Genomic DNA, 113,695 nt, shown 5'->3' on the forward strand with positions numbered 1-113,695 from the left:
CGCCCCCCCCCCCCGCCCCCCCCCCGGGGGGCGGGGGGGGGGGGGGGGGGGGGGGGGGGGGGGGGGGGGGGGGCGCGGGCCGGGGGGGGGGGGGGGCGCGGCCCCCCCCCCCCCCACCGCCGGGGACCGCGTCAGCCGCGGTAGCGGAAGACGATGCGGCCCCGGGTCAGGTCGTAGGGGCTCAGCTCGACGAGCACCCGGTCGAACGGAAGGATCTTGATGTAGTTCTTACGGATCTTTCCGCTGATGTGGGCCAGCACCTTGTGGCCGTTCGAGAGCTCCACCCTGAACGTCGCGTTGCGCAGGCATTCGAGGACGGTGCCCTCGAGCTCGATGCCGTTCGATTTCCTCACCATGGTCGGCGCCTCCTGTCGTTCGCGGTCAGCGCCGGACCAGTTCGAGGTTGCTGCCGGCGCGCCGGGCGCCGATGCCCTCGAACAGAGCCGTGGCGGCCATGTTGGATTCGGTCACTTCGGCCGCGGCCGTTTCCTTGCCGACGTGGTGCAGCGCGCCCAGCGCGTGGGCCAGCAACGCGCGGGCGATGCCGCGGCGCCGGCGGTCGGCCCGGACGGCGATCAGCCCGATCCGCGGGAGCCGGGTCACCGTCGCGACCCGCAGCAGACCCACGTAGTGGCCGGACTGTGCCGCCACGGCGTACTTCGACGGGTCGAGCACCGGGCGGGTCAACACCTCCGCCGGCATGTCCTGCCATCCGGCGGCGGCCTCGACCTCGTCGCGGATGGTGCGGTCCAGGGCGCGTAGCGGGGCCTCTTCCGCGCGGCCGAAGGCCACTATCGTCACGCCCGGCGGCGGCAGAGCCTCGTCGAGGCCCGTGGCGCCGGGGTCGGTGGGCACGGCGTACTCCCACTCGCGGCGCCGGATCGTGAAGCCGGCGCGCTGCCACCGGGCGGTCAGGTCGAGGTCGGCCTCGTCGACCACCGTGTGCAGCGGCCTCGGCAGGGCCGCCAGCATGGCCGCGGCCAGCCGGTCGAAGGCCGCGCCGTGCCACGCGTCGATGCTGACGAACAACCGCCCGTCGGCCCGGCGGGACGCCTCGCCGCGGCCGACCACGAGGTCGTCCTCCAGCGCATGCCACTGGTCGGCCGCGACGCGCGAGATCAGCACGGCGTGGCCGAATTCCACAGGATTCATAGATGGTGCCTTTCGGGATCGCCTTGGTGGGGCGCTCCCGGCGACACCTACGTCAGTGGCCGGCCCGTGACGACGAGGGGAGCACCCACATCGATACAAACGTTCACGGGTCTCACCTCCTCGGACAACGTCACGGCGCGAGAGAAGTTACCAGCCGGCCGTCACGCCGTCCAACCATTTCCGGCGATCGTCGCATCGAGGGCCGGTCTGCTGAAGGGAGGAGCCGATGGCCGCGCTGATCGTCCACATCAACCGCGAGGTCATGCACCACGGCGGCGAGATCGGCCTGCTTCGCGACCTCTGCCGCTGTTCAGGCCGGTAGCGCCGCGGCGACGGGTGAGGATCAGGGCGGCCAGCCCCAGTCCGACCAGTATCGTCCCGGCCCCCGCGGTGGGCCCGGCCGGCAGGCCGGTGATCGGCAACCCCTCTTCACCGCCGCCGGTGCCGCCGCCCGGCACGACGAGCAGGATCGGGGCGACGTCGTTGGCGGGATTGCGGTCCTGCTGACCGGAGTTGATCCGGATCCACCCCGCCTGGCCGGGCCGGGCGACGATCTCGACGTCGAACCGGCACCACTCGGTGGCGCCGGGCAGGATGAAACCGCCGGCCGGGCACGCGTACTCCAGCCCGCGCAGGTCGTCGGGCGGCAGCACCTCGGCGCCGCGCATCGGCCGGCACCCGTCGCAGATGCCGGTGACCTTGAGCCCGGCGGGTAGGAGCACCCGCGCACCGCCACCGTTGCCCTCACGCGCGGCCACGGCCGCCGGTCCGTCATTGCGGAAGCCCACCGCGACGGTCCGGGAGTCTCCGATGTCGCCCGTCACGGTCGCGCCGACCGCAACTCCTTCGGCCGCCCGCAGACCCTCGACCGTGATGATGAGCACCTGGGAGTTGTCGTAGCCGTTGAGGTCGGCCACGAGCGTGGAGACGGGGACCAGACGGGCGACCCGGCCGGCCGATTTCGCGGCCGGGACCTCGGCGGCGGCGCTCACGGCGACGGTCGCCGCGTACGAGTTGTTGCCCGGCGCCGCGTCGTTGACCTTGGCACGTACCGGTGTGGCCGGGTCGATCGCGAACGTCTCGCCGGGGCCGACGGTCGTGTCGAAGGCGCAGGTCAGGTCGTGCAGGTCAGGGTCAACCGTGCAGTTGTCGTAGGGCGCCACCAACTGGATCATGTCGGTCGACGCGTCCTCCGCGTGGGTGCCGATACGCAGAACGACACCCGTGGCGGCCGCGCCGCCGTCGTTGCGCACCTGCACGGGCACGTCCACCGAGTCGCCCGGATCCAGCGACCAGTAGCCGGGCGGCGTGGGAACGACCGGAGCGAGCGCGAGGTCGACGCCGGCCGCGACAAGCGCCAGGCCGATCGTCGTGGAGTTCTCCTGCGGGGCATTGCCCGCTGTGCTCGACACCCGCACCGCCCCCTCGGCGGCGGTTGTGCCGGCGGCGGCCACCCCGAACGTGTAGGTGTGGGCCTCGCCGAAGCCGAGCTCGGCAAGCTCGCAGCGGGCGACGTCACCGACGGTGGTGCAGCCCTGATCCGTACCCGGCAGGTCGATGTCGAACGCCTCGGGCACATCGGTGGCGTCGACCGTCACGACCACGCCGGCAGCCAGGTCACCGTCGTTGCGGATCTCGACCTGCACCGGCTTGGGCGCCGTCATGCCGGGCCCCACCCGCACGATCGCCGGGCCGCTCGGGAACAGCGAGGGCGGGTCGCCGGGTCCTGCGGTGGCCGGCGCGGCCAGCAACGCGGTGGACAGCGCGGCAACGGCGACGGCCAGGAGAACCCGTGCTGGCGAGACGGTACGCATGAGGTCCGATCCCGGACATCGACGAATGATCCAACGCCGTCAATGTACTCGCACCGACTTCTCCACGGAACACGAACCGGTTCGGGTGGTCCCCCGAGTCAGCCGCGCCGGCCGTCGCCCGGCGGCTGGAGATGATGGACAATGTCCTCCGTGACCACCCGACGGATCGTCATGTGGATCGTCATCGCCGCGGCCCTGATCGCGGCCATCGTCGCGGCGATCCAGCTGTCCGGCAGCGGCCCCGGTGACGCCGGCACCGGCTACTAGCTTCGCTGGGCGAGGCGTTGCAGCTGCCCCGCGTGCACGCTGCCCACCCATTCCCAGCCGGGCTCGGCCGACGGACCGACCCGCGGGTCGCTGGGATCCTGGCCGTCGCGCAAAGCGAGCACGTACGCCCGATCCCGCTCGATCCGTGCGCGCATCTGGTGAGCGTCGCCGACAGACCCGTGGCCCGGGACAACGACGTCGACGTCGCCCGCCACGCCCTCGAGCAACCGCAGCGCGGTGAGGTAGTCCTCGATCGGATCGGCGGCGCCGCTCAGGTCGAGCATCGGAATCAGGACATCGGACAGCATGTCGCCGGCGACGAGGACCCCGCGTTCCTCGATCACCAGCGCCGCATGCCCCAGGGCGTGCGCCTGATGCTCGATGATGCGGATACCCGGGCCGTCCCACGGGATCCGCGCCGTCCCGGCGGGCAGGCCGGTGACGAGGCCGAGCAGGTCCAGGGATACCTCCTCGGGGATGCCGAACCGGCGCGCATCGATCCCGCCCGACAGCCGATCCCGGGCCGTCGCAGCGCAGCGCGCGGTGCCGTACCGGGGCGCCGCGCCGAGCCCGCCGTGCCAGAGCAGGTGATCCCAGTGCGGATGCGTCGAGAAGCCTGCCACCACGGTGTGCCCCAGATCCGACAAGTCGCTCGCCAGGCAGGCCATCTCGCCCTCGAGCACCCCGGCGTCGATGAGCACCACGCCGGCCCGGCCCCGCACGACAACGGCGTTGCTCTGGCAGAACTCGCTCTCGTGGACCAGCACACCCTCGGCAACCTGCGTCAGCACGAGCTCGTCTCCTTCGCATCCGCATCGCAGCCTAGTGTGGGCGGCGCAGGTGGCGGACCACCCGGCCCGTGTGCCACGCGCCCGGCTCGGACTCGAAGCGCTCGTGCACCTCGACAGCCTCCGCCGTGACCCGCAGCATCGTCCACGAACGAGGGACGTCGCGCACCCGGTAGCTGGTCGCCGTGCCGGCAATCACGACCAGGGGCCCGTGCCGCGACTGATGCACCGACGGCACGTGGGTGTGGCCGGCCAGCACGATGTCGACCCGCGCGGCGCGCAGGGCCCGGGTCAGGCGGGAACGGCCCACCAGGCGGGCGAGGCCGCCGGCGAAGGGCGGGTGGTGCAGCGCGAGCACCCGTACGGAATCGGGCGAAGCCTGACCCATCACCTGGCGCAACGTGGTCGTCTGGGCGTGCGTGACGCGACCGCTCTTCCAGCGCCACCACGGCATGCTGTTGATGCCCAGGGCCGTCAGGCCCGGCAGGCGGGCCACCGCGTTGTCCTCGCCGATCCACCGGCGATAGCGGGCGTACGGCGCGGTCACGCGCAGCGGGCTCACCAGCGGCAGGTCGTGGTTGCCGGGGACGACCAGGCGGGGCACGGGCAGTTTGTCGAGCACGTCGACGGCCTGCAGGAACTCGCGCGGCCGGGCCCGCATCGTGTGGTCGCCGGTGACGACCGTCAGGTCGGGGTGGAACGCGCCTACCTCGTCGGCGATCGCCGCCACCGACGCGGGGACGTGGGCGCCGAGATGCAGGTCCGAGAGGTGGGCGATGACCAGGGGTGAGCTCATCCGCGGCCCAGGGCCAGGTGCCGCAGGCGCGTCCAGTCGAGCTCGGGTGGCGGGGCGGGCACGCCGGGACGGCGGCGGGGGACGCGGACGCGCAGGGCGCCGGGTGAGATCGTGCAGCGGACCGGGGTGGGCATGATCAGCGCCTCGCCGTCGACGCCGACCGGGAGCGACGGTGTGTCCGAGTCGATCTCGATGCCGGTGCCCTGCGTGCGGGTCAAGGTGCCGGGGCGGCCGCCGAACATCAGGCTCGCGGCGTCGGCGGCGCCGCGCACGTGGACGGCCAGCAGACCCAGTTCGCCGCCGTCGAGGCGGTAGCGGCGGCCCAGGCCGGCGGGGTCGTCGAGGCCGTAGGGGTTGTTGCTGACCAGGACGGCCTGCGGGCCCAGCAGCGTGAGAGCGCCGGCGGTCACCCGCAGAACGGGGCCCTGGTGGCCGGTGAGCAGGTCGGGCAGCAACTCGAGCGTGGTGCCGGTCTTGTCGTCCCGGTAGGCGGGGCTCTGCACGATGGTGGCGTACGCGCCGAATGAGGCGTTGTTGACGAAGACGCGGTCGCCGACCCGGCCCAGGTCGATGCGCAGCTCCACGCCGTCGTCGAGGGCGTCCAGGCAGGTCGACGGGTCGGCGCGGTCGAGGCCGAGATCCATGGCGAAGTGGTTGCGGGTGCCGGCGGAGATCACCATGAAGGGGACGCCGCACTCGGCGGCCACGGCGGCGACCAGGGCCTGCGTGCCGTCGCCGCCCGCCACCCCCAGCAGGTCGGCGCCGTCGGCCACGGCCTGACGGGCCACCGCGGACACGTCGACCTCGCCGCCGCTGCCGTCCAGGAGGAAAACGGTGGCGCCGAGCTTGCGGGCGCGGGAGTCGATCTCGAAGCGGGCGACCTTTCCGCCGCCCGAGCGCGGATTCATGATCAGGAACGGGCGGGTGGGCGGTGGGGTGCCGAACTCCTCCGGCTTGTGGTGGTGCGCATGGATCAGCGCCGCCCGGCCGGCGGCGACCGTGCCCGCCCAGAGCAGGGCGAACAGCACCACAACCCAGATCAACGACGCTCTCGCGTACGAGATGAGCACCGTGACCGGAGCGGCGACCGCGACCAGGGCGCTCAGCCATCGCATCACCCCGCGGTGGGTGAGGAACCACCACCCGGCCGCCAGCGTCACCACCATGCCGATCGCCGCGATCAGCAGCAGCCCGATGCTGGCCGCGAGGCCGGCGCCGGCGAGAACCAGCACGACGGCCACCGCGGCGGTGAGGAACGTGAGGCGGGCCAGCCATCGCCGCCCGGCGGGCACGGTGCCGAGGTCAACCATCACCGCAGCCTGACTCCGCCGTCGCCATACCGGCATCATCCGCCGCGGATGGCGCGCCCGCACGCGACGACGCCACACGATGGTCACCATGTCCATGCACAGCAGCTACGCCACCGAACGGCCGGGCCGACCGGCCTCCGTGCCGGGGATGACCGGGTGGGTGGGCATCCTCGCGTTCGCCGGGATCATGATGGTCCTGCTCGGGATCTTCCACGTGATCGAGGGGATCGTGGCCCTCGCCGACGACAGCTTCTACAAGGCGCGGGCGGCCGAGCTGGCGCTGGGATTCAGCTACACGGTGTGGGGCTGGCTGCACGTCGTCGTCGGGGCGATCGCCATCGCCGCCGGCACCGGGATCTTCCTGGGCCTGATGTGGGCGCGGGTCGCAGGCGTACTGATCGCCCTGGTCAGCGCCTTCTCCAGCCTGCTGTTCCTGGCCGCGTACCCGGTCTGGTCGACCATCCTCATCGCCGTCGACGTGCTGGTGATCTACGCCCTCGTGGCGCACGGGCGCGAGGTCCGCAACTGACCGGTAGGTTGGCCGCATGGCTGACCTCCCCACGACCACGCTCGCCGACGTGCTCGACCGGCGGCAGGTGATGGACGCGGCGATCCGGCCGCTCTGGTCGCCGCCGCCGCGGATCGCCGGGCCGGCGTTCACGGTGCGCTGCCCGCCGGGCGACAACCTGATGCTGCACGCGGCGATCTACCGGGCCGAGCCGGGCTCGGTGATCGTCGTCGAGTCGGGCGACCTCGACTACGCTCTCGCCGGCGGAAACGTCTGCGCGGTGGCGCAGCGCAACGGCGTGGCCGGTTTCGTGCTGGACGGACTGATCCGCGACATCGGCGAGATCCGGGAGATGGGCTTTCCGGTGTGGGCGCGCGGCGTGATTCCCATTCCCGGCGGAAAGGCGGCGGCGCTGCCGCTGAACGTGCCGATCCGGTGCGGCGGCGTCGCGGTGCAAGCGGGCGATCTCGTCGTGGCGGACGAGGAGGGCGTTGTCGTCGTTCCCTCATCCTCCTTGCCGGAAGCTCTGCAGGCGGCCGAGGCGAAATTTCAGGCCGACGCGGCGCTCACGCTCGACGACTGGGAACGGGCCCACCGAGCCAAGATCGACGGGCTGCTCGAGGCATGGCAGGGTGAGCACGCATGAAGGTGCTTCTGCCCGGCAACGTCGACCTCTCGGATCTCACCCTCCCCGAGGGGGTTTCGTACGACGTCGACGAGCCGATCCCCGAGGAGCACACCGACGCCGAGGTGCTGGTCGTGTGGGGCAACCCGGAGTCGCAGCTGCGCGACGCCGCCGCCCGGATGAAGCGGTTGCGCTGGGTGCAGACGCTCGCCGCGGGTCCGGACGCCGTGCTCGCCGCCGGTTTCGCGCCCGGCGTGCTGGTGACCTCGGGCCGCGGCCTGCACGATCGCACGGTCGCCGAGCACACGCTCGCGCTGGTGCTGGCGGCGGCGCGCCGCCTCAACCTGATGGCACGCGCGCAGATCGGGCATCGGTGGGCGGGCGAGCTGGGCGGCAATCAACCGCTGCGTGATCACGAGAATTTCCGTACGGTACGGGACGCGCACATCGTGATCTGGGGTTTCGGCAGCATCGCGGCGGCCGTGTCGCCCCTGCTGACCGGCCTCGGCGCCCGGGTCACGGGTGTCGCGCGGACGGCCGGCGCCCGGCACGGCGTGACGGTGGTGACCGAGGCGGAATTCCCGGCGCTGCTGCCGACCGCCGACGTCCTCATCATGATCCTGCCGGCCACCCCGGCGACCCGGCACGCGTTCAACGCCTCGGTGGCCGCCCTGCTGCCCCGGCACGCGTGGCTGATCAACGTCGGGCGGGGCGCCACCGTCGACGAGGCCGCGCTGCTCGACGCCGTCCGCGGTCACCGCCTGGCGGGCGCGGCCCTCGACGTCACCGAGGTCGAGCCGCTGCCGGCCTCGTCGCCGCTGTGGGACGAGCCGGACATCATCATCTCGCCCCACGCGGCGGGCGGGCGGCCGCTCGGCGCTCCGGCCCTGATCCTGGAGAACCTCGCCGCCTTCCGGGAGGGTCGCCCGCTGCGCAACCTCGTCGCCCGGGGGTGACGGTCAGCCGCGGCGCGGGTCCTGGCCCTGCTGCTTCACGAGCCGGTCACCCACCGCGAGCTGCTTCCACACCTCCCGATCCACCTTGACGTCCAGCTGGGTGCCGTCGTCGAGCCGGACCTTGAGGCGCCGGTAGAGGTTGGAGCCGTCGAGCAAGGCCCGGGACTTCTTCACTACTGTCCCGCTCCACGCGTCCTGTCGCATCGTCATCGAATCCTCCCGTGATCGGTGTCGTCTTCAACGGTAGGGATCCGCGAGATCCGGCACGTCCGGCTTGAGGCGGGTCTTGCGTCTACGACTTCCGGAGGAGGGTCGGCGTCATCGCCGGTCAGGGCCGCCGCGGCCGCAGCCCCCACGCGTAGCTGAGCGTCGTGAGCGCGCCGAGAAGCACCCACCAGCCACTGATGCCGCCCCACTGCCACACGAGCGCGAGGGTAGCGGTGGCCAGGAACATCAGGACGGCGATCGCCCCGTTGAGCAGGCGCTGCCAGAGCGCGCGGGCGCCGACCAGCTCCGACCGGATCGCGGCCATGGTGGTCATCCGGGGCGTATGCACGGCCGCGGGCAGGGTCGCCGCCCACTCGGCGAGCGAGGCGGTGGTGGCGTGCCCGGCTCCCACGTCCGGCAGCCCGAGCAGACCGAAGAGCGACGCGAGCGCGTCCGGGGGCGCGAGGTCCGTGCGGCGCAACAGGCCGATCACCGCAAGAGCCTGATCCGGTACGCCGAAATCGGCCGCCAGAACCCGTCCGGCCGCGGCCGTGGATTCGGGCGTGATGGGCGCCGGCCCGCCACCCCACTGATGCCCGGCGACGCGCTTCGAGCCATGCGCGACGACGAACCCGGCCGCCTCGGCCGACCACCAGCAGGCGACCGCCGGATGCCGCCCGGCGAGGGCGAGCGCCGCGTTGGCGGGCGGGGTCTGGCGGCCGTCGCCGTCCCAGAAGTAGAGCGTCCATTGGGGCGAGAGGGGCACGGTCCACGCGGATTGGCCGGTCAGCCCGGCGTCGGCGTGGGCGGTGGGCCCGGCCAGCACAACGCCGGTGCTCGGCGAGGGCAGAGGCCACAACGAGAGCGACGACGGGGGCGTGGGCGTGTCTGCGTGCGCCGTTGTAGGCGTGCCTGCGCGGGCCGTCGTGGGCGGGGGTGTGTCTGCGCGGGCCGTCGTGGGCGTGGGCGTGTCTGCGTGCGCCGTCGTGGGCGGGGGTGTGTCTGCGCGGGCCGTCGTGGGCGGGGGTGTGTCTGTGCGCGCCGTCGTGGGCGTGGGCGAAAGCGGTGGCGTCGGCGCGGCCGTAGGCGGAGGCGCGAACGTCGGCGAAAGCGCGGGCGCCGCCAGCAGAGCGACCGGCACGCCGAGCGCGCGGCAGGCATCGGCGAGGCGGGTCCGCTCGGTGTAGCGCGGATCCGAGTAGGTGAGCGCCTGCCGCAACAGCCCGGAGCCGCCCGGCAGCGCAGCCGCCTCGAACCCCGACGCGGACGAGCCGTCCGGCGAATAGGTGACGACGCGAAGATCGGGCTCGAAGCTCAGCGCGCAGCCGAAGCCCCGGGTCAGCCCGCCGATCTCGCCCGGGTCGCGGTCGAGGCGCGACCACCCGTCGTACGAGGCGATGACCGCCGCGGCCGCCGGCGGACCGCAGAGCCTGGCAATCCGGTGCGGGGTGGCCCGCACCGCGTAGAAGGAGTCGGTCACATCAGGTCCGGGGTCGCGTACACGGCGCGCGGGAGGTCGATCACGGTCAGGCCCGGGCGAACAGCCGGTGCCACACGCCGGCGGGCGCGGCGGCCTCGACGCGATGCGCATCGTGCAGGCCCGGCTCGTCGTTGTCGAGCAGGGACCTCCCGACCGCGATGTCGGGCAGGTCGAAGACCGCGCACAGCCGCCGCAGCAGGTCGGGCAGCGGGATCCGCTGCTCGCCCGGCACCGGGTCGTTACGCACCATCGCCAACGCCGGCCCCACCTCGGCCCGGCCGTAGCGCGTGGCGAGGTCACCGCAGTAGGCGTCCCACTCCTGCCGCTCCGCGAGATAGCGAGCCGGATCCGACGCCGGCTCCCAGCTCGCCGCCCACTGAAGGGACGACTCGCCCTCGTCATCGAGGAGGACGGCCTCGGCCAGCTCTTCGTCGCAGAGAAGCAACCAGGCCGGCGTGCCCGTGTGCCGCACGAGGGCGCAAGCAGGCTTGGCGAGCCGGCTCGTCGACGAGTAGCTGCGCCCAGGCGGATCGAACAGCACGATCGCCCCGAGCGGGTCGGCAACGACATACCCGCCCGTGCGCCCAGCCCGCACGGCGTCGGTCACCGACCCCGCGTCGGCCTTCGTCACCAGCGCATACGTCGACATGGTCCGGGGAGTGTAGCGGACCCATTCACAACCTTCTCCGCCCGCCGCCCCGCACCCGCCACCAGGCATCGGATGTCGATGAGTTCATGCGCGAAGCGCGCCGCAATTCATCACGGCCGCCCGACGCACACCGGTGGGCGTGGCCGGTTACGGCAACTGCCGTGGGTGGTTACGGCAACTGCCGTGGGCGGTGGTGGGTGCAGCCGGTTTCGGGCGGTGGCGGGTGCGGCCGGTTCGCCGGCGGGTGGTGGCGCGGCCGGGTTGCCATGGCCCGGCGCCTGCTCGGTCACGGTTCGCGCGGCCCGTCCTTCTTTGGTAAGTGGCCCGGCGGCGGGGTATGGGGAATCGCTTTCATTGTCGAGTACCAAATCGAGAATGGCACCGGTTGAGATTTGGCATGATCGACCGATGGCTGGGGCTTACCGCTGGATTCCCGGGAGTGAAATAATGCTGGTATGCGGCAGCTGCAGTTCTTCACCACGAGCCAATTGGCCAAGATGCGTGATCGCAGTGCGTCGCGCAGCTATTCTCCGGAGGCAGAAGAGTTTCGCCGTGAGCATGCCCGGCATCGGGAATGGGGTCTTGCGCAACGGCACGCGCAGAAGCTGCGGCTCAGCCACGGCGGCGGTAACGGGCAGACTGCGCTGCCCGCGACCGGGCCCGGCTCGACTGGCCCAACCGGGCCCCGCCCGACCGGCCCGACCGGCTCGGCTGGGCCCCGCCCGACTGGCCCGGCATGCACCCCGCCGCGGCAACAGCCGCAGCGCTCCCGCACCGCGCAAGCCGCTGGACCGGGGGTGAAGCAGGCGCCCAGCCCCGCAAGTGGGCAGGCAGCGGGGAACCGGCGGCCGACTGGGAGCAACCCGTGCGCGGAAACCGCTCGTCAAGGACCAGCACCGAGCATCGCGCCATTGCACACGCAGGCGGAGCAACCGCCCCGCAGGCCGGCGCAGCACCCGCCCGACACGCCGGTTGCAGGACCACCCGGCACGCCGGCCCACCTGCCGCTCGGCACGCCGGTGGCGCGACCGCCTTGCACGCCAGTGGCCCTGTCGTCCGGCACGCCAGTGCAGAGCCGGCCTCGCGCGCCGGTGGCGCAATCGTCCGGCCCGGCGGTACAGCGCCCGCGTCGCACGGCGGTAGCGCGACCGTCCGGCACGGCAGTGCAGCGCTCTCCTCGCACGTCGGTAGCGGGGCCCTCCGGCACGCCGATGCAACGCCCGCCTCCCACGCCGGTGGCACGGCCGTCCCCTATGTCGGCGCTGCCGCCGCCCAGCACCCCGGAGGCGCGACAACAAACCGCCCGGCCCGTGGCTCACACGGCATTTCACCGTCCGTCGCCTTTCGACTCACAGCGTTTTCGTTCCGGTTGCCATCGTGTCCGGCGCCATTGCGGCCTCGCGCCGACGGCCACGCCACGCATGTATTCGACTTGGGTTCGGCAGAAGCATTTCCATCGCCGTCATCCCAGTTCGGAAACATCAACTCGGCAGGACGCCACCGACGCAGAAACAAATGATTTCCGCTCGCGCCGGAAAACGTCGTCGACTCCAGGAGAGCCTGGAATTCGCGAAGATCACGCAGGCCCGCCCTCCACTGGGGGAGCCCCCGCCAGTCATTATCGCCGAAAAGTGGGTTGATCGTGGGGTGGGTGGCGTCGGCCTGTGGACAACCTGCTGCTGTGGACAACGCGCGGGTGCGGGATCAGGTCCCGATTCGCAGGCCAAAGTAGGTGAGGGCACCGGAAGCACCTCGAAGCCGAGCCCGTCGTGGAAGCGTCGGGCCCTCACCTTCGCGGTGACGATCACGACATGTACGCCGGGGACGTGGTGGCGAGCGAAACCCCGCCCTCCGCCCCACCTCGGTGAGGGTGGTCATCGGCCCAGTACACGCGCCGGGTGAGGTGCGCCGGTACCGGTTCCGGCGGCCTTTCGGGCAGTTCCTGTTCCGGAACCGGGCCGAGATGTCCGAAGCCTGCGTTATTGCCGATCTTCGCGGCCTTGACAGTCGCGGCCGTATGTAGCCATCTGTGTCCAGTCTGTTGCAAGCACATGACGGGAAGGACCCCTCCAGCATGACGACACGCGCCGGGCGGCAGGTCCGCCGGCAGTTCGGGCGGCTCTTCGCGATAGGGCTGGCGGTGGTCACCGTCAGCTCGCTGAGCGGAACCGCCGCGCAAGCGCACTCCAGCAAGCCGGCGCCCGCGCCGGCCCTGGGTAGCAATGTCACCATCTTCGACCCGAGCATGCCGGTGGAGCAGATTCAGGCGGCGCTCGACGCGGCGGCGGTCAAGCAGACCGACGCCGAGATGAGCACCGACCGGTACGCGTTCCTGTTCAAGCCCGGCACCTATGGCACCGATGCCAAGCCGTTGCAGTTCAAGGTGGGCTACTACACCGAGGTCGCCGGCCTGGGCGCGAGCCCGGACGACGTCGTGATCAACGGCAAGATCGAGGTCTACAACCGGTGCCTCGAGAACAACGGCACCAGTAACTGCCTGGCGCTGGTGAACTTCTGGCGCACGCTGTCCAACCTGTCCCTGCACATCAACGGGACCGGTCAGGAAGGCTGCCGCGCCGGGAACACCAACTTCTGGGCCGTCTCGCAGGCTGTCTCGCTGCGGCGGCTCGACGTCACCGGCGGCACGTTCTCGCTGATGGACTACTGCACCGCGGGCCCGCAGTACGCCAGTGGCGGCTACATCGCCGACTCCCGGTTCCCGACCGTGCTCAACGGGTCGCAGCAGCAGTGGCTGACCCGCAACAGCAAGGTGGACAGCTGGACGAACGCGGTGTGGAACCAGGTGTTCTCCGGTGTCGAGGGCGCGCCCGACGAGTCGGCGTTCCCGAACCCGCCGTACACCACCGTGGCGACCACCCCGGTCAGCCGGGAGAAGCCGTACCTCTTCGTCGACGGCAAGGGCAAGTGGAACGTCCGCGTCCCGTCGGCGCAGAAGAACACCAGCGGCGTCTCCTGGGCGAACGGGATCACCGCCGGCCGTACCGTGTCGCTCAACGACTTCTTCATCGCGAAGCCGTCCGACCCGGTGTGGCTGATCAACGCGAACCTGCTGCTCGGCAAGAACCTGCTTCTCACGCCGGGCGTCTACCACATCGGGCAGAGCATCAACGTGCTCTGGCCCAACCAGGTCGTGCTCGGCATCGGCCACGCCACGCTCACCGCGGTCAACGGCGCCACGCCGCTGAAGGTGGCCGACGTGCCCGGCGCGATCGTCGCGGGCGTCACCATCGACGCCGGCGCCAAGGAGTCGAAGACGCTGCTGCAGGTCGGCACGAAGCACGGGCTGAACTTCAGCTCGCCGAGCAACCCGACCACGCTGTCCGACGTGTACTTCCGCGTCGGCGGCCCGCACATCGGCAAGACCGACACCGCGCTCGAGGTCAACAGCGACAACGTGCTCATCGACCACACCTGGGTGTGGCGCGCCGACCACGGCGTCGAGGGCTTCACCGGTGGCGACACCGAGCGGTGGAACACCAACACCGGCCGCCAGGGCGCCGTGATCAACGGCGACAACGTGACCGCGACCGGCCTGTTCGTCGAGCACTTCCAGAAGTACAACACCACCTGGAACGGCGACAACGGCACGACCATCCTGTACCAGAACGAGCTCCCGTACGATCCGCCGACCCAGGCCGACTGGATGAACGGCGACGTCGAGGGCTACGCCGGGTACAAGGTGGGCGACAAGGTCAAGACCCACAAGTTGTACGGGGCGGGCGTGTACGTGTTCAACCAGAACAACCCGTCGATCCACACCGAGAACGGCTTCGAGGTTCCGAACCGTCCCGGCGTGAAACTGCACCACATCATGACCGTCAACCTCAGCGCCGGCACGATCGACCACGTGGTCAACGGCGTGGGCGAGGCGGCCGACACCACCAAGATCGGCGTCCCGGTCTTCGTGACCGACTACCCGGCGCCCTGATTCACCCGCGGCCCGCGGCAACTCATCCGATGAGTTGCCGCGGGCTGTTCCGTCTTCAGGCCCATCAGGAATCGTGCGCCCTTGACGCGGCCGCAGTGCGCGCGGTTTACCCCTGGCGCCCGGTCGCGACTGGCCGGACGCCTAGCATGGCCTCGATGACCACTCCCGAAAAGCGACTCGACGACGTCCCAACCGACCGGGCTCGGGCGGAGGAGGCCCTGCGGCTGCTGTCCGGCGAGCCGGTCGGGCTCGACGTCGCCGTCAAGAGACTCAGCCGTGGCAGCGGTGTCTACGCGTGGTGGGCTGCTCCTTCGATCTTTCCCGACCTGCCCGGCTCGCCGAACGTGAACGTCCCGTCGCTACGGCTGCTGTATCTCGGTCGAGCGACCAGCCTACGGGGCCGGATCCTGCGCAACCATCTGAGGCGGTCAGGCAGCTCGACGCTGCGCCGCACATTGGCCGGGCTCCTCGGGTCGGAAGGCTTCCGGACGACCTGGACCGATCGCGTTGTCCTGGTCCCCGAGGACGAGGCGCGGCTGACCGCGTGGATGTACGCGCACCTACGCCTGACCTGGGCCGAGGACGCAGAGCCGGCCTCCATCGAGGCCGAACTTGTCCGGCGCCTGCACCCGCCGCTGAACGTACACGGCGTCGACCCCGAAAACGTCCAGGCAGCCGTGGTCGCCGCCAAGAACTCGTACAACAATTCCAGCCGCCCGGTCGATCCCGGGCCGATACCGTAACTGGTCCCCGACAAGGCAGGCTGGACCGCATCCCTACAGGTCTATTCGTTCGGGCCGTAGAGCCGGGCGATATCGGGAGAGTCGAGCCAGTTGGAGTAGGTGGGCGACTTCGGCCAGCCGTCGGGCGAATCCTGCCATTCCTCCTGGCGGCCCCACGGCAGGATGTCGATCAACGCGAAGGTGTAGCTGAGCTGTTCGGTACCGCGGCCATCGGTGTGCCAGGTGCGGTAGACCGTGTCACCGTCGCGGAGGAACACGTTCACCGCGAAGCCCGCGCCGGGCGGCGCCCCGACGTCGGCGCCGAACGAGCTTTCCGACGACGAGTACCAGTCCATCTTGTTGCCGACTTTGGCCTGGTAAGCCAGCGCTTCGTCGATGGGCCCGTTGGTGACGATGACGAAGCGGGCATCGTATTGGTCGAGGAAGCCCAGCCGGACGTACTGCGACGTCAGCCCGGTACAGCCGCCGCACTGCCACTGCGCGCCGTCGGACCACATGTGGTTGTAGACGATGAGTTGGGAATGCCCGTCAAATACGTCGACCAGTCGGACGGGGCCGGCCGGACCGATCAGCGTGTAGTCCGGGAGCTCGACCATCGGCAGTCTCCGGCGTTGTGCAGCAATGGCGTCGAGTTCACGGGTGGCGGCCTTCTCCCGGACACGCAGTTCGTCGAGCGCGGCCTGCCAGGTCTGCCGGTCGACGATCGGGGGTAGGGCGCTGGTGGTCTGCTCGGTCACGGTTCCTCCCGCGGCTCGGCTGAATCTGCTCCGATGTATTGACCGGAGACGGCTGCAGAAATCATCGCGCTCCGTTGTTCGAATCTTCCGTCGGCGGTGTCTACCGCGATCCGGCGGTCATGGGTTCGCGTCAAATGGCGTTGCGGATCCTCTGCGCCCGCCGCTGCAACGGTTCCGCCTCGGCCGCCCGGCCCAGAGCGCCCTCCCAGCCAGCGTCGCCATCGATCTGATCGGTAGCACGCCGCGACCCAACACGCACCGAAACAGCGCCCATCCGACAACACCAGCCGCGGGCGATGCGCGGTGCCCGGCCGGGTGGGCCGGCTACTGGCCGAACGTGTATCTCAGATTCGCGTTGATCAGCTCGTTGAGCCGCTTGCGCAGATGGCCGAGCAGCGACGGATCGGGCATCGGCTCCTCGACAAGCAGCGTCCACCGCAGTTGGGTCCCCGCTGCGCCGTCGGATGCGAGGTCGAACCGGATGCGGGCATCGGGCCGCTTCTGCCACAGCGAAGACCAGACAATCAAAGCCGGCTTCTCGGCATCGATCAGCTGCGGTGGCTGCTCGTCGTCCAGGAGCAGCAGCCATGGCCGAGCTTGGTCACCGTGGGGGTCGGCCAGCACATCGAAGACGACGTGGGGTGGTGCCGGCTGGCTTCGCTGCCGGCTGCCCGCTTCAAGCACGCCTCAGCCTAGACGTTCCACCTGCGCCAGCTCAGGCGCCCGCCGCGGGCTCCTCAGGCGGTGAAAGCGGCGAAAGGCGGCGAAAGGCGGTGAAGCGGTGAAACAAGCAGCCGGACCGTTGCTGCAATGATGTCCCTGTGCAACCTTTGCAGTCCGCACCCGAGATCACCGTGCAAGCCCTCCTGCGGGCCAGCCGGGCCTTCGTCGGGCTGACCGTGCGGGCCCTCGCGCAGGTCGAGACCGACGTGACGCTGCCGCAGCTGCGCGCGCTGGTGGTCCTGGCCAGCCGCGGCTCGCTGCGCAGCGCCGACATCGCCGACGAGCTCCAGGTCAACCCGTCGACCGGCACCCGGATGACCGACCGCCTGGTCGCCAAGGGCCTGGTGCGGCGGGTCCGCTCCACCGACGACCGCCGGGTGGTGCGGCTGCGGCTGACCCGCGCCGGGCAGGAGATCGTCGAGCGGGTGATGGCACAGCGCCGGGCCGCGCTCGAGCGGATCGTCGCGGAGACGGCCGGGGTCTGGCAGCCCGCGGTGACCGAGGCGCTGACCGCGTTCGCCGAGGCCGCGGGGGAGATGCCCGAGCAGGAGTGGTGGCTCGGCTGGGCCGGCAACGCCGAGGGCGCGGACGAAGTTTGAGGTGTGGCAACCTGGCGGCAAAGGTTGCATGGTGCAATGGTTGGGAGATGCACCCCAATCCTGACACCGAGGCGGCTGAGCAGATGACCACGGGAATCGCCGCCACCCAGCGCCGGGTGGCGGAGGCACGCACACACGGCCCGCTCGTCTGGCAGCGGACCGGCACGGTCGGCACCGAGCTCGTCCTGCGCGACGGCGTGGCGCCCGGCGTGGTGACCGGCTCGATCGTCGTGGGCGGCCGGCAGCCGTACACCTCGCGCTGGCACGCCGATCTCGACGGGAACTGGCGGGTGCGCGCGCTGACCGTCACCACCGAGGGCAGTGGCTGGCGGCGCAACCTGGCGCTGTCGCGCACGGCGGACGGCGCGTGGACCTGCGGCGTCGAGGAATCGGGCACGGTCGACGCCCCGCGCGCGGGCATCGACGACCCGTCGCGGCTCGACCGGGGCGCGGTGCTGCTGCTCACCGACTCGCCGATCTTCCAGACCTGGGCGCTGCGCGCGCTGCGGCTCAGCCCGGGCGAGGCCGCGGCGACCACCCCGGCCATCCGGGTGCGCATGCCGTGGCTGACGGTCGTGGCCGGCGAGTCGGCGTTCCACCGGGTCAGCGACAACAAGCTGCGGGTCAGCGGCGACGGCCCGGCGGTCTCCTACGACCTGGACGCCGAGGGCATCGTCACCTATCAGCCGGGCCGGCTGCGCATCGCCCACTGACCGATCGCGCGCATCCCGTCCATCACCTCGGCGGTCGCGTCGCCCGCGGCCGGATCCCAGTTCGCCAGCACCGCGTAGGACAGGTCCCCGCGATAGCCGACGTCGGCACGCACGCCGTCGTCGGTTCCGGTCTTGTTGCGTACGCCGTGAGCATGCGCCAGCGGGTCGTCGCGGAAGGCGCTCGCGACCATGGACAGGTCGGTGCTGGTCGCCAGCCACCCGTCGATCAGCGCGTCCGTCCCGGGATCGAGCAGCTCGCGGCGGGCGAGGCGCCGCATCAGCGAGTGCAGCTCGGCTGCGGTTCCGGTGGAAAGGGTCGCCGGGTGCCCGGGGCCGCGGTGGTCACGCACCCGGTCGCGCAGCGCCGTGTGCCGCAGGCCCAGGCGATCGGCCAGCGTCGCGAGGCTCGCGAGGCCGACGCGTTCGAGCAGCACGTTGGTGGCGTAGTTGTCGCTGACCGCCGCGATCAGCGTGGCCACGTCGGCAACCGGCAGCGCGCCCGTCGTCAGGTGTTGCCACAGGCCGGAATCGGCGACGGCGTACCGGGAATCGCGCGCGAGCGGCGAGGCCGGGTCAAGCTCGCCGGCCGTGATGCGGCGGGCGGTCTCGAAGAGCAGGAGGAGCTTTCCGACGCTGGCGGTGCGGAGCACGCGGCCGGGCTCATGGGTGGCGCCGCCGACGGAGATCGACCAGCGTACGTGCGGTGTCGCGGCGACGATGTCGTCGATGGTCGCCGAGTCGGAGGTCACGGGGTCAGAGTAAGGGCCACCCGGCGCAGGAACTCGGTGTTGCCGGCGGTGCTCTTCAGCTGGTCGAGGAGCTGGCGCATGGCGTCGCGGCGGTCCTGCCCGGTCAGCGCGCGGCGCAGCTGGGCGACCACGGCCAGCTCGGCGCGGCCCAGGAGGGTCTCGTCGTGCCGGGTGCCGCTGCCGGCGATGTCGATCGCGGGGTAGAGGCGGGCCTCGGCGAGCGAGCGGTCCAGCCGCAGCTCGGCGTTCCCGGTGCTCTTGAACTCCTCGAAGAGGAAGTTGTCCATGGCCGAGCCGGTCTCGATCAGGGCGCTCGCGATGATCGTCAGCGAGCCGCCGCCATCGATGTTGCGGGCCGCGCCGAGGAACCGCTTGACCGGGTACAGCGCCGTGGTGTCGAGACCGCCGGTGAGCGTACGCCCGCGGCCCGGCGCGATCAGGTTGTAGGCCCGGCCCAGCCGGGTGATCGAGTCGAGCAGCACGACCACGTCCTGGCCCTGCTCGACCAGCCGCTTGGCCCGCTCGATCGCCAGCTCGGCGAGGGCGGTGTGCTCCTGCGGCGGCCGGTCGAAGGTGGCGGCGATGACCTCGCCGTGCACCGACCGCTGCATGTCGGTGACCTCCTCGGGCCGCTCGTCGACGAGGACGACCATGACGTGGCATTCGGGGTTGTTGCGGGCGATCGCGTTGGCGACCTGCTGCAGGATGATCGTCTTACCGGCCTTGGGCGGCGCGACGATCAGCGCCCGCTGACCCTTGCCGATCGGCATGACCAGGTCGATGACCCGGGTGGTCAGCAGCTTCGGGTCGGTCTCGAGGCGCAGCCGCTCCTGCGGGTAGAGGGCGGTCAGCTCGTAGAAATCGGGACGGCGCGTGGGCGGACGGCCGTTGACGGCCTCCACCTGTAGCGTCGCCGGCTTGCGGTTGCCCGGCGTGCGGGCGAAGCCGGTGATCCGGTCGCCGCGGCGCAGGCCGAGCTGCCGGACCTGGTGGTGGGCGACGGGGATGTCGTGCGGCCCCGGCAGGTAGCCGTCGGCCCGCAGCCAGGCCCGGTCGTCGACGATGTCGAGGAGCGCGTCGATGGCGACATCGGCGGTCTCGGCGGGCGGCTGCTGCCGTGATTTGGGTGTGCGTGTAGCGAGATCGGTCATCGAGGGACTCCTCAAGAAACACCGCATTTCACGTACGACGACGCGCACGCTCGCGGCGTGTGGAAAAGAAACGTGGCCGGGCTGGTTCGCTCTCGGCCAGAACCAGGCGGGGGCTTTCGCCGACATCCGCGGGGTCCAACTGCGGCAACGTTAGCACACGCGCTGTGACCTTGGAAATGCGTAAGCTCTGGCCTACGCATTCGCGGTGACCGACCTCAGTCTGGCACTCGCATTCAGGTTCCGGACACGTGGAGTTGTCCGGCGCGTCGCCTCGGCGGTGTGCGATGGGGCCTCGAAACTGGGCAGGGAGTCTGAGCCGGGTCGTGCATCACGCGAATCACTACTACGGGCACGCCCACGTGCTCGCCCGCTACTGCGGGCTCGACGACACCGACCCGCCGCGCCTGCACGGCTACCTGCAGCACGGGTGGAACATCGGCGACGGCCTCGCGCCCGATCATTCGTACGTGCCCGGCGTGCCCTCGTTCCTGTGGTCCGAACGCACCCGGCGGCGGGCGTGGTCGCTCGGCCGCCGGCAGGGGTACGTGATCGGGTCGCCGTTCGCCTACCTGCTCGCGATGGAGCCTCTTTCTCCCGACGAGAAGCGCGAGGGCACGATCTGGTACCCGTTCCACGGCTGGGAGGGCCAGCACGTCCTGGGTGACCACGACGCCCTGATGGCCGAGATCCGCCGGGTCGAGGACGGGCCGGTCACGGTCTGCCTGTACTGGCAGGAGTATCGCAACGCCAAGCTGCGGACGCGGTACGAGCGGGCCGGGTTCCGGGTCATCTGCCACGGGTACCGCGGTGGGTGGTGGAAGGACCTCGACCCGGCTTTCCTCTACCGGCAGCTCGGCGAGCTCCGTAAACACAAGCGGGTCGCCTCCAACCGGCTGTGCAGCGCGGTGTTCTACGGCGCTCTCGCGGGGTGCGAGCCGGCCGTCTACGGTGACCCGATGCAGCTCGAGGGTGAGACGTCGGCGTTCGGCGGGCAGGCGCGGATCCTGCGCGAGTGGGCCGCCCTGCACGGGCCGTCGGTCGACGTCGCGGTGGCCCTGCGGATCGCCGTGGACGAGCTCGGCGCCGACCGGCTGCTGCCACCGGCCGAGCTGCGGCGGCTGCTCGGCTGGCCGCTTCCGACCAGCGTCGAGGACGCCGAACTGACCGGAGTGCTCACCCGATGATGCAGCTGATCGGCGGCGAGATGGTGCAGTGGTCCGACCTGTCCGGCGCGCACGGGCCGGCGCCGGCGGGCGGGGCCTCGTTCGGGCCCCTGCTGGCGGCCGCTTCGGGGCGCACCCTGGTCGCGGGGCCGCACGATCCGGCGCTGATCGACGCCCTGCCTGTCTCGCAGATCACCGTGCTGGTGCGGGGCTCGTCCGACGCCGCGCTGCTGGCGGAGAGCTTCGCCGGCCGCCCCGGCGTCACGGTGCTGTGCGGGAGCCTCGAGAAGCTCGGGGCGTCACCCGCGTACGACACGGTGGTGGCTCTCGACGGCGTCGAGCGGCTCTGCACGCCCGAGGCGCCCGACCTGAGCTGGGACGAGACGCTCGGCCTGCTCCTCGCGGTGCTGCGGCCGCAGGGGCGGCTGCTGCTGGGCGTCGAGAACACCTTCGGCCTGCACCGGATCCTGGCGCTGCCGCCGGCGCCGGCCGACACCGACTGGGCGGTCGCCGTCGGGCGTCCCGCCGGCCCGGCCGACCTGCACGGACGGCTCGCCGCGGCGGGATTCCCGACGGTCCGGGAGTACGCGGCCTATCCGTCCGCGCTGCTGGGCGCCGAGGTGCTGTCCGACCCGGCCCTGCGCGGCTACCTCGAGGCGACGCTGACGGCGGCCCCGCGGGCGTCCGGCGCGCCGCCGCCCTGGAACGGCACGAGCCCGGCGGCGACTCCCGGCGCGATCCCCAGCTTGCTCGCCGACCCCGGGCCTCTGGTGACCGGGGCGCTGCGGCACGGGCTGGCGGCCTCGCTCGCCCCCGGCTGGATCCTGCTCGCCGGGGACATCCCGGCCGGTCCCGCCGCCGTCCTGGGCGGCGTGACGCTCGGGCGGGACGCGGACGGGCGCTGGGTCCGGGGCGACGGGACCTCGATCCCGCTCGGCCGGACCCTCGAGGACCTGGTGCTGGCGGCCTCCCAGAAGCGCGCGCTTCCGGTCGTACGCGAGCTGCTCACCGCGTGGCAGGCCGGCCCGGCCGCCGGAGTCCCGGCCGGCCAGGTGGTCATCGACGCCGAGGGCGCGTGCCACGGGCTGACCGCGCCCGGGAAGCCGCTGGTGGCCCTGCGCGGGCTGGCGGCGACGCTGATCGGGGGCGGCTACGCGCATCTGTGGCCGTCGCCGGCCGACGAGGCCTCGCTGACCGCCCTGCTGGCCGGCATGACCGGGCGCGAGCTCGAACCGCACGACGTGCCCGCCGCCGGCCCCGCCGTCCCGCGACCCGATGCCGGGACTGTCCGGGAACTGACCGCCGCCCGCGACCGGCTCGAACGGGAGCTGGCCGACGCCCGGGCCCGGCACGAGTTCTACGAGCGCTCGATCGCGTCCCGCGACGCCGAGCTCAAGCGCCTGCGCCAGATCAACGCCGTGCTGTCGGCGACCGCGCCGGGCAAGGCCGTGCTCGGCGGCCTCAAGGCGGGGCGGCAGGCGGTGCGGGCGGTGGTGCGCCGCACCCGTGGCTAGATATTCATCCGGTTCGTCTTCGGCCACGTTCGGCCGAATTGCGGAGCGGAGGACTGGCCGGAGACGGGCGCGATGCGAAAGCATCACCGGACCGGCTCGGGGAGGCATCGTCACGGCCGTCCCCGGATCGCAAGCCAGCCTCGAGACACGGAGTCACATGTCCCGCCCCGCACCCTCGCCCGGCGATGCCGAGCCGGACGACCGGACCGTTCGCCGTTTCACCCCCGGTGTGGTGCCGGCCCGGACGCCGCCGGCCGACCCCACCTCGCAGCTCGGGCCGGGGGAGCCGCTCGACCCGACCCGGACCTTCGGCCCGGAGGACGGCCCGCCGCCGGTCGACCCGACCCGGCGGTTCGAGGAGGCCGCGCAGCTCCCGCCTACGTCGGTGGACCTGCCGTACTCGGCGCCGCCCGTTTCGGCCCAGCCGGCCCCGCTGCCGCCGGCCTATCCGGCTCCGGTGCCGCCGCAGTCGCCCTACGCGCCGCCGGCCGCTTTTGCACCGCCGGCCGGTTACGCACCGGCTGACCCTTACGCTCCGCCGGCCGGTTACGCACCGGCTGACCCTTACGCTCCGCCGGCTGCTGCTTATGCGCCGCCCGGTCCGTACGCCCCGCCGGTCCAGGCGTACTCGCCTCCCGCGGGCCCTCCGCAGCCGCCGGCCGCGGCCTTTGCGCCTCCGCCGCCGGGCTATGCGCCGCCTCCGCCGCCGGGCTATGCGCCGCCGGGCTATGGGCCGCCGGGCGCCTATCCGCCGCCGCAGCCGTACCAGCAGGTCGTCATGGCCGTCGCGGCGCCGACCTCGGGGTGGGCGGTGGCCTCGCTCGTGCTCGGGATCATCGGGCTGCTCGGCGGCTGGTGCGCGTTCGGGATCCCGTGCCTGCTCGCGGTCGTCCTCGGCCACATCGGCTACCACGAGACCAAGCGCGGGGCCAAGTCCGGCAAGGGTCTCGCGGTCGCGGGGCTGGTCATGGGGTACATCTGCGTGGTGCCGGGCGTGCTCTTCACCCTGTGGGTGATCGGCGCCGGGACGTACGGGGCCTCGTTCTCCTGAGGCGCCGGGCCGGGCCGGGTCAGCGGGCCGGGTGGGCCGCCGCGACCTCGTCGTAGATCTGTTCCAGGCGGGCGGTCTGGGCCAGCACGTCGAACTTGGCGACCATCAGCGCCCGCCCCTGGCGGCCCAGGCGGTCCCGCAGGGACTCGTCGGCCAGCAGCCGCGACAGGTTCGCGGCCAGCCCTCGGCGGTCGCCCTCGGCCGAGAGCAGGCCCGTCTCGCCGTCGGCTACCGCCTCGGGGATGCCGCTGTGCCGGGTCGCCAGGACCGGCAGGCCCAGCGCGGCCGCCTCCATCACCGTGGTCGGCAGCCCCTCGGTGTCGCCGTCCTTGGCCGTACGCGACGGTGCGGCCAGCAGCCGGGAGCCGAGCAGGATCTGGCGAACCTCGCCCGGTGTCTGCACGCCCAGGAAGGTGGCGTCGACGCCCAGCTCGCGGGCGTAGGCGCGCATGCCGGGCAGCAGCGGCCCGGACCCGGCGAAGACCGCCCGCGGGCTGGTGCGCTGGGCCGCGAGGGCCGCCAGGAGATCGTCGGCGCCCTTCTTCTCGATGAAGCGGCCCATGAAGGCCACGTCCCACTGTTTCGCCACGGGCGGTGGCGCCGGGGGGATCGGGACGCCCATGTAGTGGACCCTGACCTTGGCCGGATCGGCGCCCCAGCCGATGGCCTTGGAGCGGATCACCTCGGAGACGGCCAGGATCACCGACGCGCGGACGAAGACGGCGCGCAGGTTGCGGCGGTAGCGGACGCCGTGGGCGCCGCCGCTGGCCGGCTGGCGGGTCACGTCGTGACCGTGGGCGGTGACGATCAGGGGGATGCCCAGGCGGCGGGCCTCGCCGCTGACCAGCCAGCCGTCGCCGCCGAAGTGGGCGTGGACCAGGCGGGGGGAGACCTCCGTCAGCAGGTCGCGCAGGCGGGGCGAGGTTCCGGTCAGGCGCAGGCGCAGGAAGGCGTTGCGGTCGGCGGGCGACGGGTAGGCGATGAGGTCGCTGTCGCGGGCCAGCGCGGACTCGACCTTGGTCGCGCCGACGTAGACGGGGCGCCAGCGGCTCAGGGCGTCGGCCTGGTTGCGCACGAACGTCTCGGAGCCGCCGAGCATCGCGCTGCGCCAGATGGCGACGCGGGGCTCAGCGGGCATCGGCGTGATCGGCGACCGCCTCGGGCGCCGGGGCGCCGGCCGCGGAGCGGCGGCCCACGATCAGGTCGCGCAGGCGGGCGCGCATCGTCGGCGGGAGCGTCCAGATCTGGAGGAACGTGACGTAGTCGATCGTGCCGGGGCGGCCGTGGGTGCGGGCCTCCGACAGCAGTTCCCGGAAGACCTTGCCGCTGCGGGTCGGCGCGGCCATCGAGCTCAGCACGCTCATCGTGAACGCAGCGTACGCCCGGGGCGTGAACAGCACGCGGTTGGCGCGCAGCCAGGCGAGCTGCTCCTCCCACGGGTTCTCCAGGCTGATCCGGTCACGGTCCTCGTCCTGGTGCCACACCACGAGCGGCTCATCGGCGTACAGAAGCTCGACGTCGTTCTCCCGGACGGCCCGCAGCGTCCAGTCGAGCTCTTGCTGCCGCCGCAGGCCGACGGTGAAGGGGACGCGGCGCATCAGCGACGTGGGCGCCATGATCGTGGAGGTCTGGATGAAGCCGTCGCCGTAGAAGAGGCCGCGGCGGACGGTGAAGTACTCGCTGAGCGGCTCGCCGGGAGCCGGCAGGCGGCGCGGCATGACGTTGTCGGCGCGCGGCGAGCGGCTGATCATGCGGGTCGCGATGACGGGGGAGGGCTTGGTGGCGGTCGCCGCGAGCTTCAACTGGGCCTCGACCTTCGCCGGCAGCCACTCGTCGTCGTCGTCGAGCAGCGCGGTCCAGCGGCCCTGGGCGGCCAGCGCCCCCTGATTGCGGGCATTCGGCGCCTTCCCCCGCGAAGGGAGCACGATCACGCGCAGCCGGGGATCGGTTATCTCCGACAAAGCGGACGAGGTGGCGGGGTCGGGGCCGTCCACCACCACGATCACTTCGAGCGCCTCATACGTCTGCCCGAGGGCGCTGCGGACAGCGCGGACTGCCATGTCCGGGCGGTGGAGCGTCGGGATGACGACGCTGACGTCCGGCGGTGTCGGCATGGTCTGACCTGCTAACGCGAGGGGGAATGCGGGCCGCTCGGACGCTAGGGAGGTCAGGAGGACGCGGGGTTAACGGCGGGCTGCGGAGGGACGAAGTGGCCGGGATCCTCAGGACCTTGCCAGATATTTCTCACCGAACTCTTACCGGCCGTGGGCAATCTTTTAGGGCGCGAGCTCCGTCTTACAGGTGGAGGACGTCGCGACGAGGAGATGATCTTGAAGAGGAAAGCCGTAGCCCGCCGCCGGCGCGGGCCACGCTGGGCCCGCTGGTGCATCACCCTCGGCGCGTTGCTGACCGTCGTGGGCGGGGGCTCCGTGGTGGCGATCCAGGCGACCGTGGGCGCGGCGACCCGGTCGGTCGCCCAGCAGAGCCTGATCGGCGCCGCGAACTCCGAGGTCAAGCACGCGGACGTCAAGGGGGCCAAGAACGTCCTGCTGGTCGGCATCGACGCACGCAAGGACGCGCTGCCGACCGCGGGCACCCGGTCCGACTCGATCATCCTGCTGCACATCGGGGCCGACCACAGCACCGGTTACATGATCTCGCTGCCGCGCGACAGCTACGTGCCGATCCCGGCGTACGACAACGGCGTGCAGAAGTACGAGGGCGGCAAAAACAAGATCAACGCGGCGTTCTTCTTCGGCAGCCGCGGCCTGACCGGGCCGGCCGCGCTGTCGCACGGCTTCGAGCTGCTCTCCCTGACGATCAAGGAGCTGACCGGGATCACGCCGGACGCTGGCGCGATCATCGACTTCCAGGGCTTCAAGAACGTGGTCAACGTGCTGGGCAGGGTCTGCATGTACGTCGACGAGGACACCACCTCGATCCACATCGGCAAGGACAACAAGACCGGCAAGTTCGCGAAGCCGTACGTGATCAACCCGGACGGCACGCTGAAGTCCAAGATCAAGGGCGTCACGCCGAACTTCTACGCCAAGGGCAACCACTGCTTCACCCCGACCGAGGCGCTCGACTTCGTCCGCCAGCGCGACCTGCTGGCGAACAAGGACTTCGACTACGGCCGCCAGCGCCACCAGCAGCAGTTCTTCAAGGCGATCATCAACCAGTCGGTGAAGGACGGCCTCTCCTCGCCGACCAAGCTGCCCGGCCTGATCAAGGCGATCGGCTCGACCATGACCGTCGACACCGGCGGCATCTCACTCGAGGACTGGGTCTTCGCGATGAAGGGGATCAACCCCAACGACCTGATCACGATCAAGACGAACGAGGGCAAGTTCAACCCGAAGTCGATCCCGGGCATCGGCGAGGTCGAGATCCTCAACGCCGACAGCATGCAGCTGCTCGAGGCGGCCAAGGACGACACGGTCGCCCAGTTCGCCGCCGACCACCCGACCTGGGTGTCGAGCACCTGACCCCTTGGATGCCGCACCCCTTGGATGCCGGCGCGGCATGCCGATCGTCCCGGCATGTCGCGGCGTGCCTGGCTCTGGTGGCTCGTGCTGGGCGTGCCGGTGGCCTTGTACTACCCGTGGCTGCCCAGCGGGTCGCTGCTGGCCGGCATCGGCTTCGAGGGCGTCGGCGCGGCGAGGAGTTCGGCGTGATCATTTCCGGCCTGCGCGCCGACGAGGCCCTCGCCGTCGTCTCGCGCCTGCGGCCGGCCACCCCGCGCGGGCAGACCTTCTCGGCCGTGCTCGCCGAGTGGGACGGCCAGGAGACCGCCGACGAGCTGGTCCGCCGCGCCGACGAGGCCCTTGTACCAGGCGAAGGCGGCCGGCCGGGACCGGGCGCTGCTCGGCAAGGATGTCACCCTCGCGGGGTAGCGCCGTCGCACAGCGTTGTGGGTACCGTGAATCCGCACCCCGCCACCTGCCATGAAATGGGGAGGAACGTGGGCGGGTTACCGCTCCTCGACAAGGTCGCCCTGGGCGACCACGTCTGCTGGACGATCGACGACGACGCCACCCGCATGGAGGCGATCGCCGCGTTCGTACGCGCCGGATTGCTCGCCCGGCACAAGGTGATCTACAGCGGTGACGAGCCCGAGGCCGTCCTCGACGGCCTGGAGCGCCACGGGGTCGGCACCCAGGCCGCCCTCGGCGAGGGGTCGTTGCGCGCGGTGACCGCCGAGTCGAGCTACCTCGCCGGCGGCGTCTTCGACCCCGAGATCACGATGGCGCTGTGGCGGGCCGAGATCGCGCGGGCGCGCGCCCAGGGACACCCCGGCATCCGCGTCGTCGGCGACATGACCTGGGCCAGCCGGCAGATTCCCGGCGCCGAGCACCTCGCCTGGTACGAGGCGCAGGTAAACACGGTCTTCATGGAGGGGTACGTGGCGGGCGTGTGCGCGTACGACCGGCGCCGCTTCGACCCGCTGCGCCTGCGACAGCTCAGCTTCGCCCATCCGGGGGCGGCCGGCACGCGTGCACCCTTCGAGCCCGAGTCGTCCCTGCGGGCGCGGCGCACCCGGAACCCGTACGGCGTGCGCCTGACCGGCGAGGTCGACCTGTCCAACCGCGATGCGCTGCGCGCGGTGATCGACCACCTCTTCGAGGGCGAGCCGGCCGCCACGGTGGAGGTCTCCGGCCTCACCTTCGTCGACACCGCGGCCGCCCGCATCCTGGTCGACGCGGCGGCGGACGGGCCGGTGCGGCTGGTCGGCTGCTCGCCGCCGCTGCGCAAGCTGCTCGCGTTCCACGGCGCCGACCGCGTCGCCGGCCTGACAGTGGTGTACCGGTGACCACGTTCGATCATCCCGGTCTGCTCTACCGCGCGCCCCCGGCGATTTCCTCGCCGGGACGCTGCCGTTCGTCCGCGCCGCGATCGAGGCCGGCGACCCGGTGCTCGTCGCGGTTCCCGGCGACCGGCTTGACGCGCCATGGGTGCGGATGCCGTGATCCTCGTTTTCGACTACGACCGCTACCGCGCGACGGTGGTGCCCGGCCTGATCGAGCTGATCGGCGGCGCCGGCCCCACGCCGTGGTTCGAGGACGTGTGCCGCCGGCTCGGCCAGCATTTCGAGGGCGAGTGGCGGGACCTGGTTGCCGAGCTGCGGAAGCGCCCCGTCCGCGACCTGGGCCCGGACCGGCGGCTGGGAGCAGGTCCGCTGCTCGTCGGGCGTCTGCCCGGAGGCGCCGCACTGCCGGTTGCACGCGCGGGCCGGCCGGCACGCCGCCGAGATGCTGTGCTGGCTCTTCGAGGCGGCCGCCCGCGTGACGCGGCCGCCCCGGGTCACCGCAGCCGGTAGGCGCGGATCACCTCTTGGACGACCTGGCCGCCGTCCGCGTTGGTCGCCGTGGCGCGCAGCGAGACCCAGCCGGGCCGGTGCGGGGGCGCCAGCGCGCGGCCCGCGGCGAACGGGGCGGATTGCCAGGACGAGCCGTCGTCGTACGAGATCTGGAGGGTGACCGTGCGCGCGCCCGGCGCCGTGACGCCGATGGTGTGCGGGCGCCAGGCCGCTAGCGCGCCGGTGAGATCGGTGGCGATGGCGAAGCCGAGCCGTTGCAGGGGCAGCGGCATCTGCTCGTCGGAGTAGACCGAGCGGAACGTCCACTGTGTACGCGTGCGGATCGAGGTGCCCCACGCCGCGTCGCGGGTCGTCTCCTGCTCGAAGCGGTAGACGGCCGGCCCGTCGACGTGCGGAACCTCGGTCTGCACCGCGAAGTCCGGCACCTCCCGCCCCACCAGGGTCCCGTTCTGGTAGAGGCGGGAGGTGACCGTGCCGGACCCGTTCATCGAGCCGGTGATGTCGGCGGGGCCGCCGGCCTCCGGCACGCTGACCGCCAGGAAGTCGCCCTGGCGGTACGGCCCCCAATAGCCGGGGCCGAGCTTCGGGTGGGTGACCGGGCCGAACCAGACACGCTCCAGGTTGGATCCGGGGCGATACGCGACCTGGTCGTGCCGCTGCTCGGGACCCTCGGCGAGGAAGACGCCCTGATACCAGGCGGTGCCGGGCTGGGTGGAGAAGTAGTCGGTGCGGGCGGTGCCGAGCCGAGCCTCCTGCGGGACGCCGATGCACGGCGGCCACTGGTAGGAGCGGCAATCCGCACGCAGGTCGTAGCCGGTCGCGGCGGTTCCGGTGCGCACGAACCGTTGCGACACCTGAGCGAGCTGCTTTGAGGCGGGCGAGTAGTCGAGCTTGGCCGGGACGCGGCCGGGCCACGAGGAGACGAGCTCGTAGGCGTACGCGGGGGATGCGTGCCCCCCGCCGCGCAGCGTGAGCCGGCCGGTCCGCGCCGCCGCGATCAATCCGCGCCCCTGGGCCGCGGAGACCGACACCGACGGGACCGGGCCGGCCCACTCGGCCCGCCGCCTCGGACCGTCATTGACCACCACGAGCAGCGCCACCCCGGCGGTCGTTGCCGCGACCGCGCGCTCCTCGGCGGTCACCGATGCGCTCCATCGGACGACGGCCACCTTGCCGGCCGCGCCCGTGGGATAAGAGGCGCCGTCGCCGGCGTAGATACCGCGCAGCGCGAACTTTCCGTCCAGGCGCGGGGAACCGGTCAGGTAGAGCGGGTCGAGGCCGTCGATCTCCAGCGCCGGGTCGGGGCGGCTCCAGCGGGAGAGCAGCTCGTAGGCGCCGGGAATCCTCGCCGTCGGCGCCGCGTAGATCCGGTCCACATCGGACGGAGCGGTGTAGGCGTTGAGGAAGGTGGCGTAGATGCCGCCGATTCCCGAGTCGCGGAAGTACTGCACGCGGCGGTACGCGTCCTCGCTCGGCCGCGGTGTGTGCACGGTGATCGGGTTGGCCTGCCGGGCGTCCAGCGCGAGGGTGCGATCGCGGTCGAGGACCAGGTGCGGCGTGCCGAGCAGAGCCACCCCGGCGCCGTCGTCGACGGGCAGCCACGAGGTCGCGTCGTAGTCGCCGGGCGGCAGGCGCAGCGCGGCCGACTCGCCCGTGGCGGGATCGATCGCGACGGTGCGGGCGAACTCGTCCCCGTACCGGTAGAGGGTCAGGAAGCCGCCCGCGGCCTTGCCCTTCCGATCCTTCGCGGTCACCGTCAGGTTGTACCGCTCGTCCTCCTTGACCAGGCCGATGGCGGTGCGGGCCCGGCCGGCGCCGCCGTCGTCGGTGGCCGTCACGAAGCCGGTGAAGCGCCCCGCGCCGTCGATGTCGTCCGGGTCGGCGGTCACGCTGACGCTCGCCGCGCCGTGGGCGGGAACGATCAAAACCGGGCTGGAGAGGTGGGCGGGGGCTTGCGCCAGAAGGTGCAGGGTCACGGCCGTGTCGGCGTCATTCGAGTACGTCACGAGCCGGCTCACCGGGTCGTCGCCGTCGTGCGGCCAGTCGAAGAAGCCGAGATAGGCGCTGCCGGTGGCGTGCAGCGTGCCCAGCGAGGCGGGGACGTCGAGCCGGCCGGCGCCGACCTGGAACGGGGTCGTCTCCGGCAAGGCCTTCGCCGACGACATCAGGGCGTCCTTGATGCGGTCGCCGCGCCAGTCGGGGTGGGCCGCGGCGAGAATCGCTGCGGCGCCTGCGACGTGCGGGGTGGCCATCGAGGTGCCGTCCATCGAGGTGTACCAGCCCTCGCCGGGGGTCGCCTGGGAGCGGGCGGCGAGGATGCCGACGCCGGGGGCGGCGATGTCGGGCTTGAGGGCGGCGTCGCCGGCACGGGGGCCCTGGCTGGAGAACTCGGCGCGCTGGTCCTGCGCGTCGACCGCGGCGACGGTGAGCGCGGCGTCGGCCGCGGCGGGGCTGCCGATGGTCTCCTCGGCGTAGCTGTTACCGGCTGCCACCACGAACAGGGCGCCGGTCTCGGCGGAGAGGCGGTCGACGGCCTCGGCCATCGGGTCGGTGCCGTCGGACGGCTCGGCGCTGCCGAGGCTCATGCTGACGACATCGGCGTGGGCGGCGGCCCATTCCATGCCGGCGATGATCCAGGAGTCCTGGCCGTAGCCGTCGTCGCCGAGGACCTTGCCGATGAGCAGGGTGGCGCCGGGCGCCACGCCCTTCTCGAGGCCGTCGGAGGCGGCGCCGCTACCGCCGACCGTCGACGCGGTGTGGGTGCCGTGACCGTTGCGGTCGCCGGGGTCTTCGCCGGGGACGAACGAAACGGCCTCCTTGACCCGACCGGCGAGGTCGGGGTGGGTGGCGTCGACGCCGGTGTCGAGGACGGCGACCGTGGCGCCGTCGCCGGTGAAGCCGCCGGCCCACGCCCGCGGGGCGCCGATCTGGGCGGTGCTGTCGGCCAGGGATGCTTTCGCCTTGCCGTCCAGCCAGAGCTTGGCCGGCGCCTGGGGCTTGGCCGGTGTTTGGGGCTTGGCCGGTGTTTGGGGCTTGGCCGGTGTTTGGGGCTTGGCTGTGGCTCCTTGCGGCTTGGTTGTGGCTCCTTGGGCGAAATCGGTCCAGAAGGCGGCGGCGTCGCGTTTTCCGACGGTGAGAGCGGTGGCGCCGATGCTGGGGAGGTCGCGGACCTTGCGGGCGCCGGCCAGGCCGGCGCCGCTTGCCGGCCGGGCGGCGATCACGGGGACGGTGGCGGTGCGGGCGTCGCTGTATCCCTGGGCGATCAGGCCGGTGACGTCGAAGAGCCGGCGGTCGAGGCGGTCGGCGGCCAGAAGGGGCAGCGCGTCGTCGGGGATGACATAGAGGTGGCCGCCGACCATCTCCTGACGGAAGCCGCCGGTCGTGGCCCGGCCGCGCTCGACCGTGGCGACCCGGTTGCCCTCGACCCGCACGCGGTCGCCGGTGATCAGCGTGACGGTCGCGGCGCCGGTGGCGGGCGCGGTCGGTGCGGCGGTGGGGGGCGCGGTCGGCGCGCCGGTGGCGGGCGCGGGCGGTGCGGCCCAGATGGGGGTGCCGCCGGAAGCGGTCAGGGCCACGCCGGCGGTGACAACGAGGACGGCGAGCCGGGCCGTTGATCGGCGCATGTGCATCCTTCGACGTGGTGCGGGGGTACCGACAATCCGGCACGGTCGCGTTCCCCGGCAACGGATCGGATACGGCGGCTTCCGTTCGTGGCGTAAATCCGCCACACTGCCTCGACATTCGTGGAGGCGGGGGTGCGGCGATGCAGCCGGATGTGCTGGGCCTGCGCGCCGAGGAGTCGGCCGCCTACCGCGCGCTGATCACCGTCCCGTCGGCCGGGGCGGGCGAATTCGCGTCGCTGCTGCGGGTTTCGGACGACCACGCCTCGCTGCTCCTGTCGGGGCTCGAGCGGGCCGGGCTCGCGGTGCGCAGCCTCGGTGACCCGGACCGGTTCGTCGCGGCGCCGCCGGCCACGACGCTGCGGGATTCGCTGCGACGACGGCGCGAGGAGCTGCAGCGGGCCGAGGCCGAGCTGGGGGTGCTCGACGAGGTCTACCGGACGGCGGCTTTACGCCGTGGTGCGCCCGGAGTCGTCGACGTGATCCAGGGCGCGGCGGCCGTGCGGGAAGTGTTCGGGCGACTGCAGCTGGGCGCGCGCGACGAGGTGCTCACGTTCGTGAAGGCGCCGATCGCGGTCATCAGCGCGGCCGAGAACGTCGAGGAGGACTCGGCGGTCGCCCGCGGGGTGCGGTACCGCGTCGTCTTCGAGCGGGCGATGCTCGACGAGGAGCCGGACGCCTTCGAGCGGATCGTGGCGGCCCGGGCGGCGGGCGAGGAGATCCGGATCGCGGACGCGCTGCCGGTGAAGCTGCTCATCGTGGATCGGGAACACGCGCTGATGCCGCTCACGCAGATGCTGCCCGCGCCCGGCGCCGCGGACGGCGAGACGGCGGGGGCCGGTGCTCTCCTCGTACGGGAGAAGGGGTTGCTTCTTGCTCTTGTGGCGCTCTTCGAGGCGGAGTGGCGAAGGGCGAGCGCGGTGGCGGGGACGCCGGCGCTGGGCGAGCTGGACGCGCGGATCGTCAGCCTGCTGATGACCGGGCTGACCGACGAGGCGGTGGCGGCGCATCTGGGCACGTCGTTACGCACGGTCCAGCGCAGGGTGCGGCACCTCATGGAGGTGACCGGCGGGCGCACTCGTATGCAGCTCGGGTTCCACGTCGCTCGTCTCGGTTGGCTGGACTGATGAACACCGTCTGTTATCGATAACAATTTGGCCTCTACCAGCCGCCGGAAAGTTTCGTGGCGAAGTTTCCCCTACATGTCGTGGACGTTGCCGGAACTGTTGACACGGTCATTGTTAGCGTTCACACTCGACGCCACGCTGCCCCCGAACAAGGAGATAAGCGCAATGAGATTTTCCCGGATGGGGGCCGTGGCCTCCGCCGTCGTTCTTAGTGCCGCCCTCGCCGCATGTGGCTCGAGCGAGAAGACCGCCGACAAGGCGGCATCCGGTGGCGACACCAAGGGCGCTCTGATCGGTGTCACCATGCCCACCAAGAGCTCGGAGCGATGGATCTCCGACGGTGACAACCTGAAGAAGCAGCTTGAGGCCCTCGGCTACCAGGTCGACCTCCAGTACGCCGAGAACGACATCCCCACCCAGACCCAGCAGCTGGACAACCAGATCACCAAGGGCGCCAAGCTGCTGATCATCGCCTCGATCGACGGCACCGCGATCACCACCCAGCTGGAGAACGCGAAGGCCAACAACATTCCGGTCATCGCGTACGACCGCCTGATCCGCAACAGCCCGAACGTGGACTACTACGCCACCTTCGACAACTTCAAGGTGGGCGTGCAGCAGGCGACCTCGCTGCTCACCGGCCTCAAGGTGCTCAACGCCGACGGCTCGAAGGGCACCGCGAAGGGCCCGTTCAACGTCGAGCTCTTCGCCGGCTCGCCGGACGACAACAACGCAACTTTCTTCTTCAACGGCGCGATGAGCATCCTCAAGCCGTTCATCGACGACAAGACGCTGACGGTCAAGAGCGGCCAGACCGCCTTCAAGACCGTCGCGATCCTGCGCTGGGACCCGGCGACCGCGCAGAAGCGCATGGAGGACCTGCTGACCTCCACCTACAAGGGTGGCGCGAAGGTTGACGGCGTTCTTTCGCCCTACGACGGCCTTTCGATCGGCATTCTTTCCGCGCTGAAGAGCAACGGTTACGGTACGGCCGCGCAGAAGTACCCGATCGTCACCGGCCAGGACGCCGAGCTCGCGTCGGTCAAGTCGATCATCGGCAACGAGCAGTACTCGACGATCTACAAGGACACCCGTCAGCTCGCCAAGACCACCGTGTCGATGGCGGACGCCGTCCTCAAGGGTCAGAAGCCCGAGGTCAACAACACGACGGACTACGACAACGGCAACAAGGTCGTCCCGTCGATGCTGCTGCAGTCGGTGATCGTCGACAAGACGAACTACAAGAAGGAGCTCGTCGACGGCGGCTACTACACCGAGGCTCAGCTCGGCTGATGACCGACACCATCCTCTCGATGCGGAGCATCACCAAGACGTTCCCCGGGGTCAAGGCCCTGTCGGACGTCAACCTGGAGGTGCTCCGCGGCGAGATCCACGCGATCTGCGGGGAGAACGGCGCCGGAAAGTCCACCTTGATGAAGGTGCTTTCCGGCGTCTACCCGTACGGTGACTACGAAGGTGAGATCACCTTCGAGGGCGAGCCCTGCCGGTTCGGCGGTATCCGCGACAGCGAGCACCGCGGCATCGTGATCATCCACCAGGAGCTCGCGCTTGCTTCGAATTTGTCCATCGCGGAGAACATCTTCCTGGGCAACGAGCAGGCCACGCGGGGGTTCATCGACTGGAACAAGACCAACGCGGCGGCGGCCGAACTGCTTCGCCGCGTCGGGCTGGACGAGAACCCGGTGACCCAGGTGCTCGACCTCGGCGTCGGCAAGCAGCAGCTCGTCGAGATCGCGAAGGCGCTCTCCAAGGAAGTTCGCCTGCTTATCCTCGACGAGCCGACGGCCGCCCTGAACGACGAGGACTCGGCTCACCTGCTCGATCTGCTGCGCGGGCTGCGTTCCGCCGGAATCACCTGCGTGATCATTTCGCACAAGCTCAACGAGGTTCTGTCCATCGCCGACCGGGTGACGATCCTGCGGGACGGTCGCACGATCTCGACCACGCCCGTCTCCGATCTGACCGAGAACAAGATCATCTCGGGGATGGTCGGGCGGGATCTCGATCATCGGTTCCCGCCGCACGTGTCGACCGTCGGGGAAGAGATCTTCCGCATCGAGGACTGGACCGTCCACAGCCCGACCCAGCACGGACGACTTCTGGTCGACAAGGCGTCGCTGAACTTGCGGCGCGGCGAAATTGTCGGGCTTGCCGGACTCATGGGTGCGGGTCGCACCGAGCTGGCGATGAGCGTCTTCGGCCGCGCCTACGGCGCGAACATCAGCGGGAAAATTTTCAAGGACGGCAAGGAAATCCGCCTGCGGTCCGTGCGGGACGCCATCAAACACGGCATCGCGTACGCGACGGAGGACCGCAAGCGGTACGGCCTGAACCTGATCGAGGACATCAAGCGCAACATCTCGGCCGCCGGCCTGGGCCGGCTGGCCCGCCGCGGCTGGGTCGACGACAACGAGGAATTCAAGATCGCCGACGGGTACCGCACGTCGATGAACATCAAGGCGCCCAGCGTCCTGAGCGTCACCGGCAAGCTCTCCGGCGGCAATCAGCAGAAGGTCGTGCTCTCCAAGTGGATCTTCACGGATCCGGACGTGCTGATCCTCGACGAGCCCACCCGCGGCATCGACGTCGGCGCGAAGTACGAGATCTACACGATCATCAACCGCCTCGCCGACGAGGGCAAGGCGGTGCTCGTCATCTCCAGCGAGCTGCCCGAGCTGCTCGGGTTGTGCGACCGTATCTACACCCTCTCGGCCGGCCGGATCACCGGTGAGGTGCCGCGCGCCGAGGCCACTCAGGAGGGCCTGATGACCCTCATGACCGCCGGACAGGAGGCAGGCAAGTGAGCCTCGCACCCACCAACGCCGACCTTGCCGTCGGTACCCCTTCCGTGCCCTCCGACCCCAGCACGGGCGGCCGCCGGTTCTCGATCAACCTGCGGCAGAGCGGCATCTACATCGCGTTCGCGCTGATCGTGCTGCTGTTCACCGTCCTCACCGGCGGCGACATGCTGCAGCCGCAGAACATCAGCAACATCATCGTCCAGAACTCGTACATCCTGATCCTCGCGATCGGCATGATCCTGGTGATCATCGCGGGCCACATCGACCTGTCGGTCGGCTCGCTCGTGGCGTGCTGCGGCGCGATCTCCGCCGTGCTGATGGTCGAGAACCACATCGCGTGGCCGATCGCGCTGGTGATCACCCTGGTGTTCGGGGCACTGATCGGGGCGTGGCAGGGCTACTGGGTCGCCTACTTCGGGATCCCGGCCTTCATCGTCACGCTCGCGGGCATGCTGCTGTTCCGGGCCATCACCCTGTCGATCCTCGGCAACCGGGGGATCGGGCCGTTCCCGGAGCAGGTGCGGACGCTGTCGAACGGCTTCACCGACGGCTACCTCGGCAACGTCGGCCTCGGGGCGCTCGGTGGCGCCGACCTGTTCAGTCTGCTGATCGGCGTGCTCGCAGTGGGCGGCATCGTGGTGACCCAGTGGCGTACGCGCGCCGGCCGGGTCCGCTACGGCCAGGCCGTGGACCCGCTCCCGCTGTTCATCGCGAAGATCGTCGTGGCCGCCGTGGTTGTCATGTTCGTGATCGTGCAGCTGTCCCGGTTCCGCAACCTGCCCTGGGTGCTCGTGCTGCTCGCCGGGCTCGTGCTCGGCTACTCGGTGATGGCCAACCGTTCCGTCTTCGGTCGCCAGATCTACGCGGTCGGCGGCAACCTGCAGGCCGCGACGCTGTCCGGCGTGAAGGTCAAATCGGTCGTCTTCTGGATCTTCGTGAACATGGGTGTGCTGTCGGCCCTGGCCGGCATCATCTTCGCCGGGCGGCTCAACCAGGCGAACCCGACCGCCGGCAACCAATTCGAGCTGGACGCCATCGCGGCGGCCTTCATCGGTGGCGCGGCAGTGCAGGGCGGTGTGGGCAAGGTCGTCGGCGCCATCACCGGTGGCCTGATCATGGGTGTGATCAACAACGGCATGAGCCTGATCGGCGCGCCCTCCGAGCGGGTCATGCTGGTCAAGGGCGCGGTTCTGCTGGCCGCCGTCGCCTTCGACGTGTGGACCAAGCGGCGGGCCGGCGCCTCGCGCTGACTTTTCCGCTTGAAAAGGGGCGCCCTTTCGGGGCGCCCCTTTTGTTAGTGGCCCGTCAATTTTTGTCAGTGGCCCATCAGCCGGGCTCGGGTTTGCTGCATCTCGGCGATCTGCTCCGGCGACATCGCGGCCATCGCCTCGGAACGCTTGCGGCTCATCTCGGCGAGTTCCTCCTCGCTGAGCGTGGCCGCCCACTCCCGGCGGGCCGTTTGCATCTGCTCGATCTGTTCGGGCGTCAGGGGCTGGCTCATCGTGACCATCTCCTCGATCAATGTGACGAACTGCGACGGCTCCGGATCGTCGAGCCGCTCCAGCAGGCTTCGCAGGCGCGCGCGCACCTGGTGGGCCTGGCGGATCCGCTCCTCGGTCTCGGCCAGCTGACGGCGGAGGATGTCGCGGGGGTCCTCGCCGCCGGCCGCCAGAGCCGCCGCGATGTCCCGCAAGGAAAGGCCGAATCCCCGCAGCGCGAGAATCGTGTGCAGCCGGCGGACGTCGTCGCCGGTGTAGCACCGATGCCCGCCCGCCGTCCGCGACGACGGCGTCAGCAGGCCCAGCCGGTCGTAGTGATGCAGCGCCCGCACGGTCACCCGGGTGGCCCGGGCCAGCTCCCCGATCCGCCACTCCCGCTGCTCGGTCATCGTCCCTCCCTTCGCGGTCGCCTCGAACGCTAGGACCTGACGCAGCGTCGGGTTCAAGCCCAAACTTTCTCGAATTCGCCGGCAACCTTTCTGCGCCCTCCGACCACTAGATCACGTACGACATTGATCTGGAGGAGCGCACGGATGAAGCACGCAAAGGCCCTTCGCGGCCGGCGGCGAGCCGTTCTCGCCGGTGGGTTCGCGGTGGTCGTGGCCGCGGCCGCCGGCATCACCGCGACGGCGTTCGCGGGAAGCGCGGACACATCGCTCAGCGACGACTTCGAGGACGGGAACTCGGCCGGATGGTCGAAGTCGGGCGGGTCGTGGTCCGTCGTCGCCGACGGCACGAAAGTGTTGCGGCAGTCGGATGCGGGGAGCTCGCTGGCCCGGCAGTTCGCGGGCGACACCGGGTGGACGGACTACACGTTCTCCGCCGCCGTGAAGGCTGTTTCGCTGACCGGGGACAGCGCCGCGGCCGGGATCGCGGCCCGCGCCGGCGGGGCGCACCAGTTCGATCGGCTCGTGCTGGTGCCCTTGGGCGCGCGGCTCGAGGAGGTTCGCGGGTCCACTGTCACCGTTCTCGGGAAAGTTTCGCTCCCGTCGGCGGCCGACGGGTGGCACGCGCTGCGGGTCGATGTCTCGGGCGGGACAGTTTCCGGGTACGTGGACGGGGTTTCCGTCGGCAGCTTTCGTACGGGGCTGACCTCGGGGCGGGTGGGGCTGTTGACCACGGCGGCGGCCGCGTCGTTCGACGATGTCGCGGTTACTTCGCTGCTCGGCATACCCGTGACACCCAGCGCGACCCTTACCGCGACCGCCAGCGCCACCGCTTCGCCGTCCGCTACGGCCTCGGCTTCCGCGTCGGCTTCCGTTTCGCCCACCACTTCTTCCTCTCCGACGGCTCCGGCCACGTCTTGGCCGAAAGCGACGGGCACCACCACCCTTACCGCGACGAAAGCCGTGAGCGGCACTTTCGACGGCGGGAACGTGGAGTTCATCGGCGGCGGCGACCTCGGCGACGGCGGCCAGGACGAGGGCCAGGACCCGTTGTTCGAGCTGGCCGACGGCGCCACCCTCGCGAACGTCATCATCGGCGCCCCCGCGGCGGACGGCGTGCACTGCAAGGGAAGCTGCACCCTGCGCAACGTGTGGTGGCTGGACGTGGGCGAGGACGCCGCCACGTTCAAGGGCACCGCGGCGACCCAGACCATGACGGTCACCGGCGGCGGCGCCATGCACGCGTCCGACAAGGTGTTCCAGCACAACGGACCCGGAACGTTCATCATCAAGAACTTCCAGGCCTCGGACATCGGCAAGCTGTACCGCTCGTGCGGCAACTGCTCGAAGCAGTTCGCCCGCCATGTCGAGATCTCGGACGTGACGGTGACGGCCCCGCTCAAGACCCTGGCCGGCATCAACCCCAACCTGGGCGACACGGCGACCATCACCAACGCCACCCTGATCGGCGGCACGGCGAAGAACGTGTGCGCCCTCTTCAAGGGCGTGACCAGCGGCGAGCCCACCCAGACCTCCAGCGTCCCCGACGGCGTCGCCTGCGCGGCCACCGGAATCACGCTGAAGTAGACGGTCGTGGGGCGCGGCGGCGCCCTACGACTCCGGCGTCCCGGCCCAGAGCCTTCAGCCCGGCCCTGGGCCGGGGCGCCGTCCCCTTTCGCCCGCGCGATCCGCTCGCTCCGGACCCAGGCCCGGTCTCCCTCCGGCCCGCGCGGTCTGCTTGGCCCAGCGCGGCTCTCCCTCAATCCTGCGCGATCCACTCGCCGCCTGGGACTGGTCCCGGCTCTCGTCTCGTGCTTCGTGTTGCCGTTCAGGGAAGCGCCGGCAGGCGGAGCGCGCCCGGGGCGGTCTCCGGGACGATCGGGTGGTGGGGAGCGACCGGCTCCACCCGCCGATAGGGCTCGCCAAGCGCGGGGCGCAGGTCCGCTTCCCCGGCGTTGGGCCACATCCACATCGCCCGCTCGGCCAGGGCCGTGATGGTGAGCGACGGGTTGAAGCCGAGATTGGCCGCCACCGCCGAGCCGTCGACGACGTGCAGGCCGGGATGGCCGTAGAGCCGGTGATAGGGATCGATCACGCCGTGGTCGGCGTCCGCGCCGATCGCGCACCCACCGATGAAGTGACCGGTGACCGGGCGGCCGATCAGCTCGGTCGCGGCGCCGAGCGGCACGCCGTCGATCTTCTCGGCGACCCGGCGGGCCACGTCGTGGGCGGCCGGGACCCACACGGGGTTGGGCTCGCCGACGCCGGGACGGCTGCGGAGCCGCCCGCGCTTGGTGTACAGCGTGATCGAATTGTCGAGCGGCTGCATGCCGAGCAGGACGATCGTCTGCTCCGACCAGCGGCGGGGCGAGACGAGCAGCCGCAGGTCCTTCCGCCCGCGCACCAGCTCCTTGACGCCGGCCAGCAACCGCGACCGGCCGCCGGTGTCGTCCACGAGGACGGTCGAGAGCATCGCCAGCAGGTTGCTGCCCCTGCCGTAGCGCACCGGCTCGACATGCGTGGCCGGATCGGGGTGGATCGACGAGGTGATCGCCACCCCACGGCTGTAGTCGCGGTCGCGTCGCCGGGTCCGCGCCCCGAGGATGGACTCCGAGTTGGTGCGGCTGAGCTCGCCGAGCCGGGGCGAGATGCCCGGCAGCCGGCCCCGGTCACGCAGGCGGTGCAACAACCGCTGGGTGCCGAGCGCGCCGGCCGCGAAAATCACCTGCCCGGCGGTCACCTCACCCTTGGCGATTCGGCCGGTCTTACGCGTACGTACGGCGAAGCCCCCGCCATCGAGCGCCCGCACGTCGGTGACCGTGGTGAGCGGCTTGACGACCGCGCCCGCCCGTTCGGCGAGATAGAGGTAGTTCTTGACCAGGGTGTTCTTGGCGCCCACCCGGCACCCGGTCATGCAGGCCCCGCAGAGGGTGCAGGCCCGCCGTTGGGGCCCCACGCCACCGAAGAAGGGATCGGCAACGCTTCCCGTGGGGGCGGCGCTTCCCGTGGGGGCGGCGCTTCCCGTGGGGGCGGCGCTTCCCGTGGGGGCGGCGCTTCCCGTGGGGGCGGCGCTTCCCGTGGGGGCGGCGCCTTCCGTGGGGGCGGCGCCTTCCGTGGGGGCGGCGTCTCCCGGTGAGAAGAGGACGCCGACGGGTGTCCGGCGGTAGGTGTGGCTGACTCCCAGGTCCTCGGCCACCGCGCGCAACGCCCGGTCGGCCTCCGTCTCCACCGGATTCGTGGTTACGCCCAGCATGCGTTTCGCCTGGTCGTAGGCGGGTGCCAGCTCGGCCTTCCAGTCGGTGACGGCCGACCACTGCGGATCGGAGAAGAAGGCGTCGGGCGGCTCGTAGTGCGTGTTGGCGTATCCGAGCGAGCCGCCGCCCACGCCGGCCCCGGACATGATCATGGCGTGTCCCAGGAGCGTGAGGCGGAGAATGCCGTAGCAGCCCAGGGCGGGGGCGTAGAGGTAGCGGCGCAGCCGCCAGGAGGTCTCGGCGAACTCGTCGTCCGCGAACCGGCGGCCGGCCTCGAGGACCGCCACCCGGTAGCCCTTCTCGGTCAGGCGCAGCGCGCTGACACTGCCGCCGAAACCGGAGCCGATGATGACGACGTCGAAGTCATGCGCCATGGCGTACGGTGGCACCGTTGTTGGCGAGATGTCAATAAGTGGAGGCGCGGTGAACCACCACAGGCGGGGAAGCGGCAGCCCGATAGCTCTGAACCATCACCGTCGGGGGAGCGGCAGCCCGATCGTTCTGATCCACGGCATCGGCAGCCGGTGGCAGGTCTGGAACCCGGTGATCGACCGGCTCGCCGAGCAGCACGACGTGATCGCGCTCGACCTGCCGGGCTTCGGCAGCAGCGCCGACGACGGCGTCCCGGGCTCCGTGCCGCACCTCGCCGATCGGGTCGCCGCCTTCCTGTCCGAGCTCGGCGTGCGCCACCCCGCGATCGGCGGCAGTTCGCTCGGCGGCGGCATAGCGCTCGAGCTGGCCCGCCGCGGGATCGCGCGGTCAGTGGTGGCGTTCTCGCCGATCGGCTTCTTCGGCGCGGCCGGGGCTGCCTGGTGCCGCACGGTCCTGCATCTCGCACGCGCCGGCGGCGCGACGCTGAGGCCGGCCCTCCCTGGGCTCTTCGCCACTCGCGCGGGGCGAATCGCGCTTTGCGGAATCTTCTACGGCCACCCCGCGTCGCTGGACCCGGCAGACTGCCTAGCTGACGCTACAGCCCTCGCGGCCGCCCCCGGTTTCGCCGCGGCTCGACGCGAGCTGGGCGAATGGCGATTAACTTCAACGATCCCCGGCGCATCGCCGTTCTCCGCTGCTTCGCCGACCTCGGGCCTGTCGCCGACTCCGGGCGTGTCCCCGACTCCGGGCGTGTCCCCGACTCCGGGCGTAACGCCGACTCCGGGCGTGTCCCCGACTCCGGGCGTGTCCCCGACTCCGGGCGTAACGCCGACTCCGGGCGTGTCCCCGACTCCGGGCGTAACGCCGACTCCGGGCGTGTCCCCGACTCCGGGCGTAACGCCGACTCCGGGCTTATTGCCGATCCACGGCGCATCGCCGATTGCGGGAGTGCCCGTGACTGTAGCGTGGGGCGACCGCGATCTCGTGCTGCCCTACCGCCAGGCGAAGCGCGCCCGCCGGATCCTCCCGGACGCCCGCCACGTCCGGCTTGCGGGTTGCGGCCATCTCCCGTTCGCGGACGACCCGGTGACCTGCGCGCGGCTGCTGTTGGAGGCTGCCTGAGGGCTGCCGGTCGACGCTGCCCGAGAAGTGCTGTTCGAAGCCGCCGGAGAGGTCTGTCGGGTGCTGCCTGGGACGCGTCGAGAGCCTATTGGCACACCGCCAACAGGCTGCTAGTTTCGGCGCAGGACCCGTGCCTTCGTCTTGGGCACGCTGAGAGGGGACGCGATGAGCCAGCCCCATGGCACCTTTGTTGCCGAATCTACCATCGTCGATGTTGGCTGCGATGTGGCGGAAACCATGTGTGCGGCCTTTCCGCAAATGGTCGCGGCGTGGGGAGACGAGATCGCGCTGCTGATTCTCGTCGACGGCACCGACACCGGCACCGGCGAAGACGGCGGAGGCGGCACCAACCCGCCTGAGGAGTGGACCGGCACGGGTGAGGACGGCGGCGGTGGAAGCGCCCCTCCGGAGACGGGCACGGGTGAGGACGGCGGTGGTGGAAGCGCGCCCCCGGAGACCGGCACGGGTGAGGACGGCGGTGGTGGAAGCGCGCCCCCGGAGACCGGCACGGGTGAGGACGGCGGTGGTGGAAGCGCGCCCCCGGAAACGGGCACGGGTGAGGACGGCGGTGGTGGAAGCGCGCCCCCGGAGACCGGCACGGGTGAGGACGGCGATGGTGGAAGCGCCCCGCCCGAAGAGCGCGTGTACGCCGACCGCGTCGGAACCCTGTATCGGGTATGAGGCAACCGCGCCTGGTCATCATCGGGGCCGGCTTCGGCGGCATCGCGGCCGCGGTCGCCCTGCTGAAGGCCGGTTTCCGGGATGTCGTCCTGCTCGAGAAGGCGGGGTCGATCGGCGGCGTCTGGCGGGACAACTCGTATCCCGGGTGCGCCTGTGATGTGCCGGCGCCGCTGTATTCGTACTCGTTCGCGCAGAATCCGGGCTGGTCGCGGCGCTTCCCGCCGCACGGCGAGATCCTGGCCTACCTGCGGCGGACCGCGGTCCGTTTTGGCGTGACCGAGCGGGTTCGTCTCAACACCGAGGTCGCGGAGGCGTGCTGGGACGACGCCGGTGGCTGCTGGCGGCTGCGCACGAGCGACGGTGAAGACCTGCTGGCCGACGTGCTGGTGCCGGCCGTCGGTCAGCTGAGCCGTCCCTCGGTGCCGTCGCTGACCGGGGTCGAGCAATTCGCCGGCCGGGCGGTGCACACCGCCGACTGGAATGAGAGCCTCGAAATCGAGGGAAAGCGGGTCGCGGTCATCGGGACCGGCGCGAGCGCCATTCAGCTCGTTCCGGCGATCGCGGGGCGCGCCGCAAAGGTGGTCGTCTTTCAGCGGAACGCGCCGTGGACGCTGCCGAAACCGGATCGGCGTTATGGGGTGGGGCGGCGCACCGCGTACACGATGATGCCGCGGCTCATGCGCCTGCCTCGCGCCGCTACGTGGGCCATGACGATGGTGCAGGGAAAGGCGGTGACGGGAAATCCGGTCGCCGCGGCCGCTCTGCGCGGCATTTCGACGCTGCAGCGGCGGTGGCAGGTGCGGGATCCGGCGCTGCGCGCCCGGGTCACCCCGACCGAGCCGATGGGCTGCAAGCGGATCCTGTTCACCAGCGAATGGCTGCCGGCCCTCGCCCGCGAGGACGTCGACCTCGTCACCGAGAAAATCGTCGAGGTGACACCGGAAGGCGTTCGGACGGCCGACGGCGAGGTGCATGGTTGCGACTTGCTCGTGTACGCGACGGGCTTCGCGGCCACCGAGTTCCTGGCGCCCATGCGCATCGCGGGAAGGGACGGCCGGACCCTCGACGAGGTGTGGCGCGACGGCGCGTACGCGTTGCTGGGTGTTGCCGTTCCCGGTTTTCCCAACCTGTTCCTCATGTACGGCCCGAACACGAACACGGGCAACACCTCGGTCATCTACTTCCACGAGGCGCAGGCCCGTTATCTCGTGCAGGCCGTGAAACGGATCGCCGAGGGCGCCGGCCCGATGGAGGTGCGTCCCGAGCGGGCGGTGGCCTACGACGCCGAGATGCAGCAGCGCCTCGCGACCAGCGTGTGGACCGGCTGCCAGAGCTGGTATCGCACGGCCACCGGCCGGATCGTCACGAACTGGCCGGGAATGGCGTCCGAATACCGCCGAAGAACGTCGCGTCTCGATGTCTGCGACTATGCCGAGGTGACGAACGCCCAGGAATAGCTTCAACGGCCGGCGCCCCACCCCGGTGGACGTCCGGGGTGAGGCGGCGGGTTTCAGCCCGCGGTGGCGACGTAACGCTCGCCCGGCCGGGCGGTGAAGGTGATCCGGTCACCGTCGCGCTGCGAGCGGTGCGGGAAACGGAAAGCCGAACCGAAAAGCGAGCTGCGCAGGGTGACGCTGGTGGCCTGGCCGGCCGATACCGCTATCTCGCGAGCGGCGCCGGCGGACCACGCGATGTCGACGGTCAGGTCGCCGCGGGCGCGCAGGCCCGTCACCCGGCCCTCCGGCCAGGACGAGGGCAAGGCGGGCAGGATGTGCACCTCGTCGCCGTGACTCTGCAGGAGCATTTCGACCACGCCGGAGGTGGCGCCGAAGTTGCCGTCGATCTGGAACGGCGGGTGGGTGTCCCACAGATTGGTCAGCGTGCTCGTCCTCAGCTGTTCGCTGAGCATCAGATGGGCGTGGTCGCCGTTCAGCAGGCGGGCCCAGAAATTGATTTTCCAGGCCTTGCTCCAGCCGGTTCCGCCGTCGCCGCGGGCGCGCAGCGAAACCTCGGCGGCGCGGGCCAGGCCGGGGGTCGTGGCCGGGGTTATCTGGCGGCCGGGGTGCAGCGCGTAGAGGTGCGATACATGGCGGTGGTCGTCGGCGGGGTCGTCCCAGTCGCCTTTCCATTCCTGGAGCTGGCCCCAGGAGCCGATCCGGGTGCCGGGGTCGAGGCGGTTCAGGGCGCCGGCGACCTCATTACGGAAACGGGAATCGCCCACCAGGGTGGCGGCCTCGACCACATTGGTGAACAGGTCGAAGACGATCTGCTGGGACATCGAGGCGCCGGCGGAGAAATCGCCGTGCTCGGGGGAGTAGCTGGGGGAGACCACCAGGGTGCCGTCGCGCGGATCGACGATCAGCTCCTCCAGCCAGAAAAGGGCCACGTCGCGCATCACCGGGTACGCGCGGTCGCGCAGGAAACGGCGATCCAGCGTGAACCGGTAATGGTCGTAGAGGTGCTGGGCGAGCCACGCCGCCGCCTCGGGGAACCAGAAAGCGGTCGGCCAGTCGTGGACGCCGGTGAAACCGTACGCGTTGGTCTCGTTGTGAACCACGAAGCCCGGATTGCCGAACATCTCCTTGGCCGTCACCGCGCCCGGCGCGCGCAGCGCGTCGATGAAATCGAACAGCGGGCCGGTCGTGTCGCCGAGGTTCGCCGGATCGGCGAGCCAGTAGTTCATCTGGAGATTGATGTTGACATGGTAATCGGCGCTCCACGGCGCGGCGTCGTACTTGTTCCACACGCCCTGCAGATTCGCGGGCAGGCGGGCGTTGTCGCGCGACGACCCGATGAGCAGATAGCGGCCGTACTGGAAGAAAAGCGCCTCCAGGGCGCGATCGGCCGGGCTGCCGGCGCTCTGATAGGACGCCAGAAGCTCATCGGTCGGCACATTCGGCATCCGCTGGCCGAGGTCGAGGCGCACCCGGCCGAACAGCGACTGATGGTCGCGCACGTGGGCGGCGAGCAATTTCGCGTACGGCCGCGCGGCCGCCCGGTCGAGATCGGCCGTGACCCGGCCGTGGGGATCGGTTCCGCGATAGGCCGGGTATTCGCCGGAGTAATTGGTTCCGGCCGCGACGAGAATGGTCGCCCAGTCGGCGCCGCTCACCGTGACCGAGCCGTCCGGGTTGTCGACCCGGCTGCCACCGCCGGTCAGTACCCGCACCTGGCCCTCGAAGCGCAGCCCGTTGTCGGTCAGCGCGCCGGCGACCGTGATCCGGCCGTTCGCGGCGGTCGACGTGGCCGTGCGGTTGGCCGGCAGCAGGACCGCCGCCGTGAAGGCGATCTGGCCGGGCCGGTCGGCGGCCAGCCGGGCCACGATCACCCGATCGGGATTGCTCGCGAAATGTGAACGCTCGTGCCGCACGCCGCCGGCCGTGTACGAGACCGTGGCCACCGCGGTGCTCAGATTGAGCGAGCGGCGATAGCCGGTGACCGTCGCGTCCGCGAAAGTTAACGCGAGTTCGCCGAAGCTCTGATAGCTGCCGTACCCGAATCGGGCCTGCCCGAGCTCGGCGGCCACCTCCTCCGGCGCCACCCGCTCCCGTTCGTTGATCGCCTGCTGCACCCGCGCGATCGCCCCTGGCCGCGGCTCCCGCCAGTTCCCGAAGTCGTAGCCCTCCGAACCGGGCCCACCGCTCCAGAGCGTCTTCTCATTGAACTGGATGGCCTCGGTCCCGGTCCGTCCGAAGACCATCGCCCCGAGCGTGCCGTTGCCGATCGGCAGCGCCTGGCTCTCCCAGTCCTCGGCCGGCTCGTCGTACCAGAGCGTGAGCCCGGCGCCGGCCGGCCCGATGTCGGCCGGCGCCGCACCGGCCGCTTCCGGCAGCCCCACCGTGGACGCCGCGACCGCCGCCCCGGTCCCCGCCAGCACGGCCCGCCGAGACACCCCCCGGTTCGTCATCTGATGCACGTCCCCTCCCGCATAGATCGTCAAGCATCAATGTCACCAGGGAGGGTAGTTCCGTCACCGGTAGGTGGAAAGGCCTTACCTGGATCGTGGGCAGGGTGGGCGAAAGCGCGAGCGCGGATAGACACCGTCGACGACCGGTGCGTTACCCGCGCCCGCCGGCGGAAGGGAAGCGCGCCCGCCGGCGGAAGGGAAGCGCGCCCGCCGGCGGAAGGGAAGCGCGCCCGCCGGCGGAAGGGAAGCGCGTCCGCCGGCGGGACGAAAGCTAGAGCAGCGCGCGGGCGAACCCCGCCTCGAACCGCGCCGCCGCCCGGGCCACCGCCGGCAGGGTGAGCGCGAACACCGCGGCGACGGCCAGGTAGAAGAGCACGATCGTCCCGTACCCGTCGCCGAAGCCGAGCAGCTCCGGCAGCTCGACGTCGTCGCCCGGCAGCGCCCACCCCCACAGCGACCAGGTCGCCCCGCCGAGCACCCCGGCCCACCAGGTCGCCACGAACGAGAACGCGATCGTGCTGGGCGCGAGCCGCAGCACCGCGTGCGTGAGGTCCCGCCACGCCTGCGGGTCGGCCAGCACCGCGATCAGCCGCGCCGGCAGCGAAGCCGAAGCCGCCGTGCGGTAGGAAGGCGCCGGAAGGGCCGCGCCGAGCACCGGGGCGACCCGGGCCCGCTCGGCGGCGGCGAAACCGCGTGCCCACATCAGGGCGGCGGCCAGCAGCGGCACGCCGACCCAGACCACCGCCAGCCCGGCCCCGGCCGCGAAGCCGGTCAGGCAGACGCTGAACGCGACCACGGCCAGCGGAAATCCGGTGAGGACATATCGGGTGTCGGTGACGAGGCGGCCCCACGCACGGACCGCCGGCGCCGGGGCGAGCTGAGTGTCGATCAGAGTCGTCGTCATACCCACGACGCTATTCATCGAACACCGTGCGGCCGATCCGGTGAGCCACCCGATCGAAGGTAGGGCTGGCCCTACCCTCAACCTCAGGGGCAGGCCGGCGCGACGAAGTAGGGGTGAGCGCCACGGGTGAAGCGGCAGCCGAACGCCGGGGACGCCACCGCCTTCGGGTTGAGGATCGCGTCACCGGCGGGCCGGTGTCCGGTATAGACCCACGCGGTCAGGTCGTCGAAGCCCGCGGCCAGCTCCTCCTGGGTGAAGTCGCAGTGCCCGACGCCGCGGATCGCCCGCGAGACGAACAACTTGCCGCGACCGTGAGCGGCGGCCTCGGCGGCGTACACCTGCTCCATCGAGAACGGCACGAACAGGTCGCCGATGTCGTGCAGGGACAGGACCGGGATGCGCGGATTGCCATCCACGCGGGGAATCCCGGCGAGACCGCGGTCGGCGACGGCGGTGTGGCGCACCCGCAACACCGAGGCGTTGAGCCGCCACTCGGCCGCGGTCGGCCAGATGCCGTCGGTGCTGCGAAAGAACGTGCCCCGGTTGTCGGTCACGTTGCCGGGCGCGATGTTGGCCGTTCCGCCGGTCAAGCCCGGATACAGGCCGAACAGGAACGGCATGTCGCTCAGCGGCGCCAGCGAGGTCGCCGTGTTCCAGTAGGCGAACGCGCCGGCGAAGCCCGGCCGCGGCCCGCCGGTGCGGCGTTCCACCACGTCGGACCACGTCTGCCCGGCCGCGGTCAGCGCCGGTGGCCGCCCCACGTTCACCCCGAGCGCGGGCAGGATCGCGGCCACCGTCGCCCGCCACTGGTCCTGATAGTCGGGCGCGGGCGTGAGCGGAAAGTCGATCGGCGTCTTCGCGAGCGCGGCCGCGGTGACGTTCGCGTCGAGGAAGTAGTCGAACAACTTCGTGTCGCCGAGCACGCCGCAGTAGGGCATCGCGCCGGCGAACGCGCGCGGATAGGTCTCGATCGCCACTGCGGTGACGTGACCGCCCATCGATGCGCCGGTCATGATGACGCTTCTCGCCGCGCGCCCGGTCACCTGGCGGAAAAGACCGATCATCGCGTACGAGTCGCGCACGCCCTGCCCCACGTCGTAACCGTTCGTCGCGTAGCTGGAGGCCGCCCACGCGTAACCGTCGCCGACGTAGTGCGCGCGCAGGTCGGGCGAGTTCACGTACACCGTGGTCCCGGTGCCGCGGTAGCCGTGCGCGTACACCACGAGCTTGCCGTTCCACCGGGCCGGGACCTCGATCCGGTACGCCGCGCCCGCGCTGATCCCGGTGTAGGCGCGAGCGCCCGCCAGCGCCACGAACGGCGTCCCGGTGATGTCGCAGTCGGGGTCGGCGACGGTGTAGCCCGGCTGGGTGGTGCTCGGCGCCGGCGCGGAGCAGACGGGAGGGTCGGCCAGGGCCGGCTCACCGGCCGCCGCGAACGGCAGCACCAGGCTCAGGGCGACAGCGGCACGCATCCAGCCAGTGATCATTGTCGTTACCTCCCGGTAACATCCAATGCTCGTCATTGATGACTGTCAAGGCCATGAACTCCCTGGTGACCTGCTTTAGCGGCAATACGGCTACAGGCGGGGAAAGGAGCTGTCCAGGACCCCGCCGGACGTCGTCTACTACTACGTCAAGCCACCCGAGGGGAGGGGAGGGGCAGTGACCGCCGCCGAGCGCTGGACGGAGACCTTGGCATACGTCGAGGGGCGCCGCGAGGTGCTGCTGACCCGCGACCCCACCGGCCGCGACGGGCTCGACCTGCTCGAGGCCGAGCTGGAACGCGCCTGCCTCACCGCGGCGCTCGGCAAGTCCCGGGTGCGCGAGCAGGCCCTCGCCGGCGCGTCGTGCGCGGCAGCGGCGGCCGGGATCGCCTGGATGCGCGACCGCGGGAGCGTCGAGCTGCCGGTGCCCGGCGGCGTGCGGCAGTTCCCGGCCGAGGGTGTCGCGATCGGGCCGAGCACGTGGCTGCCGGCGGTCGGCGTGTGCCGGGCGCTGCGCGACGAGGCGGGGCTGGCCGTGCTCGGCGACCCGGCGCTGCTCGAACGGCTGGGCGAGACCGGCGACTCCTTCTGGACGGCGGTGGGCGCCGCGCTGACCCGTCCGGACCCCGCGACGATCGCCGCCGCGCGCGAGGCCATGGCCGGGACGGGCGAAACGATTGCCGAGCCGGAATACGTCGCTCTGCGCGTACGCCCGCTTCTTGATCTTCTTGCGGCCGCGGAGCAGGCGGCGTTCGACGCGGCGCTCGCCGCCGCCCTGGGGTGTCACCAGGAGCTCTACGGCCGGGAGGAATGGGAGCTCGACCCGCTCGGCCCGCTCGCGCTGCCGATCATCGGCCTCGCTGCGCTCGCCCACGACCGGGGGCTTCAGGTGCGAGCGGGCGCGGGGCTGCTGCCGGCCGATCTGGTACGCGGTGACGTCCGTCCTCTCGGCACGGTCCGCTTCCACTTCCCGCCCGGCCGGCTGCACCGCTCCGAGGAGGCCACCTGGTTCCTCGACCTGGAAGGCTTCCCGCGCGAGGGACGCTCGCACGGCATGCGGTTGCACGACGGGAAGCTGCGGGCCACCTACACCGCGGGCAACGCGCCCGGCCTGCCCGAGGCGTGCCTGTCGGCCGAGCCGCCGCCACCGGTCGAGGGCGTGGAAGACCTGATGGACGTCGGCGAACTGGTGCTGACGGCCGACCTGCTCTCCGGCCGTGCCGGCGACGACCGCCAGCGCCGCGCCTGGCTCGCCGAGGCCGCCGACTGCCTCGCCGACGCCCGCGCCCGCCCCGAGCCGCGCTTCGTCCACGAGCGCGGCTGGGCCGCCTACCGCGCCGAGCCGGGCCGCTTCGACCCCGAGCGTCTGGCCGCCGTCGAGACTGCCTGGCGGGAGATGCTCGACGAGTGGGACGCCGGCGACGCCCGCACCCAGTCCGGCGTGTCGATCACCGTGCTGCGCCTCCAGCTGGAACCGATGCTGCAGGCCATCGCGGTCGACCGCACCGGCGTCGCGCTGCGCGAGATGCGCCCCAGGGACGAGGACTACGCCAAGACCTTCACGCCCGGCACGGTCGAGCGGGCACGGCGGCGCTACGAGGAGCTGTGGGCCGGTCCGCTCGACTTCCGCCACCCCGACACCAACGCCCGCGTGGAGATCCACGTAGCCCCGGCCGGGATGCTCGGCGACGCCAACGAGCTGTCCCGGTTCTTCCCGGGCGGCTACCGCACGATCGCCGGGCTGCTGCTGCCCAAGCGCGTCTGGGCGGCTTGGCGCTACGTGACGCCGGGGCAGACGGCTGGGCTCTCCTACGACGGCCTCGCCTGGTGCGACGACCACTGGGCGTGGTTCCCGAAGCCCTACCGGCTGCTGGCCGGTTAGACCGCCGCGCAGGCCTGGCGGAACAAAGCGCGGATCTCCGGGCCCGGCTCGATGCCCAGGTGCTCGCTGAGCTGGCCGCGGAACGACCGGTACTGGCGGACCGCCTCGGCCACATTGCCGTCGCCCAGGTGGGCGGCGATCAGCACCCGCTGGCCGGTCTCGCGCAGCGGCTCGATCTGCACGGCGCGGATGCCGGCGTCGATCGCGGCCGCGTGCCGGCCCTGAGTGGACAGGCGGCGGCAGAGCGCCTCGAGCCCGTGCAGGCGCAGCTGTCGCAGCCGCTCCCGCTCGATCACCACCCAGTCGTCGTGCCACTGCGGCAGCAGGTCGAGCCCGAGCATGGCCGCGGTCACCGGCGGCTCCCCAGCGGCGAACGGATCGGCCACGAGCCGCCGGGTCGCGCCGACCAGATCGGTGAGGTCGACCCGGATGCCGCGGTCGATACGCAGGTAGGGGCCTTCGGAGTGGACCAGGCCCGCGCCGGCGCGGCGGATGCGCCACAGGGCGGTCCGCAACCGGGCCGCGGCCCGCTCGTCGCACACGTCCGTCCATAGCGTGCCGGCGATGACGGAACGATGCTGATGCCAGTCGTGCAGCGCCAGAAATGCGAGCAGCCGCTGCCCGGCAATCGGAATGGAAATGCACTTTCCCGCATGTCGAAACTCCAGCCCGCCGAGCAGGCTGAGCTGGGTCTGCGTATTTCGGTCGGCCGCCACCACCGTCACCCCCGTATCAGGACTGACGCAATTGGAGAACGCGGTCGGCGTGCCTTCAAGACAGTTGTCGTTGATTTTATTCGCCAGACATTTCGAGCAGCCAGCGGCGAACCGCCTCGGTGATCTCCTCGATCCCGGCGGCGTAGCGGGGCGGGCCGTCGTCTTCCGCGCCCGCCACCGTCCAGTCGAAGAAGCGCGCGACGACACCTTCACGATCGCACCAGACGCGCAGCAGCAGCGCGCCGGACGGCGGCTCCTCATCCACGTTTCCTCCCCGGATCGCGTGCCGCCCGATCCTCATCGGGCGCTGTCACGGCGGCGTTCCCCGTGAGACGCAGCGGTGACGGCGGCTGGCTAGCGTGGCCCGATGACCTCCGATCCGGCCTGCGTCGTGCTGCATCTGTGCGGCGGCCCCTACGTCACCCTGGGCCGGCAACGCCGCGAGGTCCCCGAGGGCAGCAAACGGCTTCTCGCGTACGTGTCATTGCGCCGCTCCCGGGTGCAGCGGCGGCACGCCGCGGCCGCGCTCTGGCCCGGCGCCGGCGCGGTCCGCGCCTCCGGAAACCTGCGCTCGGCCCTCTGGCGCCTGCGCACCGCCGGCGTCGACCTGCTGGCCGCCGACAAGTGGTCGCTGCGGCTGCGCGACGGCGTCCTGGTCGACGTGCACGTCATGGACGACTGGGCGGCCCGCCTGACCCGCGGCGCCCCGGGCCCCGCCGACCTGGCCGTCCTGCCGTCGCTCTCGGACGCCCTGGAGCTGCTGCCCGGCTGGTACGACGACTGGGCCATCGCCGAGCGCGAGCGGGTGCGCCGGCGGCTCCTCGACGCCCTCGAAGCCCTGAGCCGGGCCCTGACCCGGGCCGGTCGCCCCGGCGAGGCGGTGGAGGCCGCCATGGCCGCGGCGACCGCCGACCCGCTGCGCGAGAGCGCCCAGCGCGCCCTGATCCACGCCCACGCCGCCGAGGGCAACTGGATCGAGGCGCGCCGCGCCTACGACGCCTACCGCGACCTGCTGCGCCGCGAGCTCGGCGTCGAGCCGTCGCCCGACCTGTCGGCCCGCCTGCCGAGAGCCCGCCGGTTTGCTCCCGTGTAGTTACCTGGTGCGGCATGCGTATGCCGCCGTTGCCCACCCCCGCCCCGATCGACGCCCCCGGCCGTGTCGTGGGCAACCGCCCCGCCCACGTCACCAAGCCGATCGCCATCAGTCCCTATGACCCGGACTGGCCGGGGCGCTTCCGCCGCGAACAGGCACGAATCCGGGCCGCGCTGGGCACGACGGCGCTCGCGATCGACCACGTCGGCTCCACGGCCGTGCCGGGGCTGGCCGCCAAGGACCGCGTCGACATCGACCTGATCGTGGCCGACCCCGCCGACGAGGACACCTACGTCCCGGCGCTGACCGAGGCGGGCTACCGGCTGGCCACCCGGGAACCGCATTGGTACGAGCATCGCTGCCTGTGGAACGCCGGCCACGACGTGAACCTGCACGTCTTCGGCCCGGACTGCGACGAGCACCTGCGCCACCTGATCCTGCGCGACTGGCTGCGCGCCCACCCCGAAGACCGCGACCGGTACGAGGCGGGCAAGCGCGAGGCCGCCGCCGCGAACCCGATGTCGATGTCCGGCTACGTCGCCGGGAAGGCGGGCGTCATCCTCGACATCCTGCGGCGGGCCGGTCTCAGACCTGGTAAATAAGGGTGCCCGGCGGTCGGCGGTCCACGCGCATCGTCGGGTAGGTGAAATATCCGAAGGCATGGCTGGAGATGGTGACGACTACCATGGGCGCATGTTCCGCCGTGGGCAGGTAGTCCAGGACGAGATCATCGCACGCAACATGCGGAGGTTCTTTCGAACGCTCCGAAGCGAGCAGCGGCGAGATCTTGAGGAAGTCGCGACCAGCTACGGAAAATTCCTCTGGGCCCAGAGGGCCAAACTGGAAAGTGAACTGTCTCGATCACGTTTCTGCGTCGCCTTGTCGATTGGCGACACTGCTCAAGACCTGGACAATATCACCAAGCGTGCCTCACTTATATCGGATACGCTTCTGCTCTCACACGACGAATCTGGGAGTTATCGCGATATTGGTGCAATTTCACGCGAAGAAAGTGTGGAGTGGATACCGGCTGGGGCTGGAGGAGTGGCCGTTCCCCAGGACGTCTTCATGGAGCTGTCCCGTCAACGGGATCGGAACCACCTGTCGACTGCGTACGGAATCTATTGTCCTGACCTGGATATGCTCGGGCAGTGGATTCTCGACGCGGAGCTGCTGCTCCGTGCCGGCCTGGTGTGGTATTTGCCTAGCTACGGGACCGCCAAGTACAGGACAAAAGACGGAGTGAGGACGGCTCTCGACAAGGTTGCACGGGTCACCCCCGTTGACTACTTGATCCGGGATGGCCGCGCGGTGGACGCTTCCGGCGCGAACCCAATAAAGAGTCAGCTTGTGCGCCCTGTACTTCGTATCGACCTACCGTTCTTGGAAGGAGTTGGACTCCGAGATTTCGGCAAGATCACGACCGGAGAATTCTCCGCATATTCCGCCTTTCGGGACTTCCTTCGAAGTAAGTTCCTGGAGATGGACACGGCGATGAACGACATTCAGTCGGACCGCGAACTTCTCAAGTTGGGTTTGCAGATCAAGGACCACGTTCGGTCAGCGCGCGCTCAGATGGAGGCGGCCAGGAGGAAAAGAGCCGTGAGCGTGACCGGCGCGGCGATCGGATCCGTAGGGGCGATTCTTGTGGCTGTGTACGGGCCTGCGCTGGCGGCGGCAATCGCGGCCGTCGGTGCAAGCGGCGGCGTGTGGGGCATCCTCAGCGCCACAGCGGACAACAGCATCCGCGCTCTTCGCGAGGACAAGTGGTACTACGTCTGGGCTTTGGCCAAGAAGGGCAAAACCCCCGTTCTGTGATGTCGCCGTGCCACGATTCAAGGTCACGACCGAACGACCATCGCGGCCCAGCCCACCAGCCGGCCGGCGTGGCCGGAGTCAGCCCAGACCAGCCCCACGCTAGGGAAGCACTGGTGCAGCGCCCAGAGCAGCGGCCGGGCGCCGTCGCGGTCCTGCACGCCGGCGCCGGTGACCAGGAGCGTCGAGCAGCAGTCCGCAGGTGTCGACGGCGATGTGACGTTTACGGCCGTTCACCTTTCTTGCCGGCGTCGGAACCAGGGTCTCAGCTGACCGGGGGCGGTGGGGGAGCGGTGCTTTCCCGGACCACCAGCGTGGTCGGCACCAGGACCGTGCCGGCCTCGGCGCGCTCGTCGTGGATCTGTTCGAGCAGGCCGTGCACGCAGCGCCGGCCGACCTCGGCGAAGTCCTGGTGGACCGTGGTGAGCGGCGGCAGGTACGCGCCGGCGTCGGGGATGTCGTCGAAGCCGACCACGCTCACCTCCTCGGGCACGCGGCGGCCCCGCTCGTGCAGGGCGCGCAGCACGCCCAGCGCCATCTGGTCGTTCGCCGCGAAGATAGCGGTGCAGGACGGCTCGTCCGCCAGGACCAGGCCGGCCCGGTAGCCGGAGGCGGCCGACCAGTCGCCGCGCTGGACCGGCGGGACGACCCGGCCGGCGTCCTCGAGCACCGCGCGCCAGGCCGCCGCCCGCCGCTCCGAGGAGAACGACTCGGCCGGGCCGGTGACGTGCCAGACCGTCTTGTGGCCGAGGCCGAGCAGGTGGCGCACGGCCTGGCGGGCGCCGTCGGCCTGGTCGGTGTCGACGACGGGGTAGCGGTCGCCGGCGTCCGAGTCGACGACCACCACCTGGACACCGGGCGGCAGGGTCAGGTCGACGGCGTCGAGGAGGTGGACCTCCATGATCACGATGATGCCGTCGACCGCGAGCTCGCCGAGCCGGGTGAACGCGCCGAGCACGCCGTCCTGGGTCGGCGCCGCGACCGGGAACAGCGTGATCGCGTACCCCTCCTGGGCGGCCTGCGCCGCGATGGCCTCGACGGTGCGGCTGTTGCCGGTGGTCGCGAGGGTGAACAGGATGACGCCGATGGTGCGGAAGCTGCCGCGCTTGAGCGCACGTGCGGCGCTGTTCGGTCGGTAGCCGAGTTCCCGCATCGCCTCGAGCACCTGATTCCGGGTCTTCTCGACCACGCCCGGGTGGCCGGTCGACACCCGCGAGACGGTCTGGGACGAGACGCCGGCCAGCCGCGCGACGTCGGCCATCGAGACGCCGCGGGTGCGTGGCCGGGGGGACGCGTCGCTCATCGAAACTGGCTCCTTGACGATCCGTGGTGCCAGTGAAACTATCACCTCGATGTTTACGTAAACATCACGTTGCTGAACTTCGAGCAACACGGTAGAACACGATCGAACACGTGCCTGGTGCACAATGTTTACGTAAACATCCGGAACGCCGCCGGTCGGCCCGGCGGGATCGGAAGGGTGAGGGGCATGGCAACAACCCAGGTCGCGGCGCCGCCGGGCGTACCGCGACGACGGCGCCGGTCATGGAAGGGCTGGCAGTTCGTCGGCCCGTTCATGCTGGTCTTCGCGCTGGTCTTCCTCGCACCGATCGTGTACTCGATCTATCTGAGCCTCTTCAAGAACCGGCTGATCGGCGGCAACTCGTTCGTCGGCCTGGACAACTACCAGCAGGCCATCCAGGACTCCCAGTTCTGGTCGGCGTTCGGCCGGGTCGCGCTGTTCCTGGTCGTCCAGGTGCCGATCATGCTGTTCCTGGCACTGCTCGTGGCGCTCGCCCTCGACTCGGGACGGCTCTACGGCAAGGCCTTCTTCCGGGTGACGATCTTTCTTCCGTACGCGGTGCCGGCCGTCGTCGCGACGTTGCTGTGGGGCTTCATGTACGGCAGCCGGTTCGGCCTGGTCGGCAACGTCAACGACGCCCTGCACGTGACGCTGCCCGACCCGCTCTCCCCGCACCTCGTGCTCGCGAGCATCGGCAACATCGTGACCTGGGAATTCGTCGGCTACAACATGCTGATCTTCTATTCGGCGCTGCGCACCGTGCCGGTCTCGCTCTACGAGTCTGCCGAGATCGACGGCGCCGGCCAGTTCCGCATCATCCGGGCGATCAAGCTGCCGGCCATCCGCGGCGCCATCGTGATCGCCACCATCTTCTCGGTGATCGGCAGCTTCCAGCTGTTCAACGAGCCGGCCATCCTCAAGCCGCTCGCCCCGAACGCGATCACCACGTTCTTCACCCCCAACCTGTACGCCTACTCGCTGTCCTTCTCGGGCCAGCAGTACAACTACGCCGCCACGGTCGCGATCATCATGGGCGTCATCACCATGGTCATCGCGTACGTCGTGCAGCTCCGCGGCACCAGGGAGAGCTGACATGACCACGGCGGTGCAGTCGTCCTCTCGTACGCGAAAGATTTCGCCCACCGCGACCGGTTCCCGCAAGCGCAGGCGCAAGCAAAGCGTGACTCTCACGATTCTCACCGCGCTGATGGCGCTCTACACGCTGGTGCCCCTGGCCTGGCTGTTCTTCAACTCGACCAAGACGCAGGACGGCCTGTTCACGTCGTTCGGGCTGTGGTTCGACGACGGCAAGTTCGCCCTGTTCGCCAACATCAAAGACACGCTCACGTACGACGACGGAATCTTTCTCCGCTGGCTGGCGAACACCCTGCTGTACGTCGTGGTGGGCGCCGGCGGCGCAACTTTCCTCGCCGCCCTGGCGGGGTACGGCCTGGCCAAGTTCGACTTCCCGGGCCGCAAGGGCGTCTTCGCGGTCGTCATCGGCGCGGTCGCCGTCCCCGGCACCGCCCTCGCCGTCCCGCAGTTCCTGCTCTTCGCCAAGCTCGGCCTCACGGACACCCCGTGGGCCGTGATCATCCCGTCCCTGGTCACGCCGTTCGGCCTGTACCTGATGTGGACGTTCTCGGCCCAGGCCGTCCCGAGCGAGATCCTCGAGGCGGCCCGGGTGGACGGCGCGGGGGAGTTCCGCACCTTCTTCCGCATCTCCGTGCCGCTGCTCGCTCCCGGGCTCGTCACGGTGCTGCTCTTCAACATCGTCGCGACGTGGAACAACTACTTCCTGCCGCTGATCATGCTGAAGGACCCGGACTGGTACCCGCTCACCATCGGCCTCAACGCGTGGAACGCGCAGTCCGGCACGGCGGGCGGCCAGGCCGTCTTCAATCTCGTCATCACCGGATCGCTCCTCACGATCCTGCCGCTGATCGCGGTGTTCCTCCTGCTCCAGCGCTACTGGCAGTCCGGCCTGGCCGCCGGAAGCGTCAAAGAATGAAAGGACCCCTCATGCGCAAACTTTGGCCGGTGGCGGCGGCAGCCGCCCTCACCCTGGCGCTCGCCGCCTGCGGTGGCGGATCGGATTCGTCGTCGGACTCGGGATCGTCGTCCGGCGGCACGGTCTCGGACACCGACGTCACCGCGGCCCTCGAGAAGGGCGGCACGCTGACGGTCTGGGCGTGGGAGCCCACCCTCAAGCAGGTCGTGACGAATTTTCAGCAGAAATACCCCAATGTAAAGGTCGATCTGGTCAACGCCGGCACCGGCGACAAGCAGTACACCGCGCTGCAGAACGCCGTCGCCGCCGGCAAGGGCGTCCCGGACGTCGCGCAGATCGAGTACTACGCGCTGCCGCAGTTCGCCCTCGGCAAGTCGCTGACCAGCCTCAAGGGCTACGGCGCCGAGGACCTCAAGGCCGATTTCACCCCCGGCCCGTGGAACTCGGTGCACTCCGGCGGGGACATCTTCGGCCTGCCGATGGACTCGGGCCCGATGGCGCTGTTCTACAACAAGGACGTCTTCGACAAGTTCGGCGTCAAGGTGCCCACCACCTGGCAGGAATACCTCGACGCGGCCCGCAAGATCCACAAGGCCGACCCGAAGGTCTACATCACCAGCGACACCGGTGACGCCGGCTTCACCACCAGCATGATCTGGCAGGCCGGCGGCAAGCCGTACCAGGTCGACGGCACCAACGTGACGATCAACTTCACCGACCAGGGCAGCACCACCTACACCCAGCTCTGGCAGCAGCTGATCAGCGAGAAGCTCGTCGCCCCGATTTCCGGCTGGACCGACCAGTGGTTCCAGGGCATCGCCAACGGCACCATCGCCACCCTGCCGACCGGCGCGTGGATGCCCGCCAACTTCACCTCCAGCGCCCCCAGCGGATCCGGCAAGTGGCGGGTCGCCGACATGCCGCAGTGGACCGCCGGCGCCAACGCCAGCGCGGAGAACGGCGGCAGCTCGCTCGCCATCATGGACAAGGGCGCGAACAAGGCTCTTGCCTACGGCTTCATGAAGTACGCCAACGACGGCGACGGCGTGCAGATCCGCGTCGACAACGGCGCCTTCCCGGCCACCACCAAGGCGCTCAACGACCCGAAGTTCCTGGGCACCGAGTTCAAGTACTTCGGCGGCCAGAAGGCCAACGAGATCTTCGCCAAGTCGGCGCAGAACGTCGTGACCGGCTGGTCGTACCTGCCGTTCCAGGTCTACGCCAACAGCATCTTCAACGACACCGTCGGCAAGGCGTACGTCTCGAACACCACCCTCCCCGACGGCCTGAAGGCCTGGCAGGAGCAATCCGGCAAGTACGGCACCGAGCAGGGCTTCACCGTCAAGTGACACCCGGGGGGCCCGCTTCCGCGGGCCCCCCGTTTTAAGGAGATCGTGTGAGTTCCACCCGTTGGCTGCGCCGCACCGGAGAGCCCCGCCTCGAGTTCGGCGCCGACTACAACCCCGACCAGTGGCCGCGCGAGGTGTGGGACGACGACGTCCGGCGCATGCGCGAGGCCGGCGTCACCATCGTCTCCCTTGCGATCTTCTCCTGGGCCAAGATCGAGCCGGCCTCGGGCGAGCACGACTTCGCCTGGCTCGACGACGCGATGGATCTGCTGCACGCCAACGGAATCTCCGTCGACCTCGCCACCGCGACCGCCTCGCCGCCGCCGTGGCTGACCACCGCGCACCCCGAGATCCTGCCGGTCGACCGCCTCGGCAACACCGTCTGGCCCGGCGGACGGCAGCACTGGCGGCCCACCTCGCCGGTGTTCCGCTCGCACGCCCTACGGCTGGTCCGGGCCATCGCGACCCGGTACGCCGGCCACCCCGCGCTGGTCGCCTGGCACGTCAACAACGAGCTCGGCTGCCACAACGTCTACGACTACTCCGACGACGCCACCCACGCGTTCCGTGCCTGGCTTCGGGCCCGCTACGTCACGATCGACGCGCTCAACGACGCATGGGCCACGGCCTTCTGGTCGCAGCGCTACGGCTCCTTCGACGAGATCATCCCGCCGCGGCTCGCCGCCACCCACCCCAACCCGGGCCAGCAGCTCGACTTCAAGCGGTTCTCCTCGGACGCGCTCAAGGACTACCTGATCGCCGAGCGGGACCTGCTGCGCTCGATCACGCCGGACGTGCCGGTCACCACGAACTTCATGGTGATGGGCGAACAGAGCTCGATGGACTACGCCGACTGGGCCAGCGAGATCGACTTCGTCTCCAACGACCACTACCGGAGGCCGGGGCCGCGCTCGGCCGACGAGCTGTCGTTCTCGGCCAACCTGACCGGCAACATCGCCGGCGGCAAGCCCTGGTTCCTCATGGAGCACTCGACCAGCGCGGTCAACTGGCAGCCGGTGAACCCGGCGAAGAAGCCCGGCGAGATGGAGCGCGACTCGCTGCTGCACGTGGCGCACGGGGCGGACGCGGTCTGCTTCTTCCAGTGGCGGCAGTCCAAGGGCGGCGCCGAAAAGTACCACTCGGCGATGCTGCCGCACGCCGGGGCGGACAGCGACCTCTTCCGGTCGGTGACCGCTCTGGGCCGGCGGCTCGAGTCGCTCGCGCCGCTCGCCGGCACGCCGCGCACGCCGGCCCGCGCGGCGATCCTCTTCGACTGGCAGTCGTGGTGGGCGGCCGAGCTCGACTCGCACCCGACCGACCGGCTGCGTTATCGGCGGGAGGCGTTCGACTGGTACACGGCGTTCCTGGATCTCGGGGTCCGGGCCGACGTCGTGCCGCTCTCGGCGGACCTGACCCGTTATGACGTGGTCATCGCCCCGATTCTGTACGTGGTGCCGGCCGCGCTTTCCGCGCGGCTCTCCTCCTATGTCGCTGACGGCGGGCACCTCGTCACGACGTACTTCTCGGGGATCGTCGACGAGCACGACCAGGTGTGGCTCGGTGGCTATCCGGGGGCGCTGCGGGACCTGCTCGGGATTCGGATCGAGGAGTTCGCGCCGCTGCTGGACGACGAGCGGGCCGACCTCGACAACGGCACCGTCGGTTCGATGTGGACGGATCGCATCGACATCACCGACACCGCGGTGGAGGTGCTCGCCTCGTACAAGACCGGCGACCTCGCCGGACGGGCGGCGGTGACGCGGCGGCCGGTGGGTGCGGGCTCGGCCTCGTACGTGTCGACGCGTCTCGGGCCCGAAGGGCTCGGTGTGGTCCTCGGTGAGCTCCTCGCGCGGGCCGGCGTGACCAGCGACCTGCCGGCGGAGCTGCGCGGACGCGTGGAGGTGGCCCAGCGCGGCGGCTTCCGCTTCGTCTTCAACCGGACCGAAGCGACGGTGGACATCTCGGCGCTCGACCCCGGGAACCCGATGCTCGCCGCCAGGGGAGTGGCGGTGATCCGCGCCTGACCGTTCCGGGCGCGAGCGGCCCGGTGGCGTCTTGGCGGCGTCACCGGGCCGCTGTTGTTCGGCTGCGCCCTTTGCCGGCGCTGCGAGCGGCATCAGCAGCAGGCGTCGCCGCGCCAGGCCTCGCGGCCTTCCCGGACGGCGACCGCGGCGATCACCAGGGCGGCGACCGGGTCGGCCCAGGACCAGCCGAACAGGCTGTTGAAGGCGAGCCCGGCGAGCAGCACACCCGACAGGTACGTGCAGAGCAGGGTCTGCTTCGAGTCGGCGACGGCGGTGCGGGAGCCGAGCTCGCGGCCGGCGCGGCGCTGCGCGAAGGACAGGGCGGGCATCACCACGAGCGAGACTGCCGCGAGGATCAGCCCGGCCGTGGAGTGCTCGGCCGGGCTGTTGCCGATGAGAGCCCGCGCGGAGTCGACCGCGATATAGGCGGCGAGCGCGAAGAACGAGAGCGCGATGAAGCGCAAGGCGGTCTTCTCGCGAGCTTCGGGGTCGGGGGCGGCGAACTGCCAGGCGACCGCGGCGGCCGACGACACCTCGACGACCGAGTCGAGGCCGAAACCGATCAGCGCGGTCGAGCCGGCCGCCGTGCCCGCGCCGATGGCGACGACGGCCTCGACCACGTTGTAGGCGATCGTCGCCGCGACCAGCAGGCGGATCCGCCTGCCCAGCGTCGCCCGCCGCGCCTCGGCCACCATCAGAAGAACCCCACGCGGCCGAGAGTACAGCGAACGCTGTACTCAAGTCCATGCGCCGGTGACGCTCGCCCTCACCCGGCCGGTCGCTCCGCGCGGTCGCGGCGCAGGACGGTCAGCACGGCCGCGTCGAGCGGCTCCGCCGCGGTGAACCGGAAATCCGCGGGAGCGCCGGCGGCGAACAGGCGGTCTCCCTGGCCGGTGACCGTGGGGAAGGTGATCAGGCGATATTCGTCGATCAGGTCGGCCGCGGCGAGCGCATGCACCAGGCTCAGGCTGCCGATCACCACGACGTCGCGGCGCTCGCGCTCCGCCTTGACCCAGGCCAGCGGGTCACCGTCGATCGCGGCGGAGTTCGCCCAGGCGCTCGCGTCGATGCCGGCGCCGGTGGCGACCCGCTTGGTCGCGGCGTTCATCCGCCGGGCGAAGTCGTCGTCGCGGCCGGGCCAGAACTGCGCGAAGCTCTCCCAGGTGCGCCGCCCGTACAGCAGGACCCCCTCCTCCATGCGCGCTCCGAGGCGGAACTTGTCGCCGGCGACCGCGCCCGGCCCGAACCGGAACGCCCAGCCGCCGTATTCGGTGCCGCCGCGTCCGTCGGGGTCGGAGACCACGCCGTCGAGCGTGGCGAACTGGATGACGATCACGTCGCCCATGGTGGGCTCCCCTCAGGCTCGGCGGCCCGTCCGGCCGCCCTCTGCCACCACATACCGGCGCCGGGCGGGGAACTCATCGCCGCGCCGTGAAGATTTTTCGCCGGGGTCGTGGTTAGTCTCGTCCGGTGACGGAGGCCGCGACCCACGAGGACTTCCGGGGCGACCTGCTGGCGCACTGCTACCGCATGATCGGGTCTCTCCACGAAGCCGAGGACCTGGTTCAGGAGACGCTGTTGCGGGCCTGGCGGGCGGCCGATCGGTACGACCCGCAGCGGGCTTCGCTGCGGACGTGGCTGCATCGGATCGCGACAAACGTCTGTATCGACGCGCTGGAGGGGCGGGCGCGGCGGCCGTTGCCGAGCGGTCTGGGCCCGGCCGGCGACGACCCGTACGCGCCGCTGACGCCGAGCCTCGACATCCCGTGGTTGCAGCCCTTCCCCGACGTGCGGCTCGGCGACCCCGCGGACGCCGCCCAACAGCGGGCCGGGCTGCGGCTGGCCCTGATCGCGGCGCTGCAGCTGCTGCCCGCCCGGCAGCGGGCGGCCCTGGTGCTGCGCGAGGTGCTCCAGCTGCCGGCCACGGAGGTGGCGCAGGCCCTGGACTCGAGCGTGGCCTCGGTGAACAGCAGCCTGCAGCGCGCCCGGGCCACCCTGCGGGCCGCCGGGCCGGTGCTCGACGAACTGCGCGAGCCCGCCGACCCGGACGAGCGCGCCGTGGTCGAGCGTTACTTGACGGCGTTCGAGGCGGCCGACGTGCCGGGCCTGACCCGGCTGCTGGCCGACGACGTGGTGCTGGAGATGCCGCCGGTAGCGCTGTGGCTGGCCGGCCGGGCGCACTACGGCGAGTTCATGCGGCGCGTCTTCGCCATGCGCGGGACGGGCTGGCGCGTGTTGCCCGTGCAGGCCAACGGCAGTCCCGCGCTCGCGGCCTACGCCCCGGACCCGTCGACCGGCGAGGCGCGGCCGCACTCGCTCCAGGTGTTCGACGTGGCCGGCGGCCTGATCCGCCGCTGCGTGACCTTCGCCGACCCGGCGGTGCTGGCCTTGTTCCGCCTCCCGCCGACGGTGCCGGCCCAGGCGCGCACCGCGGAAACGCCTCTCGGCAGGCCGTGACGGGCGGGATTTCAGCGGCCCTCTCGCGTGGGCGCCCTCTCGCGTGGGCGCGTCTTGCGGGAGCGCACCTCGCATGAGCGCCCCTCGCGTCAGCAGGGCTCGCCTCGGTGGCCGTCAGCAGCACCCCATGGTGGCCGAGTCGGGGCAGACGGCCGGGTCGGTGGCGAGCACGAGGCCGAGGAGGTCGTCGAGCGCACGCCGGATCCGGTCGTCGGCCAGTTCGTAGCGCGTGCGCCGCCCCTCGGGGACGGCGACGACCAGGCCGCAGCCGCGCAGGCAGGCGAGGTGATTCGACAGGTTCTGCCGGGTCACGCCGAGCAGATCGGCGAGGTCGGCCGGATAGCCCGGCGCCTCCCGCAAGGCCAGCAGCAGCCGTGCCCGCGTGCCGTCCGACAGGGCATGGCCGAAGCGGGCGAGAACCTGCCCATGCGTCACCGTCTCCACGCGGCCGACCATACAGCGCGCCGTGTATTCAGCGAAGGGTGTCGCGTCCGTGCGAGCCCGCCTTGAGCTTGCGCCAGCCGCCGGCCTCGTTGTTGGCGGCGATCTGGCGCAGCATCGTGGTCAGCGCCTCGCGGGGGATCGGGTCGTTCTCCCAGAAGGCAACGGTGCGGGCCGTGCTGTTGTCGTGCCCGCCGGTGATGATGCCGTCGGGGTCGGGCACGATCGCGCCGTCGTACAGGAAAAGGTTGACGTGGTCCTTGGTGCCCAGCAGCGCGCAGATGTTGCCGTGGTACACGAAGTAGGGCCGTACGGTGCGCTTGACGGTTTCGGTGATCTCGGGGATCGCGGCATGGATCAGCTCGCGGAGGTCCTGGCCGAGCCGCGCCTGCCAGCCGGGCAGGGTGGCGAGGTAGGCGTCGATGCCGGGGTGGGGTTCGCTCATGACTCTTGGACCTTTCCGACCGCCGAAACTCATCGCCGGCAGAAACCGCGACTCTGATTACATGATTACACTGTTGTAGGTGTCAGAGACTCCGAGCCTTTACGCGTGGGCCGGCGGGGACGCCGCCTTCGAACGCCTGATCAACGCGTTCTATGACCGGGTCGACCACGACGACCTGCTCTCCCCGCTGTTTCCGGGCGGCGTGTCCACCGAACATCGCGAGCATGTCACCGCCTGGTGGATCGAGGTCTTCGGCGGGCCCGCCACGTACACGAGCGACCTCGGCGGCTACCACCGCATGGTCAACAAGCACGTCGGCCTCGGCATCACCCCCGAGCAGCGGTTCCGGTTCGCATCGTTGATGAGCCTCGCGGCCGACGACGCGGGCCTGCCGTCCGACCCCGAGTTCCGGGCCGCGTTCGTCGGCTACGTCGAGTGGGGCACCCGGATCGCGATGGCCAACGCGGCGCCCGGCGCCGACATCGTGCAGCAGGCGCCGGTCCCGCGCTGGGGATGGGGCGTCGCGCCGCCCTACACCCCGGGCGAATGAGAGCGCGACGAACTACAGGCTTGTACTTCGTTCCGAGATCTTGCCGTTGACCTGGGAGAACGTCACGCTTGAAGGAACCGGGACGCTCGGGCCGCGGAAGTCATGAGTCACTGATGGTCACACTCACCCGCGGCCCGGCGTCCCTTTCTCTCAGCGCCGGCCTTGCTCAGCGCCGGCGGAACTCGTGGGACAGGACGTAGTAGGCGACGCCGTTGCCGATACGGACGCCCTGCTCGTCGGCGGCGCGGAAGTGGACGCCGCCCCAGATGCGGGCCTCGACCACCTCGTCGAGGGCCGCCGAGAAGCTGTCGAAGTTACGGGTCGTTCCCGAGTCGGCGCTGTAGGCACTGAACGGGATGTCGTCACGGCCGAAGAACATCCGCAGCGTCGTCATGATGGTGGCCGTGGAGCAGGTGTGGCCGGAGGTGTAGTCGGGGAACGGCGGCGTGACCAGCAGCGGCATCCAGGCCGGGTCGCCGGTGGTGGCCGGGTTGCCGTCGTTCGAGGCCTCCTGCACGGCCGTGACCGGGCGCCAGAAGCTCCAGTGTTTCTTCTCGTTGAAGCACGCGATAAGTGAATCGGCGTTCGCCACGTCCGCCATCGCGAACATCCGGGCGGTCTGCAGCGTGTTCAGGTGTTGCGTCTCCGCGAGCTGGCGCTTGATCGCCCACTCGGTGAGCCGCCGGTCGTGCCACCAGATCGCCGCCTCGGTCTGGTCCTGGGTGCGGACCGCGCTGGTGACGCCGCCGATCGCCTTCACCTCGTTGACATCACGGGCGTACTGCCGGCTGGTCAGCGCGGGCGGCCCCGAGGTGCGGAACATGTCGTTGCGCGGGATCACGAACGAGCGCAGCGACCCGACCCAGGCGCCGTCCGACGCGTTCGTCGGCGGGGTGGGCCGCCACACGCCCGGCGTCGTGCCGGCGGTCCAGGCGTCGGACGGGTCGAAAGCGCCGTCGTCCACCCGCGCGGCGATCATCGCATCGGCGGTCTGCGTGCCGACCGCTATGCCGCCGGACTTGCCCCGCCCGTCCGGGATCGCGGCGAGCGACTCGGCATACATGGCGTCGAGCGACGCGGTTTGCGCCGGGAAGATCGAGACGAGCACGCGATGTGCCGCGGTGGCCACGGCAGCGTCGGCGGAGTCGCCCCGGTGGCTGCGAGGAGAGATCAGGTACGGCTGGTAGGGCGTACCCGCGATGGCATTGACCGCGTCGTAGACCGCGCCCTGCACCATCGCGAAGCTGCGCGGCGCGACATACGGCCCCTGGCGGGCAACCTCGTAGATGGCGGTCTGGGCGTTGCTGTTCCAGACGACGACCGCGTTGGGCCCGGAGGCCTCGGCCGCGGCGGGCGTCACCAGCGTGGTCACGACCAGCGCGACGGTCGCGGACGCGGCGAACAGACTGATTCTTCTCATACGACATCCCCCGTAGTCGTTGGTTCGAGTGGCATCGAAACCCGGCACGACGCAGGGGGCAACCCCGTCCATCCGATTTGGACAGAAGGAGATTTCGGGCAGTGCGAGAAAGCCGCCGTTGCCCCTGCCCCGGCACCGTGGGCAGAGGAACGGCGGGGCGCCGGCCGTCGGGGGGAGAGGCCGGCGCCACCGATCCGGGTCGCCGCCCGCCGACCGGCGGGGCCAGGAGGGCGGCGACGTTCTTTCTGACCGGGGAAGCCCCCGGCCGGCGGCGTGACCCGCAGGGGCAGCCCCGGCCGGCGGCGTGACCCGCCGGGGAAGAGCTAGAAGGGGAACGCCGCCGGCTGGCTGCGGACGGTCAGCCAACGGGTGTCGGTGAAGGCGTCGATGTTGGCCTGGGCGCCACCGAAGCGGGAGCCGGTACCCGACGCTCCGGTGCCGCCGAACGGGGCGTTGGCCTCGTCGTTCACCGTCTGGTCGTTGATGTGGACGATGCCGGTGGGGATCTTGTCGGCCAGCTCGACGCCGCGCATCGCGTCGCGGGTGACGATGCCCAGCGACAGGCCGTACTCGGTGTTCGTGGCCAGGGCGATCGCCTCCTCGATGCTGCCGAAGCTGGCCACCGGGGCGACCGGGCCGAAGATCTCCTTGGCGAACGCGGGCGTCGTGGCGCCGGCCCCGGCGATGACCGTGGGCTGGTAGAAGAGGCGGTCGAAGGTGCCGCCGGCGGCCAGCCGCACGCCGTCGCCGACCGAGGAGGTCACCAGGTCGTGGATCTTGTCGCGCTGACCGCCGTCGATCACCGGGCCCAGCGCCACCTGCTCGCGGGCCGGGTCGCCGACCGGGAGTTTGGCCGCCTTGTCGGAGAGGCGCTCGACGAAGTCGTCGTAGATGCGCTCGTGCACGAGGTGGCGGCCGGTCGTCATGCAGATCTGGCCCTGGTGGAAGAAGCTGCCCCAGGCGGCCAGGTTGACCGCGGCGTCCACGTCGGCGTCGTCGAGGATCAGCAGCGCCGAGTTGCCGCCGAGCTCGAGGTGGGCGCGCTTGAGGTGGCTGCCCGCGAGGGCGCCGACCCGGCGGCCCGCCTCGGTGGAGCCGGTGAACGAGATGACCGGCACCCGGGGGTCGGTGAGGATGGCCTCGCCGACGTCGGCGCCGCCGATCAGCACCTGGAGCAGGCCGTCGGGCAGCCCGGCCTCCTGGAAGATCCGGGCGAGCACGAGGCCGCCGGTGACCGCCGTACGCGGATCGGGCTTGAGCAGCACCGCGTTGCCGAGGGCGAGCGCGGGCGCGACCGAGCGGATGCCCAGGATGATCGGCACGTTGAACGGCGAGATCACCCCGACCACCCCGACCGGGTAGCGGCGGACCATCGAGAGCCGCGGCTCCTCGGAGGGGATCAACGACCCGTACGGCTGGCTGGGCAGCGCCGCGGCCTCCCAGCACTCCTGCTCGGCGACGTGCAGGGCGAAGCCGGCCAGTCCGGGGATCGCGCCGACCTCCCGCACGTTCCACCAGCTGATCTCCTCGGCGTGCTCGGCCCACAGCTGCGCGGCCTTGCGCAGGACGGCGGCCCGGGCGGAGTGCGGCACGGCGGCCCACTCGCGCTGGGCGTCGGCGGCGACCTTGGCGGCCCGGGCCACGTCGTCGGGGGTGGCCAGATTGACCTGGCCGAGCGATTCGCCGGTGGCCGGCTCGATCACGTCGGTGGCGGCGCCGCTGCCGGGGCGCCACGACCCGCCCTCGAAGATCTGGTCATTCCAGCGGGACTGATCGAGCAGAGCCATCGTCGGCGCCTCCCCAGACGAAACCGGAAGAAAGTTGCGCCGAATCTAGGCCCGAAACAGTCGCGAAACAACGCGGTGTTTCACATATTCGAACGGTAACCCAGTTGGTGCGAGATGTCGTTCGCCGTGCGCCGCAGCGGCCCGCCGAGCCGGCTGACCACCGACTCGACCGAGGTCGTCCAGGTCGTCAGGTGCACGGCGACGTTGATCGCGGCGACGACGTGGCCGGAGCGGTCGCGGATCGGCGCGGCGATCGAGCGCAGCCCGGGCGCGAGCTCCTCGTCGTTCACCGCGATGCCGGCCTGGCGCACCTTTGCCAGGGCGGCGACCAGCTGTTCCCGTACGGTGATCGTTTTCGGACCCCGGCGCGCGAGGTCCATCCGGTCGAGCAGCCCGCGCAGCGCGGCCGGCTCGCGGTAGGCGAGCAGCACCTTGCCCATCGACGTGCAGTAGGCGGGCAGCCGCGACCCGACGTGCAGGTTGAGATCGACCGCGACGCCGGCCGTGCGCCGCGAGCGACGCCGCTCGACGTACACGATGTCGGCGCCGTCGAGGACCGCCATGCTCGCCGCGCAGCCGGTCTCGTCGGAGAGCGCCTGCAGGTGCCCGGCCGCGACCCCGGTGATCTCCATCGAGCTGATCGCGGCGAAGCCGAGGTCGACGACCCGCGGGCCGAGCGAGTACTTGCGGGTGTCCGGGTCCTGCTGGAGGAAGCCGAGGCTGGTCAGCGTCGCCACGTAGCGGTGGGTGGTGCTGCGGTTGAGGTCGACGGCGCGGGACAGGTCGGCGATGCCGAGGACCGGGCCGCTGGTGGCGAATTGGCTGAGAATCCGCAGGCCGCGCTCGAGCGACTGGGAGAACGACGGCGCCGTCATGGCGTTGCACCATATCAACGGCCGTTCCGGATATTCGAACATCGCGTTGACGTGTGACCTGCGACACTCCTACCTTCCTCGGCACAAGTCCCTGGAGGCGTTCATGGAAAGCACCTCTGGAACAACTCGGGCCCACCCAGCTCATCTTCGCGTTCGAGGCGGTGGTGATCGGCCGCCTCGGCTCGCTATGGGGCACGCTCTGGGGCGGCATGGTCCTCGGCGTCGCGCAGACCGTCGGCGCGACGATCGACCCGCAGTACTCGATCCTCGCCGGTCACCTCGTCTTCCTCGTCGTCCTGGCGAGCCCGCCCGGGCGGTCCCTGCTGGGGCTCCGGCGGGAAGGCAGGCGGCTCTGGAGCCTCGCCGACGACAGGCTGCCGTTCCGGCTGCTCCCGGTCGGTTACACGTTGCGGCCGGTTAGCATCGGGCCATGATCGAGCCGGTCCTGCACCACATCGGCGGCACCCGGGTCGCGTCGATCAGCGGGCGCCGGCACCCCGACTACGACCCGTGGAGCCGGGCGGTGCTCGCCGAGGTGGCATCGGGCGACGGCGAAGACACGCGGCGTGCGATCGAGGCTGCTCAGGCCGCCTTCCCGGCCTGGTCGGCGATGGCGCCCAGCGACCGGCAGCTGATCTTCATCCGGGCCGCGGACGCGCTCGAGCGGCGGCGCTCGCCGGTGATCGGCCTGCTCGCGGCCGAGACCGGGTGCGGTCCGTATTTCGCGAATCTCCAGTTCGATTTCTGCCTGGCCATGCTGCGGCAGGCCGGATCGCTGGCGCACACGCCGACCGGTCAAGTGCTGCCGACCGATCTGCCCGGGTCGCGGGCCCTCGCCGTGCGGCGGCCGGTCGGGGTGGTCGCGGCGATCGCGCCGTGGAACGCGGCGCTGACGCTGGCCGGACGGGCGATCGTGGGGCCGCTCGCGCTGGGCAACACGGTCGTGCTCAAGCCCAGCGAGGAGTCGCCGATCACCGGCGGGACGCTGTGGGCCTCGGTCTTCGAGGAGGCCGGGCTGCCCGCCGGAGCGGTCAACGTGGTCACCCACGCGCCCGGGGACGCCGGGATGATCGCCGAGGAACTGGTCACTCATCCGCTGGTGCGGCGGATCAGCTTCACCGGGTCGACGGTCACCGGGCGGCGTCTCGCCGAGCTGGCGGCGCGGCACCTCAAGCGGCCGGTGCTGCAACTTTCCGGGCACAACGCGCTGATCGTGCTCGCCGACGCCGACCTTTCGCTCGCCGTCGACGCCGCCGCCTACGGCGCTTTCGTCCACCAGGGCGAAATCTGCATGTGCGTGCGCCGCGTCATCGTCGATCGGGCCGTCGCCGCGTCCTTCACCGAACGGTTCGTCGAGAAAGTTTCGCGGCTGCCGGTCGGCGACCCGCGCGACCCCGCCACCGTGGTCGGCCCACTGATCAACGAGTGGGCGCTGAGCCTGGTCGACCGGCGGGTCTCGGAGGCGGTCTCGCTCGGCGCCCGCCTGCTGACCGGCGGCGTCGCCGCGCCGCCCTGCTACCCGCCCACCGTCCTCACCGACGTCCCGCCGGAGGCGGAGATCGCCTTCGAGGAAACTTTCGGCCCGGTGGCGCTGCTCGAGACCGTCAACGGCGCGGAGGAGGCCATCGCCCGCGCGAACGCCTCCCGCTTCGGCCTGACCGCCGGCATCATCTCGGCCGACACCTACGCCGCGCTCGACCTGGCCCGGCGCCTCGAGGTCGGGATCGTGCACATCAACGACCAGACGGTGAACGACGAGCCGCAGATGCCCTTCGGCGGCCTCAAGGAGAGCGGCTGGGGCCGGTTCGGCCTGCAGTTCGCGAGCGAGGACTTCACCGAGCTCCAGTGGATCACCCTGCGTGACACGCCCAGGTCATACCCGTTCTGAAGGATGGTCGCCGCGGTTACGCTGCTCCTGTCGGTCGCGGCGCTGCCGGTCGCGGCGCTGCCGGCACTTGCAGGCAGGGGTCATGATGGCATCACCATCGATGGTGACCCGGAGGTTCTCGGCCGGCTGACGTCCGTCCTGGACGCGCCCGACCCGAATTTCGCCATTGTCACCCCCTGAGCGATGAACCGCCGGACGGCCTTGATCCGTACCCAACGGTGACCGGGTTGTTCACCGAGCGCTGCGAGGGACGAAAATTTTGCTGCTCCGCCGAATCCGCACCATCTCCGGCGCGGTGCTCACCGTCCTGGCCGCGGTCCTCGTGTACGTGGCGCTGGTCGTACCCGATGCCGTCGCAAAACCGAAGAACGGAACTTTCCTCGAGGCGGCGTTCCTGCGGCTCCCGATCGAGGTGATCATCGGGGCGGCGGTGCTGCTCGCGCTGTCGCCGAAATGGCGGAAGCCGGTCGCGACGCTGTTCGGCATCGGGCTCGGTTTCGTGGTGATCCTGAAAGTCGTCAACATGGGCTTCCGGATCGTGCTCGGCCGGCGGTTCAACCCGGTGCTCGACTGGCCGCTGTTCCAGGACGGGTACAACGCGCTCACCGAGACCGACGGCCGCGGCAAGGCGATCGCGGCCGCCGTCGGGGCCGTCGTGCTGTCGCTGCTCGCGCTGTTGGTGTGCACGCTCGCGGTGCTGCGCCTCACCCGGCTGACCATGCGCTTTCCGGGGCCGGCGCGACGCACGCTCGTCGGGCTGAGCGCAGTGTGGATCGCTCTCGCGATCAGCGGGCTCACCTGGTTCCCCAACGCCCCGGTTGCCTCCGACACGGCCGCCGACCTGCTCAAGACGACGGTGACCCAGGTGCCGGCCGCGATCAAGGATCAACGGCAGTTCGCGTACGCGTCGGAGCACGATCCCTACCGCAACGTCGCCCCCCAGGATCTCGTCAGCAGCCTGGCCGGCAAGGACGTGGTGATCGGCGTCGTGGAAAGTTACGGCCGCTCGGTCCTCACCGACCCCGGGATGAACGCGATAGTTTCCCCGACGATCGACGCCGATGAGAAGAAACTTTCGGCCGCCGGTTTCTCCGCGAAATCCGGCTGGCTGACCTCCTCGACCTTCGGCGGCGGCAGCTGGCTCGCGCACGCAAGTTTCCAGAGCGGGTTGTGGATCACCAGCCAGCAGCGGTACGGGCAGCTCACCGCCAGCAACCGGATCACGCTGACCAGCGCCTTCCACAACGCCGGATGGCAGACCGTCGGCATGGAGCCGGGCAACACGGTGGCCTGGCCGGAGGCGTCGTTCTACGGCTACGACACCGTCTACGACTCGCGGAACCTCGGCTACCGGGGCCCTCGATTCGGCTGGTCCCGGATGCCCGACCAGTACACGCTTTCCGCATTCCAGCAAAACGTGTACTCGAAGAAGCAGGGCCCGCTGATGGCCGAGATCACCCTGACCTCCAGTCACGAGCCGTGGACCCCGATCCCGCAGATGGTCGACTGGGACCAGGTCGGCGACGGCAGCATCTACGCCCCGATGGTGAAGGGCGCCGAGAAACGCACGACGCTGTGGAACTCGTCGGAGCGCACGCAGGTCCAGTACGCGAAGTCGATCGCCTACTCCGTCGACAGCCTCATCTCCTGGGTGCAGAAGTACGGCGACAAGAACCTGGTCCTGATCATGTTCGGCGACCACCAGCCGATGTCGATCGTCAGCGGCGCCGGCGCCAGCCACGACATCCCCATCACGATCATCGCCCACGACAAGTCCGCCCTCGAGCGCATCGCCGACTGGAGCTGGGCCGACGGCCTGCGCCCGAAGGCCGACACCCCGGTCTGGCGGATGGACGAGTTCCGCGACAAGTTCTTCACCGCCTACGGCGACCAGAACGCGGTCGCCCTCCCCGCGCCCCGCTGACGGCGGCGCCGAACGGCGTTCCGGTCATCAGCTCGCCGGGCGGCCGGGTGGTAGGGCGGGTTCCGGCCGTACGACCCGGCCCATTTCGCGGGGCTGTGGCGTCGCACTCGATGCCGGCCTCTGCTGCTCGGGCGGTGGGCCGGCCTAGAGGCGCGTCGCGGCGCGGACCAGGCCCGCCAGGGCCAGCGAGCGGCTGTGCGGTGGCCACGCGATCACCGTCGTGACCTGCGGCGCGTCGACGATCGGCACCGCCGCGAGGCCGTGGCCCAGCTGCGGCCGGCACGACTCGGGCAGCACCGCCGACGCCCGGCCCAGCGCGATGAGCTGGAGCAACTGCGTGCTGTCGTGCACCTCGGGGCCCGGCCCGCTCGGGTAGGCGCCGTCCGCGCCGGGCCAGCGGGGCAGCGGCAGGCCCGGGAGCGCGGCCACGTCCGCCATCCGCAGGCCGGCGCGGGTGGTGAGCGGGTGGCCGGCCGGCAGCACCGCCACCTGGCTCTCGGTCGTCAGTTCCTCGATGTCGAAGCCGGCGGTCGAGTCGAACGGAAGATGCAGCAGCGCCACGTCGGCGCGGCCGTCGCGCAGCAGGCGCTCCTGCTCGCCGACCCCGGACAGCAGCACCTCGACGTCGACGGCGCCGGGCTCGGCCGCGTACGCGTCGAGAAGTTTCGCCAGCAGCTCGCCGGCCGCGCCCGCCTTGGTGACCAGCACGAGCCCGGGCTTGCCGGGCACGGCCCGGCGGGTGCGGCGCTCGGCGGCCTCCACCGCGTCCAGCGCGGCCCGGCCCTCGCGCAGCAGCACGGCGCCCGCCTCGGTCAGCGTGACGCCGCGGCTGTTTCGTTCCAGTAGCGAAACTCCGATCCGGCGCTCCAGCAGCGCGATCGCCCGGGACAGCGGCGGCTGCGCGATGCCGAGCCGCACCGCCGCCCGGCCGAAGTGCAGCTCCTCGGCGACGGCGACGAAATATCGCAGCTCCCGCGTTTCCACCCCGTCCACGCTACCGATACCCGCCCGGTATCGCGTCCCGCCGGGATGGTGGCGGAGCGCACCGCCGGGATGGTGGCGGAGCGCATCGCCGCGGCGATACCCGCCCGGTATCGCCGCTTACCCACACGGTGTTGGAGGCCTCGCGGCATGGCGGACAGGATCGGGTCATGAGCGAAACGACGACGATCGCGCTGGTCACCGGCGCGAACAAGGGAATCGGGTACGAGATCGCGGCCGGCCTGGGCGCGCTCGGCTGGCGCGTGGGTGTCGGCGCCCGGGACGACGCGCGCCGGGAGGAGGCCGTCGCGAAACTGCGGGCCGCGGGCGTGGACGCGTTCGGCGTGCCGCTCGACGTGACCGACGACGCGAGCGTGGCGGCGGCCGCCCGGCTGCTGGAGGAGCGCGGCGGGCTCGACGTGCTGGTCAACAACGCCGGGATCACCGGCGGCCGGCCCCAGGAACCCACGCTCGTCGACCCGGCGATCGTGCGGACCGTCGTGGAGACCAACGTCATCGGGGTCATCCGCGTCACCAACGCGCTGCTTCCCCTGCTGCGCCGGTCGGCGAAGCCGAGGATCGTGAACATGTCGAGCACCGTCGGGTCGCTGGCCCGGCAGAGCACGCCCGGCGGCGAGACCGGGCCGATCTCGGCCGCCTACGCACCGTCGAAGAGCTTCCTCAACGCGGTCACCATCCAGTACGCGAAGGAACTGCGCGACACGAACATCCTGATCAACGCCGGCTGCCCGGGCTTCTGCGCGACCGACCTGAACGGACACCGCGGGGTGCGCACTCCGCAGCAGGGCGCGCAGATCGCGATCCACCTCGCGACGATCCCGGACGACGGCCCGACCGGCGCCTTCTTCGACGACGACGGCCCGGTGCCGTGGTGATTCAGCGGAGCTCGAAAACGGAACCGCGCGGGGTGAACGGCAGCCGGGCGCCGCGCGGCGTCAGGTAGGCGTGGGTGCGGCGCACCCGCAGGACGTCGCACTCGCCGTGGGTGATGACGAGGATCGGGGCCGTCGGCGGGAAATCGGAGGCCCGCTCCAGCAGCGAGATCGCCGGCTGCAGGACGGTGCCGCCCCGGCCGCGCACCCGCACCCGCCCGGCGATGTCGTCGACCGGCAGATATCCGGCGTCGTAGGCCGCCGCGTCGCAGAACACCACGCGCGCGGCCGGCACGTCCCTGGCTCGCGAGTACGACGCGATCGCGCCGAGCGCCTTGCCCATCAGCTCGTGGTTCATCGAGCCGGATGTGTCCACGACGACGCCGAACGTGCACCGCCGTACGACCTCCTCCGGCAGGTGCCGCCCCGGGCGGGGAATGTCCGGTGTAGACGCCTGCCGGCGGGAGGGCCGGGCGTAGCTGCGGATCGGCGTAGGCGCGGGCACGTGCTCGTCGAACCAGCGAGCCAGCCGCACGTCCCACGGCAGCGGCGGCTGCTCGAGCACCTTGATCTCGGCGGCCAGCCCGGCCGGGAGCAGGCCACGCCCGCTGCTCAGGTGGTAGGCGTAGCCGGTCAGCAGCGCACGCCGGCAGTACTCGTCGAGGTCGATGGCACCCGAGCGCGGCCCGCGCCAAGGCAGCGGCTCGCCGAGAATGTCGCCGCGCGAGGTGAGCAACTTTCGCGCCCGGCGCAGGTCGGTGGCGATCCGGTCGTACACGTCCTCGGCGGACATGCCGGCCAGCGAGGGATCGTGCAGCAGGCCGTCCGGCAGCACGCCGACGCCCATCTCGACCAGCCAGCCGTTCACCACGTAGTCGCAGGCCACGTTCCACAGCTCGCGGTCGCGCCAGCCGGCCCGGTCGCCGTGCCGCAGCGCCGCATGCAACATTTCGTGCGCGAGGACGAAACGCCACTCGGCCTCGTCGAGGTTTCGCAGCGGGTTGACGTAGATCTCGCCGGCCTCGGCCGAGACGGCGGCGATCGCGATGTCCCAGTCGCGCGCCAGGCCGGCGTCGGCGACGAGGGTGAACCGCGCGGCGAGGGCGCCGAGCAGCGGGTACGACCCGACGAACCAGCTGAGGGCCAGCTGCCAGGGACGCCGCCGGCTTCCGGATGCGGTCATCGACGTACGGGCGCCGCCCGCGACCTCCACCGCGGCGACCGCTGCCGCCGAGAGGCCGACGGCGAACCGCTGCTGCCACTGCGGGTCCTGCTGCGTACGGGCGCCGTGCTCCCCGCCGTACCGGAGATCGGCGAGACCGAAGCACTCGGCCGGCACCCCGTCGCGCCGCCAGGCGCGCAGCAACTGGGTCTCGTCGGTGGCGGGCAGCTCGCGGGGGAGGGCGATGGGCTCGCGGCCGACCTTCACCGCCCGCTGGAAGCGCGCGACGGCGAGGCAGGCGACCTCCTGGTACGCGCGATCGCGCCCGGCGGTTTCGTCGAGGTGGCCGAAACCGAGGTGGAGCAGGCAATGCGCGATCGCCCAGATCCACTCCTCGGCGTCGAGCTTGCGCGCCTTGTCAGCCCGGATCGCCCCGGAAGCGTCGACCGTGACGAGGGCCGACTTTCCGGTCAGGTCGGCGGTGGCAACCGGGCGGCGCCAGGAGCCGGTGGTCATCTCGGCGAACATCGGGTGGGGCGCGAGGGATCGCCACGCGGCCTCGAAAGCGAGCGTGTTCGGGTCTTTCTGCTGCTCCTTCCGGCGGCTCATGCGCGCGCGGCCACCAGCCGGGGCAGATCGCGGCTCACCTCGACCAGGAACCAGGCGGGCAGTGCCGGCGCGCCGTCCTCGTCGGCGGCTATCACCAGGCGGCCGCATTCCAGCGACAGCTCGGAAAGCTCGACCAGCAGCGCTTTCGCCCGGTGCGCGAAATGCCGCACCGACGCCGGCGCCTTGTCTTTCGCGGCCGGCAGGTCTTTCCGCAGGCGGGCGCGGAAGGTTTCGGCCAGGAAGTACAGCAGGTCGCGGTCTTCCGACGCGGCCGGCCAGCCGGCGTCGCCGCGCAGGATCGCGTCGAGGCCGAACCGGTGGCGGACGACTTTCGCGTAACCGCAGAATGCGCTCGCGTGCGCCGGGCTCAGGGTTCCCGCCGCGAGCACGCCCAGCGTGTCGTCGCCGAGGGCATCGCCGCACGAGCGCATCGCGTCGGAGAGCATGTGCCAGCTGCGCGGCGTGGAGAAAGTTTCCTCGGTCTTCGGCGGCTGCGCCCACAGGTGGTCGGGGCGCTCGGACTAGGACATGATCCACGGGTGGATGCCGGCCTCCGACGCCCACGCGTGCCAGTCGGCGTGCGTAGCGCGCAGGTGCACGTGGACGAGCCGGTTCACCAGCGCCGACGCCATCGGTCGGGCGAGCGCGTTGTCGCTGGACCGGTTGCCCGCGCCGATCACGATCGACCCGGCCGGCAGCTCGTAGGCGCCGATGCGCCGGTCGAGGATCAGCGAGTAGAACGCCTTCTGCACGTCGGCGCTCGACGAGTTGAGCTCGTCGAGGAAAAGGCAGTACGGCTCGTCGCGGGCGATCGACTCGGGCGGCGCGAACCGGCTGCGACCGTCGCGCAGCTCGGGCACGCCGATCAGGTCCTCGGCGGCCAGCTGCGTGCCGACCAGCGTCACGCACTCGAGGCCCAGCGACGCCGCGAAGTCGCGGACCAGCGTGCTCTTGCCGATGCCGGGCGCACCCCACACGAAAACCGGCCGCACGACCGCTACGTGCAGCAGCAGGCCGGGCAGCTGGGCCGGGGTCACCGTGATCGGGGAGTGCACGCGAAAAGTGTGCGGGTTCGCCGCCGTGCGGTCATGCGATATTTCAGATCATGCCGCGCCAGCTGTCGCGCAACACCTGCCGCGAGACGATGTCGGCCTGGCGGGTCGGCTCCGGGATCCGGAAGTGTGAGCTCAGCGCGATCGCCAGGTCGGTGGCGTCGGCCAGGCTGATCCGGTGCCCCACCGAGACGTACACCGGGTTGACCTCGGTCTGGGTACGCACCGCCCGGCCGAGCACCTCGTCCCCGTCGGTCAGCGGCGACCACTCGCCGCGGCGCGGGCCGGGCTCGGTGTGACTGCCCAGGTACAGCGTCTTCGCGATCCCGAAGGCCGGCAGGTCGAACAGCACCCCGAGATGGCTGGCGAGGCCGAAACGTCGCGGGTGGGCGACGCCGTACCCGTCGCAGACGAGCAGCTGCGGCCGGTGCTCGAGGCGGCCGAGGGCCTCCAGCAACAGGGGCAGCTCGCGAAAGGCCAGCAAGCCCGGCACGTACGGGAAACTGATGTCACCCTCGGCCGTGGCAGCCTCGCGCACCCAGAGGTTCTGCACGTCCACCGTGACCGCGGCGGCCACCGCCCGGCGGCTGCCCACGGCGTACGAGATGTCCACGCCGGTGACGGTCGCCGGCGTCGGCATGTGGTCCTGCGGAAGCAGCAGCCGCTCCCGCAAGGACTCTTGAATCCGTTCCGCCTCGGCGGCGTCCGCCGGTACCTCGAACGGCACGACTGTCCAGTTCTGCGCCATTGCTCGCCCTCTTGAAAGTGCGTGCATCCCACCATGCGCGCGAGGGCGTTCGATCACCCACCCCGTTGCCGCGAGAATCCCGCGCGCCCGGACTCGCCCAAGGACACGGCATCTGCTCAGCTTGCGGCTCAGCTCGCGGCGAGAGCGTCGGTCAACGCTTGGGCCAGCCACCGCTCGTACTCGTCGGGTGACCAGCCCCGGTCGCTCACGAGCAGCTCGTAGACCTCGGGCGAGATCAGCGTCCAGACGATGTCGGTCGCCCGGCCGGGGTCGACGCCGGCGCGCAGGCCACCGGTGTCGGCGAGGTGGCGCACGACCCCGCCGGCGCCGGCCATCCGCTCCTGGTTGATGGTCTCGCGGAACTGCGACAACTCGGGGTCGCCACCGCGGGCGCCGGCGAGCAGCCTGGCGAGCAGCGGCCCCACGCGTTCGCCGATCAGGCGGGCGGCGAAGGCGTAGCGGGCGAGCTTGTCGCGGGGGCCGGTCGCGGCGAGCACCGCCTGGATCTCGGGACGGTCGATCATCGGGATCGGCTCGTCGTCGCCGGCGAGGGTGACGTCGTACACGTCTTTGATCAGTGCCGCCTTGGTGCGGAACAGCTTGTAGACCGTCTCGACCGAGACGCTTGCATGCGCGGCCACGTCGCGCATGGTGGCCGCCGCCGGGCCGCGTTCGACGAGCAGATCGCGGGCGGCGTCGAGGACGCGGCGGCGGGTGAGTCGCGCCTGCTCGGCGCGGCGGGTGTTGTCGTATACGCGACGAGTCATTGAGTACCGTCCAACAGTATTGAATGCTGTTCAACTGTATCTGATATCTCTCGAGGAGGCATCATGCACACCATCGACACCGACGCCTGCATTCGCTCCATGACGATCATGGCCTCCGGTGACCTCGACGATCTGACCGAGGTGGTCCACCCGCAAGCGGTCAACCGTGAGGCGAAGGACGAGCCGCCGGCCTGCCGGGGCCAGGGACCGGCCGCGTTCGCGGCCACCGCCCGCTGGCTCCGAGCCGCGTTCGCGGACCTGAGCTTCGAGGTCCACGACACGGTGGCCGGCGGCGACCTGATCGCCGTGCACTGCACGATGTCGGGGCGCCACGTCGGGCCGTTCGTGGCCTACGACGAGCATGGCGAAGTGGCCCAGGCCGTCCCGCCGACCGGCCGCACGTTCGCGATCACGCAGACCCACTGGTTCCGCATCGCGGACGGGCAGGTCGCCGAGCACTGGGCCAACCGCGACGACCTCGGCATGGCCACCCAGCTCGGCTGGGTCCCGCCGACGCCTGCGTTCCTGTGGCGGATGGCCCGGGCCAAGCGGCACGCCCGACGTACGGCGACCCGCTGAGGACAGAATGGGCCCATGGAATACGTCGGCCGGGTGCCCGCCCCGCCGCTCGACCTGTTCATCGACGACATCTACTGCCTGACCGGAATGCCGCGCCACCGGCGGATGAACGTCCCGCCGATGCCGTCGGCGCACCTGTTCGTCAACCTCGGCGGACCGCGACATCGCGGTCAAACGCCGGCGAGGTGGGCGGCCAGATCCTCGCGGCGGGCCTGGTGGACGAGGTGGCGATGGACGTCGCGCCGGTGGTGTTCGGATCGGGGAAACGCTACTTCGGCAGCGTCCACGGCCGGCATCTGCTGGAGGATCCGCACGTGGTCATCCAGGGCGAGCGGGTGCTGCACCTGAGGTTCAAGGTGCGCCGCTAGACACCTGTATAGGTGGGGTCTGGTTTGAGCGGGCTGGCTGCCGTGGCTCTGATTAGATCTCGCGGAAGTGGGCGAGCTCGTTGCGCCTGGTGTTGAGGTCGAGCGCGAGCGACCCCGTGGTCAGCCCCACGAATAGCAGGCCCGACACCTCCAGGCAGGCCAGCACCGGGTGGTGCACCGGAATCGCCAGCACCAGCGACCGGCCGGCCGGATCCCACACGCGTACGGTGCGGTCGCGGCCACCGGAGGCCAGCATCGGCCGGTCGTCCACGGTGACCGGACACAAGGCGTCGACGCCGTCGAGATGACCGGCGAGGGACGCTACGCATTGCCGCGTGGCCGGCTCCCACAGCCGTACGGTCTGATCGTCGCTGCCGCTTGCCAGCAGCACCCGGTCGCCGGCGGCGACCGTGGCCAGGGAACGCACCGGGCCGCGATGTCCCTTCAGCGCCGCGACCGGCCGCCCGCCCGGGGTCCACAGCATCACCGTGGGGTCGTCGCCGGCCGTGGCGAGCATCGTGCTCCCGTCGACGGAGACCGGGCACACGGTGTGGATCGTCTCGAGGTGCGACGCGATCTCGCCGTCGGGGATCAAGCCGCCCAGACGATGCCTCGCCATCAGGCGGTCGGCGCCGGGGCGGTGGAAGTAGAGGCGGCGGTCGCCGACCACCGCGACCATCGGGGTGCCGTCGCGGCCGTGCATCGTGCAGATCGCGTGCACGGTCTCGAAGCGGCGGTAGAGGGTGTGCCGTCCGCGGGTGACCGTCGGGTCCCAGGTGGCCAGCAGCCCGCGCTTGGTGGCGATGGCGAGCAGCTCGTGCGAGCCGGCCACCGGGCACAGGCCGATGACGGAGGTCGCGACCCCTTCGAGGGTGTGTGTCTCGGCGCCGGTTTCGACGTCCTGCAGGCGTACGGGCCCGCTCTCGCCGTCGGCGACGGCGACCAGGCGGCGGTTGGCGACCCGGATGGAGCAGGCGATGCTGACCCGCCCGCCGCGGCCGGTCGGCCCGGGGCGGGCCTCGGCGCCGGAGACCGTCCACAGGCGGGCGGTGCGGTCGCGGCTGGCCGAGGCGAGGAAGTCGTGCCCGTCGACGGTCAGCGTGCAGAGCGCGTGCACGACGTCGGTGTGGCCGGAGAACACCCGCAGGCAGCGGCCGTCGGACGGGTCCCAGACGCGCACGTCGCCGTCGGCCGCGGACGTGGCGACCAGGGTCCGGCCGGCGACGTTGACGGGAACGACGTCGCGGACCGCCTTGCTGTGTCCGCCGAGGACCGGGCCGGGGGCGCCGCCGCTGCGCAGGTTCCACATCCGCGCGTCCGTGCCGTTCGCCGTGACCAGCACGCCCTGGCCCTTGACCGCCATGATCCGCGCGGCGCGCAGGCTGTCGACGTTGCCGGCGAGGGCGAGCAGGTCGAGGGCGCTCACCGCCTGACCGGTCGACGGGTCCCAGACGCGTACCTGAAGGTCGGCGCCGGCGCTGAGCAACAGTTGCCGGCCACCGCTGCGGAACGTGGTCACCGCCCGGACCCCGGCGGAGTGCGCCTCGTAGCTGCGCAACTTTCCGTCGGCGAGACTCCACGTGCGGACCATGCCGTCGTCGGCGCCGGCGGCGAGGTGCGGCTGCTCGCCCACGGTGACCGTGGTGAGCGCGCGGATGGGCACGGCCGGGCCGGCGAGGGTCCCCGCCACGCGCCGGTCGATCGGGTCGATGAGCGACACGGTTCCGCTGTTCCCACCGGCCGCGAGCAGCGTGCGCCCGCCCATCACGACCTTGCAGAGCGCGAAGACGGGATCGCCGCGGACGGGCACGTCCCAGCGCTGGCCGCTCGCCGGGTCCCACAGCCGCACGTACCGGTATTCGCCGGCCGTGGCGAGCAGCGCGCGCCGGTTGACGGTGACCGCGCAGATCGCCCGCACCGCCCCGGCATGTCCCTCCAGCGCGCTGTGCTCGGCGCGGCTCGGCGCCGACGCCCACCGGATGCGGTACGGCAGGCCGCGCCACCCGCCGAACGTGTTGCCGAGCTGCTCGAGCTCGGCGGTGACGCCGAACATGGCGGCTCGTTCGGCCGGCGCGGCCCGGATCGCGTGCGGGGTGAGGCGCAGCAGCCGGGCCCGGGCCTGACCCTCCGGCGAGACGGCCTGCTCGGCCAGCTGCGTGAGGCGCGGCAGGTCGGCGTACAGGAGAAAAGCGTCGTCGCAGAGCAGCGCGTCGATCATTCCGGCGCGGGCGGCCAGCGCCGGCAGGGACCGCAACAGGTACGCGTCGGTGCGCGCCCAGCCCACCCGGCGCCCGTGCCCGACGAACTGCGCCGCGAGCGCCGCCTCGTCCTCCCGTCGCGCCCCGTTTCTCTCCCGCCCGCGCAACAGCGCGTCGTTGAGCGCCTGGTGGAACAGGCGGTACCGCGAGGTGCCGGCCTCGTTGCTGGTCTCGACCAGGAAGTTCGCGGCCGACGAGCCGACGAAACCGATCAGCGCCTCGCGCGCGATCGTGCTGCCGAGCGCCTCGAGCGCCACCTGCCACAGGTCGGGCGAGAGCCCGGGCGCCTGGGCGTAGGCGAGCGCGGTCAGGACATCGGTGGCTGGCCGCCCGTCGACCGCCGGCAGCCGCTGCAGGTAGGCGGCGAGCGCGTCGTCGACGGTCGCGGTGAACGCAAGTTCTTCGGCCGTGACGGCGACGGTGTCGTAGAGCCCGTGCGAGCGCGCGATCAACCCCGCGATCAGAAAGTTCCGGTCGGCGAGTGCCGCGATGCGGCGGGCCACCGGGGCGGCGACATCATGATTCGCGTACGGGTTCCCCGGCCGTTCCGCGCCGAGCAGCGCCAGCGTCGCCTCCGCGTAGTCCTCGAGGTCCTCCGGCGCGAAGTACTCCGCCCGGTCGAGGTCGATGAGCCGCGTCCCCGGCCCGAACGCGCGCAGCAGCTCGCCGCCGTCGTCGACCCGGCGGCTCCCGACGATGACCTGCGCCCCGTACCGGGAGCATTGCCGCGCGATCGGCAGCAGCAGCGACGACACGACCAGCCGCGCCTGCCGCGGGTTCACCGCCTCGTCGAGCGCGTCGAAGACCAGGTTGAAATGCCGCCGCCCGCCGTCGCGCGACAGCCTTTCGCGCAGCACCGGCACCAGCTCGTCCACAGTGTGCGGAATGCGCACCGACGCCGCCCGCGCGACCTCCACCGCCACGTCGAGCGCCGTCTTGCCCTTCACGTGCACCGCGCACGAGACCGACCCGATCGGCGCGGCCACGTTGTGGTCGCCGGCCGGCAGGGCCGCCCGCACCTCCTTGTCGGAGGTGGTGACGATCCGGCCGAGCACCGCCGACTTGCCGCCGCCGGGCGAGCCGGTCACGATCAGCACCCGCGGGTCGGGCCGGGCGCGGCGCAGCCACTCGACGATCTCGGCGAGCGCGGTGGTGCGCCCGCGGAACCGGTAGCCGCCCTCGGTGTCGATCGAGACGCCGCGCGCCCGCGGCCGCCAGTGGCGCACCGCCTCGACGTCCTCGCGCAGCGACCAGCCCCACGCCTCGAGCGCGGTGTCGCCGGCCGCCGCCACCGACCAGGCGGTGAGCTCGCGCAGCTTTTCCTCGGGCAGGTCCTGGTCGATCTGGTGCAGGGTGACGGCCTGCGCGTCGCCCTCGTGCGCCCCGCCGGCCCGCGCCTGCCCGACCAGGCCGACGATCGCGTTGAAGTCGCGCGACCACAGGCCGGAGCCGCTGAACCCGGTTCTCACCACGTACCTCGATCGGGTTTCCAGACCCACCCATCCGTACGCGAGCGGGCCGCCGACCCGGCCGTGCGCCTCCGCCCCGAGCGGCGAGTCGTGCGGGAAGCCGAACGCCCACCACTGGTCGCCGTTGAGCGCCCGGGGCAGCGGCGACCGCAGCGGCGCCGGGGTGGCCTCGGGCGGGGCGGGCTCGTCGAGCTCGAGGACCGCCACGTCGGTCTCGGCGCTGCCGCGGACGTCCTTGACCGCGCGCCGCACGGCCCGGGAGACGCCGGCCTTGGGAAAGGTGACGAACAGATCGGCCTTGCCGTTCACGACGTGCCAGCAGGTCAGCACCCGGCGCCGGTCGACGAGCACACCGCAGCCGAGCGGACGCAGGTCGGGCGCGGCGAACAACGCCACGGTCCACGGATCGTGCCCGGGCCCGGTTATCGGCACGTCAGCCATGGGCGGCTACCATGCGTCGATACTTCCAGTACGTTACGCAACCGTCTATGCCTGATTTGTCGACGGCGGGGGCCTCGGCGAGTGAGGATTTTCATCGTGGGTCACACAGGAATTTGTTGAGGTCCGTGTGATCATGCTCCGAACGAAAATCCGGCGGACATGGTGGAGGACCCGGTGGGCATGACGGCGATGGTGTCCGCGATGCGGTCACAGGTGCTGGGGCTGGTCGCGCGCCGGTTCTCCGGCGGCAACGGCCCGTACGCGGGCTTGTCCATGTTGCCCGACAAGATCCTCTGGCCGTTGCACCGCGAGGGCCTCGACCCGTTGCCGCAGATGGCCGAATGGCGCTCGCAGCGCCCGGTCGCGCGCCTGTCGGTGCCGTTCGGGCTGCGCGCCTGGCTGGTCACCGGCTACGAGCCGGTCCGGCAGGTGCTCGGCAGCATCGACGGCTACAGCAACGACTTCGGCAAGTTCGCCGGGCGGATCGGCATCGGCGTCGCCCAGGACCCGGGCGGCCTCGGATTCGCCGACCCGCCGGTGCACAGCCGGCTGCGCAAGGTGCTGACCCCCGAGTTCACCATGCGCCGCCTCGCCCGGCTCCAGCCGCGCATCGACGCGATCGTAGCCGGCCGGCTGGACGCGATGGCGGCGATGGACGGTCCGGTGGACCTCTGGCACGATTTCGCGCTGCCGATCCCCGCCCTCACGATCTGCGAGCTGCTCGGTGTCCCGTACGCGGATCGCGATTATTTCCAGAAGTTGAGCACCGCCCGCTTCGACCTCGCCGAGGGCGGGCACACGAATCTGGACACGATCGGCGAGTCGCTCACCTACCTGGGTGGACTGATCACCGAGCAGCGCCGCAATCCCGGGGACGGCCTTCTCGGGTCCCTGATCCGCTCGCACGGCGACGAGATCGACGACCGCGAGCTGGCCGGACTGGCCGACGGCGTGCTCACCGGCGGCCTCGAGACATCCGCGAGCATGCTGGCGCTCGGCGCGCTGGTGCTGATGAGCGACGCCGGCATGTCCGGGCGCATGCGCGAGGGCGACGGCGTCGACCAGATGGTCGAGGAGCTGCTGCGCTACCTCACGGTGGTGCAGGTGGCCTTCCCCCGGGTGGCGGTGAAGGACGTCCGCGTCGGGGACGCCGAGATCCGCGCCGGCGACGTCGTGATCTGCTCGCTGAGCGGCGCCGACCGCGACGACGTGACCGGCGACGACCCGGAGCGTATGGACCCCGCCCGCATCCCGGCCAAGTCGCACATGGCGTTCGGCTACGGCATCCACCGCTGCGTCGGGGCGGAACTGGCCCGGATGGAGCTGCGCACGGCGTACCCGGCATTGGTCCGTCGTTTCCCTGCCATGACGCCGGCCGTGCCGCCCACCGAGCTCACGTTCCGCCGCGCCTCGATCGTCTTCGGCCTCGACGCGCTGCCGGTGAATCTGAACGGCTGAAGCTCGGGCTGTTACATTGATGGCTGTCTCTCTATTCGCCCCCGGGAGGTAGCACATGAGCAGGCGATCCGTCGTTCTCGCCGCTGCCGGCGCCACCGCGGTGGTGACGGCGGGGCTGGTTCTGGCCCCGGCCGCGCCCGCGTCGTCGGCGACGCCCAGCTTCGACTTCACCCGGCCCGACGTGGTCGCGACCGGGACCGAGGTGCCGTGGGGACTGACCTTCCTGCCCGACGGCAGCGCCCTGGCCGCCGAGCGGATGTCCGCCCGGATCCTGCGGCTGCGGCCCGGCGCCGCCCCCGAGCCGGTGGCCACGGTGCCGGGCGTGGTGCCCAGTGGCGAGGGTGGCCTGCTCGGCCTGGCCGCGTCGCCGAGCTATGCACAAGACAATTATCTGTACGCGTACCTCACCGCCTCCGCCGACAACCGGATCGTCCGGTTCCGGCTCAGCTCGCCGCAGACGGTGGAACCCGTCCTGACCGGCCTGGCCAAGGCGAGCATCCACAACGGCGGGCGGATCGCCTTCGGGCCGGACGGCATGCTCTACGCCGGCGTCGGCGACGCGGGCAACACCGCCAACGCCCAGAACCAGCAGAGCCGCAACGGCAAGATCCTGCGGATGCGCCCCGACGGCAGCGTCCCGGCCGACAACCCGTTCGCCGGCTCGCTGGTCTACAGCCTCGGCCACCGCAACGTGCAGGGCCTGGCCTGGGACGCGCAGGGCCGGCTGTTCGCCACCGAGTTCGGCCAGAACACCTGGGACGAGGTGAACCAGATCGTGGCCGGCGGCAACTACGGCTGGCCCATCGTGGAGGGCACCGGCAGCGACCCACGGTTCCGCAACCCGATCGTGCAGTGGACGACCGCCGAGGCCTCACCCAGCGGCGCCGCCATCGTCGGCGACACCCTGTACGCGGCCGCCCTGCGCGGCACCCGGCTGTGGCTGGTGCCGATCAACGGCGGGGGAGCCCCGACCGCGCAACTCGCGGGCGCCTACGGCCGGCTGCGAACCGTCGAGCTGGGACCGGACGGCTGGCTGTGGGTCACCACGAGCAACCGCGACGGGCGCGGCAGCCCGGTCGCCGCCGACGACCGGGTGGTCCGTTTCCCGCCGGCGGGCGCGAGCCCGACCACGACAGCGAGCCCGACCACGACAGCGAGCCCGACCACGACAGCGAGCCCGACCACGACAGCGAGCCCGACCACCACGGCGTCACCGGGTGCCGCCACCTGCGCCGTCCGGTACGAGGTGAACGGGTGGAACACCGGCTTCACCGCCGCCGTGACCGTCACCAACACCGGGCCGGCCATCTCGGCGTGGGCGCTGACGTGGACCTTCCCCGGCAACCAGCAGATCGGCAACGCCTGGAACGCGACCTACACCCAATCCGGCCGCGCGGTGACGGTACGCAACGCGGCCTGGAACGGCGCGGTAGCCGCGAACGGGACCGCGACGTTCGGCTTCCAGGCCACCCACAGCGGCGCCAACACCGCGCCCGGCGACTTCCGCTTCAACGGGGTGGCCTGCTCGGCCTCCTGATCCGCGGATCTGTGCGAGATCAGGCTCGGTCATCCGAGCCTGATCATGGCGACTTCATGCGCTCGGCGTCGGCCTGGGCCTGGGCCTGGGCGACGATCTGAGCCGCGGTGGCCTTTGCCTCGGCGATGTGGTCGGCGGCCTGCTCCTCGGCAATCTTCAGGATGTGCTCGACCTGGGAACCGAGGCCCTGCAACGAAGCCTTGGGGAGCGGCGCCGCACCGCCGCCCGCGCGGGCTGCCGCCGCGTCGCCGACGAGGTCGCGTTCGCCGGAGCGCGCCCTGACGACAAACAGGAGCAACCCCGCGACGACGGCGACGAGGGCCGGCAGCATCGCCGGCTCACCGGCCTGCACACCGACGATCACGCCGATGCCGGCGGCGAACAGGAACAGACCCCAGCGCTTCATGCCGGCATGTTATCGGCGATTCGCCACGGCGCGGGGCCCCCGCGGCCCCCGCGGCCCCCGCGGCCCCCGCGGCCCCGCGGCCCCGCGGCCCCGCGGCCCCGGCGGCCTGGCGAGGCTGCGTGGCGGCGGGGCGGCGGGGCGGCGTGGCGGCGATCGAGCGAGAGCTGGCGGAGCTCACCCGCTCAGAAAAGGGACGAGCCGCCCGGCGGATGGCCGGGCGGCTCGTGAGGTTCTCGTGGGAGCTATCGGAGCTGGACGTTGAACATCGGGTTCGCGGCCAGCTTCTTGAAGGTGGTCAGGCTCTTCGCCGAGCTGTTGATGCTGATGTCGCGGTCGCCGAAGGCGTCCTTCTTGGTGTCGAAGTAGACGATCGCCTTGATGGCGGGGCGCTTGCGCAGCTCGGGCAGGACGCTGTCGTACTGGGCGGACTTGTCCGTGACCTTGCCGACGCGGTGGTAGACGCCCCATTCGGCGACCATGATCGGCTTGCTCTTGTGGTTGCGGACGGCCCAGTCGTAGAAGCCGACGCCGCCGGGCGCGCGGCGGTCGAGCAGGTCGCCGAACATGCCGTGGTGGTAGTAGTTGCGCTCGGCGCTCACGTACGAGTCGAGGCCGACCCAGTCGACGACGTCGTCACCGGGGTACAGGTCCTTCCACCAGGACTGCGCCATCCACTTCTCGTTGCCCATGTAGGCGACGACGCTGACCATGTTGCTGACGCCCTTCGAGCGCAGCCGCTGGATGACGTGGCGGAACGACGCGCTGAAGTCTTTCGCGGTCATGCCGGAGCCGTGGTTGGGGCGCACGTCGTCCTCGGGCTCGTGGTTGAGCACCAGGAAGAACTTCTTGTCCGCGTACGTCGACCGGATGCGCGCCGCGAAGGCATCGATCCGCTTGTCGAGCTTGCCGGCGGCGACATTCGCCCAGGTGAAGCCGTACTCGACGCGCCAGTTCAGCAGCAGCACCCGCGGGTGCGCCTTGTCCTGGGTCATCGCGATCTCGGCGGCGGTGGGGAACTTCTCGTCACCCTTGTGGTACGTGTGGAAGATGGTGGAGGTGCGCCCGGAGAGCTTCTCCCAGGAGCGCAGTTCGTGGTCACGCGGCAGTTTCGTGAATCCGCCGGCGGCGGCGCCCCACAGCACGTTGCAGCTCGGCACCAGCTTGGCGTTGGTCACGCACGCGGTCTTGGCGACCGGCGCGTCGGCCGCGGCGTGGGCTGCCTGGCCGGCTCCGCCGAGGGCGGCCCCGACACCGGCGAGCACAGCGGCAAGCGAGTACACGGACTTGCGAAACATTCAATCTCCCCCGTGTTGTCCAGCCGCGTTGTCGGCCGGGCATGCGAAAGAGATTCCGGGGCGTTCGGTGCACGCCAAGTGCCCGCGGGGGTGCCGCGCGGTTGCGTCCGGCGGACCCCGGATCGGTCGAGCGTTGCGATCGGCGGCGGGGGCGCCGGGTTGAGCGTTCCGCCCATCGCCTACAAGATGTAGGCGCGTTGACTCCCGGCGCGCCCAGCCCCCGTGGGGCGTGCTGTGGGCCCGGAGGGGCGGCCCGGTCTCTCTCACACCCCCCGGGCTGCCCCTTCGGTGTGCCGCGGCCGGGCGTCAGGCGGGGGAGCTCAGCCAGCCGCGGATGCCGGCAAGGACGCCGGGGCCGTTCTCGCTCGTCACCGTGGAGGCCAGGTCGGCGATGGTCACCGAGCGCAGGGAGGCGCGCCAGGCGTCGTCGGCGGCGGTCATCGCCCGGTGGATGGCACAGGGGGTCTCGCAGGCCTCCGGCGACGCGGCCAGGGGGCCGCGGGCGCGGACTTCCGTGCAGGTGAAGGCCGGGGAGCGGCCGTCTATCGCCTCGACCACATCCAGGACCGTGATCTGCGACGGCGGGCGGCTCAGCTCGTAGCCGCCGGCATGGCCCTGCACGGAGTGGATCAGGCCGGCCCGGGAAAGCGACTGCAACTGCTTGGCCAGGTAGGTGGGGGAGACGTCGTGCATCTCGGCCAGGCGGGCGGCGGGGACCGGGCGGTCGGCGGCGGTCAGCGCGAACGCGCAGTGCAGAGCCCACTCGACCCCGCCGGACATCTTCATGGTCACACCCTACTTGACTCGGATAGATCTTGTCCGGGTAGAGTCTCGGACATCAGATATCCGAGTTGGGGGAGCGTGAGGTCGTGAAGATCGTCGTTTTCGGCGGGGCCGGGCTGATCGGGCGCAAGCTGATCCGGCTGCTGACGGGCGAGGGGCACGAGGCGGTCGCCGCGTCGCGGTCGACCGGGGTCGACGCGGTCACCGGGGAAGGGCTGGCCGGCGTGCTGGCCGGCGCTCAGGTGGTGGTCGACGTGATGAACGCGCCGGTGTGGGGCGACGACGAGGTGCTGCGCTTCTTCCGGACCTCGAGCCACAACCTCGTCGAGGCCGAGCGGGCCGCCGGCGTGGCGCACCACATCGCGCTCACGATCGTCGGCGCCGACCGGAACCCGGACAGCGGCTACCAGCGTGCCAAAGTCGCTCAGGAAGAGGTCATCGTGGCGTCCGGCGTGCCGTACACGATCGTGCGCGCCACCCAGTTCTACGAGTTCCTCGAGACCATCGCCGACGCCGCGACCGTCGAGGGCACGGTGCACGCCCCGGTGGGCCAGTTCCAGCCGGTGGCCGCCGACGACGTGGCGGCGGCGCTCGCCGAGGTGGCCGTGGGCGAGCCGGCGAACGCGATCATCGACGTGGCCGGGCCCGAGTCGCTGCCGATGGGCGACTACCTGCGCCGGTTCCTCGATGCCACGTACGACGCGCGCAAGGTCGTCGACGACCCGGCCGCCACCTACTTCGGCGGTTTGCTGTCGGAGAAGTCGCTGGTGCCGACGGGCGAGGCGCGCATCGGCGCCATGACGTTCCCGGAGTGGCTGAGCCGCCCCGAGGGCGCCCGATAAGACGGGTCTCGATAAAGCCCGCGTCGATGGGTTACGGTGCTCCGTCAAGGTCACGGGGAGGCGGCGGCACCATGGTGGAGATGATCGAAGCCGGTGAGCTCCCGGGAGCGCGGCGGATCGACACGGTCACGGCGGCGACCCTCGTGCTCACCGTCAACGCCGCGCTGTTCCTCGTGATCGCGGTGGTGGGCGCGCCGTTCCTGCTCTACATTTTCGCCGACGACGACACCGGCACCTGGAGTCGGATGTGGCCGCTGGTCACGTGGTGGGTCGTGGCGGCCGGGCTCGGCGCCGCGTCCGCCCGGGTTGCCGTGCGGGCGATCGGCCGCGGCAACTACGACTTCCGCCCCAGCGGCATCGGCGCCGCGCTCGCCACCGCCGTCGCGATCAGTGTGCTGGTCGTGACGTCCTTCGGGCGGTCGCCGGTCATCGCCGCGGTGGGTGCGCTGTTCGCCCTCGCGAACCTCTTCGCCGCCGTCGCCCTCCGCAACGCCGACCCGGTCGCGGAGGAGGATGACGAGTTCGAGGAAGAGGCATTCGAGGAGGACGACGACGAGCTCGCGCTCGTGGCCGGCGAGGAGCCGGAGATCGCCGAGGAGGCTCCCACCCGGGAGACGATCGACCTGTCGCCGCGGTCGAATCGGGGTCCGGGCCGGGTGGCGCCGACCGCCGCGCGGCGCCGCATGCGCCGGCGGGCGGCGCTGGTGACCCTCACGGGCGTACGGATGGCCCGCCGCCCCCGGCGCTGATCACGGCCCCGGCTACCATGCCAGGCATGACGGACGCGTTGCGGCAGCTGCGCTGGTACGCGGTGCTCGCCGTGACCCTGTTCGGCATCGTGCCGATGGTGATGGTGAGCCTGCTGGTGGCCCAGGAGAAGACCCCCCAGACCGTGGGCCTGCTGCTCATCGGCGGCATCCCGCTGGTCCTGGCGGCGATCGTCTACGCGGCGATCGGCATGACCGGCGACGACCCCGAGGTGGCGTCGCGCCGCCTGCGCCTGAGCATGGCCCTGGTCGCCGTCGCCGACGTGCTGGTCCTGGGCGGCAACGCCCTGATCAGAGCGGCCTCGAACTAAAGCGGCTAAAGCCCGAAGACGTGGCCGAGGCCGGTCACCTCGATCGCCTTGCGCACCGGCGGCGACGGCTCGGCCAGGGTCAGCGTCACGCCCTTGGCCGCCGCGCTGTTGCGGGCGCTGACCAGCGCCCCCAGCCCGTACGAGTCGATGAAGCCCAGCCCGCTCACGTCGATCCGCAGGTACCGGCAGCCCGGCACGCCCGCCGCGGCGGCGAGGCTGTCGCGCACGTCGTCGGCCCGGTCCAGGTCGAGCTCACCGGCGAGCTCCCCGACCACGAGGCCGTCGGGATCGGCCGCTTCGTAGCGGATCGTGGGGTCGTTCGGCATTCGCCAGATGCTACCCGAGCGCCAGCGCGCGGTGCACGGAGCGCACCGCGCTGGCCCCCTCGCCCACCGCCGCCGCGACCCGCTTCATCGAGTCCAGCCGGACGTCGCCGGCGGCGAACACCCCGGGAACGCTCGTCTCGAACGGCAGCGGATCACGCCCGGCGCCCGTCCACCGCGACCCCAGCTGCAGGTCGGTCAGCACGAACCCCTTCGGGTCGAGCGCCACATCGGAGAGCCACGAGGTGGCCGGCGCCGCCCCGATGAAGCAGAACAGTCCGAAGCATCCGCACGGCGCCGACGCGTCCGTGGAGGTCAGCGTGATCTGGTCCAGCCGTTCCTCCCCGTGCAGCGCGGTGACCTGCGTGGCCGTCCGGACCTCGATGCCCGGATCGGCCAGGATGCGCTCGACGAGGTAGCTCGACATCTTCGCGTACAGATCGGACCCTCGCGCCACGAGCGTGACCTTCCCCGCCCGCCGCGCCAGATAGATCGCCGCCTGCCCGGCGGAGTTCGCTCCGCCGACCACCGTGACCGGCAGCCCGGCCACCGCCTGCGCCTCCAGGTCGGTCGCCGCGTAGTAGATGCCCGAGCCGACGAAGTCGGGCCACCTCTCCAAGGGCAGGTTGCGGTACGCGGCGCCGGTCGCGATCAGCACGGTCCGGGTCGGGATCTCGGTCCCGTCGACCAGCGTGATCACGTGCCCGCCGGGCGACGAGCGCAGCGCCCGGACGCCGCACGGGCTGCCCAGATGGGCCCCGAACTTCAGCGCCTGCACGGCGGCCCGCCCGGTCAGCGCCGCCCCGCTGAGCCCGAACGGGAAGCCCATGTAGTTCTCGATGCGCGAGCTCGCCGCCGCCTGCCCGCCGGTCGCCACCGCGTCGAGCAGCACCGTCTCGAGCCCTTCGGAGGCGCCGTAGACGGCCGCCGCCAGCCCGGCCGGCCCGGCGCCCACGATCGTGAGGTCGGCTACGCCCTTCGGGGTACGCCGATAGGTGAGACCCAGATGCTGGCTGAGGATTCCCGGGTCGACCGACCGCAGCGTCTCCCGCGGCGTCACCACCGCCGGCAGGTCGGCCGCGGTCAGACCGGCCCCGGCCATCGCCCGCTGCCCCGCTTCCGACGCCTCGGCCAGCCACAGGTGCGGCTGTTCCTGCCGGGTCAGGAACGTCTGCAGCGCCATCCCCGCGCCGGTCGACTCGTCGCCGATGATCTCGAGGTTGCGCCCCGACCGGTCGGCCAGCAGCAGCCGCCGGGCCAGGAACGCGCGCAGCAGGAGGTCGCTGAGCTCGGTGTCGCGCGCCATGAGGCGGCGGAACGCCTCCTCGCCGATGCGGTGCACGGCGCCGGGCGCGGTGACCCGCGCCGACAGCAGTCGGGTCTGCCCGGTCAGCAGGTTCATCTCGCCGAGGAACTGGCCGGCGGCCGCGGTGAGGAACAGCTCCTCGGGCGCGGTCGCGGTGGGCGTCCGCACCACCTCGGCGGTGGCCGTCTCGATCAGGATGAGGTCGCAGTTCTCGTCGCCCACGTCGTAGAGGATCTCGCCGGCCTCGCACCTGTGCCGGGAGCCGTAGGCGGCCAGGCGGGCGAACTGCTCGGGCGTGAGCACGGGGAATGCCCACGCGCTCATCTCGGCCGGCGACTCGCCTAGCTCGGGGAAGGACGACACCACCGGGGAATCGTCGCAGGGCTACGCCGGATCCTCAACGCGGATCCGGTATGGTCTTGCTCATCGCGGACGTAGCGCAGCTGGTAGCGCATCACCTTGCCAAGGTGAGGGTCGCGGGTTCGAATCCCGTCGTCCGCTCTCTTCTCATCCTCGAGTCGAATGCGGAAGTCCGTCCGCCGACCGATGACCGCGAGATCCGGGTGAACGAGCCTGAGATCATGACAGACAAGCACACGCTGGTCGCTGACGGGCTGACCAAACGCTACGGCCGGGTCACCGCCGTGGCCGACATGTCCTTCACCGTACGATCCGGGGCCGTCACCGGCTTCTTCGGGCCGAACGGCGCGGGCAAGACCACGGCGCTGAAGATGCTCGTCGGGCTGGCCCGCCCGACGGCCGGGCGAGCGTTCGTCAACGGCGCGCCGGTCGATTCCATGATCCCGGATGCGCGGGTCATCGGGGTGTACATCGAGCCGTGCGGCGCGCATCCGGGCCGCAGCGGCCGCGCCCACCTGCGCACCCTGGCCACGCTGTCCGGTCTGCCGCGGGCTCGCGTCGACGAGGTGCTCACCATCGTCGGTCTCGGGGAGGCCGGACGCCGGCGGGTGGGGAAGTACTCGATGGGCATGCGCCAGCGACTCGGTCTGGCGGCCGCGCTGCTGGGCGACCCGCAGATCCTGGTGCTGGACGAGCCGGTGAACGGCCTCGACCCCCGCGGCATCGCCTGGCTGCGCACGCTGCTGCGGGAGCAGGCCGCTCTCGGCCGGACGGTGCTGCTCTCCAGCCACGTGCTCAGCGAGGCGGCGCAGACGGTCGACGATGTCGTCGTGGTCGACCAGGGTCGTGTCGTTCACCAGGGCGCGTTGAGCGATCTCGAAGGCCGTGGCGAGTCGCTCGAGCTGGCGTACCTCAACCTGACGGGCGGTGCGCAGTCGTGATCGCCCTGTTGCGAGGCGAGCTCGGGAAGACGCTCAGCACCCGTACCGTCGCCGCCTTTCTGCTGGGTGGGGTTGGGTTTTCCCTGCTCAACGCCGTGCTCGTCGCCGAAGCGTCCGGAACCCTTGGCAGCGCGAGCCAGAAGCAGGAGGCCTTGACGACCCTGCCGATCCTGCTGGTGGTCTGGGGTCTGGTCGGCGCGGCCGGCGAGTACCGGCACCGCACGGCGGCCCCGGCGGCGCTGGTGGCCCGGCGTGGGCGCGCCACGCTGCTGCTGGCCCGGCTGACCGCGTACGGCGTGACCGGTCTCGGGCTGGGGGCGGTGATGACCGGCGCCGCCCTGGCCCTGGGCCTGCCGCTGCTGCGCGACCAGCCCGGCCCCGACCTCGACCTCACGCAGATCGGCTCGATCGCGGCCGCGAATCTTGCCGCCTGCGTGCTGTCCGCGATCATGGGAGCCGCGATCGGCGCCCTCATCCGCAGCCAGATCGTCGGGGTGGTCGTCCTGCTGGTGCTGAACTTCGCGGTGATCCCGCTGGTCGCCGGGGCGCAGGAGGGCCTCGCGAACCTCACGCCGTTCGGGGCGTCGTCGATCCTCTCCGGCATGACGCACGACACGACGCTGTCGGTCGCCGCCGCCGGCGCCGTCCTGGCCGTGTGGACGGTCATCGTGGCGGTCGGCGCGCTGGCCGGCGAACGCCGGCGCGACCTGGCATGACAAGTACGAGCCTGCTCCAGGCCGCCGCCCGCCTGCCACTCGTCCGATGGACGTGGGCCAGGCGGGCGGCGGCCCTCGACATCATCGTGGCCGCTGTCACGACCGGCGTCGAGATCGGCCTTCTCGTCGACGGCTGGCCGGGCGTGACCGCGACCGCCATCGTTCTCACGGTCCTCGCCGGGGCGCTGCTGACGGTGCGGCGCCGGCTGCCCCTGCTCGTCCTGGCCGGGACGGGCGCGCTGGCCGCGGTGCTGGTGGCGCTGGACGCCTACCCGGGCGGCGCGCCGGTGATCGTCGCCATGTACACCGTGGCCGAGCTCCGCGAGCGGCGGCTGTCACTGCTCGTGCTCCTGCCCACCGCGGTCCTGCTGCAGGCCGGCTCGATCAGTTCGCCGCCGATCGCGATCGGGGCCTGGGCGCTCGGCGCGTACGTACAGACCCGTCGCCGGTACACCGCCGCGCTCGAGGAGCGGGCCGCTCAGCTCGAGCGTGAACGCGACCAGTTGAACGAGATCGCGGCGCAGCAGGAGCGGGCCTCGATCGCCCGTGAGCTGCACGACATCGTGGCACACTCGGTGACCGTGATGCTGCTCGGCGTGCGGGGCGCCCGCGACGTCGTCCGGACCTCGCCCGAGGTCGCCGACGAAACGCTGCGCGGCGTCGAGGGAGCCGGTGAGGAGAGCATCGCCGAGCTGCGCCGCATCCTGGCCGTGCTCCGGAGTCCGGACGACATCGCCGAGGTCCGCCCGGCGCCGGCGTTGGCGCAGCTGGGAGAGCTGGTCGCCGGGTACCGGACGGCCGGGCTGCCCGTGGAACTGCGGATCGAAGGACAGGCGCGGGCGCTGGCCGGCGGCGTCGAGCTGTCGGTGTACCGGATCGTCGAGGAGGCCCTGACCAACGTGCTCAAGCATGCCCGGCCGAGCGCTGTCGTCGTCATACTGCGGTTCCACCCGTCGACGCTGGACGTCGAGATCGAAGACGACGGCGCCGTACCTGCGCCCCTCGAGCGGACACCCGGACCTGGGCACGGCATTCCGGGGATGCGCGAACGCGTCCTGGCCCTGGGCGGTGTGTTCGAGGCGCGGGAACGCGCCGGCGGCGGCTTCCGGGTAGGCGCCCGGCTCCCGATCGACGGCCCGGCGTGAGCATCCGGATCCTCGTCGCCGACGACCAGGAACTGGTCCGGACCGGCCTGCGCCTGGTCCTGCAGGCGTACGACGACCTGGACGTCATCGCGGAGGCCGCGGACGGGCAGCAGGCGCTGGAACTGGCGGAGAAGCTTCGTCCCGACGTGATCCTGATGGACGTCCGCATGCCGCGGATGGACGGCATCGAGGCGGTCGCGCTGCTCAGCGCGGCGGCCCTGGAACCGCCGCCGCGGGTGCTGATGCTGACCACCTTCGACCTGGACGAGTACGTGTTCGGGGCGCTGCGTGCGGGCGCCGCCGGATTCCTGCTCAAGGACGCCTCCCGCGAGCGGCTGGTCGACGCGATCCGGGTGGTCGACGCGGGTGAGGCGCTGCTGTCGCCGTCCGTCACGCGACGGCTGATCGAGGAGTTCGCCAGGCGCAGCGATCCGTTCCGCCCACCGGACACGCTCCTGGAAGCGCTGACGGCGCGGGAGCGGGAAACCCTCGGCCTGGTCGCCCGCGGGCTGTCGAACACCGAGATCGCCGGGCGCCTGTTCGTCACCGAGGCCACCGTGAAGAGCCACGTCAGCAGCGTCCTGACCAAGCTCGGCCTTCGGGACCGGGTCCAGGCGGTGGTGTTCGCCTACGAACACGGCATCGTCGTCGCCGGCGAGGCCGGCTAGACCATCGGGCTGCACGGGTGAGTTGCGGGTTCCTGCAGCACCGTTGAGTGTGGACCGTCGTGCTGTTACACCAGGAGCGCGCCGGCTGCCACGGGGAAGCCGGACGACCCGAGGAGGATCGACATGATCCACGCACGACGACTCGCGGCGGCGCTGATCGCCGCGCTGACCCTGGTGGCGGTGAGCGCCACTCGCGCCGACGCCACTCCGCTGCAAGCGCTGAGCAAGGACCAGATACTCGACCGGCTGGGCCGGTCGGCGGGCTCCGCCGCCGAGCTGAAGCAGCAGATCGCGTTGCAGCTGCGCTACTCGCCGGGCGGCGTGCAGACCGCGCCGAACGAGGTCTCCTACGACGGCGGGAAGTTCGTCGTCACGTACGCGATGCCCGGCGCGGTCACCGCCCTCGCGAATCCCGACGACTGCCCGTTCGACTGGTTCTGCTTCTACGACAACTACGAGTACGGCTATCCGCGGGGCAAGCTGAGCTCGTGCGGGTGGCAGGACCTCGCCAAATACAAGTGGAACGACCGCACGGCATCCGTGCACAACGCCGTCGACGACATCGTCGACTTCTACAACCACCAGGACTACGGCCACCCCGAGTGGGGTCATGCCCTCGACGAGCACCTGTTCACCGCGGTCGAATACGGGCGCATCCCGTACGTGCTCTACCCCGACCAGGCCGACCACGTGATCCGCCGCTGCTGACTCGGTTCTAACCGATGCCGAGGACGGGCAGGCACTCCTCGACGCCGGTCAGCTCGATGTCGTCCCGGCGGACCCGCTCCCACGCGTCCCGGGTGAGCCGCCACTGCTGGATCCGCGCGGGCTCGCCGCGGCGGGTGTCCCAGTCGGTGCCGTTCGGTTCGTAGCCCAGGCCAAGGGAAACGCGGTTGGACGCCTCGTTGTCGACGAAGGCGTCGCTGCCGGCTTCGCGTGCGCCCAGCCCGGCGAAGGCCAGCTGCAGGATCGCCGCCCGCATCTCCTTGCCGAGCCCCTGTCCGCGGCGGCCGGGGGCCAGCCACGAGAAGCTGGACACCGTGCCGAACCGCGTGAAGTTCTTGCCGATGAGGTCCTGCATGCCGACCGGCTCGCCGTCGACAAGTACGGCGAAGTACAGCCGCCACGCATCCGCGCTCATCCGGCCGCGGCCGGCCCAGACACCGCGCAGCCAACGCCATTCGCGTTCGGGGCTGTCGGCGTAGAACGAGATCGGGTCGTCGAACGGCCACGGCTCGGCGTCGGCGACCCCGGCCCGCACGAGCGGCACGAGACGTTCCAGCAGTTCGTCGGACGCGCCGGCCAGCGTCAGGCGCGGCGTGCGGACTTCGACGTTCAGCGGGGGATAGGTGTGTGCCACGCCCGGACGGTAGCCAGCCCGCCCGGCCACCGCATCCGGTTTCCCTGGACAGAACCTAAGCCGCGACGGTCGAGTCGCGGATCACCAGCTTGGCGGGGTGCGGGTGGAGACCGGGGGAGGGGTTGCCGTCGATGGCCTGGAGCAGCAGCCCGGCGGCGGCGCGGCCCAGCCCCTCGAGGTCCATGTCGATGCTGGTCAGCGGCGGCCGGCTGGCCAGCGCGATCACGTCCCAGTTGTCGAAGCCGGCCAGCGCGACGTCTTGCGGGACGCGACGGCCGGCCTCGCGCAGGGTGTCGGCGGCGCCGCGGGCGATCTGGTCGCTGCCGCAGACCACGGCGTCGAAGCCGACCTTCTGGGCCAGGAGCAGGCCGACCGCCTGACGGCCCCAGGACTCGCTCCACTCGCCGTGCAGCGGCGGGGTCACCAGCTCAAGGCCGTGCCCGGCGAGGCGCTCGGTCGTCGCGGTGGCCCGGACCCGGGCGGAGTGGTGGTGCTCGGGGCCGGTCACCACGGCGATGCGGCGGCGGCCGACGGTGAGCAGGTGGTCGATCGCGAGGCGGGCGCCGCCGGGCTCGTCGGGGACCACCGAGCAGTCGTCGGGTGAGGACGAGGCGAGGAACGCGTAGACGACCGGGACGCCGGAGGTGGCGGCCAGCGGCGGGCGGGTGCCGGCGCGGCGGCCGGTGACGATGATGCCGTCGACACGGCGGCCGAGCAGCGTGCGCAGGTGGTGCTGTTCGCGTATCGGGTCGTCGCGGGCGTCGCACAGCAGCACCGACATCTCGCCGGCGCCGAGCGTGTCTTCCGCGCCGATCAGCAGCGGGATGCTGAACCGGCCGATCGTGTCGGTGGTGATCATGCCGACCGTGTAGGTGCGGCCGGCGTGCAGGCTGCGGGCGGCGGGGTTGGGGCGGAAGTCGAGCTGGTCGGCGGCCTGGCGTACCCGGGCGATGGTGTCGGCCCGCAGGGAGCCCCGGCCGTTGAGCGCCTTCGACGCGGTGCCCACCGAGACGCCCGCCAGGGCAGCCACATCGCGGATGGTGGCGGTACGCGGCCGGTGCATGCCAGCAACGTACCGTGCGGGGAGGCCGGGGCCGCGCAGGCGGCCCCGGCCTCGTGAAAACATCAGGTCAGCTGGATGTAGTCCAGCTCGGCGTAGCCCGTGCCGCCGGCGAAGTGCGGCGCGCCCTTCGCGAGACGAATCACGTTGTATCCGGCGCGCAGCGTCACCGTCGTGCTCACTGTCGACCCGAAGACACCCCAGGCCGCCGTCGGCGGATAGCTGATCGTCGTCCATGCCCCGCCGTTGTAGGCGAGGCCTTGCGTAGCAGTGGCTCCGGTGGCGTTCGCATATCCCACCGTCATCGTGTACGCCCGGGCGGCCGGCACGTTCACGACGAAGTCGAGATAGCTGGCGCTGCGGGGATCGCCCGAGTTGTCGATCCGGCCCACGTAGCCGCCGTTGGAGGCGCTGGACGCGCTCAGCCGGGTGGCCCGGTAGACCGAGGCGTTCTCGGCCTCATAGCGCTGCTGATAAGCAGGCACCCCGCTGGTCGGCTGAACAACGAGGTGGTACGCCCGCCCGGCATCCATGTTGGGCACGGTCACCGTGATCGCGCCCCCGTTGACCGTGTACGTGGACGTCGAGATCGCGGTCGGCGCCGATACCGCCGTGAACCGCCCGGAGTTGGGCGCCGATTCGAGCGTCACGGAGACGGAGCTTCCCGACAGCCCGGTGACGCGTACGTAGTTGGTGCCGGACTCGTTGCCCACCACCGCGTTCACGATTTTCCGGGTGCTGTCGTAGGCCGCGAACCCGTCGAGGCCGGTCTGCGTGGCGGGCACCGTCTGCACCATGTTCCCGGCCATGTCGCCGTACCACTTGTAGGGCCACCACGTGCCGGTGGGCTGGCTGTTGTTCACGACGAGACCGTTGACCGTGCCGTACTCGTACCAGAAAGCTCGTTGTGCCGATTGGACCCCGGCCCGCTCGAGCTTCGCGATGTAGCTGGTGATCGAACCGGGGACGTCGACCTCGGTGGTCATCGCGTATTCGTTGATGACGATCGGCCGCGCGCTGATGCCGAGCGAGCTTTCGAGGGCGCGGTAGGCCGCCACGTGCGCGGCGATGCCGGACGGGCCGGAAAGTTCGTGCCAGACCACGACGTCGGGCACGGCGTTGTTCGCCTTCGCATAGGTCAGGAACGAGCTCATCGAGCTCTGGTTCCACGACGAGTAACCCGGTCCGGCGATGGGGGTGACCGTGTCGAGGGCCCGGATGCGCTGGAAGGTGCGGACCCAGCCCGCGTTCCACGACCCAGCCGCGGCGGTGTTCCACGTCCAGTCCGGCTCGTTCCAGACCTCCCAGGCCTGGATGTTGCTGACGCTCGTGGCGTTCAGCCGGGCCCGGACCATGGTGTCGACCTTGCCGAGCCAGTCGTCCCAGCTCACCCATTTGTAGGGGAAGTCGGGGTAGATGTCGGGCATCCGGACGATCTCGGCGGCGCCGACCCGGTCGGCCTGCGGCGCGACCAGCAGCGAGTCGCCGCCGGCCGGCTGGCCGTTCGGCTTCTGCCCGACGCCCGGTGCCGGCTGGGTGAGCGTGTTCATCCGGAGGGGGAGCAGGGTCGAGTCGGCGGGCCGGCCGTTCTCGGCCAGGGCGTACAGGCCGCCGGACGCGACGTGGGTGACGGGACGATAGGCGGTCCCGGCGTTGACGGTGAGGGTGGTGCCTGCCGCCTGTGCCGGGCTGGGGAGCGCACCGGCGGTGATGAGGGTGAGGACGGTCAGGGTCGCCGCGGACGCGGCTCGGCGCTGATTCTTCACTGGCACCTCGGGGATGTGAATGGGGATTTACGTCTCCCGTGCGGCGAGCGGGATCCAGACCCGCATGGGGCCGGGGGCCCGGTTCGCCCACAGGAAGTAGGGGATGGCCGGCGCGGTCACGGCGGTCTCGCCGGCGGTCTCGCCGGCGGGATGAGCGGCGAGCGGCTGGTAGAGCGCGTCCGAACTTTCCGGACGAGGGCGGAAACTGGCGTGGATGGCGGGGGCGAGCTCGTGCTCGCCGACGGAGAGCGGCGCGGAGGCGTCCAGTTCCCAGTCCTCGAACTCGACTCCGGCGGGGAGATCGGCGTGTTCCAGGCAGTAGACGACCGGCCCGCGGGTGAGAGCCGCGCTGGCACGCACCGCGTCGACCCGGGGGTGCGCGGCGACGAGGCGGGCCGGCATCGCGAGCAGAAGCGTCACGACGTCGCCGGCCTTCCACGACCGGGTGATGCGCAGATACCCCTCCTGGACCCCGGCGCGCACCAGCGACCCGTTCACCGTCAGCCGGGCGTCCTGGCACCACGCCGGCACCCGCAGCGCGAGCGTCCACGGCCCGTCGCCGGCCGCCTCGACGGTGATGTCGATCCGCTCGTCCCACGGATAGGAGGTGCGCACGCCGAGCCGGTAGGCGCCGGCCGTCACCGTCGCGGCGGAGTAGAGATGCAGCTGGATTCCCTTTTCCTGCCCCGTTGCCGCGTACGCCTGGAGCGAGGCCATCAGCCGGGCGAGATTCGGGGGGCAACAGGCACAGGAGTACCAGGTCAGCCGCTGCGACGGAGTGTCCTCATGGGAGCCGTCGTGACCCGTACGCAATTGCAGGGGGTTGGAATAGAAGAAGGACCGGCCGTCGCGGGCCGTGCTTCCCGCGATGCCGTTGTAGAGCACCCGTTCCATCTCGTCGGCGTACCGCGCCTTGCCGGTCGCGAGCAGCAGGCGCCAGGCGAGCTGGAAGCTCCCGATCGCCGCGCACGTCTCGGCGTAGGCGCGGTCCGGGGACAGCTCGTAGTTGTCGCCGAAGCCCTCGTCCTTGTGCCGTGACCCCATTCCGCCGGTGAGGTAGGTCTTGCCGGCCAGCGCCGACTCCCAGAGCCGCTCGGCCGCGGCCAGCAGCGCGGTTTTCCCGGTCTCCACGGCCACGTCGACGGCGCCCGCGAGGAGGTACATCTGCCGCACCGCGTGCCCGGTCGCCTCGTCCGCGTCGATCAGCGGCGTGTGGTCCTGCCAGTAGCGCGGCCCGAAGCGGCCCTCGCCCAGCAGGCCGTGCCCGCGCAGGGTGAGGAAGCGCTCGGCGAGCGACAGGTAGGGTGCGTGGCCGGTGAGCCGGTACAGCTCGACGAGCGCGGTCTCCACCTCGGGATGGCCGTCGATCAGGTCCTCGCCGCCGGCCCCGAAACGGCGAACGAGCAGGTCGGCGAACCGGCGCGCCACGGTGACCAGCTGCGGGGCGCCGGCGGTCCGCGCCGCCGCGACGGCGGCCTGGATCAGATGCCCGGCGGTGTACATCTCGTGGCTGAACCCGAGGTCGCTCCACTGCTCGTCGCGGTGGTCGAGCTGATAGTACGAGTTCAGGTACCCGTCGGCGTCCTGTGCCTTCTCGAGAAGCGCCGCGATGTCGGTCATCCATTCCGTTGACCCGCCGGATCGGCCGGTCTCCCAGGCCATCGCCTCGAGGGTCTTGTAGACATCCGTGTCGGCGAACCACATCCCGGCGAATTTCGCGTCGGAGTCGCCGGTGACCCGGCGCAGGTTCGCGAGGTTGCCGTACGCGGCCAGCTGGTCGAGGCAGTGCGGCAGCGTGGCGGACGCGTTGCGCTCCTGCCAGCCGCCGAGCAGCCCGCCGGGGTCGAGCCGGACGGCGTCGAGCGGCAGCGGGCGCAGCGCGGCGAGCGCCGACGGGGTGGGCGCGGCGGGGCCTTCCATGTGGATCCTCAATCTTTCACGGCGCCGGCCGTGACGCCGGCGGCCACGTAGCGCTGTGCCAGGATGAGCAGCAGCGTTGCGGGGATGGAGGCGATGACGGCGGTGGCCATGATCGCGTTCCATTGCTGGTTGTTGTTGCCGATGTAGTGGTAGATGCCGAGGGTGATGGGCTGGCGGGTGCCGCCGCCGTCGAGGGTGGTGGCGAAGATGAAGTCGGACCAGGCCCAGAGGAACGCGAACAGGCTGACGGTGACGATCGCGTTGCGGCTGACGGGCAGGACGACCGATCGGAAGGTTCGCCAGGTCCCGGCGCCGTCGATCTTCGCGGCGTTGAGGAGTTCGGCCGGGATGCCGGACATGAACGCGGTGAAGATCAGGACCCCGAAGGGTACGGCGATGGTCGAGTCGGCCAGGACCAGGCCGGCGGCGCTGTTGAGCACGCCGAGCTTGAGGTAGATGGCGTAGAAGCCCATCGCCATGATGATGCCGGGGATCATCTGGGCCATCAGCAGGACGAAGCTGAGCACGCCGCCGCCGCGAGGCCGCAACTTGGCCAGCGAGTAGCCGGCCGGCGCGGAGAGAGCCACGGTCAGCACAACGGTGCCGAGCCCGATCAGCAGGCTGGTGCCGAGATAGGGGCCCTGCTGGTCGAGTACGGCCCGGTAGCCCTCGAGGGTGCCATGCACCGGGAAGAGGTAGGGCGGGTCGTGCCGCATGTCGGTGTCCTTGGTGAAGGACACGTTGATCATCCAGTAGACCGGGAAGAGCATGATCGCGGTGAGCACGAGGGCGATGCCGGTCTTCACGCGGCTTCTCATGACATGGCCTTGCGCTGGGTCCGGATGTAGAGCAGCCCGAAGATCAGCGCCATGATGATCAGCAGGTTGCCGACGGCCGCGCCCGGCCCGAACTGGGGCAGCAGGTTGCCGAAGCTCAGCTTGTAGGACCAGGTGGCGAAGGTGGTCGAGGCGTCGGTCGGCCCGCCCTTCGTCATGATCCAGATGATGTCGAAGACCTTGAGCGTGTAGACCAGCCCGAGCAGCAGGGTGATCGCCGAGACCGGGCGCAGCAGCGGGAACGTGACGCGCCAGAACCGTTGCCAGCCGCTGGCGCCGTCGAGGGCGGCCGCTTCGTAGATGTCGCTCGGGATGGCCTGCAGGCCGCTGTAGAGCACGACGAGGTTGAACGGGATGCCGATCCAGACGTTCGCGATGATGACGGAAGTGAGCGCCCATTGTGGGGACGTCAGCCAGTTAACTTCCGGGATGCCTACGCTGTGGAGGAGGGCGTTGAGCACCCCCGAATCGCTGTTCAGCATCCACGACCAGGTCGACGAACTGACGATCAACGGCAGCAGCCACGGTACGAGGAACAGCGCGCGTAACGTGGCCGAGAGCCGGAAGTTCTGGGCGAAGAACACCGCCAGGGCCATCCCGATGCTGAACTGGAAGATCAGTGATACGCCGGTGAAGACCACGGTGTGGGTCAGCGCCGGCCAGAACGTCGGGTTGTCGATGACGGCCCGGTAGTTGTCGAGGCCGCTGAACGGGGCCCCGCCTTGTACGAACGAGCGGACCGTGTACTTGTGCAGGCTCAGGTCGAGGTTGCGGTAGAGCGGGTACGCGTAGAACGCGACCAGGTAGATCACGACCGGGGCGAGGAATCCCCAGGCCGCCCACTGGCCGCTGCTGCGGCGGGGCGCCCGCGCCGGGGCGGCGGAGGCCACCTCGGCGCGGGTCAGCACGTCGGTCACTTGGTGGCCGCGGCGGCGGCGGTCTGCGCCGCCGTCAGGGCTTGCTGCGGCTGCTTGCTGCCGGACAGCGCGGCCTGGAACGCCGTCCACAGCTGCTCGGAGATCTTCGGATACTTGGTGCCGAGGTTGTCGCTGGTGCGGCCCTTCGCGGCGCCGACCGCCTCGACCCACACCTTCAGCTCCGGGTTCGCCGCGACCTGCTTGGCCTGAACCGCCGCGGTGGCCGCCACGTACGACAGGGTCGTGTCCGTGGTGAGCGCGTTGCCCTCGTTCGTCAGACACTTGATGATCTTCTCGCTGGTGGCGTACCGGCCGGTGTCGTTCTGCACCGGCGCGGTCACGAACTCGCCGCCGGTGGGGGCCGGGGCGGTTCCGCCGGCCTGCGAGGGGATCGCGATGATCCCGTACTCGAAGCCGGTCTTCTTGGCGTTGGCCAGCTGCCACGTACCGTTCTCACTGAACGCGAAGTCGCCGCTGGCGAACTCCTGCCAGCTCGTGGTCTGCGTGTTGTTGAGCACCGAGTTGGGCGCGTAGCCCTTCTTGAGCCAGTCGCTCCACAACGTCAGCGACGCCACCCCCTGCGCCGAGTCGAGCTGGGTCAGCTGCGCACCCGAGCCCCAGAACCACGGCAAAAACTGGAACGAGCCCTCCTCGGTGCCGATCGCCGAGAACGTGATGCCCTTCTTCCCGGCCGCCTTCACCTTCTCGAGCGCGGCGGTCAGACCCGCCCAGTCCTTCACCGTGGCCGGGTCGACCTTGGCCGCGTCCAGGACCTTCTTGTTGTAGTAGAGGGCCAGGGTGTTGGCGCCGATCGGGACGCCGTACGTCTTGCCGTCGAGCTGGCCCGCGGCGAGCAGGTTGGGCTCGATCGCCGAGGTGTCGATCTTGGTGTCGTCGGTGGTGGTGAGCACGCCCGCCTCCGCGAGGGTGGACACGACCGGGTTGTCGACGATCAGCACGTCGGGGGAGTTGCCCTGCTGGGCGGCGAGCAGGGCCTTGTTGGTGAGGTCGGTGGTGTCGTAGCCGGTGCGCTTGACGGTGGCGCCGGCGTCGGTGCCGCATTTCTGCAGCAGCTTCACCCAGTCGGAGGAGTCGTCGAACTGGGGGTACGGATCCCAGATGTTGTAGGTGCCACCTGCGCTGCTGTTGCCGCTGTCGCCGGCTTTGTCGTCGTTGGAGCAGGCGGTCATGCCGACCGCGAGGGACAGGGCGGCGACGGCGCCCAGGCCGCGCCGGACACGGCGGGAGAGGGTCATATTCGGGTACCCCTTGGTTTCCGAGGAGGAAGAAACGGAAGGAAAACGATTGCCCTGACGCTAGGGAGCCTCTTGCAACGCTGTCAAGAGGAAGTTACGGTCTGATTGCCGGGCGCGGGTTTTGCCGCCGCCGGCGAGTTAGGAAACGGGGAGGAAACACTGGGAACCATCGATCGCGCCGCCACCATCAGCGAGGTCGCGGCCCTCGCCGGAGTCTCCCCGGGGACCGCCTCCAAGGCTCTCAACGGTCGCGGCGCCCTGCGCCCCGAGACCCGCCGGCGCGTGCAGGATGCCGCCGAGCAGCTGGGTTTCGTCGCCAACGCCGCGGCCCGCAGCCTCCAGGCCGGCCGCACGTACACGGTTGGCATGATCACCACTGACAGTATCGGCCGCTTCAGCATCCCGCTGCTGATCGGCGCCGAGGACGCGCTGGGCGCCGGCCAGGTGTCGGTCTTCCTCTGCGACGCCCGCGACGACCCGATCCGCGAGCAGTACTACCTGCGCACGCTGCTCGGCCGCCAGGTGGACGGCATCATCGTGACCGGCCGCCGCACCCAGGCCCGCCCGCCCATCGGCCAGTCGTTGCCAGTGCCCGTGGTCTACGCGTTCATCAGCTCGACCGACGCCGCCGCCTGCTCGGTGGTCCCGGACGAGGCGGACGGCGCCCGTCGCGCGATCGAGCACCTGCTGGCCATCGGCCGTCGCCGCATCGCCCACGTGACCGGCCCCGAGCACCACCACTCCGCCACGGTCCGCGCCTCGGCCGCCCTGCACGCCCTGTCATCGGCGGGCCTGGAGCCGGCCGCGCCCGTCCTGTTCGGTGAGTGGAGCGAGGCGTGGGGCCGCCAGGCCGCCGGCATCCTGCTGTCCACCCACGCCGACGTCGACGCCGTCTTCTGCGGCAGCGACCAGATCGCCCGCGGCCTGGCCGAGGCGCTGCAGGAATCGGGCCGCCGGGTCCCGCACGACATCGCCCTGATCGGCTTCGACAACTGGGACGTCATGGTCGACGGGTGCCGGCCGGCGCTCACCAGCATCGACATGGACCTGGAGGGCATCGGCCGCACGGCCGCCGAGCTGCTGCTGGCCGCCATCAACGGCGAGCCCGCGCACGGCCGTCGCGCCCTGCCCGGTCGCCTCGTGCCCAGGGCCTCGACGGCGGTGCATCCGGCTTAGAGTCGGCACAGGCCAAACGGTGCTCACCACCCGCAAGTTCCGCAACGTACGGTTGGGAGACCAGCAGGTCTGGGCGCTCCATCCGGCAGGTCGCCGCAGCAATCGTCAAGGCCATAGAGGCCCAAAGACCCACGCAGCCGTACCCCGTGAGCAGCAACACGCCGATCGTGTTCGCCCTCCGCCGGGTGGCGCCGAGGTCGCTCGCCGAGAAGCTCACCCACCGCCGCCACGACCTCCGGCGATGAGGTGAAGCTCAGCACCACCCGAACCTGGTGTCGATCCCGTCGCCGATGATCGTGACGTGCCGGTACCACCCCGGCGCCGGCGCGTTCAGCACGGCGACCTCGGGCAACGTCAGGCCCCGCCGCCGGACGCTGCCGAGGAACGCGAGCGCCTGCTCGGGTTGCAGCCACGCAATGGGATAGCCGGCGTTGTCGGCCGGGCCGAAGCGAGGCGCCGTGACACTCCGGCTGACAATCGCCGGAATGACATCTATGTGCGGCAGATAGGCACGCAGCCGGGCGGCTCCGAAGCTGACGCGTTCGACGGTTTGCTGGTCGCCCTCGACGTCGGCGGCAATGACGAATGCGCCGGTCGGCCCGGCAATCACGAGATCGATGGTTTGCGGAATCCGATCGTCCGGCAACAGATTTTCGATCACCCATGTTCCCGGTGGATAGGCCCTCCGGATCGCCTCGACGCGGAGAGAGCCCAGGGTGATCCCACGCCATCGCGCCGCCGCGGTTTCCGGATCCGGCTCGGCGGCCTCCGTGCCCGCGCCGAGTCGGTTGCGGAGCAGACCCGACAGCCACGGAAGTCCGGTGACCACCACCACGGCACCGGAAGGCGCGGGTAGTTCTCGCGGTTCCGACGTGGAGTCGGCCAGGCAGACGAACGGATGCACCGGACGATCCGGGCCGAGCCGTCCGGCCAGGGCCTGGCGGCCGGCGTCGGCGATCCGGACAGCCGCGGCGCAGTCGCCACTTGCAATAACCGAATACCATTCACGATAAATGACGGATAACCGACTCTCCGCCGGGTCGAAGTGGGCGCTATCCTGCACTGCTTCGCCGTTCTTGATCTTTTCCGAGGGGTGCCGTGACGGATCCATTGCTCGAGTTCATCGCTGATTCGCCGAACTTCGCCTATCTCGCCCCGCACTCGGTGGAGCTCGCAGGCGACGGCGCTTCGGCGGAGGCCTACGTCGATGTGGATCCGGATGCGGCGCTGGCCCGAGCCCGGCGATTCGGCGAGACCGCCATCGATCTGCTTCTGCTCCACTTCGGGCAGTCACCCCAGGGCAAAGACAACAAGAGAATGAACTTCGAAGCTCGGATAATTCGCCTGAAAAAGGCCGGAATCTTTCCGGCGAATCTCGAGTCGGATGTCACGCTGCTCCGCGAGCGGGGCAACGAGGCCGTACACGACTATCTCCGTGACCGGGAGATGGCAGCGAAGGCGGTGCGCGTGTGCTTCGACCTCGGGCGCTGGTGGCACCGACTGGCCACCGGCCGCGAGGCCGACCTGACCTTCACCCCGCCGGCTCCCCGCGCCACCCCGCGTGAGCTGCTTAAACAGCTGGATAGCGAACTCAGCGCGCTGCGGGCCGAGCGCAACGCGGCCGCACCGGTCGTCACCATCGGGCCGGCCGCGCCCGACCCGGACCGATGGCGGGCCGGTTCGATCGTCGCGGACTCCTACGTGGTCTACGAACCGGTTGCCCGGACCACGGCCGACGACGGCTCCTGGACGCTGCTGGAGGCGGACGGACGGGGCAGGGGCACGCGAGCCGAGCCGGTGCGGCTAAGGGCCGTGCGCGCGGACTGCTCGCGGGCGGCGCTGCGCATGGTCGAGGGCCTCGATGTGCAGGCGGCCTACCTCAAAAAACGGAAACGGCTGCTTGCTCAGCGGACGGACGGTTCGCAGCACACCACGGTTGCCGCACGGCCGGCGGGATCGACGTGGCGGCAGACGTTCGGCGGCGGCGAGCAGCCGCTCGACCCGCTGGTGGTTCCGCTGGCAGTGAACGCCCTGGCCGCGGTCGCCGAGGCCCTCGCCGATCTGCACCGCGCCGGGGCGGCCCACCGGGCGCTGAACGGCGAATCCATCCTCGTCACCCTGACCGGGCGGCGGGGCGAGCTCCGCGATCTTGGGCTGGCCTGGTGGCCACCGTTGCGGGAGGAGGGCGGCGAATACCGTGCACCGGAGCAAAGGTCCGCGGTGCTGGGTCGGGCCGGCCCGCCGGCGGACGTCTACCAGCTCGCCGCGCTGCTGTGGCACACCTGCGTCGGCGCACGCCAGGTGACGGGGCACACGCCGCCGCTGAGCCTGCTGCTGCCGGGCTTTCCGCTGGCACTCGAACGCCTCCTCGCTCAAGCCCTCGCCACCGATCCGGCGATGCGGCCCGCCGCCGCCGCCTTCGCCTCCGGGCTGCGGCAGGGCCGGGACATGCTGGCGACGGGAGCCGTCGATGGTCACCAGTAACGTGTCGATCCCCGGGCCCCTGGTGCTCGTCTACTCGGGAACGTTCGTCACCGATCTGGAGAACCGCCTCATGCCGTTCCTCCAGGAGGTCGACGGACTGGCCCGCGGCGGCCTGCTGCCGGTGACGCTGGAGGTGACGCGGCAGGGAGGCTGGAGGATGGCGGTGTATGCCGCCCGCTATGTCGCCTGGCTCTACCCCACCCGCGCCGAGGACGCGTACAAGGTCGGACACGCCGCGCGACGCCAGTTCCGGGACGAGGGCCGCCTGGTCGAGCGCGCCCTGATGATGCATTGCGCGGGCGGCATCCGCGCCTTCCCCGACCTCAGGGCCGTCAACGGGGAACGGTCCGCCGGCCGGCTGGCTCCCGGGGCACGGTACGGCGAGTACCTCTGGCGGGAATGGAAAGCGGCCGGCAAGGCGCAGGCGCCGGAGCCCGTCCCGGATCGGCGACTCGACCAGCTCGAGCGGGTGGTCGAGGCGAGCCAGGAGATCGAAGCGAAGAGGTACGCGGCGATGCCGCCGTACCACTATGTCTCTCGCTCCGCCACGGTGGCGCAACGCCGTTCGGAGCGCGCGGTCTACCGGTTCCGGATTCCCCACGGTGATCTGCCGGCGGTGAACACGATGATCTACCTGGGTGACTCGGCACGCGTGCGTGGCAAGGTGTTCCGGGTCGAGGGCCGGGACGTGACGGTTCGCTTCGAGCCGGGCGCCGACTACGGCAGCATCGACGAGCAGGGCATCATGCGGCCGTTGCCGAGCGATCGCATCTTCCGGGCGCAGCGCGACGCGATCGCACAGCTCCGCGAGAGACGGATGGTCAACCCGGCGCTTGCCGAAACGCTGCTGTCCGCCCGGTACCAGCCGTTCCAGGTGACCACCCGAGCGGAACCCGGCACGAACCTGGATCCGTTTCAACGTGACGTGTTCCGCCGGGCGCTCGACGTGCCGGACGTCCTCAACGTCCTCGGACCGCCGGGCGCGGGGAAGACCACCACCATCGTCGAGGTGGTCAAGTCCTCGGTGGCCCTGGGCCGGCGCGTCCTGATCACGTCGCACACGCATCGCGCGGTCGACAACGTGCTGGAGGGCCTGCCGCCGGATCTCGCGGTGGTTCGCATCGGCAGCGAGGACAACATCGGCGCCCAGGTCCGGTCGTTGTCGTCCGAGAGCCGGGCCGCGACCGTACGACGGGAGATCCTCGACGACACCGCCCTGTTCGACGCCTTGTCCAAGGTGGACGACCAGCGGCCGGTCTTGGATCGGTGCCTCGGCCACCTGCGGTCGGCCATCGACCAGGCCGGCGCCGCCCACGCCGAACTCGGCCGCCTGGAGACCGCCCTCGCCGCCGCGGTGGAGCTGGCGTGCGGGCCGCTGCGGTTGCAGCTGGGCCAGGCGGAGTCCGGCCTGGCCCGGCATCGCGCGGCCGCCGAGGCGGGTGCGGCGGCTCTCGTCCGCGCCGAGCGGCGGGCGCAGCGGGCACAGGCCAAGGTCGATGCGGGCGCCGCCTTCGTCGCTGTCTGGCGGTGGCTCCTTGCTCGCCGGCTTCGCCGCGCGGACCGGCTCCGTGCGGACGTGGGCCTGTCGATGGCCGCGGCCGGCCGCGCCGAAGCGACGCTGCGAGATCTCCGAGGCCGGGCCGAACGGGTGGCGGCCGACGATCCGCAGGTTGCCCACCTCCGCGTCGAGCGTGCCCACATCCAGCAGAAGCTTGCCGGCGTGTGGCCCGAGCTGACTCGGACGGGCGAGTTCCTGCGAAGCCTGTTCCAGGCCGTGGCGGCGATACCTCCCCCGCCCGCGGGGCAGTCACCGGCCGACTGGACCGCGTTCCACCAGTGGTGCGAATGGGCACGGACCACCGCCGACCGGCGCCTGGCCGTCCTGACCGACTGGCGGCAGCGGGTCGGCGACCTCGGCGACGAGCTGGAACGCGAGGTCGCCCGTTACGCCCAGGTGGTCGGCGCCACCTGCATCGGCACCGAGACGTCCGCCCTCATCTCCGACCTCGAGTTCGACCTGGCGGTCGTGGACGAGGCTGGCCAGATCTCGACCCCCAACCTGCTGGTCCCCCTGGTCCGATCACGGCGCGCGATGCTCGTCGGCGACCACAACCAGCTGCCGCCGTTCCTCGACGAAGAGGTCCGGGAATGGGCCGGCGGGGACCCGGAGGCCGAGCAGCTCGGCACGCTGGTCGCCCGCAGCGGCTTCGAGCTGCTGTTCCGCTCGGCGCCCGAAGCCAACGCACGAGTGCTGCGCAAACAGCGCCGAATGCCGGTGGAGATAGCCGAATTCGTATCCACCGCCTTCTACTTCGGGCAACTCGAGACCGAACATCCCGGCGGCATCGGGGACGCGGTCTTCCGATCGCCGTTCGCCATGGTCGACATGTCGGACCAGGAAGCGGCGCAGCGGCGGGAGACGGCGATGAACGGGCGCGGGGCGTCGACCCGCCGGGGATACCGCAACGAGGCGGAGGCGGCGATGATCGTCGAGCTGATCGCGGCACTGTCCGGGCAATATCGTGACTGGGCGGTGATCGTGCCGTACAACGCGCAGAAGGAGCTGATCGCGCGTCGGCTGGCCGCGGAGCTCGGCCCCGCGGCGGTGGAGGG

The 113,695-nt window shown here is 71.2% G+C and carries 101 protein-coding genes, 1 tRNA gene and 3 pseudogenes (1 of these 105 only partly in view); 54 read left to right on the forward strand and 51 right to left on the reverse strand.

All coding sequences use genetic code 11. The features are described from left to right. Positions 1–131 precede the first annotated feature (131 nt). From infA to ACIA5D_RS16785, 6 genes are all read right to left on the reverse strand, one after another. On the reverse strand, positions 132–356 hold the full coding sequence (infA, locus tag ACIA5D_RS16760; protein WP_396030816.1) for a translation initiation factor IF-1: 225 nt from the start codon (positions 354–356) through the stop codon (positions 132–134). 25 nt (positions 357–381) lie between these two features. Further along, a complete protein-coding gene (locus ACIA5D_RS16765; protein WP_396030818.1) occupies positions 382–1,152 on the reverse strand; it encodes a GNAT family N-acetyltransferase in 771 nt (256 codons plus the stop codon). A 260-nt stretch (positions 1,153–1,412) separates the two neighbouring features. Continuing rightward, positions 1,413–2,966, reverse strand: a complete 1,554-nt coding sequence (locus tag ACIA5D_RS16770; RefSeq protein WP_396030819.1) for a hypothetical protein — start codon at positions 2,964–2,966, stop codon at positions 1,413–1,415. 263 nt (positions 2,967–3,229) lie between these two features. Next, positions 3,230–4,024: an MBL fold metallo-hydrolase gene (locus ACIA5D_RS16775; RefSeq protein WP_396030820.1), complete on the reverse strand. Its 795-nt coding sequence runs from the start codon at positions 4,022–4,024 to the stop codon at positions 3,230–3,232. Between the two features lie 31 nt (positions 4,025–4,055). After that, positions 4,056–4,817 carry a metallophosphoesterase family protein gene (locus ACIA5D_RS16780; RefSeq protein WP_396030821.1) on the reverse strand — a complete coding sequence of 254 codons (762 nt, stop codon included), beginning with the start codon at positions 4,815–4,817 and terminating at the stop codon, positions 4,056–4,058. Continuing rightward, positions 4,814–6,127 carry a diacylglycerol/lipid kinase family protein gene (locus ACIA5D_RS16785; RefSeq protein ID WP_396030822.1) on the reverse strand — a complete coding sequence of 438 codons (1,314 nt, stop codon included), beginning with the start codon at positions 6,125–6,127 and terminating at the stop codon, positions 4,814–4,816. The genes ACIA5D_RS16780 and ACIA5D_RS16785 overlap by 4 nt, the downstream gene beginning before the upstream one ends. Positions 6,128–6,215: 88 nt before the next feature. On the opposite strand from ACIA5D_RS16785, the gene ACIA5D_RS16790 reads away from it, so the two are divergent. The 3 genes from ACIA5D_RS16790 to ACIA5D_RS16800 are packed head-to-tail and all read left to right on the forward strand — an operon-like array spanning position 6,216 to position 8,216. Further along, positions 6,216–6,656, forward strand: coding sequence for a hypothetical protein (locus ACIA5D_RS16790; protein ID WP_396030823.1), 441 nt, complete (start codon positions 6,216–6,218; stop codon positions 6,654–6,656). A 16-nt stretch (positions 6,657–6,672) separates the two neighbouring features. Then, complete coding sequence (locus tag ACIA5D_RS16795) at positions 6,673–7,281, forward strand: RraA family protein (protein WP_396030824.1); 609 nt, start codon at positions 6,673–6,675, stop codon at positions 7,279–7,281. Further along, positions 7,278–8,216, forward strand: coding sequence for a phosphoglycerate dehydrogenase (locus ACIA5D_RS16800; protein ID WP_396030825.1), 939 nt, complete (start codon positions 7,278–7,280; stop codon positions 8,214–8,216). Before ACIA5D_RS16795 ends, ACIA5D_RS16800 begins: the two co-directional genes overlap by 4 nt. 3 nt (positions 8,217–8,219) lie before the next feature. Here the strand turns inward: ACIA5D_RS16800 and ACIA5D_RS16805 are convergent, their stop codons facing one another. The 3 genes from ACIA5D_RS16805 to ACIA5D_RS16815 form a co-directional block, all read right to left on the reverse strand. Continuing rightward, on the reverse strand, positions 8,220–8,426 hold the full coding sequence (locus ACIA5D_RS16805; protein ID WP_396030826.1) for a hypothetical protein: 207 nt from the start codon (positions 8,424–8,426) through the stop codon (positions 8,220–8,222). Positions 8,427–8,544: 118 nt separating this feature from the next. After that, positions 8,545–9,903 (reverse strand): hypothetical protein, encoded by a 1,359-nt coding sequence (locus ACIA5D_RS16810; protein WP_396030827.1) that lies wholly within the window; start codon positions 9,901–9,903, stop codon positions 8,545–8,547. A gap of 46 nt (positions 9,904–9,949) precedes the next feature. Further along, entirely contained in the window at positions 9,950–10,552 is a 603-nt protein-coding gene (locus tag ACIA5D_RS16815; RefSeq protein ID WP_396030828.1) for a hypothetical protein, read from the reverse strand. Positions 10,553–12,626: 2,074 nt separating this feature from the next. Between ACIA5D_RS16815 and ACIA5D_RS16820 the strand changes: the two genes are divergently transcribed. Both ACIA5D_RS16820 and ACIA5D_RS16825 read left to right on the forward strand, forming a co-directional pair. Further along, a complete protein-coding gene (locus ACIA5D_RS16820) occupies positions 12,627–14,501 on the forward strand; it encodes an adenylyl cyclase (protein WP_396030829.1) in 1,875 nt (624 codons plus the stop codon). Between the two features lie 155 nt (positions 14,502–14,656). Further along, the gene (locus ACIA5D_RS16825) at positions 14,657–15,244 is read left to right on the forward strand and encodes a GIY-YIG nuclease family protein (protein ID WP_396030830.1); all 588 of its coding nucleotides are present in this window, start codon (positions 14,657–14,659) and stop codon (positions 15,242–15,244) included. 41 nt (positions 15,245–15,285) lie between these two features. Here ACIA5D_RS16825 and ACIA5D_RS16830 read toward each other — a convergent pair whose 3' ends face one another. Together ACIA5D_RS16830 and ACIA5D_RS16835 are read right to left on the reverse strand one after the other, a co-directional pair. Beyond that, positions 15,286–15,981, reverse strand: coding sequence for a DUF899 domain-containing protein (locus ACIA5D_RS16830; RefSeq protein WP_396030831.1), 696 nt, complete (start codon positions 15,979–15,981; stop codon positions 15,286–15,288). Positions 15,982–16,305: 324 nt separating this feature from the next. Next, positions 16,306–16,665 carry a hypothetical protein gene (locus tag ACIA5D_RS16835; protein WP_396030832.1) on the reverse strand — a complete coding sequence of 120 codons (360 nt, stop codon included), beginning with the start codon at positions 16,663–16,665 and terminating at the stop codon, positions 16,306–16,308. Between the two features lie 137 nt (positions 16,666–16,802). On the opposite strand from ACIA5D_RS16835, the gene ACIA5D_RS16840 reads away from it, so the two are divergent. Further along, on the forward strand, positions 16,803–17,303 hold the full coding sequence (locus tag ACIA5D_RS16840; RefSeq protein ID WP_396030833.1) for a MarR family winged helix-turn-helix transcriptional regulator: 501 nt from the start codon (positions 16,803–16,805) through the stop codon (positions 17,301–17,303). A gap of 47 nt (positions 17,304–17,350) precedes the next feature. Then, entirely contained in the window at positions 17,351–18,016 is a 666-nt protein-coding gene (locus ACIA5D_RS16845) for a putative glycolipid-binding domain-containing protein (protein WP_396030834.1), read from the forward strand. Here the strand turns inward: ACIA5D_RS16845 and ACIA5D_RS16850 are convergent. Both ACIA5D_RS16850 and rho read right to left on the reverse strand, forming a co-directional pair. After that, complete coding sequence (locus ACIA5D_RS16850; RefSeq protein ID WP_396030835.1) at positions 17,986–18,765, reverse strand: serine hydrolase; 780 nt, start codon at positions 18,763–18,765, stop codon at positions 17,986–17,988. The two genes, ACIA5D_RS16845 and ACIA5D_RS16850, sit on opposite strands and share 31 nt — an antisense overlap. Further along, positions 18,762–19,916 (reverse strand): transcription termination factor Rho, encoded by a 1,155-nt coding sequence (rho, locus tag ACIA5D_RS16855; protein ID WP_396030836.1) that lies wholly within the window; start codon positions 19,914–19,916, stop codon positions 18,762–18,764. Before rho ends, ACIA5D_RS16850 begins: the two co-directional genes overlap by 4 nt. Before the next feature lie 323 nt (positions 19,917–20,239). On the opposite strand from rho, the gene ACIA5D_RS16860 reads away from it, so the two are divergent. From ACIA5D_RS16860 to ACIA5D_RS16870, 3 genes are all read left to right on the forward strand, one after another. Next, positions 20,240–21,100, forward strand: a complete 861-nt coding sequence (locus tag ACIA5D_RS16860) for a hypothetical protein (protein ID WP_396030837.1) — start codon at positions 20,240–20,242, stop codon at positions 21,098–21,100. Continuing rightward, the gene (locus tag ACIA5D_RS16865; RefSeq protein WP_396030838.1) at positions 21,097–22,593 is read left to right on the forward strand and encodes a hypothetical protein; all 1,497 of its coding nucleotides are present in this window, start codon (positions 21,097–21,099) and stop codon (positions 22,591–22,593) included. Before ACIA5D_RS16860 ends, ACIA5D_RS16865 begins: the two co-directional genes overlap by 4 nt. Before the next feature lie 157 nt (positions 22,594–22,750). Then, the gene (locus ACIA5D_RS16870; protein WP_396030839.1) at positions 22,751–23,644 is read left to right on the forward strand and encodes a DUF4190 domain-containing protein; all 894 of its coding nucleotides are present in this window, start codon (positions 22,751–22,753) and stop codon (positions 23,642–23,644) included. 19 nt (positions 23,645–23,663) lie between these two features. Here ACIA5D_RS16870 and ACIA5D_RS16875 read toward each other — a convergent pair whose 3' ends face one another. Beyond that, on the reverse strand, positions 23,664–24,782 hold the full coding sequence (locus ACIA5D_RS16875; RefSeq protein ID WP_396030840.1) for a glycosyltransferase: 1,119 nt from the start codon (positions 24,780–24,782) through the stop codon (positions 23,664–23,666). Next, positions 24,772–25,758 carry a glycosyltransferase family 2 protein gene (locus ACIA5D_RS16880; protein WP_396030841.1) on the reverse strand — a complete coding sequence of 329 codons (987 nt, stop codon included), beginning with the start codon at positions 25,756–25,758 and terminating at the stop codon, positions 24,772–24,774. The genes ACIA5D_RS16875 and ACIA5D_RS16880 overlap by 11 nt, the downstream gene beginning before the upstream one ends. Before the next feature lie 210 nt (positions 25,759–25,968). On the opposite strand from ACIA5D_RS16880, the gene ACIA5D_RS16885 reads away from it, so the two are divergent. From ACIA5D_RS16885 to ACIA5D_RS16900, 4 genes are all read left to right on the forward strand, one after another. Continuing rightward, positions 25,969–27,132 carry an LCP family protein gene (locus ACIA5D_RS16885; RefSeq protein WP_396030842.1) on the forward strand — a complete coding sequence of 388 codons (1,164 nt, stop codon included), beginning with the start codon at positions 25,969–25,971 and terminating at the stop codon, positions 27,130–27,132. 54 nt (positions 27,133–27,186) lie between these two features. Beyond that, a complete protein-coding gene (locus tag ACIA5D_RS16890) occupies positions 27,187–27,321 on the forward strand; it encodes a hypothetical protein (RefSeq protein WP_396030843.1) in 135 nt (44 codons plus the stop codon). After that, complete coding sequence (locus ACIA5D_RS16895; RefSeq protein ID WP_396030844.1) at positions 27,318–28,457, forward strand: MEDS domain-containing protein; 1,140 nt, start codon at positions 27,318–27,320, stop codon at positions 28,455–28,457. The genes ACIA5D_RS16890 and ACIA5D_RS16895 overlap by 4 nt, the downstream gene beginning before the upstream one ends. A 153-nt stretch (positions 28,458–28,610) precedes the next feature. Beyond that, positions 28,611–28,964: a hypothetical protein gene (locus tag ACIA5D_RS16900; RefSeq protein WP_396030845.1), complete on the forward strand. Its 354-nt coding sequence runs from the start codon at positions 28,611–28,613 to the stop codon at positions 28,962–28,964. On the opposite strand, the gene ACIA5D_RS16905 is transcribed toward ACIA5D_RS16900, so the two are convergent. Then, positions 28,949–32,587 (reverse strand): S8 family serine peptidase, encoded by a 3,639-nt coding sequence (locus ACIA5D_RS16905; protein ID WP_396030846.1) that lies wholly within the window; start codon positions 32,585–32,587, stop codon positions 28,949–28,951. The genes ACIA5D_RS16900 and ACIA5D_RS16905 overlap by 16 nt on opposite strands. 140 nt (positions 32,588–32,727) lie before the next feature. Here ACIA5D_RS16905 and ACIA5D_RS16910 point away from each other — a divergent pair, with 140 nt between their 5' ends. From ACIA5D_RS16910 to mmsB, 4 genes are all read left to right on the forward strand, one after another. Beyond that, positions 32,728–33,711 (forward strand): TrmB family transcriptional regulator, encoded by a 984-nt coding sequence (locus tag ACIA5D_RS16910; RefSeq protein ID WP_396030847.1) that lies wholly within the window; start codon positions 32,728–32,730, stop codon positions 33,709–33,711. A 165-nt stretch (positions 33,712–33,876) separates the two neighbouring features. Beyond that, positions 33,877–35,004 carry a multiple monosaccharide ABC transporter substrate-binding protein gene (gene chvE / locus ACIA5D_RS16915; protein ID WP_396030848.1) on the forward strand — a complete coding sequence of 376 codons (1,128 nt, stop codon included), beginning with the start codon at positions 33,877–33,879 and terminating at the stop codon, positions 35,002–35,004. Continuing rightward, positions 35,004–36,536, forward strand: coding sequence for a multiple monosaccharide ABC transporter ATP-binding protein (gene mmsA, locus ACIA5D_RS16920; RefSeq protein ID WP_396030849.1), 1,533 nt, complete (start codon positions 35,004–35,006; stop codon positions 36,534–36,536). The genes chvE and mmsA overlap by 1 nt, the downstream gene beginning before the upstream one ends. Then, complete coding sequence (gene mmsB, locus ACIA5D_RS16925; RefSeq protein WP_396030850.1) at positions 36,533–37,783, forward strand: multiple monosaccharide ABC transporter permease; 1,251 nt, start codon at positions 36,533–36,535, stop codon at positions 37,781–37,783. The genes mmsA and mmsB overlap by 4 nt, the downstream gene beginning before the upstream one ends. Before the next feature lie 65 nt (positions 37,784–37,848). Here mmsB and ACIA5D_RS16930 read toward each other — a convergent pair whose 3' ends face one another. Beyond that, a complete protein-coding gene (locus ACIA5D_RS16930; protein ID WP_396030851.1) occupies positions 37,849–38,421 on the reverse strand; it encodes a MerR family transcriptional regulator in 573 nt (190 codons plus the stop codon). 144 nt (positions 38,422–38,565) lie between these two features. Here ACIA5D_RS16930 and ACIA5D_RS16935 point away from each other — a divergent pair, with 144 nt between their 5' ends. Next, positions 38,566–40,005 (forward strand): pectate lyase, encoded by a 1,440-nt coding sequence (locus ACIA5D_RS16935; RefSeq protein ID WP_396030852.1) that lies wholly within the window; start codon positions 38,566–38,568, stop codon positions 40,003–40,005. Between the two features lie 241 nt (positions 40,006–40,246). Here the strand turns inward: ACIA5D_RS16935 and ACIA5D_RS16940 are convergent, their stop codons facing one another. Then, complete coding sequence (locus ACIA5D_RS16940; protein ID WP_396030853.1) at positions 40,247–42,046, reverse strand: GMC oxidoreductase; 1,800 nt, start codon at positions 42,044–42,046, stop codon at positions 40,247–40,249. Between the two features lie 49 nt (positions 42,047–42,095). On the opposite strand from ACIA5D_RS16940, the gene ACIA5D_RS16945 reads away from it, so the two are divergent. The 3 genes from ACIA5D_RS16945 to ACIA5D_RS16955 all read left to right on the forward strand — a co-directional run bounded on the left by ACIA5D_RS16945 (position 42,096) and on the right by ACIA5D_RS16955 (position 45,304). After that, positions 42,096–43,166 carry an alpha/beta fold hydrolase gene (locus ACIA5D_RS16945; protein WP_396030854.1) on the forward strand — a complete coding sequence of 357 codons (1,071 nt, stop codon included), beginning with the start codon at positions 42,096–42,098 and terminating at the stop codon, positions 43,164–43,166. 165 nt (positions 43,167–43,331) lie between these two features. Continuing rightward, on the forward strand, positions 43,332–43,847 hold the full coding sequence (locus tag ACIA5D_RS16950) for a hypothetical protein (RefSeq protein WP_396030855.1): 516 nt from the start codon (positions 43,332–43,334) through the stop codon (positions 43,845–43,847). Beyond that, complete coding sequence (locus ACIA5D_RS16955; protein WP_396030856.1) at positions 43,844–45,304, forward strand: flavin-containing monooxygenase; 1,461 nt, start codon at positions 43,844–43,846, stop codon at positions 45,302–45,304. The genes ACIA5D_RS16950 and ACIA5D_RS16955 overlap by 4 nt, the downstream gene beginning before the upstream one ends. A 53-nt stretch (positions 45,305–45,357) precedes the next feature. Here ACIA5D_RS16955 and ACIA5D_RS16960 read toward each other — a convergent pair whose 3' ends face one another. From ACIA5D_RS16960 to ACIA5D_RS16970, 3 genes are all read right to left on the reverse strand, one after another. Further along, positions 45,358–47,754, reverse strand: coding sequence for a glycosyl hydrolase family 95 catalytic domain-containing protein (locus ACIA5D_RS16960; protein WP_396030857.1), 2,397 nt, complete (start codon positions 47,752–47,754; stop codon positions 45,358–45,360). A 271-nt stretch (positions 47,755–48,025) separates the two neighbouring features. Then, positions 48,026–48,658: a sensor domain-containing protein gene (locus tag ACIA5D_RS16965; RefSeq protein ID WP_396030858.1), complete on the reverse strand. Its 633-nt coding sequence runs from the start codon at positions 48,656–48,658 to the stop codon at positions 48,026–48,028. 83 nt (positions 48,659–48,741) lie between these two features. Next, the gene (locus ACIA5D_RS16970; protein ID WP_396030859.1) at positions 48,742–50,145 is read right to left on the reverse strand and encodes an alpha/beta hydrolase family protein; all 1,404 of its coding nucleotides are present in this window, start codon (positions 50,143–50,145) and stop codon (positions 48,742–48,744) included. A 175-nt stretch (positions 50,146–50,320) separates the two neighbouring features. Between ACIA5D_RS16970 and ACIA5D_RS16975 the strand changes: the two genes are divergently transcribed. Next, positions 50,321–52,024, forward strand: coding sequence for an Imm49 family immunity protein (locus ACIA5D_RS16975; RefSeq protein ID WP_396030860.1), 1,704 nt, complete (start codon positions 50,321–50,323; stop codon positions 52,022–52,024). Here the strand turns inward: ACIA5D_RS16975 and ACIA5D_RS16980 are convergent. Both ACIA5D_RS16980 and ACIA5D_RS16985 read right to left on the reverse strand, forming a co-directional pair. Then, positions 52,021–52,740 (reverse strand): BTAD domain-containing putative transcriptional regulator, encoded by a 720-nt coding sequence (locus tag ACIA5D_RS16980; RefSeq protein WP_396030861.1) that lies wholly within the window; start codon positions 52,738–52,740, stop codon positions 52,021–52,023. The two genes, ACIA5D_RS16975 and ACIA5D_RS16980, sit on opposite strands and share 4 nt — an antisense overlap. A 76-nt stretch (positions 52,741–52,816) precedes the next feature. Next, positions 52,817–53,005, reverse strand: coding sequence for a hypothetical protein (locus ACIA5D_RS16985; RefSeq protein ID WP_396030863.1), 189 nt, complete (start codon positions 53,003–53,005; stop codon positions 52,817–52,819). A 102-nt stretch (positions 53,006–53,107) separates the two neighbouring features. Between ACIA5D_RS16985 and ACIA5D_RS16990 the strand changes: the two genes are divergently transcribed. From ACIA5D_RS16990 to ACIA5D_RS17000, 3 genes are all read left to right on the forward strand, one after another. Next, on the forward strand, positions 53,108–53,833 hold the full coding sequence (locus ACIA5D_RS16990) for a BTAD domain-containing putative transcriptional regulator (protein ID WP_396030864.1): 726 nt from the start codon (positions 53,108–53,110) through the stop codon (positions 53,831–53,833). A 14-nt stretch (positions 53,834–53,847) separates the two neighbouring features. Continuing rightward, positions 53,848–54,435: a GrpB family protein gene (locus ACIA5D_RS16995; RefSeq protein WP_396030865.1), complete on the forward strand. Its 588-nt coding sequence runs from the start codon at positions 53,848–53,850 to the stop codon at positions 54,433–54,435. Positions 54,436–54,526: 91 nt separating this feature from the next. Then, on the forward strand, positions 54,527–55,651 hold the full coding sequence (locus tag ACIA5D_RS17000) for a hypothetical protein (RefSeq protein WP_396030866.1): 1,125 nt from the start codon (positions 54,527–54,529) through the stop codon (positions 55,649–55,651). 23 nt (positions 55,652–55,674) lie between these two features. Here ACIA5D_RS17000 and ACIA5D_RS17005 read toward each other — a convergent pair whose 3' ends face one another. Both ACIA5D_RS17005 and ACIA5D_RS17010 read right to left on the reverse strand, forming a co-directional pair. Beyond that, positions 55,675–55,809 carry a hypothetical protein gene (locus ACIA5D_RS17005; RefSeq protein ID WP_396030868.1) on the reverse strand — a complete coding sequence of 45 codons (135 nt, stop codon included), beginning with the start codon at positions 55,807–55,809 and terminating at the stop codon, positions 55,675–55,677. A 104-nt stretch (positions 55,810–55,913) separates the two neighbouring features. Further along, positions 55,914–56,951, reverse strand: a complete 1,038-nt coding sequence (locus ACIA5D_RS17010; protein ID WP_396030869.1) for a LacI family DNA-binding transcriptional regulator — start codon at positions 56,949–56,951, stop codon at positions 55,914–55,916. Positions 56,952–57,137: 186 nt separating this feature from the next. Between ACIA5D_RS17010 and ACIA5D_RS17015 the strand changes: the two genes are divergently transcribed. The 4 genes from ACIA5D_RS17015 to ACIA5D_RS17030 are packed head-to-tail and all read left to right on the forward strand — an operon-like array spanning position 57,138 to position 62,335. After that, positions 57,138–58,043, forward strand: a complete 906-nt coding sequence (locus tag ACIA5D_RS17015) for a carbohydrate ABC transporter permease (RefSeq protein ID WP_396030870.1) — start codon at positions 57,138–57,140, stop codon at positions 58,041–58,043. Position 58,044: 1 nt separating this feature from the next. Continuing rightward, positions 58,045–58,962, forward strand: a complete 918-nt coding sequence (locus ACIA5D_RS17020) for a carbohydrate ABC transporter permease (protein ID WP_396030871.1) — start codon at positions 58,045–58,047, stop codon at positions 58,960–58,962. Positions 58,963–58,973: 11 nt separating this feature from the next. Further along, positions 58,974–60,311 carry an ABC transporter substrate-binding protein gene (locus ACIA5D_RS17025; RefSeq protein WP_396030872.1) on the forward strand — a complete coding sequence of 446 codons (1,338 nt, stop codon included), beginning with the start codon at positions 58,974–58,976 and terminating at the stop codon, positions 60,309–60,311. A gap of 47 nt (positions 60,312–60,358) precedes the next feature. Further along, positions 60,359–62,335 carry a beta-galactosidase gene (locus ACIA5D_RS17030; RefSeq protein ID WP_396030873.1) on the forward strand — a complete coding sequence of 659 codons (1,977 nt, stop codon included), beginning with the start codon at positions 60,359–60,361 and terminating at the stop codon, positions 62,333–62,335. A gap of 92 nt (positions 62,336–62,427) precedes the next feature. On the opposite strand, the gene ACIA5D_RS17035 is transcribed toward ACIA5D_RS17030, so the two are convergent. Then, positions 62,428–63,030 carry a cation transporter gene (locus ACIA5D_RS17035; protein WP_396030874.1) on the reverse strand — a complete coding sequence of 201 codons (603 nt, stop codon included), beginning with the start codon at positions 63,028–63,030 and terminating at the stop codon, positions 62,428–62,430. Positions 63,031–63,101: 71 nt separating this feature from the next. Continuing rightward, positions 63,102–63,680 (reverse strand): dihydrofolate reductase family protein, encoded by a 579-nt coding sequence (locus tag ACIA5D_RS17040; RefSeq protein WP_396030875.1) that lies wholly within the window; start codon positions 63,678–63,680, stop codon positions 63,102–63,104. A 125-nt stretch (positions 63,681–63,805) separates the two neighbouring features. Between ACIA5D_RS17040 and ACIA5D_RS17045 the strand changes: the two genes are divergently transcribed. After that, positions 63,806–64,792 (forward strand): RNA polymerase subunit sigma-70, encoded by a 987-nt coding sequence (locus ACIA5D_RS17045; protein WP_396030876.1) that lies wholly within the window; start codon positions 63,806–63,808, stop codon positions 64,790–64,792. 114 nt (positions 64,793–64,906) lie between these two features. Here the strand turns inward: ACIA5D_RS17045 and ACIA5D_RS17050 are convergent, their stop codons facing one another. After that, a complete protein-coding gene (locus tag ACIA5D_RS17050; protein WP_396030877.1) occupies positions 64,907–65,236 on the reverse strand; it encodes an ArsR/SmtB family transcription factor in 330 nt (109 codons plus the stop codon). Between the two features lie 28 nt (positions 65,237–65,264). Continuing rightward, positions 65,265–65,678 carry a DUF1801 domain-containing protein gene (locus tag ACIA5D_RS17055; RefSeq protein WP_396030878.1) on the reverse strand — a complete coding sequence of 138 codons (414 nt, stop codon included), beginning with the start codon at positions 65,676–65,678 and terminating at the stop codon, positions 65,265–65,267. 79 nt (positions 65,679–65,757) lie between these two features. On the opposite strand from ACIA5D_RS17055, the gene ACIA5D_RS17060 reads away from it, so the two are divergent. Beyond that, positions 65,758–66,228, forward strand: coding sequence for a group II truncated hemoglobin (locus ACIA5D_RS17060; protein ID WP_396030879.1), 471 nt, complete (start codon positions 65,758–65,760; stop codon positions 66,226–66,228). 166 nt (positions 66,229–66,394) lie between these two features. Here the strand turns inward: ACIA5D_RS17060 and ACIA5D_RS17065 are convergent, their stop codons facing one another. From ACIA5D_RS17065 to ACIA5D_RS17075, 3 genes are all read right to left on the reverse strand, one after another. Beyond that, positions 66,395–67,648, reverse strand: a complete 1,254-nt coding sequence (locus ACIA5D_RS17065; RefSeq protein ID WP_396030880.1) for a vanadium-dependent haloperoxidase — start codon at positions 67,646–67,648, stop codon at positions 66,395–66,397. 323 nt (positions 67,649–67,971) lie between these two features. After that, positions 67,972–69,435 (reverse strand): benzaldehyde dehydrogenase, encoded by a 1,464-nt coding sequence (locus tag ACIA5D_RS17070; protein ID WP_396030881.1) that lies wholly within the window; start codon positions 69,433–69,435, stop codon positions 67,972–67,974. An 80-nt stretch (positions 69,436–69,515) separates the two neighbouring features. Next, positions 69,516–70,310: an IclR family transcriptional regulator gene (locus ACIA5D_RS17075; RefSeq protein ID WP_396030882.1), complete on the reverse strand. Its 795-nt coding sequence runs from the start codon at positions 70,308–70,310 to the stop codon at positions 69,516–69,518. Positions 70,311–70,471: 161 nt separating this feature from the next. Between ACIA5D_RS17075 and ACIA5D_RS17080 the strand changes: the two genes are divergently transcribed. The 4 genes from ACIA5D_RS17080 (at position 70,472) to ACIA5D_RS17095 (ending at position 74,122) form a co-directional block, all read left to right on the forward strand. Beyond that, positions 70,472–70,744, forward strand: coding sequence for a hypothetical protein (locus tag ACIA5D_RS17080; protein ID WP_396030883.1), 273 nt, complete (start codon positions 70,472–70,474; stop codon positions 70,742–70,744). Continuing rightward, positions 70,741–72,198 carry an aldehyde dehydrogenase family protein gene (locus ACIA5D_RS17085; protein ID WP_396030884.1) on the forward strand — a complete coding sequence of 486 codons (1,458 nt, stop codon included), beginning with the start codon at positions 70,741–70,743 and terminating at the stop codon, positions 72,196–72,198. Before ACIA5D_RS17080 ends, ACIA5D_RS17085 begins: the two co-directional genes overlap by 4 nt. Before the next feature lie 3 nt (positions 72,199–72,201). Continuing rightward, complete coding sequence (locus ACIA5D_RS17090; RefSeq protein WP_396030885.1) at positions 72,202–72,378, forward strand: alkyl sulfatase C-terminal domain-containing protein; 177 nt, start codon at positions 72,202–72,204, stop codon at positions 72,376–72,378. A 79-nt stretch (positions 72,379–72,457) separates the two neighbouring features. Continuing rightward, complete coding sequence (locus tag ACIA5D_RS17095; RefSeq protein WP_396030886.1) at positions 72,458–74,122, forward strand: sulfatase-like hydrolase/transferase; 1,665 nt, start codon at positions 72,458–72,460, stop codon at positions 74,120–74,122. Between the two features lie 144 nt (positions 74,123–74,266). Here the strand turns inward: ACIA5D_RS17095 and ACIA5D_RS17100 are convergent, their stop codons facing one another. Beyond that, complete coding sequence (locus tag ACIA5D_RS17100; protein WP_396030887.1) at positions 74,267–75,106, reverse strand: LysR family transcriptional regulator; 840 nt, start codon at positions 75,104–75,106, stop codon at positions 74,267–74,269. Positions 75,107–75,273: 167 nt separating this feature from the next. Here ACIA5D_RS17100 and ACIA5D_RS17105 point away from each other — a divergent pair, with 167 nt between their 5' ends. Next, the gene (locus ACIA5D_RS17105; protein WP_396030888.1) at positions 75,274–75,999 is read left to right on the forward strand and encodes an SDR family oxidoreductase; all 726 of its coding nucleotides are present in this window, start codon (positions 75,274–75,276) and stop codon (positions 75,997–75,999) included. A gap of 1 nt (position 76,000) precedes the next feature. Here the strand turns inward: ACIA5D_RS17105 and ACIA5D_RS17110 are convergent, their stop codons facing one another. From ACIA5D_RS17110 to ACIA5D_RS17125, 4 genes and pseudogenes are all read right to left on the reverse strand, one after another. Further along, a complete protein-coding gene (locus tag ACIA5D_RS17110) occupies positions 76,001–77,767 on the reverse strand; it encodes a hypothetical protein (RefSeq protein WP_396030889.1) in 1,767 nt (588 codons plus the stop codon). Beyond that, a pseudogene (locus tag ACIA5D_RS17115) lies at positions 77,764–78,804 on the reverse strand (ATP-binding protein). The gene ACIA5D_RS17110 and the pseudogene ACIA5D_RS17115 overlap by 4 nt, the downstream one beginning before the upstream one ends. 61 nt (positions 78,805–78,865) lie before the next feature. Further along, positions 78,866–79,567 carry an endonuclease V gene (locus ACIA5D_RS17120; RefSeq protein ID WP_396030890.1) on the reverse strand — a complete coding sequence of 234 codons (702 nt, stop codon included), beginning with the start codon at positions 79,565–79,567 and terminating at the stop codon, positions 78,866–78,868. 128 nt (positions 79,568–79,695) lie between these two features. After that, a complete protein-coding gene (locus ACIA5D_RS17125; RefSeq protein ID WP_396030891.1) occupies positions 79,696–80,334 on the reverse strand; it encodes a TetR/AcrR family transcriptional regulator in 639 nt (212 codons plus the stop codon). A gap of 63 nt (positions 80,335–80,397) precedes the next feature. Between ACIA5D_RS17125 and ACIA5D_RS17130 the strand changes: the two genes are divergently transcribed. Then, on the forward strand, positions 80,398–80,913 hold the full coding sequence (locus ACIA5D_RS17130) for an ester cyclase (RefSeq protein WP_396030892.1): 516 nt from the start codon (positions 80,398–80,400) through the stop codon (positions 80,911–80,913). 176 nt (positions 80,914–81,089) lie between these two features. After that, positions 81,090–81,281: pseudogene (locus ACIA5D_RS17135) on the forward strand (dihydrofolate reductase); the annotation flags it as partial. A 52-nt stretch (positions 81,282–81,333) separates the two neighbouring features. On the opposite strand, the gene ACIA5D_RS17140 reads toward ACIA5D_RS17135, so the two are convergent. Further along, positions 81,334–85,449, reverse strand: coding sequence for a trypsin-like peptidase domain-containing protein (locus ACIA5D_RS17140; protein ID WP_396030893.1), 4,116 nt, complete (start codon positions 85,447–85,449; stop codon positions 81,334–81,336). Positions 85,450–85,608: 159 nt separating this feature from the next. On the opposite strand from ACIA5D_RS17140, the gene ACIA5D_RS17145 reads away from it, so the two are divergent. The 3 genes and pseudogenes from ACIA5D_RS17145 (at position 85,609) to ACIA5D_RS17155 (ending at position 88,444) form a co-directional block, all read left to right on the forward strand. Continuing rightward, positions 85,609–86,907 carry a cytochrome P450 gene (locus ACIA5D_RS17145; RefSeq protein ID WP_396030894.1) on the forward strand — a complete coding sequence of 433 codons (1,299 nt, stop codon included), beginning with the start codon at positions 85,609–85,611 and terminating at the stop codon, positions 86,905–86,907. 55 nt (positions 86,908–86,962) lie between these two features. Continuing rightward, a pseudogene (locus ACIA5D_RS17150) lies at positions 86,963–88,021 on the forward strand (PQQ-dependent sugar dehydrogenase); the annotation flags it as partial. Further along, a complete protein-coding gene (locus ACIA5D_RS17155) occupies positions 88,001–88,444 on the forward strand; it encodes a cellulose binding domain-containing protein (protein WP_396031006.1) in 444 nt (147 codons plus the stop codon). The pseudogene ACIA5D_RS17150 and the gene ACIA5D_RS17155, both read left to right, overlap by 21 nt. Before the next feature lie 43 nt (positions 88,445–88,487). Here the strand turns inward: ACIA5D_RS17155 and ACIA5D_RS17160 are convergent, their stop codons facing one another. The 3 genes from ACIA5D_RS17160 to ACIA5D_RS17170 all read right to left on the reverse strand — a co-directional run bounded on the left by ACIA5D_RS17160 (position 88,488) and on the right by ACIA5D_RS17170 (position 90,931). Next, the gene (locus ACIA5D_RS17160) at positions 88,488–88,850 is read right to left on the reverse strand and encodes a hypothetical protein (protein ID WP_396030895.1); all 363 of its coding nucleotides are present in this window, start codon (positions 88,848–88,850) and stop codon (positions 88,488–88,490) included. 242 nt (positions 88,851–89,092) lie between these two features. Beyond that, positions 89,093–90,145, reverse strand: coding sequence for a glycoside hydrolase family 26 protein (locus ACIA5D_RS17165; RefSeq protein ID WP_396030896.1), 1,053 nt, complete (start codon positions 90,143–90,145; stop codon positions 89,093–89,095). A gap of 306 nt (positions 90,146–90,451) precedes the next feature. Beyond that, positions 90,452–90,931 (reverse strand): RrF2 family transcriptional regulator, encoded by a 480-nt coding sequence (locus ACIA5D_RS17170; protein WP_396030897.1) that lies wholly within the window; start codon positions 90,929–90,931, stop codon positions 90,452–90,454. Between the two features lie 83 nt (positions 90,932–91,014). On the opposite strand from ACIA5D_RS17170, the gene ACIA5D_RS17175 reads away from it, so the two are divergent. From ACIA5D_RS17175 to ACIA5D_RS17185, 3 genes are all read left to right on the forward strand, one after another. Beyond that, positions 91,015–91,770: an SDR family oxidoreductase gene (locus ACIA5D_RS17175; RefSeq protein ID WP_396030898.1), complete on the forward strand. Its 756-nt coding sequence runs from the start codon at positions 91,015–91,017 to the stop codon at positions 91,768–91,770. A gap of 80 nt (positions 91,771–91,850) precedes the next feature. Then, positions 91,851–92,519, forward strand: a complete 669-nt coding sequence (locus ACIA5D_RS17180; protein ID WP_396030899.1) for a hypothetical protein — start codon at positions 91,851–91,853, stop codon at positions 92,517–92,519. A gap of 26 nt (positions 92,520–92,545) precedes the next feature. After that, a complete protein-coding gene (locus tag ACIA5D_RS17185) occupies positions 92,546–92,848 on the forward strand; it encodes a hypothetical protein (protein ID WP_396030900.1) in 303 nt (100 codons plus the stop codon). A gap of 5 nt (positions 92,849–92,853) precedes the next feature. On the opposite strand, the gene ACIA5D_RS17190 is transcribed toward ACIA5D_RS17185, so the two are convergent. Both ACIA5D_RS17190 and ACIA5D_RS17195 read right to left on the reverse strand, forming a co-directional pair. Continuing rightward, positions 92,854–93,174, reverse strand: coding sequence for an STAS domain-containing protein (locus tag ACIA5D_RS17190; protein ID WP_396030901.1), 321 nt, complete (start codon positions 93,172–93,174; stop codon positions 92,854–92,856). 10 nt (positions 93,175–93,184) lie between these two features. Beyond that, a complete protein-coding gene (locus ACIA5D_RS17195; protein WP_396030902.1) occupies positions 93,185–94,843 on the reverse strand; it encodes an FAD-dependent oxidoreductase in 1,659 nt (552 codons plus the stop codon). A gap of 62 nt (positions 94,844–94,905) precedes the next feature. On the opposite strand from ACIA5D_RS17195, the gene ACIA5D_RS17200 reads away from it, so the two are divergent. The 6 genes from ACIA5D_RS17200 to ACIA5D_RS17225 all read left to right on the forward strand — a co-directional run bounded on the left by ACIA5D_RS17200 (position 94,906) and on the right by ACIA5D_RS17225 (position 99,015). Next, positions 94,906–94,978 (forward strand) — tRNA-Gly (locus ACIA5D_RS17200). An 80-nt stretch (positions 94,979–95,058) separates the two neighbouring features. Continuing rightward, entirely contained in the window at positions 95,059–95,778 is a 720-nt protein-coding gene (locus ACIA5D_RS17205; RefSeq protein WP_396030903.1) for an ATP-binding cassette domain-containing protein, read from the forward strand. Beyond that, positions 95,775–96,494, forward strand: a complete 720-nt coding sequence (locus ACIA5D_RS17210; protein ID WP_396030904.1) for a hypothetical protein — start codon at positions 95,775–95,777, stop codon at positions 96,492–96,494. The genes ACIA5D_RS17205 and ACIA5D_RS17210 overlap by 4 nt, the downstream gene beginning before the upstream one ends. Then, positions 96,491–97,639 carry a sensor histidine kinase gene (locus tag ACIA5D_RS17215; protein WP_396030905.1) on the forward strand — a complete coding sequence of 383 codons (1,149 nt, stop codon included), beginning with the start codon at positions 96,491–96,493 and terminating at the stop codon, positions 97,637–97,639. The genes ACIA5D_RS17210 and ACIA5D_RS17215 overlap by 4 nt, the downstream gene beginning before the upstream one ends. Continuing rightward, complete coding sequence (locus ACIA5D_RS17220) at positions 97,636–98,307, forward strand: response regulator (RefSeq protein WP_396030906.1); 672 nt, start codon at positions 97,636–97,638, stop codon at positions 98,305–98,307. Before ACIA5D_RS17215 ends, ACIA5D_RS17220 begins: the two co-directional genes overlap by 4 nt. 123 nt (positions 98,308–98,430) lie before the next feature. Further along, positions 98,431–99,015, forward strand: coding sequence for a peptidase inhibitor family I36 protein (locus ACIA5D_RS17225; RefSeq protein ID WP_396030907.1), 585 nt, complete (start codon positions 98,431–98,433; stop codon positions 99,013–99,015). Positions 99,016–99,022: 7 nt separating this feature from the next. On the opposite strand, the gene ACIA5D_RS17230 is transcribed toward ACIA5D_RS17225, so the two are convergent. The 7 genes from ACIA5D_RS17230 to ACIA5D_RS17260 form a co-directional block, all read right to left on the reverse strand. Next, positions 99,023–99,667: a GNAT family N-acetyltransferase gene (locus ACIA5D_RS17230; RefSeq protein ID WP_396030908.1), complete on the reverse strand. Its 645-nt coding sequence runs from the start codon at positions 99,665–99,667 to the stop codon at positions 99,023–99,025. Between the two features lie 55 nt (positions 99,668–99,722). Further along, positions 99,723–100,730, reverse strand: coding sequence for a LacI family DNA-binding transcriptional regulator (locus ACIA5D_RS17235; protein ID WP_396030909.1), 1,008 nt, complete (start codon positions 100,728–100,730; stop codon positions 99,723–99,725). A gap of 62 nt (positions 100,731–100,792) precedes the next feature. Continuing rightward, entirely contained in the window at positions 100,793–102,499 is a 1,707-nt protein-coding gene (locus ACIA5D_RS17240; RefSeq protein WP_396030910.1) for a hypothetical protein, read from the reverse strand. Positions 102,500–102,520: 21 nt separating this feature from the next. Beyond that, complete coding sequence (locus ACIA5D_RS17245) at positions 102,521–104,413, reverse strand: glycoside hydrolase family 127 protein (RefSeq protein ID WP_396030911.1); 1,893 nt, start codon at positions 104,411–104,413, stop codon at positions 102,521–102,523. A gap of 8 nt (positions 104,414–104,421) precedes the next feature. Continuing rightward, entirely contained in the window at positions 104,422–105,231 is an 810-nt protein-coding gene (locus tag ACIA5D_RS17250; protein WP_396030912.1) for a carbohydrate ABC transporter permease, read from the reverse strand. After that, the gene (locus ACIA5D_RS17255) at positions 105,228–106,157 is read right to left on the reverse strand and encodes a carbohydrate ABC transporter permease (RefSeq protein ID WP_396031007.1); all 930 of its coding nucleotides are present in this window, start codon (positions 106,155–106,157) and stop codon (positions 105,228–105,230) included. Before ACIA5D_RS17255 ends, ACIA5D_RS17250 begins: the two co-directional genes overlap by 4 nt. Positions 106,158–106,162: 5 nt before the next feature. After that, entirely contained in the window at positions 106,163–107,422 is a 1,260-nt protein-coding gene (locus ACIA5D_RS17260; RefSeq protein WP_396030913.1) for an extracellular solute-binding protein, read from the reverse strand. A 168-nt stretch (positions 107,423–107,590) separates the two neighbouring features. Between ACIA5D_RS17260 and ACIA5D_RS17265 the strand changes: the two genes are divergently transcribed. Continuing rightward, positions 107,591–108,598 (forward strand): LacI family DNA-binding transcriptional regulator, encoded by a 1,008-nt coding sequence (locus ACIA5D_RS17265; RefSeq protein ID WP_396031008.1) that lies wholly within the window; start codon positions 107,591–107,593, stop codon positions 108,596–108,598. 253 nt (positions 108,599–108,851) lie between these two features. Here the strand turns inward: ACIA5D_RS17265 and ACIA5D_RS17270 are convergent, their stop codons facing one another. Beyond that, positions 108,852–109,709: a hypothetical protein gene (locus ACIA5D_RS17270; protein ID WP_396030914.1), complete on the reverse strand. Its 858-nt coding sequence runs from the start codon at positions 109,707–109,709 to the stop codon at positions 108,852–108,854. Here ACIA5D_RS17270 and ACIA5D_RS17275 point away from each other — a divergent pair. Together ACIA5D_RS17275 and ACIA5D_RS17280 are read left to right on the forward strand one after the other, a co-directional pair. Then, complete coding sequence (locus ACIA5D_RS17275; RefSeq protein ID WP_396030915.1) at positions 109,697–111,082, forward strand: DUF4145 domain-containing protein; 1,386 nt, start codon at positions 109,697–109,699, stop codon at positions 111,080–111,082. The genes ACIA5D_RS17270 and ACIA5D_RS17275 overlap by 13 nt on opposite strands. After that, positions 111,069–113,695: the 5' portion of a DEAD/DEAH box helicase gene (locus ACIA5D_RS17280; protein WP_396030916.1), read on the forward strand. 301 nt of this gene lie beyond the right edge of the window; only the first 2,627 of its 2,928 coding nucleotides appear in the window; the start codon lies at positions 111,069–111,071; its stop codon lies off the right edge, out of view. The genes ACIA5D_RS17275 and ACIA5D_RS17280 overlap by 14 nt, the downstream gene beginning before the upstream one ends.

The organism is Actinoplanes sp. NPDC051513 (genome assembly GCF_044454685.1).
Classification (GTDB): domain Bacteria; phylum Actinomycetota; class Actinomycetes; order Mycobacteriales; family Micromonosporaceae; genus Actinoplanes.

Coding starts and splice junctions, on each gene's coding strand:
- infA (WP_396030816.1), bottom strand. CDS start 356: ATGGTGAGGAAATCGAACGGCATCGAGCTCGAGGGCACCGTCCTCGAA.
- ACIA5D_RS16765 (WP_396030818.1), bottom strand. CDS start 1,152: ATGAATCCTGTGGAATTCGGCCACGCCGTGCTGATCTCGCGCGTCGCG.
- ACIA5D_RS16770 (WP_396030819.1), bottom strand. CDS start 2,966: ATGCGTACCGTCTCGCCAGCACGGGTTCTCCTGGCCGTCGCCGTTGCC.
- ACIA5D_RS16780 (WP_396030821.1), bottom strand. CDS start 4,817: ATGAGCTCACCCCTGGTCATCGCCCACCTCTCGGACCTGCATCTCGGC.
- ACIA5D_RS16785 (WP_396030822.1), bottom strand. CDS start 6,127: ATGGTTGACCTCGGCACCGTGCCCGCCGGGCGGCGATGGCTGGCCCGC.
- ACIA5D_RS16790 (WP_396030823.1), top strand. CDS start 6,216: ATGTCCATGCACAGCAGCTACGCCACCGAACGGCCGGGCCGACCGGCC.
- ACIA5D_RS16795 (WP_396030824.1), top strand. CDS start 6,673: ATGGCTGACCTCCCCACGACCACGCTCGCCGACGTGCTCGACCGGCGG.
- ACIA5D_RS16800 (WP_396030825.1), top strand. CDS start 7,278: ATGAAGGTGCTTCTGCCCGGCAACGTCGACCTCTCGGATCTCACCCTC.
- ACIA5D_RS16805 (WP_396030826.1), bottom strand. CDS start 8,426: ATGACGATGCGACAGGACGCGTGGAGCGGGACAGTAGTGAAGAAGTCC.
- ACIA5D_RS16815 (WP_396030828.1), bottom strand. CDS start 10,552: ATGTCGACGTATGCGCTGGTGACGAAGGCCGACGCGGGGTCGGTGACC.
- ACIA5D_RS16820 (WP_396030829.1), top strand. CDS start 12,627: ATGACGACACGCGCCGGGCGGCAGGTCCGCCGGCAGTTCGGGCGGCTC.
- ACIA5D_RS16825 (WP_396030830.1), top strand. CDS start 14,657: ATGACCACTCCCGAAAAGCGACTCGACGACGTCCCAACCGACCGGGCT.
- ACIA5D_RS16845 (WP_396030834.1), top strand. CDS start 17,351: ATGCACCCCAATCCTGACACCGAGGCGGCTGAGCAGATGACCACGGGA.
- rho (WP_396030836.1), bottom strand. CDS start 19,916: ATGACCGATCTCGCTACACGCACACCCAAATCACGGCAGCAGCCGCCC.
- ACIA5D_RS16865 (WP_396030838.1), top strand. CDS start 21,097: ATGATGCAGCTGATCGGCGGCGAGATGGTGCAGTGGTCCGACCTGTCC.
- ACIA5D_RS16870 (WP_396030839.1), top strand. CDS start 22,751: ATGTCCCGCCCCGCACCCTCGCCCGGCGATGCCGAGCCGGACGACCGG.
- ACIA5D_RS16875 (WP_396030840.1), bottom strand. CDS start 24,782: ATGCCCGCTGAGCCCCGCGTCGCCATCTGGCGCAGCGCGATGCTCGGC.
- ACIA5D_RS16880 (WP_396030841.1), bottom strand. CDS start 25,758: ATGCCGACACCGCCGGACGTCAGCGTCGTCATCCCGACGCTCCACCGC.
- ACIA5D_RS16885 (WP_396030842.1), top strand. CDS start 25,969: ATGATCTTGAAGAGGAAAGCCGTAGCCCGCCGCCGGCGCGGGCCACGC.
- ACIA5D_RS16890 (WP_396030843.1), top strand. CDS start 27,187: ATGTCGCGGCGTGCCTGGCTCTGGTGGCTCGTGCTGGGCGTGCCGGTG.
- ACIA5D_RS16905 (WP_396030846.1), bottom strand. CDS start 32,587: ATGCGCCGATCAACGGCCCGGCTCGCCGTCCTCGTTGTCACCGCCGGC.
- ACIA5D_RS16910 (WP_396030847.1), top strand. CDS start 32,728: ATGCAGCCGGATGTGCTGGGCCTGCGCGCCGAGGAGTCGGCCGCCTAC.
- chvE (WP_396030848.1), top strand. CDS start 33,877: ATGAGATTTTCCCGGATGGGGGCCGTGGCCTCCGCCGTCGTTCTTAGT.
- mmsA (WP_396030849.1), top strand. CDS start 35,004: ATGACCGACACCATCCTCTCGATGCGGAGCATCACCAAGACGTTCCCC.
- ACIA5D_RS16930 (WP_396030851.1), bottom strand. CDS start 38,421: ATGACCGAGCAGCGGGAGTGGCGGATCGGGGAGCTGGCCCGGGCCACC.
- ACIA5D_RS16935 (WP_396030852.1), top strand. CDS start 38,566: ATGAAGCACGCAAAGGCCCTTCGCGGCCGGCGGCGAGCCGTTCTCGCC.
- ACIA5D_RS16940 (WP_396030853.1), bottom strand. CDS start 42,046: ATGGCGCATGACTTCGACGTCGTCATCATCGGCTCCGGTTTCGGCGGC.
- ACIA5D_RS16950 (WP_396030855.1), top strand. CDS start 43,332: ATGAGCCAGCCCCATGGCACCTTTGTTGCCGAATCTACCATCGTCGAT.
- ACIA5D_RS16955 (WP_396030856.1), top strand. CDS start 43,844: ATGAGGCAACCGCGCCTGGTCATCATCGGGGCCGGCTTCGGCGGCATC.
- ACIA5D_RS16960 (WP_396030857.1), bottom strand. CDS start 47,754: ATGACGAACCGGGGGGTGTCTCGGCGGGCCGTGCTGGCGGGGACCGGG.
- ACIA5D_RS16965 (WP_396030858.1), bottom strand. CDS start 48,658: ATGACGACGACTCTGATCGACACTCAGCTCGCCCCGGCGCCGGCGGTC.
- ACIA5D_RS16970 (WP_396030859.1), bottom strand. CDS start 50,145: ATGATCACTGGCTGGATGCGTGCCGCTGTCGCCCTGAGCCTGGTGCTG.
- ACIA5D_RS16990 (WP_396030864.1), top strand. CDS start 53,108: ATGACCTCCGATCCGGCCTGCGTCGTGCTGCATCTGTGCGGCGGCCCC.
- ACIA5D_RS16995 (WP_396030865.1), top strand. CDS start 53,848: ATGCGTATGCCGCCGTTGCCCACCCCCGCCCCGATCGACGCCCCCGGC.
- ACIA5D_RS17000 (WP_396030866.1), top strand. CDS start 54,527: ATGTTCCGCCGTGGGCAGGTAGTCCAGGACGAGATCATCGCACGCAAC.
- ACIA5D_RS17010 (WP_396030869.1), bottom strand. CDS start 56,951: ATGAGCGACGCGTCCCCCCGGCCACGCACCCGCGGCGTCTCGATGGCC.
- ACIA5D_RS17015 (WP_396030870.1), top strand. CDS start 57,138: ATGGCAACAACCCAGGTCGCGGCGCCGCCGGGCGTACCGCGACGACGG.
- ACIA5D_RS17020 (WP_396030871.1), top strand. CDS start 58,045: ATGACCACGGCGGTGCAGTCGTCCTCTCGTACGCGAAAGATTTCGCCC.
- ACIA5D_RS17025 (WP_396030872.1), top strand. CDS start 58,974: ATGCGCAAACTTTGGCCGGTGGCGGCGGCAGCCGCCCTCACCCTGGCG.
- ACIA5D_RS17035 (WP_396030874.1), bottom strand. CDS start 63,030: ATGGTGGCCGAGGCGCGGCGGGCGACGCTGGGCAGGCGGATCCGCCTG.
- ACIA5D_RS17040 (WP_396030875.1), bottom strand. CDS start 63,680: ATGGGCGACGTGATCGTCATCCAGTTCGCCACGCTCGACGGCGTGGTC.
- ACIA5D_RS17055 (WP_396030878.1), bottom strand. CDS start 65,678: ATGAGCGAACCCCACCCCGGCATCGACGCCTACCTCGCCACCCTGCCC.
- ACIA5D_RS17065 (WP_396030880.1), bottom strand. CDS start 67,648: ATGAGAAGAATCAGTCTGTTCGCCGCGTCCGCGACCGTCGCGCTGGTC.
- ACIA5D_RS17070 (WP_396030881.1), bottom strand. CDS start 69,435: ATGGCTCTGCTCGATCAGTCCCGCTGGAATGACCAGATCTTCGAGGGC.
- ACIA5D_RS17075 (WP_396030882.1), bottom strand. CDS start 70,310: ATGACGGCGCCGTCGTTCTCCCAGTCGCTCGAGCGCGGCCTGCGGATT.
- ACIA5D_RS17085 (WP_396030884.1), top strand. CDS start 70,741: ATGATCGAGCCGGTCCTGCACCACATCGGCGGCACCCGGGTCGCGTCG.
- ACIA5D_RS17090 (WP_396030885.1), top strand. CDS start 72,202: ATGGTCGCCGCGGTTACGCTGCTCCTGTCGGTCGCGGCGCTGCCGGTC.
- ACIA5D_RS17105 (WP_396030888.1), top strand. CDS start 75,274: ATGAGCGAAACGACGACGATCGCGCTGGTCACCGGCGCGAACAAGGGA.
- ACIA5D_RS17110 (WP_396030889.1), bottom strand. CDS start 77,767: ATGAGCCGCCGGAAGGAGCAGCAGAAAGACCCGAACACGCTCGCTTTC.
- ACIA5D_RS17120 (WP_396030890.1), bottom strand. CDS start 79,567: ATGGCGCAGAACTGGACAGTCGTGCCGTTCGAGGTACCGGCGGACGCC.
- ACIA5D_RS17125 (WP_396030891.1), bottom strand. CDS start 80,334: ATGACTCGTCGCGTATACGACAACACCCGCCGCGCCGAGCAGGCGCGA.
- ACIA5D_RS17130 (WP_396030892.1), top strand. CDS start 80,398: ATGCACACCATCGACACCGACGCCTGCATTCGCTCCATGACGATCATG.
- ACIA5D_RS17140 (WP_396030893.1), bottom strand. CDS start 85,449: ATGGCTGACGTGCCGATAACCGGGCCCGGGCACGATCCGTGGACCGTG.
- ACIA5D_RS17145 (WP_396030894.1), top strand. CDS start 85,609: ATGGTGGAGGACCCGGTGGGCATGACGGCGATGGTGTCCGCGATGCGG.
- ACIA5D_RS17160 (WP_396030895.1), bottom strand. CDS start 88,850: ATGAAGCGCTGGGGTCTGTTCCTGTTCGCCGCCGGCATCGGCGTGATC.
- ACIA5D_RS17165 (WP_396030896.1), bottom strand. CDS start 90,145: ATGTTTCGCAAGTCCGTGTACTCGCTTGCCGCTGTGCTCGCCGGTGTC.
- ACIA5D_RS17170 (WP_396030897.1), bottom strand. CDS start 90,931: ATGAAGATGTCCGGCGGGGTCGAGTGGGCTCTGCACTGCGCGTTCGCG.
- ACIA5D_RS17180 (WP_396030899.1), top strand. CDS start 91,851: ATGATCGAAGCCGGTGAGCTCCCGGGAGCGCGGCGGATCGACACGGTC.
- ACIA5D_RS17185 (WP_396030900.1), top strand. CDS start 92,546: ATGACGGACGCGTTGCGGCAGCTGCGCTGGTACGCGGTGCTCGCCGTG.
- ACIA5D_RS17190 (WP_396030901.1), bottom strand. CDS start 93,174: ATGCCGAACGACCCCACGATCCGCTACGAAGCGGCCGATCCCGACGGC.
- ACIA5D_RS17205 (WP_396030903.1), top strand. CDS start 95,059: ATGACAGACAAGCACACGCTGGTCGCTGACGGGCTGACCAAACGCTAC.
- ACIA5D_RS17215 (WP_396030905.1), top strand. CDS start 96,491: ATGACAAGTACGAGCCTGCTCCAGGCCGCCGCCCGCCTGCCACTCGTC.
- ACIA5D_RS17225 (WP_396030907.1), top strand. CDS start 98,431: ATGATCCACGCACGACGACTCGCGGCGGCGCTGATCGCCGCGCTGACC.
- ACIA5D_RS17235 (WP_396030909.1), bottom strand. CDS start 100,730: ATGCACCGGCCGCGTACCGCCACCATCCGCGATGTGGCTGCCCTGGCG.
- ACIA5D_RS17245 (WP_396030911.1), bottom strand. CDS start 104,413: ATGGAAGGCCCCGCCGCGCCCACCCCGTCGGCGCTCGCCGCGCTGCGC.
- ACIA5D_RS17250 (WP_396030912.1), bottom strand. CDS start 105,231: ATGAGAAGCCGCGTGAAGACCGGCATCGCCCTCGTGCTCACCGCGATC.
- ACIA5D_RS17260 (WP_396030913.1), bottom strand. CDS start 107,422: ATGACCCTCTCCCGCCGTGTCCGGCGCGGCCTGGGCGCCGTCGCCGCC.
- ACIA5D_RS17270 (WP_396030914.1), bottom strand. CDS start 109,709: ATGGATCCGTCACGGCACCCCTCGGAAAAGATCAAGAACGGCGAAGCA.